Source organism: Kribbella sp. NPDC004138, from assembly GCF_053603655.1.
On the sequence record NZ_JBSGFZ010000003.1, the window covers coordinates 1 to 115343 of the forward strand.

General features: G+C 69.3%; 102 protein-coding genes and 4 pseudogenes. 59 read left to right on the plus strand and 47 right to left on the minus strand.

The genetic code is table 11. The features are described from left to right. Together ACWEOO_RS04170 and ACWEOO_RS04175 are read left to right on the plus strand one after the other, a co-directional pair. The coding region (locus ACWEOO_RS04170; protein WP_452142040.1) for an IS3 family transposase at nucleotides 1-128 on the plus strand (128 nt) is incomplete at its 5' end. Between the two features lie 73 nt (nucleotides 129-201). Next, the gene (locus tag ACWEOO_RS04175; RefSeq protein ID WP_452141713.1) at nucleotides 202-672 is read left to right on the plus strand and encodes a UPF0158 family protein; all 471 of its coding nucleotides are present in this window, start codon (nucleotides 202-204) and stop codon (nucleotides 670-672) included. A 243-nt stretch (nucleotides 673-915) separates the two neighbouring features. On the opposite strand, the gene ACWEOO_RS04180 is transcribed toward ACWEOO_RS04175, so the two are convergent. After that, nucleotides 916-1461 (minus strand): hypothetical protein, encoded by a 546-nt coding sequence (locus ACWEOO_RS04180; RefSeq protein WP_452141714.1) that lies wholly within the window; start codon nucleotides 1459-1461, stop codon nucleotides 916-918. Nucleotides 1462-1957: 496 nt separating this feature from the next. Between ACWEOO_RS04180 and ACWEOO_RS04185 the strand changes: the two genes are divergently transcribed. Continuing rightward, on the plus strand, nucleotides 1958-2275 hold the full coding sequence (locus tag ACWEOO_RS04185) for a hypothetical protein (protein ID WP_452141715.1): 318 nt from the start codon (nucleotides 1958-1960) through the stop codon (nucleotides 2273-2275). Between the two features lie 630 nt (nucleotides 2276-2905). After that, nucleotides 2906-3130 (plus strand): hypothetical protein, encoded by a 225-nt coding sequence (locus ACWEOO_RS04190; protein WP_452141716.1) that lies wholly within the window; start codon nucleotides 2906-2908, stop codon nucleotides 3128-3130. 465 nt (nucleotides 3131-3595) lie between these two features. Here the strand turns inward: ACWEOO_RS04190 and ACWEOO_RS04195 are convergent, their stop codons facing one another. The 3 genes from ACWEOO_RS04195 to ACWEOO_RS04205 all read right to left on the minus strand — a co-directional run bounded on the left by ACWEOO_RS04195 (nucleotide 3596) and on the right by ACWEOO_RS04205 (nucleotide 6518). Next, entirely contained in the window at nucleotides 3596-4237 is a 642-nt protein-coding gene (locus ACWEOO_RS04195; protein WP_452141717.1) for an O-methyltransferase, read from the minus strand. Nucleotides 4238-4300: 63 nt separating this feature from the next. Continuing rightward, entirely contained in the window at nucleotides 4301-4975 is a 675-nt protein-coding gene (locus ACWEOO_RS04200; protein WP_452141718.1) for a class I SAM-dependent methyltransferase, read from the minus strand. After that, nucleotides 4968-6518: an ATP-dependent DNA ligase gene (locus ACWEOO_RS04205; RefSeq protein WP_452141719.1), complete on the minus strand. Its 1551-nt coding sequence runs from the start codon at nucleotides 6516-6518 to the stop codon at nucleotides 4968-4970. The genes ACWEOO_RS04200 and ACWEOO_RS04205 overlap by 8 nt, the downstream gene beginning before the upstream one ends. 112 nt (nucleotides 6519-6630) lie before the next feature. Between ACWEOO_RS04205 and ACWEOO_RS04210 the strand changes: the two genes are divergently transcribed. After that, nucleotides 6631-7536 carry a hypothetical protein gene (locus ACWEOO_RS04210; RefSeq protein ID WP_452141720.1) on the plus strand — a complete coding sequence of 302 codons (906 nt, stop codon included), beginning with the start codon at nucleotides 6631-6633 and terminating at the stop codon, nucleotides 7534-7536. A gap of 3 nt (nucleotides 7537-7539) precedes the next feature. On the opposite strand, the gene ACWEOO_RS04215 is transcribed toward ACWEOO_RS04210, so the two are convergent. After that, nucleotides 7540-8508 (minus strand): Dyp-type peroxidase, encoded by a 969-nt coding sequence (locus ACWEOO_RS04215; protein ID WP_452141721.1) that lies wholly within the window; start codon nucleotides 8506-8508, stop codon nucleotides 7540-7542. 46 nt (nucleotides 8509-8554) lie between these two features. Between ACWEOO_RS04215 and ACWEOO_RS04220 the strand changes: the two genes are divergently transcribed. From ACWEOO_RS04220 to ACWEOO_RS04230, 3 genes are all read left to right on the plus strand, one after another. Then, a complete protein-coding gene (locus tag ACWEOO_RS04220; RefSeq protein ID WP_452141722.1) occupies nucleotides 8555-9769 on the plus strand; it encodes a CPBP family intramembrane glutamic endopeptidase in 1215 nt (404 codons plus the stop codon). A 44-nt stretch (nucleotides 9770-9813) separates the two neighbouring features. Further along, entirely contained in the window at nucleotides 9814-10539 is a 726-nt protein-coding gene (locus ACWEOO_RS04225) for an HAD family hydrolase (protein ID WP_452141723.1), read from the plus strand. A gap of 92 nt (nucleotides 10540-10631) precedes the next feature. After that, on the plus strand, nucleotides 10632-11534 hold the full coding sequence (locus tag ACWEOO_RS04230; RefSeq protein ID WP_452141724.1) for an endonuclease/exonuclease/phosphatase family protein: 903 nt from the start codon (nucleotides 10632-10634) through the stop codon (nucleotides 11532-11534). Nucleotides 11535-11596: 62 nt separating this feature from the next. Here the strand turns inward: ACWEOO_RS04230 and ACWEOO_RS04235 are convergent, their stop codons facing one another. The 5 genes from ACWEOO_RS04235 to ACWEOO_RS04255 form a co-directional block, all read right to left on the minus strand. After that, a complete protein-coding gene (locus tag ACWEOO_RS04235; protein WP_452141725.1) occupies nucleotides 11597-12556 on the minus strand; it encodes a sigma-70 family RNA polymerase sigma factor in 960 nt (319 codons plus the stop codon). A 257-nt stretch (nucleotides 12557-12813) separates the two neighbouring features. After that, entirely contained in the window at nucleotides 12814-14895 is a 2082-nt protein-coding gene (locus ACWEOO_RS04240) for a S9 family peptidase (RefSeq protein ID WP_452141726.1), read from the minus strand. Between the two features lie 36 nt (nucleotides 14896-14931). After that, on the minus strand, nucleotides 14932-15717 hold the full coding sequence (locus ACWEOO_RS04245) for an exodeoxyribonuclease III (protein WP_452141727.1): 786 nt from the start codon (nucleotides 15715-15717) through the stop codon (nucleotides 14932-14934). Nucleotides 15718-15744: 27 nt separating this feature from the next. Then, nucleotides 15745-16209: a hypothetical protein gene (locus ACWEOO_RS04250; protein WP_363715767.1), complete on the minus strand. Its 465-nt coding sequence runs from the start codon at nucleotides 16207-16209 to the stop codon at nucleotides 15745-15747. A gap of 5 nt (nucleotides 16210-16214) precedes the next feature. Further along, nucleotides 16215-16811: a TetR/AcrR family transcriptional regulator gene (locus ACWEOO_RS04255; protein WP_452141728.1), complete on the minus strand. Its 597-nt coding sequence runs from the start codon at nucleotides 16809-16811 to the stop codon at nucleotides 16215-16217. 74 nt (nucleotides 16812-16885) lie between these two features. Between ACWEOO_RS04255 and ACWEOO_RS04260 the strand changes: the two genes are divergently transcribed. The 5 genes from ACWEOO_RS04260 to ACWEOO_RS04280 are packed head-to-tail and all read left to right on the plus strand — an operon-like array spanning nucleotide 16886 to nucleotide 20867. Further along, nucleotides 16886-17779, plus strand: a complete 894-nt coding sequence (locus tag ACWEOO_RS04260; protein ID WP_452141729.1) for an SDR family oxidoreductase — start codon at nucleotides 16886-16888, stop codon at nucleotides 17777-17779. Then, on the plus strand, nucleotides 17776-18912 hold the full coding sequence (locus ACWEOO_RS04265; RefSeq protein ID WP_452141730.1) for a saccharopine dehydrogenase family protein: 1137 nt from the start codon (nucleotides 17776-17778) through the stop codon (nucleotides 18910-18912). The genes ACWEOO_RS04260 and ACWEOO_RS04265 overlap by 4 nt, the downstream gene beginning before the upstream one ends. Beyond that, entirely contained in the window at nucleotides 18884-19756 is an 873-nt protein-coding gene (locus tag ACWEOO_RS04270; RefSeq protein ID WP_452141731.1) for an alpha/beta fold hydrolase, read from the plus strand. The genes ACWEOO_RS04265 and ACWEOO_RS04270 overlap by 29 nt, the downstream gene beginning before the upstream one ends. Beyond that, nucleotides 19753-20139 (plus strand): YccF domain-containing protein, encoded by a 387-nt coding sequence (locus ACWEOO_RS04275; protein WP_359928580.1) that lies wholly within the window; start codon nucleotides 19753-19755, stop codon nucleotides 20137-20139. Before ACWEOO_RS04270 ends, ACWEOO_RS04275 begins: the two co-directional genes overlap by 4 nt. After that, nucleotides 20136-20867, plus strand: coding sequence for an MBL fold metallo-hydrolase (locus ACWEOO_RS04280; RefSeq protein ID WP_452141732.1), 732 nt, complete (start codon nucleotides 20136-20138; stop codon nucleotides 20865-20867). Before ACWEOO_RS04275 ends, ACWEOO_RS04280 begins: the two co-directional genes overlap by 4 nt. Here ACWEOO_RS04280 and ACWEOO_RS04285 read toward each other — a convergent pair. Next, the gene (locus ACWEOO_RS04285; RefSeq protein WP_452141733.1) at nucleotides 20851-21297 is read right to left on the minus strand and encodes an SRPBCC domain-containing protein; all 447 of its coding nucleotides are present in this window, start codon (nucleotides 21295-21297) and stop codon (nucleotides 20851-20853) included. The two genes, ACWEOO_RS04280 and ACWEOO_RS04285, sit on opposite strands and share 17 nt — an antisense overlap. Nucleotides 21298-21307: 10 nt before the next feature. Beyond that, nucleotides 21308-21826 (minus strand): hemerythrin domain-containing protein, encoded by a 519-nt coding sequence (locus ACWEOO_RS04290; RefSeq protein WP_452141734.1) that lies wholly within the window; start codon nucleotides 21824-21826, stop codon nucleotides 21308-21310. A gap of 51 nt (nucleotides 21827-21877) precedes the next feature. Here ACWEOO_RS04290 and ddaH point away from each other — a divergent pair, with 51 nt between their 5' ends. Continuing rightward, a complete protein-coding gene (ddaH, locus tag ACWEOO_RS04295; RefSeq protein WP_452141735.1) occupies nucleotides 21878-22639 on the plus strand; it encodes a dimethylargininase in 762 nt (253 codons plus the stop codon). Here ddaH and ACWEOO_RS04300 read toward each other — a convergent pair. Further along, a complete protein-coding gene (locus ACWEOO_RS04300) occupies nucleotides 22608-23549 on the minus strand; it encodes a hypothetical protein (RefSeq protein WP_452141736.1) in 942 nt (313 codons plus the stop codon). The two genes, ddaH and ACWEOO_RS04300, sit on opposite strands and share 32 nt — an antisense overlap. Next, nucleotides 23542-24897, minus strand: coding sequence for a DNA polymerase IV (locus tag ACWEOO_RS04305; protein WP_452141737.1), 1356 nt, complete (start codon nucleotides 24895-24897; stop codon nucleotides 23542-23544). The genes ACWEOO_RS04300 and ACWEOO_RS04305 overlap by 8 nt, the downstream gene beginning before the upstream one ends. A 36-nt stretch (nucleotides 24898-24933) precedes the next feature. On the opposite strand from ACWEOO_RS04305, the gene ACWEOO_RS04310 reads away from it, so the two are divergent. The 10 genes from ACWEOO_RS04310 (at nucleotide 24934) to ACWEOO_RS04355 (ending at nucleotide 34477) form a co-directional block, all read left to right on the plus strand. Then, complete coding sequence (locus ACWEOO_RS04310) at nucleotides 24934-25707, plus strand: MBL fold metallo-hydrolase (protein WP_452141738.1); 774 nt, start codon at nucleotides 24934-24936, stop codon at nucleotides 25705-25707. 77 nt (nucleotides 25708-25784) lie between these two features. Continuing rightward, a complete protein-coding gene (locus tag ACWEOO_RS04315) occupies nucleotides 25785-27263 on the plus strand; it encodes a glutamate--cysteine ligase (RefSeq protein WP_359928559.1) in 1479 nt (492 codons plus the stop codon). A gap of 357 nt (nucleotides 27264-27620) precedes the next feature. Beyond that, the gene (locus tag ACWEOO_RS04320; RefSeq protein WP_131337975.1) at nucleotides 27621-28034 is read left to right on the plus strand and encodes a universal stress protein; all 414 of its coding nucleotides are present in this window, start codon (nucleotides 27621-27623) and stop codon (nucleotides 28032-28034) included. 1 nt (nucleotide 28035) lies between these two features. Beyond that, nucleotides 28036-28656, plus strand: coding sequence for an HhH-GPD-type base excision DNA repair protein (locus ACWEOO_RS04325; RefSeq protein WP_452141739.1), 621 nt, complete (start codon nucleotides 28036-28038; stop codon nucleotides 28654-28656). A 191-nt stretch (nucleotides 28657-28847) separates the two neighbouring features. Then, nucleotides 28848-30164, plus strand: a complete 1317-nt coding sequence (locus ACWEOO_RS04330) for an RNA polymerase sigma factor (protein WP_355700640.1) — start codon at nucleotides 28848-28850, stop codon at nucleotides 30162-30164. Further along, nucleotides 30164-30436 carry a DUF6412 domain-containing protein gene (locus ACWEOO_RS04335; RefSeq protein WP_359928553.1) on the plus strand — a complete coding sequence of 91 codons (273 nt, stop codon included), beginning with the start codon at nucleotides 30164-30166 and terminating at the stop codon, nucleotides 30434-30436. Before ACWEOO_RS04330 ends, ACWEOO_RS04335 begins: the two co-directional genes overlap by 1 nt. 86 nt (nucleotides 30437-30522) lie before the next feature. Next, entirely contained in the window at nucleotides 30523-31200 is a 678-nt protein-coding gene (locus tag ACWEOO_RS04340) for a YidC/Oxa1 family membrane protein insertase (RefSeq protein ID WP_452141740.1), read from the plus strand. A gap of 109 nt (nucleotides 31201-31309) precedes the next feature. Continuing rightward, a complete protein-coding gene (locus ACWEOO_RS04345; protein WP_452141741.1) occupies nucleotides 31310-32578 on the plus strand; it encodes an ROK family transcriptional regulator in 1269 nt (422 codons plus the stop codon). Next, complete coding sequence (locus ACWEOO_RS04350; RefSeq protein ID WP_452141742.1) at nucleotides 32575-33420, plus strand: sugar phosphate isomerase/epimerase family protein; 846 nt, start codon at nucleotides 32575-32577, stop codon at nucleotides 33418-33420. Before ACWEOO_RS04345 ends, ACWEOO_RS04350 begins: the two co-directional genes overlap by 4 nt. Nucleotide 33421: 1 nt before the next feature. Next, nucleotides 33422-34477, plus strand: a complete 1056-nt coding sequence (locus ACWEOO_RS04355) for a Gfo/Idh/MocA family protein (protein ID WP_452141743.1) — start codon at nucleotides 33422-33424, stop codon at nucleotides 34475-34477. A 48-nt stretch (nucleotides 34478-34525) separates the two neighbouring features. Here ACWEOO_RS04355 and ACWEOO_RS04360 read toward each other — a convergent pair whose 3' ends face one another. Continuing rightward, nucleotides 34526-35335 carry a phosphotransferase gene (locus ACWEOO_RS04360; protein ID WP_452141744.1) on the minus strand — a complete coding sequence of 270 codons (810 nt, stop codon included), beginning with the start codon at nucleotides 35333-35335 and terminating at the stop codon, nucleotides 34526-34528. 92 nt (nucleotides 35336-35427) lie between these two features. On the opposite strand from ACWEOO_RS04360, the gene ACWEOO_RS04365 reads away from it, so the two are divergent. From ACWEOO_RS04365 to ACWEOO_RS04405, 9 genes and pseudogenes are all read left to right on the plus strand, one after another. Then, nucleotides 35428-36744 (plus strand): MFS transporter, encoded by a 1317-nt coding sequence (locus tag ACWEOO_RS04365; protein ID WP_452141745.1) that lies wholly within the window; start codon nucleotides 35428-35430, stop codon nucleotides 36742-36744. A gap of 58 nt (nucleotides 36745-36802) precedes the next feature. Further along, on the plus strand, nucleotides 36803-37429 hold the full coding sequence (locus tag ACWEOO_RS04370) for a class I SAM-dependent methyltransferase (protein ID WP_452141746.1): 627 nt from the start codon (nucleotides 36803-36805) through the stop codon (nucleotides 37427-37429). Between the two features lie 44 nt (nucleotides 37430-37473). Next, entirely contained in the window at nucleotides 37474-38382 is a 909-nt protein-coding gene (gene ppk2, locus ACWEOO_RS04375; RefSeq protein ID WP_452141747.1) for a polyphosphate kinase 2, read from the plus strand. A gap of 264 nt (nucleotides 38383-38646) precedes the next feature. Next, the gene (locus ACWEOO_RS04380; protein ID WP_363715814.1) at nucleotides 38647-39156 is read left to right on the plus strand and encodes an RNA polymerase sigma factor; all 510 of its coding nucleotides are present in this window, start codon (nucleotides 38647-38649) and stop codon (nucleotides 39154-39156) included. Beyond that, nucleotides 39149-40336, plus strand: a complete 1188-nt coding sequence (locus tag ACWEOO_RS04385) for a hypothetical protein (RefSeq protein WP_452141748.1) — start codon at nucleotides 39149-39151, stop codon at nucleotides 40334-40336. Before ACWEOO_RS04380 ends, ACWEOO_RS04385 begins: the two co-directional genes overlap by 8 nt. A gap of 494 nt (nucleotides 40337-40830) precedes the next feature. Continuing rightward, nucleotides 40831-42918 (plus strand): annotated as a pseudogene (locus ACWEOO_RS04390) (DUF4158 domain-containing protein); the annotation flags it as partial. A gap of 37 nt (nucleotides 42919-42955) precedes the next feature. Beyond that, nucleotides 42956-43885, plus strand: a complete 930-nt coding sequence (locus tag ACWEOO_RS04395) for a Tn3 family transposase (RefSeq protein WP_452142041.1) — start codon at nucleotides 42956-42958, stop codon at nucleotides 43883-43885. Nucleotides 43886-44134: 249 nt separating this feature from the next. After that, nucleotides 44135-50728 (plus strand): RHS repeat-associated core domain-containing protein, encoded by a 6594-nt coding sequence (locus tag ACWEOO_RS04400; RefSeq protein ID WP_452141749.1) that lies wholly within the window; start codon nucleotides 44135-44137, stop codon nucleotides 50726-50728. Then, the gene (locus ACWEOO_RS04405; RefSeq protein WP_452141750.1) at nucleotides 50728-51117 is read left to right on the plus strand and encodes a hypothetical protein; all 390 of its coding nucleotides are present in this window, start codon (nucleotides 50728-50730) and stop codon (nucleotides 51115-51117) included. Before ACWEOO_RS04400 ends, ACWEOO_RS04405 begins: the two co-directional genes overlap by 1 nt. A gap of 212 nt (nucleotides 51118-51329) precedes the next feature. On the opposite strand, the gene ACWEOO_RS04410 is transcribed toward ACWEOO_RS04405, so the two are convergent. From ACWEOO_RS04410 to ACWEOO_RS04440, 7 genes are all read right to left on the minus strand, one after another. Then, nucleotides 51330-52295 (minus strand): recombinase family protein, encoded by a 966-nt coding sequence (locus ACWEOO_RS04410; RefSeq protein ID WP_452141751.1) that lies wholly within the window; start codon nucleotides 52293-52295, stop codon nucleotides 51330-51332. 408 nt (nucleotides 52296-52703) lie between these two features. Continuing rightward, on the minus strand, nucleotides 52704-53570 hold the full coding sequence (locus ACWEOO_RS04415; RefSeq protein ID WP_452141752.1) for a phosphotransferase enzyme family protein: 867 nt from the start codon (nucleotides 53568-53570) through the stop codon (nucleotides 52704-52706). A gap of 273 nt (nucleotides 53571-53843) precedes the next feature. Continuing rightward, nucleotides 53844-55343 carry a sensor histidine kinase gene (locus tag ACWEOO_RS04420; RefSeq protein ID WP_452141753.1) on the minus strand — a complete coding sequence of 500 codons (1500 nt, stop codon included), beginning with the start codon at nucleotides 55341-55343 and terminating at the stop codon, nucleotides 53844-53846. Next, nucleotides 55343-56044, minus strand: a complete 702-nt coding sequence (locus ACWEOO_RS04425; protein WP_355481297.1) for a response regulator transcription factor — start codon at nucleotides 56042-56044, stop codon at nucleotides 55343-55345. The genes ACWEOO_RS04420 and ACWEOO_RS04425 overlap by 1 nt, the downstream gene beginning before the upstream one ends. A 78-nt stretch (nucleotides 56045-56122) precedes the next feature. Further along, nucleotides 56123-56653 (minus strand): hypothetical protein, encoded by a 531-nt coding sequence (locus ACWEOO_RS04430; protein ID WP_359928517.1) that lies wholly within the window; start codon nucleotides 56651-56653, stop codon nucleotides 56123-56125. A 198-nt stretch (nucleotides 56654-56851) separates the two neighbouring features. Beyond that, nucleotides 56852-57373, minus strand: coding sequence for a hypothetical protein (locus tag ACWEOO_RS04435; protein WP_452141754.1), 522 nt, complete (start codon nucleotides 57371-57373; stop codon nucleotides 56852-56854). A 108-nt stretch (nucleotides 57374-57481) separates the two neighbouring features. Continuing rightward, nucleotides 57482-57955, minus strand: a complete 474-nt coding sequence (locus tag ACWEOO_RS04440) for a DUF456 domain-containing protein (RefSeq protein WP_359928512.1) — start codon at nucleotides 57953-57955, stop codon at nucleotides 57482-57484. 54 nt (nucleotides 57956-58009) lie between these two features. Between ACWEOO_RS04440 and ACWEOO_RS04445 the strand changes: the two genes are divergently transcribed. Then, a complete protein-coding gene (locus ACWEOO_RS04445) occupies nucleotides 58010-59986 on the plus strand; it encodes an amylo-alpha-1,6-glucosidase (RefSeq protein ID WP_452141755.1) in 1977 nt (658 codons plus the stop codon). Here the strand turns inward: ACWEOO_RS04445 and ACWEOO_RS04450 are convergent. Beyond that, a complete protein-coding gene (locus ACWEOO_RS04450; RefSeq protein ID WP_452141756.1) occupies nucleotides 59973-60599 on the minus strand; it encodes a LysE family translocator in 627 nt (208 codons plus the stop codon). The genes ACWEOO_RS04445 and ACWEOO_RS04450 overlap by 14 nt on opposite strands. 82 nt (nucleotides 60600-60681) lie before the next feature. On the opposite strand from ACWEOO_RS04450, the gene ACWEOO_RS04455 reads away from it, so the two are divergent. Next, nucleotides 60682-62157, plus strand: a complete 1476-nt coding sequence (locus ACWEOO_RS04455; protein ID WP_452141757.1) for an aminotransferase-like domain-containing protein — start codon at nucleotides 60682-60684, stop codon at nucleotides 62155-62157. Between the two features lie 107 nt (nucleotides 62158-62264). Here the strand turns inward: ACWEOO_RS04455 and ACWEOO_RS04460 are convergent, their stop codons facing one another. After that, nucleotides 62265-62495 carry a DUF7455 domain-containing protein gene (locus tag ACWEOO_RS04460; RefSeq protein WP_355700620.1) on the minus strand — a complete coding sequence of 77 codons (231 nt, stop codon included), beginning with the start codon at nucleotides 62493-62495 and terminating at the stop codon, nucleotides 62265-62267. Between the two features lie 391 nt (nucleotides 62496-62886). Here ACWEOO_RS04460 and ACWEOO_RS04465 point away from each other — a divergent pair, with 391 nt between their 5' ends. Beyond that, nucleotides 62887-64971: a DNA gyrase/topoisomerase IV subunit B gene (locus tag ACWEOO_RS04465; protein WP_452141758.1), complete on the plus strand. Its 2085-nt coding sequence runs from the start codon at nucleotides 62887-62889 to the stop codon at nucleotides 64969-64971. Between the two features lie 5 nt (nucleotides 64972-64976). After that, nucleotides 64977-65609 carry an HAD family hydrolase gene (locus tag ACWEOO_RS04470; protein WP_452141759.1) on the plus strand — a complete coding sequence of 211 codons (633 nt, stop codon included), beginning with the start codon at nucleotides 64977-64979 and terminating at the stop codon, nucleotides 65607-65609. Here the strand turns inward: ACWEOO_RS04470 and ACWEOO_RS04475 are convergent. Further along, complete coding sequence (locus ACWEOO_RS04475) at nucleotides 65606-66547, minus strand: hypothetical protein (protein ID WP_452141760.1); 942 nt, start codon at nucleotides 66545-66547, stop codon at nucleotides 65606-65608. The genes ACWEOO_RS04470 and ACWEOO_RS04475 overlap by 4 nt on opposite strands. A 400-nt stretch (nucleotides 66548-66947) precedes the next feature. Then, nucleotides 66948-68270, minus strand: coding sequence for a hypothetical protein (locus ACWEOO_RS04480; protein WP_452141761.1), 1323 nt, complete (start codon nucleotides 68268-68270; stop codon nucleotides 66948-66950). Nucleotides 68271-68558: 288 nt separating this feature from the next. Here ACWEOO_RS04480 and ACWEOO_RS04485 point away from each other — a divergent pair, with 288 nt between their 5' ends. Then, on the plus strand, nucleotides 68559-69152 hold the full coding sequence (locus ACWEOO_RS04485; RefSeq protein ID WP_452141762.1) for a carbonic anhydrase: 594 nt from the start codon (nucleotides 68559-68561) through the stop codon (nucleotides 69150-69152). Here the strand turns inward: ACWEOO_RS04485 and ACWEOO_RS04490 are convergent, their stop codons facing one another. The 9 genes and pseudogenes from ACWEOO_RS04490 to ACWEOO_RS04530 all read right to left on the minus strand — a co-directional run bounded on the left by ACWEOO_RS04490 (nucleotide 69153) and on the right by ACWEOO_RS04530 (nucleotide 79567). Then, nucleotides 69153-69650, minus strand: coding sequence for a beta-class carbonic anhydrase (locus tag ACWEOO_RS04490; RefSeq protein ID WP_452141763.1), 498 nt, complete (start codon nucleotides 69648-69650; stop codon nucleotides 69153-69155). It abuts the gene before it with no gap. After that, a complete protein-coding gene (locus ACWEOO_RS04495) occupies nucleotides 69647-70576 on the minus strand; it encodes a sucrase ferredoxin (RefSeq protein WP_452141764.1) in 930 nt (309 codons plus the stop codon). Before ACWEOO_RS04495 ends, ACWEOO_RS04490 begins: the two co-directional genes overlap by 4 nt. Nucleotides 70577-70622: 46 nt before the next feature. Next, complete coding sequence (locus ACWEOO_RS04500) at nucleotides 70623-72308, minus strand: MFS transporter (protein ID WP_452141765.1); 1686 nt, start codon at nucleotides 72306-72308, stop codon at nucleotides 70623-70625. Further along, complete coding sequence (locus ACWEOO_RS04505; protein ID WP_363715850.1) at nucleotides 72305-73009, minus strand: LppX_LprAFG lipoprotein; 705 nt, start codon at nucleotides 73007-73009, stop codon at nucleotides 72305-72307. The genes ACWEOO_RS04500 and ACWEOO_RS04505 overlap by 4 nt, the downstream gene beginning before the upstream one ends. 4 nt (nucleotides 73010-73013) lie before the next feature. Beyond that, nucleotides 73014-75233, minus strand: a pseudogene (locus ACWEOO_RS04510) (DNA gyrase subunit A); the annotation flags it as partial. A gap of 228 nt (nucleotides 75234-75461) precedes the next feature. After that, nucleotides 75462-76076 (minus strand): annotated as a pseudogene (locus ACWEOO_RS04515) (LAGLIDADG family homing endonuclease); the annotation flags it as partial. A 39-nt stretch (nucleotides 76077-76115) separates the two neighbouring features. Beyond that, a pseudogene (locus ACWEOO_RS04520) lies at nucleotides 76116-76724 on the minus strand (DNA gyrase subunit A); the annotation flags it as partial. Nucleotides 76725-76865: 141 nt separating this feature from the next. Further along, nucleotides 76866-78800 carry an FtsX-like permease family protein gene (locus ACWEOO_RS04525; protein WP_452141766.1) on the minus strand — a complete coding sequence of 645 codons (1935 nt, stop codon included), beginning with the start codon at nucleotides 78798-78800 and terminating at the stop codon, nucleotides 76866-76868. Next, the gene (locus ACWEOO_RS04530) at nucleotides 78800-79567 is read right to left on the minus strand and encodes an ABC transporter ATP-binding protein (RefSeq protein WP_363715856.1); all 768 of its coding nucleotides are present in this window, start codon (nucleotides 79565-79567) and stop codon (nucleotides 78800-78802) included. The genes ACWEOO_RS04525 and ACWEOO_RS04530 overlap by 1 nt, the downstream gene beginning before the upstream one ends. A gap of 108 nt (nucleotides 79568-79675) precedes the next feature. Here ACWEOO_RS04530 and ACWEOO_RS04535 point away from each other — a divergent pair, with 108 nt between their 5' ends. Genes ACWEOO_RS04535 through ACWEOO_RS04550 form a run of 4 tightly spaced genes read left to right on the plus strand, consistent with a single transcriptional unit; the run spans nucleotide 79676 to nucleotide 82423 of the window. After that, nucleotides 79676-80938, plus strand: a complete 1263-nt coding sequence (locus ACWEOO_RS04535; protein ID WP_452141767.1) for a sensor histidine kinase — start codon at nucleotides 79676-79678, stop codon at nucleotides 80936-80938. Further along, nucleotides 80920-81573, plus strand: a complete 654-nt coding sequence (locus ACWEOO_RS04540; RefSeq protein ID WP_452141768.1) for a LuxR C-terminal-related transcriptional regulator — start codon at nucleotides 80920-80922, stop codon at nucleotides 81571-81573. Before ACWEOO_RS04535 ends, ACWEOO_RS04540 begins: the two co-directional genes overlap by 19 nt. A gap of 2 nt (nucleotides 81574-81575) precedes the next feature. Continuing rightward, complete coding sequence (locus ACWEOO_RS04545; RefSeq protein ID WP_452141769.1) at nucleotides 81576-81977, plus strand: CoA-binding protein; 402 nt, start codon at nucleotides 81576-81578, stop codon at nucleotides 81975-81977. A gap of 23 nt (nucleotides 81978-82000) precedes the next feature. Further along, a complete protein-coding gene (locus tag ACWEOO_RS04550; protein ID WP_452141770.1) occupies nucleotides 82001-82423 on the plus strand; it encodes a TIGR03667 family PPOX class F420-dependent oxidoreductase in 423 nt (140 codons plus the stop codon). Here ACWEOO_RS04550 and ACWEOO_RS04555 read toward each other — a convergent pair. From ACWEOO_RS04555 to ACWEOO_RS04570, 4 genes are read right to left on the minus strand one after another with little or no spacing between them, the layout of a single operon-like run. After that, on the minus strand, nucleotides 82420-82668 hold the full coding sequence (locus ACWEOO_RS04555) for a DUF2630 family protein (RefSeq protein ID WP_452141771.1): 249 nt from the start codon (nucleotides 82666-82668) through the stop codon (nucleotides 82420-82422). The two genes, ACWEOO_RS04550 and ACWEOO_RS04555, sit on opposite strands and share 4 nt — an antisense overlap. After that, nucleotides 82665-83432, minus strand: coding sequence for an ABC transporter permease (locus ACWEOO_RS04560; RefSeq protein WP_452141772.1), 768 nt, complete (start codon nucleotides 83430-83432; stop codon nucleotides 82665-82667). Before ACWEOO_RS04560 ends, ACWEOO_RS04555 begins: the two co-directional genes overlap by 4 nt. After that, nucleotides 83433-85133, minus strand: coding sequence for an AMP-binding protein (locus ACWEOO_RS04565; RefSeq protein WP_452141773.1), 1701 nt, complete (start codon nucleotides 85131-85133; stop codon nucleotides 83433-83435). A 10-nt stretch (nucleotides 85134-85143) separates the two neighbouring features. Further along, nucleotides 85144-86196, minus strand: coding sequence for an SLC13 family permease (locus ACWEOO_RS04570; RefSeq protein ID WP_452141774.1), 1053 nt, complete (start codon nucleotides 86194-86196; stop codon nucleotides 85144-85146). 35 nt (nucleotides 86197-86231) lie between these two features. Between ACWEOO_RS04570 and ACWEOO_RS04575 the strand changes: the two genes are divergently transcribed. Continuing rightward, nucleotides 86232-88937 carry a bifunctional acetate--CoA ligase family protein/GNAT family N-acetyltransferase gene (locus tag ACWEOO_RS04575; protein ID WP_452141775.1) on the plus strand — a complete coding sequence of 902 codons (2706 nt, stop codon included), beginning with the start codon at nucleotides 86232-86234 and terminating at the stop codon, nucleotides 88935-88937. A 108-nt stretch (nucleotides 88938-89045) separates the two neighbouring features. On the opposite strand, the gene ACWEOO_RS04580 is transcribed toward ACWEOO_RS04575, so the two are convergent. Continuing rightward, a complete protein-coding gene (locus tag ACWEOO_RS04580) occupies nucleotides 89046-89558 on the minus strand; it encodes a DUF2087 domain-containing protein (protein WP_452141776.1) in 513 nt (170 codons plus the stop codon). Nucleotides 89559-89603: 45 nt separating this feature from the next. On the opposite strand from ACWEOO_RS04580, the gene ACWEOO_RS04585 reads away from it, so the two are divergent. The 5 genes from ACWEOO_RS04585 (at nucleotide 89604) to ACWEOO_RS04605 (ending at nucleotide 94954) form a co-directional block, all read left to right on the plus strand. After that, on the plus strand, nucleotides 89604-90653 hold the full coding sequence (locus tag ACWEOO_RS04585) for a P1 family peptidase (RefSeq protein ID WP_452141777.1): 1050 nt from the start codon (nucleotides 89604-89606) through the stop codon (nucleotides 90651-90653). A gap of 108 nt (nucleotides 90654-90761) precedes the next feature. Further along, nucleotides 90762-91496 (plus strand): ABC transporter ATP-binding protein, encoded by a 735-nt coding sequence (locus tag ACWEOO_RS04590; RefSeq protein ID WP_359928420.1) that lies wholly within the window; start codon nucleotides 90762-90764, stop codon nucleotides 91494-91496. 5 nt (nucleotides 91497-91501) lie between these two features. Beyond that, on the plus strand, nucleotides 91502-93142 hold the full coding sequence (locus ACWEOO_RS04595) for an FtsX-like permease family protein (RefSeq protein ID WP_452142042.1): 1641 nt from the start codon (nucleotides 91502-91504) through the stop codon (nucleotides 93140-93142). A 68-nt stretch (nucleotides 93143-93210) separates the two neighbouring features. Beyond that, nucleotides 93211-93822 carry a DUF5998 family protein gene (locus ACWEOO_RS04600; protein ID WP_359928418.1) on the plus strand — a complete coding sequence of 204 codons (612 nt, stop codon included), beginning with the start codon at nucleotides 93211-93213 and terminating at the stop codon, nucleotides 93820-93822. A gap of 4 nt (nucleotides 93823-93826) precedes the next feature. Next, a complete protein-coding gene (locus tag ACWEOO_RS04605; RefSeq protein WP_452141778.1) occupies nucleotides 93827-94954 on the plus strand; it encodes an alkaline phosphatase family protein in 1128 nt (375 codons plus the stop codon). Here ACWEOO_RS04605 and ACWEOO_RS04610 read toward each other — a convergent pair. Beyond that, nucleotides 94951-96594 carry a S8 family peptidase gene (locus tag ACWEOO_RS04610; protein WP_452141779.1) on the minus strand — a complete coding sequence of 548 codons (1644 nt, stop codon included), beginning with the start codon at nucleotides 96592-96594 and terminating at the stop codon, nucleotides 94951-94953. The two genes, ACWEOO_RS04605 and ACWEOO_RS04610, sit on opposite strands and share 4 nt — an antisense overlap. Nucleotides 96595-96691: 97 nt before the next feature. Between ACWEOO_RS04610 and ACWEOO_RS04615 the strand changes: the two genes are divergently transcribed. Together ACWEOO_RS04615 and ACWEOO_RS04620 are read left to right on the plus strand one after the other, a co-directional pair. Then, nucleotides 96692-97345: a thymidine kinase gene (locus ACWEOO_RS04615; RefSeq protein ID WP_359928411.1), complete on the plus strand. Its 654-nt coding sequence runs from the start codon at nucleotides 96692-96694 to the stop codon at nucleotides 97343-97345. Continuing rightward, nucleotides 97342-98175, plus strand: coding sequence for a sulfurtransferase (locus ACWEOO_RS04620; protein ID WP_452141780.1), 834 nt, complete (start codon nucleotides 97342-97344; stop codon nucleotides 98173-98175). The genes ACWEOO_RS04615 and ACWEOO_RS04620 overlap by 4 nt, the downstream gene beginning before the upstream one ends. Here the strand turns inward: ACWEOO_RS04620 and ACWEOO_RS04625 are convergent, their stop codons facing one another. Further along, nucleotides 98176-98910 (minus strand): SDR family NAD(P)-dependent oxidoreductase, encoded by a 735-nt coding sequence (locus ACWEOO_RS04625; protein WP_452141781.1) that lies wholly within the window; start codon nucleotides 98908-98910, stop codon nucleotides 98176-98178. It lies immediately after the preceding gene. 147 nt (nucleotides 98911-99057) lie between these two features. On the opposite strand from ACWEOO_RS04625, the gene ACWEOO_RS04630 reads away from it, so the two are divergent. Beyond that, nucleotides 99058-100113 (plus strand): DUF4185 domain-containing protein, encoded by a 1056-nt coding sequence (locus tag ACWEOO_RS04630; RefSeq protein WP_452141782.1) that lies wholly within the window; start codon nucleotides 99058-99060, stop codon nucleotides 100111-100113. Here ACWEOO_RS04630 and ACWEOO_RS04635 read toward each other — a convergent pair. Further along, complete coding sequence (locus ACWEOO_RS04635) at nucleotides 100110-100586, minus strand: N-acetyltransferase family protein (protein WP_452141783.1); 477 nt, start codon at nucleotides 100584-100586, stop codon at nucleotides 100110-100112. The genes ACWEOO_RS04630 and ACWEOO_RS04635 overlap by 4 nt on opposite strands. Nucleotides 100587-100627: 41 nt before the next feature. Beyond that, complete coding sequence (locus ACWEOO_RS04640; protein WP_452141784.1) at nucleotides 100628-100999, minus strand: VOC family protein; 372 nt, start codon at nucleotides 100997-100999, stop codon at nucleotides 100628-100630. Nucleotides 101000-101185: 186 nt separating this feature from the next. Between ACWEOO_RS04640 and ACWEOO_RS04645 the strand changes: the two genes are divergently transcribed. Genes ACWEOO_RS04645 through ACWEOO_RS04675 form a run of 7 tightly spaced genes read left to right on the plus strand, consistent with a single transcriptional unit; the run spans nucleotide 101186 to nucleotide 108451 of the window. After that, complete coding sequence (locus ACWEOO_RS04645; RefSeq protein ID WP_452141785.1) at nucleotides 101186-102586, plus strand: ABC transporter substrate-binding protein; 1401 nt, start codon at nucleotides 101186-101188, stop codon at nucleotides 102584-102586. A gap of 4 nt (nucleotides 102587-102590) precedes the next feature. Beyond that, a complete protein-coding gene (locus ACWEOO_RS04650) occupies nucleotides 102591-103505 on the plus strand; it encodes a carbohydrate ABC transporter permease (protein WP_452141786.1) in 915 nt (304 codons plus the stop codon). After that, complete coding sequence (locus ACWEOO_RS04655; RefSeq protein ID WP_452141787.1) at nucleotides 103502-104395, plus strand: carbohydrate ABC transporter permease; 894 nt, start codon at nucleotides 103502-103504, stop codon at nucleotides 104393-104395. The genes ACWEOO_RS04650 and ACWEOO_RS04655 overlap by 4 nt, the downstream gene beginning before the upstream one ends. Next, nucleotides 104392-105267 carry an NAD-dependent epimerase/dehydratase family protein gene (locus ACWEOO_RS04660; RefSeq protein WP_452141788.1) on the plus strand — a complete coding sequence of 292 codons (876 nt, stop codon included), beginning with the start codon at nucleotides 104392-104394 and terminating at the stop codon, nucleotides 105265-105267. The genes ACWEOO_RS04655 and ACWEOO_RS04660 overlap by 4 nt, the downstream gene beginning before the upstream one ends. Next, nucleotides 105268-106521, plus strand: a complete 1254-nt coding sequence (locus ACWEOO_RS04665; RefSeq protein ID WP_452141789.1) for an enolase C-terminal domain-like protein — start codon at nucleotides 105268-105270, stop codon at nucleotides 106519-106521. It abuts the gene before it with no gap. A gap of 57 nt (nucleotides 106522-106578) precedes the next feature. After that, nucleotides 106579-107844 (plus strand): ROK family transcriptional regulator, encoded by a 1266-nt coding sequence (locus ACWEOO_RS04670; protein WP_452141790.1) that lies wholly within the window; start codon nucleotides 106579-106581, stop codon nucleotides 107842-107844. Nucleotides 107845-107875: 31 nt separating this feature from the next. Beyond that, nucleotides 107876-108451 (plus strand): GNAT family N-acetyltransferase, encoded by a 576-nt coding sequence (locus tag ACWEOO_RS04675; RefSeq protein WP_452141791.1) that lies wholly within the window; start codon nucleotides 107876-107878, stop codon nucleotides 108449-108451. Nucleotides 108452-108480: 29 nt separating this feature from the next. On the opposite strand, the gene ACWEOO_RS04680 is transcribed toward ACWEOO_RS04675, so the two are convergent. After that, nucleotides 108481-109569 (minus strand): Gfo/Idh/MocA family protein, encoded by a 1089-nt coding sequence (locus tag ACWEOO_RS04680; protein ID WP_452141792.1) that lies wholly within the window; start codon nucleotides 109567-109569, stop codon nucleotides 108481-108483. 7 nt (nucleotides 109570-109576) lie between these two features. Beyond that, a complete protein-coding gene (locus tag ACWEOO_RS04685) occupies nucleotides 109577-113386 on the minus strand; it encodes a glycosyl hydrolase family 28-related protein (protein ID WP_452141793.1) in 3810 nt (1269 codons plus the stop codon). 527 nt (nucleotides 113387-113913) lie between these two features. Here ACWEOO_RS04685 and ACWEOO_RS04690 point away from each other — a divergent pair. After that, nucleotides 113914-114147 carry a hypothetical protein gene (locus tag ACWEOO_RS04690; protein ID WP_452141794.1) on the plus strand — a complete coding sequence of 78 codons (234 nt, stop codon included), beginning with the start codon at nucleotides 113914-113916 and terminating at the stop codon, nucleotides 114145-114147. Here the strand turns inward: ACWEOO_RS04690 and ACWEOO_RS04695 are convergent. Then, nucleotides 114131-115243 (minus strand): tyrosine-type recombinase/integrase, encoded by a 1113-nt coding sequence (locus tag ACWEOO_RS04695; protein ID WP_452141795.1) that lies wholly within the window; start codon nucleotides 115241-115243, stop codon nucleotides 114131-114133. The genes ACWEOO_RS04690 and ACWEOO_RS04695 overlap by 17 nt on opposite strands. Between the last annotated feature and the right edge of the window lie 100 nt (nucleotides 115244-115343).

The window sequence follows — 115343 nt, forward strand, 5'->3', positions numbered from 1 at the left end:
CCACCAGCGCGCTCTTCGACTACATCGAGGGCTGGTACAACACCCGCCGACGCCACTCCACCCTCGGCTACCTCAGCCCCGCACAGTACGAATCCACCATCCCAGTCACCGGCAAGCAGATAGCCTGACCACCTCACACCGACCCTGTCCGTCGAAACGGGTCTATCCCAGCAGCCCGGAACAGGGATCTACGCTGGACGAATGCTCGACCTAGCCAAGCTCGACGTAGACGAGATCGCAACCGCGCTGTCGGACCAGACTGACTACGAACACCGCTGGCTGATTGACCCGAACACAGGCCAGATTGCGTTCTGGACATCTGATGCCGGGATCGATGGGGAGAACCCTGTCGAGCTTGACGAGTTGGATCTGATTTCCATCGATCCGCTCCCTTCCTATGTCTGGTACCAGGACATGGCTGACTTCGCGGAGGGGCTCAGCGACGAGCGTGTCGGACGACGGTTGGAGCGGGCAATCCGCGGCAAGGGAGCCTTCCGCCGATTCAAGGACGAGCTGTACGAGGAACACGCCGAGCTGGTGCCGGTCTGGCATGCCTTTCGTGACGTGCGAGCCAAGCGCCGAGCCGTCGAGTGGCTGCTGGACGAAGGGCTTATCGGCGACGACGCAGTCCGCGATTTCGTCACCAACCACCCCGAGCCCGACCTGCCCTAACTCGCCCGCGTACATGACGCAGGGCCAGAGTCGCTGTGCGGGCCGTGGCTGCCGAGCCGCAATCCCTCCTGGAGACGTCCACAACCCGGGTGATCTCGATCCACTGACCGCAGGACCGGACGCCCAGGCGATCGCTCAACCGGTCGTCGAGTTGCGCTCGTTGATGGGCATCGAGACCGCGACCTGACCGACGTCCGGATTTGCCGCATAGTGCGCGGTCGGTCCGCGCTACTGCCGCTCAGGCTAGAAAGAGGGTGTGATCCCCCCGGCGGCGTATGACTCAAGACTGTTGGCGAACAGTTCAAGGAACGCCGAGAAGTTCGCTGCCAGCCTCTGGACCTGGCGATCCGTAGTCGGGCAGAGCACTCCAGACTCGATCGCTGCCTCCTCGATCCTGAAGACTGGCGAGTCTTCCTCCACGCCTACGACGTAGAGGGCGCCGCCGCCGTCAGAGCCGATCACCAGGATCTCGACCCGCTGGCCCCCGAGCTCCAGCCAGCGGGGGTACCTGTCGGCATGTTTCGCGGCTACCCACGTTGCCGGTCCGAGAAAGTAGCCGTTCCAAACATCGGGCAGGCTCACCTCGTCGATGACGTTGAAGAACTCCACGATCGATGGCGGAACCTGTGTGCCGGGTCCGAGTTCCTGGCTCAGCTGGGAGCCACCTTGCCCGGTGCCAGGCACGACGACGTTGACGCCAGGCGGGTAGCCGTATCGCTTGTCAAAGCGCTCCAGCAGCTGCTCGCTGGAGCGGCTCACCCGATCGGACCACGCAGCGAGATCAGTCATCGGCCCAGCATGCCCACCTTACGGACGAAACGCACTCATCTGCCGCGTTCCGCGCACTGTCATGCCGATGTGCGGTAGACCGCGTTGATGGAAGACTGCGCGATGTGGTCACGCCTGAGCACCCACTGCTTCCGTTTCTCGTAGACCTGGAGTCGCCGTACAAGGCGAGTGTTCCCAGCGACAACTACGACCCACGAGAGTTGATCCGCTACGCGCTGGGAGCCTCCGACTACTGGGCGGACCTCGCTCTCAGTTGGCTAGATCGGGGCGCACCATCCGACGGACTGGACGGTGCTCTGCTCGACCTGGAAGGCCAGCGTTCGCGACCTCAGTCCCTGCGACACCACGCCCGTCGGCTTCGGAAAGCCCGCTGAGCGGAACGCACTCTCATGCCGCGATGGGGATGGAGGCGTCCGACAAGGCCCCGACTACTGCGGCGAACGTCGTCCAAGTGTGTTAGGCCGGTACCACTTCGCCGACAACCTGAGGAAGGGCAATGACACCTGCACATCTTGCCGTCGAGAACGAGGACCTGCCGAGGCTCCGAGAGCTGCTCGATGGCGGTGTCGACGTCGAAGAGCTCGATGGCGGTCTGACCTTGCTCCAGCACGCGGTCAACGTCGAAATCGACGGACACGCTCAGACCGGCGAACCGCTTCACGTCGACGTCACGGCGTACCTCCTCGCCCGAGGCGCAGATCCACTTGCATCGCCTGTAGGCGGCGGGGTTGGCTCTGCTCTCCACATGGCTCAGCTCAGTGGCCATTGGCTTGCGGTCTCCCTGATGGAAGCCTTCCCTGCGCGGGACGCGTAGATCCAACGCCCGGATCTGGCAGCCTCGATGCGCGCACTTCATGCCGAACTTCGGTTGGCGCCTTTTGGGTCAATCGAACCAGTTGAAGAGTAGATCTCCGAGGCGGGCCGGCCGGTGGTACTGGATGTCTCGATGCTGAGGCTCGGTCAACAGAGCGGTGTGTTCGGGCGCCAGTGGCGTCGCGAGTGCGTCAGCCGATGCAACGTCCAAGCCAGCATTGCGAAAGGCTTGAGCGTGCGGCACATCGCAGAATTCCAACGGCCCCAACAGTGGAACACCGCAATCACGGGAGGCGGCCACAACGCCAACCGCTGCGTTGAGCAAGATCCGAAGCGGGTCCCCATCCCCGTACTGGACACGGACGAAGTAGTAGCTCCATCCCGGTCCAGGCGGCTTGACCTCGCCCAGGACGCGGCCATCACGCAGGGCTCGATGCACACCTCCGAGCCAACGCCGCCTCAAGTCCCCATCGCTGGCGCCCCGCACCGCCGCAGGGTCAACGCTGCCGATCTGCACTCGGGCAGCGTCTCATCAATCGCCCGGACATAGCCGCGATCCGCTCACATCCACAGCGGCGCGGCCCTGCTCCAGCGGCTGGATGGTGGCTTGGCGGTCCGTTACTGTCCGATCGTGAAGAGAGCTCTGCGCATACTCGGTCTCGCCTGCCTTGGTGTGGCCGCGGGGTGGGTGTTGCTGGGGCTCCGGGCTTCAGGATGGAACCTGCGCGGTGCGTGGCGGTCCGTGCAGGTGATGTTCGATAAACCCAAGAAGGATCTTCCGCCAGGCGCTTTCGACATGACCAAGCCGCTCTACGTCGCGGCCATCGGAGTCTTGCTCCTGTCCCTGGCTTCCTGAGCACCTCTGGTTGCCGAACGTCCGGATTTGCCGCTGTCGGTGGGGCGCGGAACTGCCGACGTGCGGAGCCTGATTTGACCGGGTTACCGTGACGGGCATGTTCTGTCCCCGTTGCGGTGCGTCGACTCAGGTCCGAGAAGGCACGCTCTACTGCACGGCAACGGACATGGGTTTCTCCCAGGTCGTTGGCACAGGTCTGATGGAGTTGGTGGCCAAGCCACCGGCTCGGCCTACCGCCTCACGCGTCAAATGGGGCGGCTCGTGGCATTGCCCAGCGGATGGAAGGCCGATGTGCGAGACGGATGGAGCCGTGACATGCGATACGTGCGAGCGGTCGCTTCCTCCTCGTCTGCTCTACCAGCTGGTCGAGTTTCACGTCCACCGATGACCCTTCGGACGCACTCATCCGCCGCTGAGGGAGCGCGCCCGGTCGGGCCGAGCAGATGGTGTGGTTGGCCATGAGTGTCACCGATGTCCTGAGACATCACACACCCGGGTCCCCACCAGCAGCGAGTTCCGCAGGTCCGGGAGCACCACCTCGGTCGAGATGAGCCGGGGATCGTCGAAGAAGAAGTCCCGCTTCGGATCGTGCGTCAGGTACGGCGAATCGGACGGCAGCAGGCCCACCGGCGTCACGTCGTCGTTCACCAATCGCCCGCCGACCCGGATCAGGTCGATCATCTCCGCCGGCTGGCTGCCGCCGTCCGCGAACAGCAGGTCGAAGGGCGCCCGGCGCGCCAGTTCCTCGAACGCTTCCCCATGAACCACCTCGACGCGTGGCTCGTCCGCGAAGACCTGCCGTGCGGCAGCCGCCTTGGTCTCGTCGAGCTCAACCGTCACGAGCCGGCAGTCGGCGGGCATCGCCGCGGCCATCCATGCCGCCCCGAAGCCGACGCCCGTACCCGCCTCGCCTATCAATCCACCCCTGCATCCAGCAGCCAGCACCGCGAGGAACTGCCCGACCGCCGGCAGGCAACAGGAAGGCCCGCCGCCCGCCCGTGTCAGCGGCATCCCGACGGCGACCGCCGCCTCCCGCGCGCGCATCACCAGCGCGGGCCACTCCGGCACGCGGCCGTCAGCAAGCCAGCTGGCCAACTGTTCCCCCAAGCGAGGTCGGTCCTCGCGCATCGCGACCGCGTGCGCCCATCGGGCACACCTTAATACCGCGGCTCAGTCGCGCAGGTACTCCGCACGCCACCGCAGGACGCTGGGGTCGGTAGGGCTGGGGGATTGGATCAGTTGGATCCGGTGCAGGTCTGGGGTGGTGAAGGACTCGATGGTGGCTCGGGTGAGTGGCCAGGGTGGGCCCTCGATCGCATCGTCCGGCTGGTCGTCGGCGCGGGCCGCGGCGATCACCAGCAGGGTGCCGCCCGGGGCGACGAACTCCGTCACCTGCTTGACCGCCTCGGGCTGCAGGATGATCGGCAAGGCCTGCACGGTGTAGATCTCGACGACGAGGTCGAACGCGTGGTGCCAGGCTGCCGGTGGCGCGAGGAGATCGGCGACGCGATAGTGCGTTGTGGAGTCCGGATGGTTGCGATGCGCGGCCTCGATCGCGCTCGGGGAGATGTCGAACGCGGTCGTGTCGTACCCGCGGTCGGCGATCAGCTCGGCGTCCCAGCCGGTACCCGCGCCGACGACGAGCGCGGTCTTGTCGGCGCCGTCGGGCTCGGACTCCTCGATCCACTCGCGCAGCAGCTGATGCGCCGTCCCGCGATCCCACGGGACGACCGCGGAGCCGTCGGCGGCCGCGGCATACAGGTTCTCGAACCAGCCCGTCGGGTCGTCGCGGTCCAGCGACTCGCGCGCGATCCGCCGCGAGACGACATCGGGATCCTCACTCATCGTTGCCCACGCTCTCCCCAGTACCCAGGTGGATGTCCCGCACCGTCTGGACAGTATCGACGTCGGCGGGCTTCTTGTCCTCGCGATATCGCAGCACCCGGGCGAACCGCAATGCCATCCCGGCCGGATACCGCGGCGAGGTCTGGACCCCGTCGAACGCGATCTCCACGACCACCTCCGGCCGGAGGTAGACGGCCCAGTCGTCCTGCCGGACGGCGAGCTGCTGGAACCGCTCGGTCTGCCATCGCAGCAGCTCGTCCGTGAGCCCCTTGAACGTCTTCCCGAGCATCACGAACTCGCCGGTCTCCTCGTCCCGCGCGCCGAGATGCAGGTTCGACAACCAGCCTGTCCGCCGTCCGTGTCCCCACTCCGCCGCGAGCACGAGCAGGTCGAGGGTGTGGGTCTGCTTCACCTTGACCCAGCCCGACCCGCGCCGGCCCGCCTCGTACGGCGCGGTCAGCGACTTCACCACCACGCCTTCGTGGCCGCGGCGCACAGCGTCCGCGAAGAACGCCTGCCCGGCCTCGGCGTCCTCGGTCACCAGCCGGGGAATCCGCCGCTCCTCGGGCACGAGCTTCGCCAGCCAGTCCTGCCGCGCCGCCCCGTCGAGCCCGAGCAGGTCCTGCCCGTCCTGGTGCAGGATGTCGAAGAAGTACGGCGTCAGCGGCACCGAATCCGGCCCCGTCGCGGCGCGCGTCGCCGTCCGCGACCCGGTCACCTGGAACGGCTCCGGCCGACCGTCGGCCCGCAACGCGATCAGCTCACCGTCGAGGACGACCTGCTGTGCGTCGAGCGCGAGGACGGCGCTGACGACCTCCGGCACTCGGGTGGTGATGTCGTCCAGCGTCCGCGTGTAGACGACGACCTGGTCGCCGTCGCGGTGCGCCTGGATCCGGATCCCGTCCAGCTTCCACTCGAGCGCCGCCGGCGTCCCCGTCTTCGCCAGGGCCTCCGCGACAGTCGTCGCGGACTGCGCCAGCATCGGCTGCACGCCGCGCCCGACCTCAAGCCCGAACTGCGCCAGCCCCGCCTCGCCCTCGGTCAGTACGGCGACGGCGACCGGAGCAGCCGCCCCGCGCAACATCGTCGCGGCCCGGATCCCGGCCAGCGGAATGCCGGTCGCGCGGGCGACCGCATCGGCCATCACACCGTCGAGTGCGCCCTGCCGCAGCTCGCCGCCGACGAGGAGCCGCAGGAACCGCTGCTCATCGGCCGTCGCCCGGCCGAACAGCGCGTCGACAGCCTCTCGGCGCCGAGCCTGCACGCCGGTGCCCGACATCTCGGCGAGGCCGGCGAAGGCCGCGTCGACCTCCTCGACCGTCAACGACGGCGCGGCCGCCGGCTCCGGAACCTCCGTCAGCGTCCGCCAGCCCACCCCGGTCCGCCGTTGCCGCAGCTCGCCGGACAGGTACGTCACCACGATCTCGATCTCGGCCGGCTCCGTGGCCTTGGACAACACGTCGGCGATGAACTCGGCCTTCTTCAGCCGCGACCGGGTCCCGGCCAGCGCGGCCGACGTCTGGACCACCTCGGTGAGCAACATGCTCCCAGTCTGTCGCACCGCGCCGACAATCCCCGATCACGCAACTTCCACGGAGCGGTGCGCATCGTTGTCTGGGAGAGCGGTTGTCGAAGGGGGAGTCGAGATGCGGCGGATGATTACAGTAGCGGCGGGCCTGGCCCTGGCTGTTCCGGTCCTGACGAGTATGGCTCCGGCGTCAGCGGCGCCAAGGGCGAGCACCTGTCAGGTGCAGGCCGGTGCGCTGACAGCGGGCGGCGACACCGTGAACCGCTACGTGGTCGCGACGTCGCCGGTCACGGCGAGCCCGGCAACCGTCATGGCCAAGCAGGCTTTCGGCGGTCGCAGCATCTCACTCAGCAGCCAGTGGGTGTGGGACGACGACTTCGGCGACGAGATGTCGCTGAACGGCCATGTCGTGAGCGGCGGCGCGATGTACCAGGCGAACCAGTGGGTCGAGAAGGGGACCGGCGGCGAGGTCCTCAGAAGCAGCATGACCCGGATCGGCGGCGGCTGGGACGTGTTCCGCACGCTGACGCAGTCCTGGTCGCTCGACGATCCGAGCTGGCGGGTGTACGCCCTTCGCAACGACGGCACGCTCTTCCGCTGGCACGTCAACCCGACGAACGACGGCGTCGAGCACTGGGAGGCCGCCGGTTCGTATCCCGGCTTCTCCGCCGTCAAGGCTGTCACCCTGCTCAGCCGTACGTCGACGTACGACACCTTGCTGGCGACGACGCGGGGCGGCGCGCTCTACACGATCCACATTCCGCTCAGCCAGCCGATGAAGCCCGTCGTGAAGCCGCTGCGGACCAGCACCTGGCAAGGGTTCGAGACGCTGATGGCGAGCCGCTGCGGTCAGTACGGCACGCTGCTGCTCGGCATCGACAAGGACTCCGGCTCCGGGTACCTGTACGCCGTTGGGCACGCCAACGGAACCGCGACGGTGATCAACAGCCTCGGCAAGGCTCCGGCGACCTTCGGCGACCCGGTGGACTTCAGCTGGGGCAGTGTCGTCGACGCGCCACTGTTCGGTGAGTAGCTGTCAGGGCGCCGGCGGCAGGTCGTCGAGGAAGTCCGCCGGCGGTGTGAAGAACAGCCCGCCGGTGACCGCGGTCGAGAAGTCGAGCAGCCGGTCGTGGTTGCCCTCGGGCACCCCGATGAACATCCGCCGCAGCATCAGCTCGGTCACCGCCGGCGTCTTGGCGTACCCGATGAAGTACGTGCCGAACTCCTGCGTGCCGACGGTGCCGAACGGCATGTTGTCGCGCAGGATCTGCAGCTCGTTGCCGTCCTCGTCCTCGATCACGTTGAGCACGATGTGCGCGTTGCCGGGCTTGCGGGCGTCGTCGAGCTCGATGTCGTCGAGCTTGGTCCGCCCGACGGCGAGCTCCTGCTGCTCGACGGTCAGCCCGTTCCAGGCCTTCAGGTCGTGCAGGTACTTCTGCACGATCACGTAGCTGCCGCCGCGGAAGTCCGGGTCCTCGTCGCCGATCAGCACGGCGTCGCGGGCCTCATCACCGGCCGGGTTCTCGGTGCCGTCGACGAACCCGAGCAGGTCGCGCATCTCGAAGTACTTGAAGCCGTGCACCTCGTCGACGACCGTCGCGGCGCCGTCCAGAACGTTCATGATCTGGCCGGCGAGCTCGAAGCACTGGTCCTGGTGGGCGGCGCGGATGTGGAACAGCAGGTCGCCGGGCGTCGACGGCGCGTGGTGGGTGGCGCCCTTGAGCTCGGCGAACGGGTGCAGCTCGGCGGGGCGCGGGCCGCTGAACAGCCGGTCCCAGACCTCCGAGCCGATGCTGGTGACGCAGGACAGGTTGCCGGCCGGCACCCGGAAGCCGACCGAGCGGACCAGGCCGCTCAACCGCTCGAGCAGGTCGCGGGTGCGCTCCTCGCCGCCCGGCTCGACCTGCACCACCAGGAAGATGGCGGAACCGCTCAACGGCATCAGCACGGACTGCGGCAGCGCGCTCGTCGCCCGGCTCGTGTCCGGCGTCGGTTCAGTAACCACCGTGTTCTCCCTCCGTCCAGTTGGCCCGATCTTCTAGAGTCCAGTCATGGACCCGCAGCAGCCCGGGCCGTCTCCGCAACCGGGCCCATACTCCCAGCCGGGGCAGCCTCCACCGCCGCCGCCCCACCCCGGCCCCTACCCACCTCCGGGTCCGTACGGCCCGCCGGTCCAAGATCCGGGTCAGCAGCCGCCCCAGTATCCGGCGCAGTACCCGCCTCCGTACCCGCCTCCGTACCCGCCGCAGTACCCGCCGCCGTACCCCCAGCCGTACGGCGGTTACCCGCCGGCCGCGTACCGCGAGCCCCGCATCGTCCCGGCGCCCGCGGGGACGCCGTTCCATCGCCTCGCCCGGACGCCGAAGCACGCCTGGTGGCGGCCTGTCGTCGGGACGCTGCTGCTCGGCGCGCTCGGCTTCTTCGTGACATCGCTCGTCGCGGTCGTCTGGGCGATCGCCCACCGCTTGCTGGCCGGTCCGTTCCCGGCGCCGAGCGGCGCCGACATCTTCCCGAGCGACACGGAGAACCTCGCCGTCACGCTGGTGATGCTCGCCGTCCTGACGCCGCTCGTCGGCCTGACCGCGTGGCTGGTGCAGCGCCGGCCGTTCTGGAGCGTCGCCTCGGTGCTGAACCGGATCCGCTGGCGCTGGCTGCTGTGGTGCTGCCTGCCGGCGCTCGGGTACATCGTGCTGACGTTCGCGATGGGGTTCCTGGTCGACGCCGTGTTCCCGCCCGAGGACGCGATCGGGACCAGCGGCGGGGACTGGATCGGCTGGGGCGCGTTCGTCGTTCCGGCGCTGGTGATCGTCCTGCTGGTGCCGTTCCAGTCGGCGGCGGAGGAGTTCGTGTTCCGCGGCTGGCTGATCCAGGCGGTCGGCGCGTACGGCCCTGACGACCCGAACGGCCGGGCACACCGGCTGCGGACCGTCTTCCGCTCGCCGTGGCCCGGGATCGTGATCGGCGGCGCCGCGTTCGTGTCGGCGCACGGGTACAGCGGGTGGGCGATGGCGGACATCTTCCTGTTCGCGGTGACGGTCGGCTGGCTGACGGTCCGGACCGGGGGACTGGAGGCCGCGATCGCGCTGCACGCGCTGAACAACCTGATCGCCTTTCTGTTGCCCGCGGCAACTGGCCGGGGTGATCAGTGGAACGTGCAGGGCGGCGCGCCGTGGACGTTGTTCGTCGCGGACATCCCGTGCCTGGCGTTCTACGCGATCGCCGTCGCCTGGCTGGCCCGCCGGCAGGAGATCGCCCGGCTGAGCTGAAAAGCAGGCGAGAACTGTCGGCCGGCTCTGGCAGGCTGTGCCGGGTGACGAACGCGAAGATCGAAGCCGTCCTGTTCGACTGGGGCGGCACGCTGGCGACCTGGCACGACATTTCTCTGTATGAGACCTGGCGGGCGGTGACTGCGCTGCTCCACCCTGACAACCCCGGCAACGCCGACGAGTTCGCGGCGCGGCTGGTCGCGGCCGAGGGGACGGTCTGGCGGCGTTCCCGCGACGAGCACCGCAGCAGCACGCTCGAGGAGGTGTGCGCGCTGGCCGAGGTCGTGATGACCCCGGCGGCCCTCGCGGAGTATGAGCGGCAGTGGGACCCGCACACCGAGCTGGAGCCGGACGCCGTCGACACACTGCAGGCTCTGCGCAACCGCGGCCTCAAGGTCGGCGTCCTGTCGAACACGCTCTGGCCGCGGCGACGGCACGAGGAGGTCTTCGCGCGCGACGGCGTGCTCGACCTGCTCGACGGCGCGGTCTACACCAGCGAGATCGCCCACACCAAGCCGCACCCGGAGGCCTTCCTGGCCGCGATGCGGGCGGTCGGGGTGTCCGAGCCGTCCCGGTGCCTGTTCGTCGGTGACCGGCTCTTCGACGATGTCTGGGGCGCGCAGAACGCCGGCATGCGTGCCGCCCACCTGCCGCACAGCGCGATCCCGCAGGAGCAGATCGGGCACACCGAAGGCACGCCGGACGCGACCGTCCAGCGCCTGGCCGAGCTGCCCCCGCTGATCGACTCCTGGAACGAAGCGGCAGCCTGACCTCACGTGCGCGACGCGCTACGGCTGGCAACCGTTCACCGGATCTGGTTAACGTCCAACCTCCTTGTCATCCGCCCTTGGAGGTTTTTGACATGTTCACCACGCGCCGTCGGCTCGCCGCGCTCGTCGCGGCCGCCGTTGCCGGCCTGACGCTCGCCAGCGGGGTGTCGCAGGCCGCCCCAGCCTCGGAGCAGGCCGCTGCCACGAGCGGCCCGCTGCACGTCATGTCGTACAACCTGCGGTATGCCAGCGACACCCCGCCGAACACCTGGGCGGACCGGCGTCCCGTGATGCGGGAGCAGCTGCGGCAGGCGCGCCCGCAGCTGCTCGGGACCCAGGAGGGGCTGTACTCCCAGCTCCAGGACATCGCCGCGGACCTCGGTCCGTCGTACGGCTCGATCGGCCTGGGGCGGGAGGGCGGCAGCAAGGGGGAGTTCATGATGATCTTCTTCGACCAGCGCCGGCTCCGGCCGGTCGAGTTCGACCACTTCTGGCTGTCGGACACCCCGGACGTGATCGGCTCGAAGACCTGGGGCGGCTGCTGCCCACGGATGGTCACCTGGGTCCGGTTCGAGGACAAGGCGACGTCGAAGCAGTTCTACGCGGTCAACACCCACCTGGAGGCGTACGACGCGACGGCGCGCTCGAAGTCCGCCGACCTGATCCTGCAGCGGATCGCCGGCTTCGACCCCGCCCTGCCGGTCATCATGACGGCCGACTTCAACGAGGCGGCGAAGCCCAGCCTGACGGTCTACGACAAGCTCGTGACGAGCGGGACCTTCCAGGACACCTGGCTGACCGCCGAGCGCCGCAGTGCGCTGTACGCCACCTTCCACGGCTACAAGCCGCTGACGCCCAACGGTGACCGGATCGACTGGATCCTCACCACACCGGGCCTGCGGGTCCCGAAGGCGAGTATCAACACCTTCAGCAAGGACGGCCAGTTCCCGAGCGACCACCTGCCGGTCGAGTCCTGGATCGAGCTGGGCCGGTAGAAACCGAAGGACCCCCGGGCCAGATCGTGGCCAGGGGGTCCTGAGGGGTTTCGGTCGGTGTGTTACGCGGCGAGCGTCGGGTCGGCCAGCAGGCGCAGGCGGCCCAGCGCCTCACGCTCGATCTGGCGCACCCGCTCCGCCGAGATGCCGTGCACGGCGCCGATGTCGGCCAGCTTGGCCTGGCGGCCGTCGTGCAGGCCGTAACGGCGCCGGATCACGTCCGCGGACCGCGGGTCGAGCTGGTCGACCAGACTGAACAGTCCCGAGCGGTCGGACGCGTCGGCGACCAGCTGGTCCGGACCCGGCGCGGTCTCGGCCGCGATCAGGTCGCCCAGCGAGGTCTCACCCTCGTCGTCGACCGGGCTGTTCAGGCTGATGTGGTCCCGGCCGATGCGGATCAGTTCGGTGACCCGCTCCGGGTCCAGGTTCAGCTCGGCTGCGATCTCGTCGATCTCCGGCTCCCGCCCGAGCTTGCGCTCCAGCGTGCGCCGTGCGGACCCGATCTGGTTCAGCTGCTCCACCACGTGCACCGGCAGCCGGACCACGCGGGCCTGCTGCGCGATACCGCGGGTGATGGCCTGCCGCACCCACCAGGTCGCGTACGTCGAGAACTTGAAACCCTTCCGGTAGTCGAACTTCTCCACCGCCCGGATGAGTCCCGTGTTGCCCTCCTGGACCAGGTCCAGCAGCGGCATCTGGGAACGTCCGTACCGGCGGGCGATCGACACCACGAGCCGGAGGTTCGCGGTCACGAACCGCTGCTGTGCGCGCCGGCCCTCTTCGGCCAGCCACTCCAGCTCCTCTTCCGTGGCATATTTGGGCGCTCCGCCCTTCTTGCGTCCAACCCGCCCCTCGGCCAGCAGTTGCTCCGCGAGGAGTCCTGCTTCGACCGTCTCAGCGAGCTCGACCTCTTCCTCAGCCGTCAGCAGGGGTGTGCGCGCGATCTCTTCGAGATAGAGACCGACACTGTCCTTGCCGTCGATACCGTCGTCCGTGCTCCGGACACGAGTCGTGCGAGCCACCGAAACTCCCTTCGTCGTTACATGGAGAGCAACGCTCGAGTAGGGTTCAAGATTCCGGTACCAGTGTGTAAACACCCTGAAGGTTCCCTGAGAGTTCCCGGCAGCGAATCCGCCGTGGAAACCGGTGTCCCGGGGCGCTGACGGCCTATTCGGCGTAACACTCCGGGACACAACCTGAGAATCCGTACAGAAATCCGCCGTTCCGGTGCCCCGGATGTGTTGCACAACACACGTCCGGGGACGGATATTCCGCTTTTTCAGCTCCGGCCGAGGGTGTCCAGCTCCCAGGCGAGCGAGAACGCGACCTCGCGCCAGGCGTCGTACCGCCCGCTGCGGCCGCCGTGGCCCGCCTCCATCTCGGTCTTCAGCAGCACGTCGGGATCGCCGGCCGCGGTCGCCCGGAGTTTCGCCACCCACTTCGCCGGCTCGACGAAGAACACCCGGGTGTCGTTCAGGCTGGTGATCGCGAGGATGCGCGGATAGTGCTGCGCGGTGACGTTCTCGTACGGCGAGTAGGACTTCATGTACGCGTAGACGTCGGCGTTCTCGAGCGGATTACCCCATTCCTCCCACTCGATCACGGTGAGCGGCAGGGACGGGTCCAGAATCGTGGTCAGCGCGTCCACGAACGGGACCTCGGCGACGATTCCGCCGAAGGCCCGCGGGGCCAGGTTCGCGACCGCGCCCATCAGCAGGCCGCCGGCGCTGCCGCCCTGCGCGACGATCCGTTCCGGGCGGGTCCAGCCGGCCTCGACCAGGTGCTCGGCGGCCGCGACGAAGTCGGTGAAGGTGTTCCGCTTGGTCAGCATCTTCCCGTCGTCGTACCAGTGCCGCCCGAGCTCGCCGCCGCCGCGGATGTGCGCGATCGCGAACACCACGCCGCGGTCGAGCAGCGACAGCCGCGGGATCGAGAACCACGGGTCCATCGAGCTCTCGTACGAGCCGTACCCGTAGAGCACGACCGGCGCGTCCCCGTCCTTGGCGACGTCCTTGCGCGCAACCATCGAGAGCGGAACCTTGGTCCCGTCCGGCGCGGTCGCCCACTCGCGGTACTGGGTGTAGTCGCCGAGGTCAACCCCGCCGAGCACCGGCTGCTGCTTCAGCAGTCGCCGCTCGCCGGTCGCGACGTCCACGTCGTACGTCGAACCCGGCGTGACGAGTGACGTGTAGCCGAAGCGGTAGCGGGTCTCGTGCCACTCGTCGTTGCGGCCGGGGGAGACCGTGTGGATCGGCTCGTCGAACTCCAGGAGCTCGGGGTCGCCGAAGCCGTCGGCGGTGCGCCGCATGATCGCGAGCTCGGTGAGGGCGTCGCGGCGCCGGTGCAGCACGACGTGGTCGGCGAAGGCGTCCGTGCCGAGCAGGCGGCTGCTCTTGTCGCCCTCGATCAGCGGGGTCCAGTCGCCCGGGGCGTCCAGCGGCGCGGAGGCGAGCGAGAAGTTCGCGGCGTCGGCGTTGTGCGTGATCAGCAGCCGGTCGCCGGCGTGCTCGACGTCGTACTCGACGCCTTCGCGGCGGGCCGCGACGACGACGGGCTCGCCGGCCGGGTTGTGCGCGTCGAGCAGCCAGGCCTCGCTGGTGAGCTTGCTGCCGAGCGCGATGATGATCGCCTGCTCGTTGCGGGTCAGGTCCACGCCGACCCAGAACCGCTCGTCGGGCTCTTCCATGACCAGCACGTCGTCGGTCGCGCCCAGGGTGTGCCGCCAGACCTGGTACGGCCGCCAGGCGTCGTCGACCTTGGTGTAGAAGATCGTCGAGCCGTCCGCGGACCAGGCCGAGCCGTAGTGCACCTCGGGCAGCTCGTCCGGCAGCAGCTCGCCGGTGTCCAGGTCCTTGATCCGCAGGGTGAACCGCTCGTCGCCCTTGAGGTCGACGGAGTACGCCAGGAGGCGGCCGTCGGGGGAGACGTCGACGGTGCCGAGCGAGAAGAACTCGGAGTCGCCGGCCACCTTGTTGCCGTCGAGCATGATCTCTTCGCCGGCGATCTCGCCGTCGGTGGCGGGCGGTTCGTCGCCGTCCACCTTGACCCGGCAGTGCAGCGAGTACTGCTGGCCCTCGATGGTGCGGGAGTAGTACCAGTACCCGCCGCGCCGCGCGGGCACGCTCAGGTCGGTCTGCAGCGTGCGGTCCGAGATCTCCTTGAAGATTGCCTCGCGCAACGATTCGAGGTGGGCCGTGCGGGCCTCGGTGTAGGCGTTCTCGGCCCGCAGGTACGCCAGCACCTCGTCGTCGGTCTTGTCCCGCAACCACTCGTAGTCGTCGACGAAGGTATCGCCGTGATGCACCCGCTCGACCGGTTTCCGGGCAGCAACCGGCGGCGTGACGGAAGAAGTCTCAGCCATGCGGCGAGACTACCCGCGCCGTCGGACAAGAACTATTCAGATGTCGTACGTCGCGACGACCGGGGCGTGGTCGCTCCAGCGTTCGGCGTACGTCGGGGCACGGTGGACGACGCAGCCGGTCGCGGCGGCGGCGAGGTCGGGGGAGGCGATCTGGTAGTCGATGCGCCAGCCGGCGTCGTTGTCGAAGGCCTTGCCGCGCCACGACCACCAGGAATACGGGCCGGGGCCTTCGCCGCCGAAGCGGCGGCCGAGGTCGACCCAGCCGGTCTCGAACAGGCGGTCCAGCCAGGCGCGTTCCTCGGGCAGGAAGCCGCTCTTCTTGCGGTTCGCCTTCCACGCCTTCAGGTCGACCTCGCGGTGCGCGATGTTCAGGTCGCCGCACATCAGCACGTGCCGCCCGTCCGCGCGCAGTTCGGCCAGCCGGGCCGTGATCGCGTCCAGGAACGCGTACTTCTCCGCCTGCCGCGGCGGCGTCTCGAACTCGCCCGTGAACACGTACGTGCTGACCGCCGTCAACGTCGACCCGTCGTCCAGGACGACGTCGGCCTCGACCCAGCGGCCGGTCCCGGCGAAACGCTCCGGCCCGATCTCGCCGCGCTCGTCCTTGATCGGCTGCCGGCTCGCGACCGCGACACCAGCGCGGCCCTTGTGCCCGTCGATGGTGGGCTCGGCGTGCGCGATGTTCCACTCACCGCCAAGCAGTTCCCGCAGTACGTCGTCAGAGGCGCGGACCTCCTGCATCAGCAAGAGGTCCGGATCCGTGCTCTCCAGCCACGGCGTCATCCCGCGCCGGAAGGCGGCCCTGATCCCGTTTACATTCACCGTGGCAACCGTCAGCACGGCCGAACCCTACCCTCTGGTGTGCCCGGGCTTGACGACCATCAGCACCAGGACGACCAGCCACAGCAGCCCGAAGATGCCGCTCGTCATCGACAGCAGCTTGGCCTTCGACAGCACACCGCTGCGCACCTCGGCCGGCTGACCGGCGGCCGCGAGTACGGCGGACTGCGCGGGCACGACCAGGAACGCGAGCACCAGCGCCGCGGCCAGCGTCAGCACGATGGAGACGATCAGCCACGCCTCGTCCATCACGTGCATGCCGCCGGCGACCGCGAAGCCGAACACGGGAACGGCGAGACTCGCCCACGCGTACACCCGGGTGATCCGGTGCAGGACGTCCAGCCCGCCCGCGTCCGGCGCGTCGGACTGCAGCATCCGGCGCGCGATCGGCGGGAACATGCTGGCCGCCACGGTGACCGGGCCGACGCAGAGGATGGCCGCGAGGATGTGGACCGTCAGGAAGAACTTGTTCATCACTCTCACTCGGAGGTCGTCGAGAGGATCGCGTCCAGCGATTCCTCGCAGAGGCGTTCGAGGGCCTCCGGCGAGACGTCGGGGTTGTCGATCCACACCAGCAGGGTCTGTTCGACGTAACCCTGCCAGCCGTGGCACGCGAGCTCGACGACGGGGGTGATCTCGATGCCACGCTCAGCGACCGCGCCGATCACCCACTGGCTGAAGACGCGGCGCAGCTCGGAGTGCAGCGCCCGGAGCTCCGGGTCGCCGGCCGCCGACATCAGCAGCGTCGCCCGGTAGAGCTGGGGCGCTTCGAGGACGGCGCGGACGAAGGCGCGGATCCCGGACCGGAGCTGCTCGTCCGGCGGCAGCGACGGGTCCGGCGCGGTGCGCAGCATGACCTCGGCGGCCGCTTCCTCGATGACGGCGTACTGGAACTTCTTCTTCGAGCCGAAGTAGTGGAACAGCAGCGCGGGGGAGACGCCTGCCTCGGCGGCGACGAGCTCGACGGTGAGCTCGCGGTGCGGGTCCGCGAGCAGCACCCGGCGCGCGGCCTCGAGGATCTGGGTACGCCGCTGCTCGGGCCGCAGGCGGGCCCCGGACGAAGAGGTCTGGCTCACCCGGCCAGTCTATTGAGTAATCGGTCAACAAGCACTTACTGTTGAGTATCCACTCAACAAGCTGGAGGTCCCAGATGCGTCCGTTGGCCGGTCAAGTCGTGCTCATCACCGGCGCCTCCCGGGGGATCGGCGCCGCGGTCGCCCGGAAGCTGGCGGAGGACGGCGCGAAGCTCGCGCTGGTCGGCCTCGAGCCGGACGAGCTGAAGAAGGTCGCCGAGGACTGCGGCCCGGACGCCGGCTGGTGGGAGGCCGACGTCACCGACACCGACTCGCTGCGGACGGCGGTCGAGGGGATTGCCGAGCGGTACGGGCGGATCGACGTCGTGATGGCCAACGCCGGGATCGCCGCGCCCGGCTTCACCCGGAGCATGGACCCGCAGGTGTGGGAGCGCGTCCTCGACGTCGACCTGCTCGGCGTCTGGCGCACCGTCCACCTGACGTTGCCGTACCTGCTGGAGAGCAAGGGCTACCTGCTGCTCGTCTCGTCCCTGGCCGCGATCGTGCACATCCCGGGCCTCGCGTCGTACAACGTGTCGAAGGCCGGCGTGGAGGCGATGGGGGACACGCTGCGGCCGGAGCTGAAGCACCTCGGTGTCCGGGTCGGCGTCGCGCACATGACCTTCGTCGACACCGACATGGTCCGCGGTGTCGACACGCACCCGGTGTTCGGGAAGGTCCGGACCGGGATCCCGATGGTGAGCAAGACGTATCCGCTGGACTTCGCCGTCGGGAAGTTCGTCGACGGCATCAAGAAGCGCTCGCGGACCGTGCACGTGCCGGGCTGGATCGGCGCGCTGAAGGTGTTCCGCTGGGTGATCCCGCACGTCATCGAGGCCGGCTCGCGGTTCAGCGTGCCGAAGGCCGACGCGGCCGCGCTCGCCGACGTCCGGGCGCGCGGCGCCGCCGAGTCGTCCCGGCCGACGGGCGCCGGCGGGCTCGCCGATGCCGAGAAGGCTGCGCGCCGGTGAGTCGCGAGTACGACGTCGTCCTGCTCGGCGCGAGCGGGTTCACCGGAGCGCTGACCGCGGAGTACCTGCGGAAGAACGCACCCGAGGGCCTGCGCTGGGCGGTTGCCGGACGCAACAAGTCCAAGCTGGAGCAGTTCGGTCAGGACATCCTGTACGCCGATGTGACTGACCCGAAGTCGTTGCGCGAACTGGCTGAGTCGACGAAGGTCGTCGCCACCACGGTCGGGCCGTACGTCCAGTACGGCGAACCACTCGTCGCGGCCTGCGCCGAGGCCGGGACCGGCTACCTCGACCTCACCGGCGAGCCGGAGTTCCTGGACCGGATATATGTGCGCCATCACGAGCGCGCGACGCAGACCGGCGCCAGGATCATCCACGCGTGCGGCCTCGACTCGATCCCGTACGACCTCGGCGTGCAGTACACCGTCGAACAACTGCCGCAGAACGTGCCGATCAAGGTCGACGGCCTGCTGCGCGCCGGCGGCCGTCCGTCCGGCGGCACGTTCCACACCGCGATCACCGCCTTCTCCCGGCCGAAGCAGAACCTGGACGCGCATCGCGCGCGACGCTCGGCCGAGCCGCGTCCGACGGGCCGCACGGCGCGCGCCGTCGCTGGGACGATCCACCGGCAGCAGGGGTTCTGGGCGGTCCCGCTGCCGACGATCGACCCGCAGATCGTCGGGTACTCGGCGCGGCTGCTCGATCGCTACGGACCGGACTTCCGGTATTCGCACTACGCCGCGGTCAAGCATCTCCCGACGGTTGCCGCCGGCATCGGCGGTGTCGGTCTGCTGATCGCGGGCGCGCAGATCCCGCCGGTCCGCAAGGTGTTGCTGGGCCGGCTGCAGCCAGGTGACGGTCCGAGCGCCGAGCAGCGGGCGCGGTCGTGGTTCAACGTCCGGTTCGTCGGGCGCGGCGGTGGCAAGCAGGTGATCACCGAGGTGGCCGGCCGCGACCCCGGGTACGACGAGACCGCGAAGATGCTCGGCGAGAGCGCCCTGTGCCTGGCGCTCGACGACCTGCCGGAGACGGCCGGCCAGACCACCACGGCCGCGGCCATGGGACCCGCTCTGCGTGAGCGACTGGTGAGAGCGGGGATGACCTTTGCCACCCTCGAAGTCGACAGCTACTAGCTCCGACGGGACGCGCCTCGCGGTCTACACGTACGGCGACAGCGGCGCCCCGGTGCTGGTCTGCGTCCACGGCTACCCGGACAACGCCACGATGTGGGAGCCCGTTGCCGAGTTGCTCGCCGACGACTTCCAGGTGGTCACGTACGACGTGCGTGGCGCCGGTCTCTCCGACCACCCGAGCAGCACCAGGGCGTACGTCCTGGACCGCCTGCAAGAAGACTTCCGCGCAGTCATCGACCAGGTGTCACCCGATCAGCCGGTTCACGTCCTCGCGCATGACTGGGGCTCGATCCAGTCCTGGCACTTCGTCACCGACCCCGCGCCGGCTGCCGGAGTGAGCCTGCAGGACCGGATCGCCTCGTTCGTCTCGATTTCAGGGCCGTCGCTGGATCACGCCGGGTACTTCATCCGCCGCCGCAACCGCGCGACCCTCAAACAAGTGATCCACTCCTGGTACATCTTCTACTTCCACCTGCCATGGCTTCCCGAGCGTGGCTGGCGCAAAGGCTGGGCGCACCGCGCGTTCAACCGCCTGGAGAGACAGCACTCCCACGACGGCCGGTCCATCGCCGACTACGTCAACCCCATCAAGCTGTACCGCGCGAACGTCGTCCCGCGGCTCCTCCGCCCGGCGCCGCGCCGTACCGGCGTACCTGTGCTCGCCGTCTCGCCCGACGCCGACCCGTTCGTCACCACCCCGCTGCAGACCGGCGTCGAGGCCTGGGCCCCGAACCTCACCGTCAAGGTGATCAGGGGTGGCCACTGGATGCCCCGGAACGATCCCGGACTTGTCGCCGGCCTCGTACGGGATCACACCCGCGAGGTGGCACGCTGGGAGACATGAAGACGCTCCTCAACCTGATCTGGCTGGTGCTGGCCGGATTCTGGCTGGCGGTCGGGTACGCGGTCGCCGGGATCATCTGTTGCGTGCTGATCATCACGATCCCGTTCGGTATCGCGTCGTTCCGGATCGCGGCGTACACGCTGTGGCCGTTCGGCCGGACGATCGTCGACAAGCGCAGCGCCGGCGCGGGCGCGCTGATCGGCAACCTGATCTGGATCCTGGTCGCCGGCTGGTGGCTGGCGCTCGGTCACCTGACCACCGGGATCGCGCTGTGCCTGACCGTCGTCGGCATCCCGCTCGGTATCGCGAACTTCAAGCTGATCCCGGTCTCGCTGGTCCCGCTCGGCAAGACGATCGTGCCGACCGACCGGCCGTTCGCGTGAGGGCGCTGACGGTCCTCGGCTCCTGCGGCGCCTGGCCGGAAGCGGGCCGGGCATGCGCGGGTTTCCTGCTCGAGTACGACGGATTCCGCGTCGTCCTCGATCTCGGGTACGCCGCCTTGCCGCGCCTGCTCGAGCACTGCCCGAAGGGCGCGGTCGATGCGGTTGTGGTCACGCACCAGCACCCCGACCATTGCGTCGACGTGAGCGGTCTGGCCAGGGTCCGGTACTACGAGGCGCCCGGCGAGCCTCCTGTCGCGCTGCATTGCGCTCCGGGCGTCCTCGACGTACTGCGGGCCCTGGAGCCGCACCCGGATCCGGCAGACGTGTTCGCCGTCCACGAGCTGGCGTCGACGACGCGGATCGGCCCGTTCGACGTACAGACGGTGGAGCTGCCGCACTACAAGACGAACCTCGGGGTGCGGCTGAGCGCGCCGGGTGTGTCGGTTGCCTACACAGGTGACAGCGGCCCGTCGCCGGACTTGGCGCGGCTGGCCGACGGGACTGACCTGTTCATTTCGGATGCGACGCTTCAAGGCGAGTCACCGCAGACCCAGCCCCGCTATGTCATGACGGCGACCGAGGCAGCCGAAGGCGCCAAGGGGGCGGAGCGGTTGCTGCTGACGCACTTCTGGCCCGGGTCCGATCGGTCGGTGTCCGTGGCGGAGGCGCGGCGGGTGTTCGACGGCGACGTGATCGCTGCCGAGGAAGGTCTCACGCTGACGTTCTGAGCCCTACGTACTCGGCGAACCGGCCGAGCACGTAGGGCCAGACTTCCTCGAAGCTCTTGCGGTACTCCTCGCCGGCGTCGCCGTGCCGCTCCCAGCCGCGATGCACGACGTGAACGGCCGACCCGTCGAAGGTGACCTCCACCTCGGTCGCGTCCTCGGCACGGGGGACCGGTACCCGGTCGGGGCCGATCTGCCAGCTGAACACGAGCCGCCGGCCGCGCTCCCAGGTGAGGACGCGGCCCCAGTCCCACTGCAGGTTGTGCGGACCCAGCTCGTACAGCACGCCGTCCAGGATGCCCATGTCGGTCACCTGCCCGGCGCCCGACCAGGAGAACTCCGGCGGCCACCAGCGACCGAGTTCGTCGGTGAAGATCTCGAAGGCGACGTCGGACGGCACCGTCAGCTCAACCCGGGCAGTGAGTTCGCGCACGGCCCCCACCCTAGGTGTGCTGCTCGGCCGCCACGATCTTCCGGACGTTCGCGAGCTCGCCGCAGCCGGAGTCGATCAACCGGGACCGCTCCTCGGCGAACGTGTCGCCGAGCTTGCGCCGGACGTCTTCCTCGACGTCGGTCCGCGCCGGGTTGAGGACGTCGCGCTCCTCCTCGTCGAGGTGATGGGTGAGGGCCTCGGACAGCTCGTGCAGCTTCTCGCTGAACTCCTCGCTCGCCGTGTCGGCGACCTCCATCAGCGCGAGCAGAGCCTCGTTGCCTTCGGCGTGCTCGTGCTCGGAGTGCTCGACCTCGTCGGCGTCGATCGCGTCCTTGCGCCGCAGGGCGGGGTAGACCTTCGACTCCTCCGCCTCGGCGTGGGCGACCAGCACCGTGGCCAGGTCGGCGAGCACGGCCGCCCGGTCACTGCGGACGTCGCGCAGTTCGCGCAGCGCCTCCTCGAACCACCGGTGGTCCGCGAGGATGATCTCGACCACGTCTCCACCCGTTGCCGGAAGGATCTTCGGCATCCGTCGTCTCCTTTCTCGGATGCGTGCAGGTACCCCGGATACGCTGCGGACATGCCGTCAGCCCTGATCCGCCCTCCGAGCCCGCGCCTGGCCGAAGGACTTGTCACGCACATCGAGCGCACCCCGGTCGACGTCAGGCTGGCGTTGCGGCAATGGCAGCAGTACGTCGACGCGCTGCACGCCACGGGCTGGCGAACGGTCGAGGTCCCGGCGATCGACGACTGCCCGGACGGCGTGTTCGTCGAGGACACGATGGTCGTGTACGGCGACGTCGCGGTGATCGCCCGGGCCGGCGCGGACGAGCGGCGCGCGGAAGCGGCCGCGGCCGAGGAGACCGTCGCGGGGCAGGGCTACCGCATCGTGCGGATCGTCGAGCCCGGCACACTCGACGGCGGCGACGTCCTGAAGATCGGCTCGACGATCTACGTCGGGCAGGGCGGCCGGACGAACGCGGCGGGGCTCGAGCAGCTGCGGGCCGCGTTCGCGCCGCTCGGGGCCGACGTACGTGCGGTTCCGGTGCGGAAGGTGCTGCACCTGAAGTCCGCTGTGACCGCGCTGCCGGATGGCACGGTCATCGGATACGAGCCGCTCGTCGACGATGCGGCCGCGTTCGAAGCGTTCCGTCCGGTGCCCGAGGAGGCCGGCGCACACGTCGTACTGCTCGACGACGACCGGCTGCTGATGGCCGCATCCGCGCCGAAGTCGGCGGAGTTGTTCGCGGGCCTGGGTTATCGGCCGGTCGTCGTCGACATCAGCGAGTTCGAGAAGCTCGAGGGCTGTGTTACCTGCTTGTCGGTACGTCTACGCCGGTGAGCAACTGCCGCGCCGCCGCGGCGAGCTGTACGTCGCGCCGCTTGCCACGCGCCTCGGCGACCTCGCACGCCGCCTTCAGCGCCGCACGGTAGACAGCGGTGTCCGGATGCCCCGGCGTGGCGTCGCGGACGACCTTGGTCAACTCGTCGACCGCCTCCGCGATGTCGCCGCACGCCAGCAACGCCTTCCCGAGCGCGGCCCGGTCCCGGAGCAGCTGACGGTCGTCGGTGCCGAGGCTGTCGGCCGCGACGATGTCCGCGAGCAGTTGGGCCTCCGACCGCGGACCGCCGACCATCAACCGCGCGCCGGTGCCGGCCTCGGTCGCGGCCTGGGTCAGCTCGTGCTGCGGCCCGAACACCTCGACCAACTGCGGCGTCACGAGCTCGAACCAGGCGATCGCCCGTCCATAGTTCGCCGTCGCGAGCAGCCCCTGCGCGACCCGCAGCCGCACGCGCAGCGTCGCTGGATCGTCCGCCGCCAGCACCCTCTCCCGCTCGGCCAGCGCCGACTGGTAGTACGGCAGCGCCCGTCCCGGCTCGTGGTCGTCCCAGTACGCCTCGGCCTGCCGGTAGTCCGGCGCGCCCTCGAGCTCCGGATGCTCCACGATCGCCGACGCCGGCACCCGCCGTACGACGCTGTGCACCGGCTGGTCGATCACCTTGCGGCCGACGTACGTCCGGCCGCCGGTCGGGATGATCCGGAACCGCCCGACCTTGCCGACCGGCAACCACAGCACCGTGTTGTACAGCGTGCGCACCGAGGACCCGCAGCTCTCGCACACACTCCGGTGCCCGTAGAACCTGCTCCCCATCGGCCCCGCCGTCGCCACGGCCCGCCAAGCCTCCGATGCCTCGGACGTCGCCGTACACGGCGCACAGAACGGGTAGACCCCCCGCCGCTCCTCATTCACCCGAGACATTGTGGTCAGTCGGGGGTTCGTCGTCCGCATCGGTGCCGGTGTGCCGCACTTTCGTCAGCGCCGGATCGTCGACGGAGAAGGTGCGGACCGGGCCCGGCGGGGTGTCGGCGGTCTCGAAGCGGATCGTGACGCGGCCGCGCCCGGAGCCCCAGACCCAGCCGTGGCCGTAGTCGGGGTGGGTGACGTCCTGGCCCGGGTGGAAGCCGAGCTGGTCGCGTGGCCGGGTCGGGAGCTCGATCACCTCGACGGGGTTCTCGGCGTGCTCGTCCTCGGTGAAGAGGTCGTCCTGGATCCAGTCGGCGAGCGACGAGACGCCGACGCCGAGCAGACGGATGCCGCCGCCGATGTCGCTGTCGTCGAGCAGCCGGCGCGCGACCCGGGCGATCACCCGCGCGTCGTCGGTCGGTCCGGCCAGGGTCGACGAGCGGGTGTGCGTGGCGAAGTCGTGCATCCGTGTCTTGACCGTGACGGTCCGGCCGGACAGCTGCGCCTTCTGCAGCCGCTCGGCGACCCGGTGCGCCATCCGGTCGCTGATCGCGGTCAGCAGCGCGCGGTCGATGAGGTCGGTCTCGAAGGTGTCCTCGACGCTGACCGACTTGGTCTCCCGGTCGCTGACCACGGGACGGTCGTCGGCCGCGACCGCGAGCCGGTGCAGGCTGGTGCCGTGCGCCGAGCCGACCTGGCGGATCAGCTCGTCCTCGTCGAGCTGCTGCAGGTCCGCGACCGTGCGGACGCCGGCCATGCCGAGCCGCTGCGCGGTCGCCGGGCCGACGCCCGGGATCACCGTGACCTGCATCGGCGCGAGGAACTCGGCCTCGGTGCCGGCCGGCACGACGACCACGCCGTCGGGCTTGTCGAGGTCGCTGGCGATCTTCGCGATCAGCTTCGACGTCCCCGCGCCGACCGACGCGGTGAGACCGCCGGACACCTTCCGGATCGCGGCCTTCAGGTCGTTGGCGATCGCCTCCACGTCGTCGACCGTGAGCCCGGACAGCCCGCTGGCCGCGAGGTCGATGAACGCCTCGTCGAGCGACAGCGGCTCGACCAGCGGCGACAGCGCCCGCATCTCGGCCATCACCGCCCGGCTGCTGCGCCGGTACACCTCGAAGCGGGGACTGAGGTACGCCGCGTGCGGGCACCGCGACCGGGCCTCGGCGGTCGACATCGCCGAGCGGACGCCGTACTTGCGCGCCTCGTACGACGCGGTCGAGACGACTCCGCGCACGCCGATCCCGCCGACGACCACGGGCTTGCCCCGCAGTGACGGCTTGTCCCGCTGCTCGACCGCCGCGAAGAACGCGTCCAGGTCGACGTGCAGCACCGACGGATCCTCTCGCACCCGACCAGTGTCCCTGCCGTCACCGACAATTGCCGGATGACCTTCCCCGACCACTGGGCCGACGGCACCGACCCGGCCGCCCCGGACCATCAGGTCCATTGGTACGACGACCGCACGGCGATCATCCGCCAGTCGCTCCGCACCAACTTCGAGGGCCCGTTCCTGTACCTACTGCTCGGCGCCGAGCGAGCCCTCCTCCTCGACACCGGCACCGGCCACGCCCCACTCCGCCCGCTGGTCGACGACCTCCTGGCGGCCCGCACGCGGCCCGGACGCGAGCTCGTCGTCGCCCATACGCACGGGCACTCGGATCACGTCGGCGGGGACGGAGAGTTCGACGCCGTCGTCGGGCGGAGCGCCGAGGAAGTCGCGCAGTACTTCGGGCTCGACTGGCCGGACGGACGCGCGACGATCGACCTGGGCGACCGGACCGTCGACGTCGTCCCGATCCCAGGACACCAAGGCGCGGACATCGCGCTGTACGACCGGACCACCCGGCTGTTGTTCACCGGGGACTCGCTCTACCCGGGACGGCTGTACGTGAAGGACTGGGCGGCGTACCGGGCGAGCATCCGGCGGCTCGCCGCGTTCGTTGCTGAGGGCAATCCGGTGGAATGGGTACTGGGAGCGCACATCGAGATGACCGGGCAGCCCGGCCGGGACTACGCGATGGGCGCGGACCGGCACCCGGACGAGCACGCGTTGCAGTTGCGGCCCGGCGTACTCACCGAGTTGCTGCAGGTGCTGGACGCGGCGGGCGACGTACCGGCGCGGATCGTGCGTGACGACTTCGTCGTGTACCCCGTCTGAACCGCGACGCGAATGATCCGTACGCGGAGGGGCACCTTCGGGCACACTGAGCACAGGAGCCAGCAGGGGAGGCACTGATGGGCGAGGAAGTCGACCGGGTCGAGTTCACCCGGGCGGACCGGACCGCGTTCCGCGAGCAGGTCCATCGCAATCTGGACGCCTTCGCGCGGATGCTGCGCGAGGACCGGTTCGCGCCCGATCGGCCGATGACCGGGATCGAGATCGAGCTGAACCTCGTCGACGAGCGGTGCGACCCGGCGATGAAGAACGCCGAGGTGCTGAGCGCGATCGAGGACGACGCGTTCCAGACCGAGCTCGGCCAGTTCAACGTGGAGATCAACGTGCCGCCCGGCCAGATCGACGGACTCGGGCTGGACACCATGGAGTCGAACATCCGCGACAGCCTGAACGCGGCCGAGGACAAGGCGGCCCGGACCGGGTCGTCGATGGTGATCGTCGGGATCCTGCCGACGCTGCTGACCGAGCACATCCGCCGCGAGTCGCTCAGCACCAACCCGCGGTACACGCTGCTCAACGACCAGATCTTCGCCGCCCGCGGCGAGGACGTGCAGATCTCCATCGACGGCGTCGAGCGGCTGCAGGTCACCGCCGACACCATCGTCCCGGAGGCCGCCTGTACGTCGACGCAGTTCCATCTCCAGGTCACACCGGAGGCGTTCCCGCGGTACTGGAACGCGGCGCAGGCGATCTCCGGCGTCCAGCTCGCGGTCGGCGCGAACTCGCCGTTCCTGTTCGGCAAGGAGTTGCTCCGCGAGACCCGGATCGCGCTGTTCGAGCAGGCCGCCGACACCCGCACCCACGAGCTGAAGACGCAGGGCGTCCGGCCGCGCGTCTGGTTCGGTGAACGCTGGATCACCTCGATCTTCGACCTCTTCGAGGAGAATGCGCGCTACTACCCGGCGCTGCTGCCGGTCACGTCGGACGAGGATCCGATCGCGGTCCTGGACCGCGGTGACACGCCGGCCCTTTCGGAATTGCGGCTGCACAACGGGACGATCTATCGCTGGAACCGCCCTGTGTACGACGTTGTCCGGGAGAAGCCGCATCTGCGCGTGGAGAATCGCGTCCTGCCGGCCGGCCCGACCGTGGTCGACACGATTGCCAACGGCGCCTTCTACTTCGGCCTGGTCCGCGCCCTCGCCGACGACGAGCGGCCGATCTGGTCGCAGATGTCGTTCAGCGCGGCCGAGGAGAACTTCCACGCCGCGGCCCGCAACGGCATCGAGGCCGAGGTGTTCTGGCCGGGCGTCGGTACGGCACGCGCGACCGAGCTGGTGCTCAGACGCCTGCTGCCGTTGGCGGTTCGCGGTCTGGACGCCTGGGGCGTGGACGTCGCGGTGCGGGACCGGCTGCTCGGGATCATCGAGCAGCGCTGCCTGACCGGACGCAACGGCGCGTCGTGGCAGGCCGAGGAGTTCCACCGCCTGTATACGAAGGGGTCGCACGGCCGGCGGGACGCCCTGCGCGGCATGCTCGGCCGGTATCGCGACCACATGCACGACAACACGCCGGTGCACGAATGGCCGATCGACTGAACCGGTTCGTGTGCTCCGGCGTCCCCGCGACAACGTAGGACAGCCGCCGGCGGAACCCGGGTCCTCCGGGCGGAACCGCCGGGCGGCCGGTCCGATCTTGCCCTGGGCAACGGGATCGGCGATTTCCCGGGCGAGTTCGATAACGACCCGGACTACAGGGGTGGCGCTTTCGGTGACAGCCCTGCAAAGGTGTGGCCACCGGAAGGTTAGGTCGGCCCGCCGCGGGTAGTACACGGGCACCGGCAGCCCTCCGTCACCGGTGCGACACAACAGGTGCAAATGCAGCGGATGCCGACCGCGGTCGGGAGCAGTATCGTTCGAGACGGGTCGACACACACCCGGAGGTGAGGCAGGGCGATGACGACCATCGTCGTGGGTTATGTGCCGAAGGCGGAAGGCCGTGCGGCCCTTCGGCGCGCAGCGGAGGAAGCGACGCTGCGGGACGCCAAGCTGGTGGTGGTGAACTCGCATCGAGGTGGGCGCAGTTTCGACAGCGACGAGGCTGCGGCGAGTGACGCCGCTTTGACGGAAGTACGGGAGCAGCTCGACTCGACCGGCGTGCCGTACGAGGTGCGGCAGCTGGTGCGTGGCCTGGACCCGGCGGAGGACCTGGTGGCCGTCGCCGAGCAGGTGCACGCGGAGTTCATCGTGATCGGGCTCCGGCGCCGGTCCCCGGTCGGCAAGCTCATCCTCGGCAGCAACGCGCAGCGGGTGCTGCTCGATGCTCCGTGTCCGGTGCTGGCCGTCAAGGCCGAGGAAGGGGAGGACTGAGGTGACTTCGACACGCAGCAGGAAGTTGTGCCTGGCCCAGCAGCCCGACGCCGACGAGATGCTGAGCAGAGATCCGTTCGCCTTGCTGGTGGGCATGCTGCTCGACCAGCAGATCCCGATGGAGCGGGCGTTCGCCGGCCCGGTCGCCATCGCGAAGCGGATGATCGGTCCCTTCGACCCGGCCACGGTCGCGCACTACGACCCGGACGCGTTCGTCGAGGTGGTCGCCGGCCCGCCGGCCGTGCACCGCTTCCCGACCGCGATGGCCGCCCGGATCCAGACCCTGGCCAAGCACCTGGACGACCACTACGGCGGCAACGCCTCGGGTCTGTGGTGCGACGTGAAGTCCGGTGACGACCTGCTCGCCCGGCTGTCGGCACTGCCGGGGTTCGGCGCGCAGAAGGCGAAGATCTTCGTCGCACTGCTCGGCAAGCAGCTGAAGGTCCGGCCGCGCGGCTGGCGGGAGGCCTCCGAGCCGTACGGTGAGGACGGTGCCTTCAAGTCCGTCGCGGACGTCATCGATGTCGCGTCACTGGTGAAGGTGCGGCAGTTCAAGCAGGAGCAGCAACTGGTCCGGCGGCCGGTGGTGGCCAGACCGCTGCGGCAGACTCGGAACGGGTGAGCGGGACCGACGGACGACCGGCTGAAATGGGGCTCTCTGGGGGGTCGTGCGACGCCTGAGCTTGGTTCGCGGATTACAATGGACTGTTGCCGCCGCCTGACCAGCGAGCAGCCGCGAACAGCAGTACCCAAAGACTCAGCAACACAACGTCGTACCGTCGTACAAACCCTGCGTCAGACGAGAGGTAATTCGTGTCGTCCAGCTCGTCCGAGAATCTTCCCGCCGAGCCGGCCCGGGCCGTGGCCGCCACGGCCCGTAGCACGGCTCCGAGGACCAGCGCCCGAGTGACCGACCCCGCTGCCAAGAAGGCGGCGGCGAAGAAGGCGGCGGTGAAGCCCGCCGGTACCAAGGAGGACGGTATCCCCGCGAAGAAGGCCGCTGCCAAGAAGGCTCCGGCGAAGAAGGCAGTGTCCGAGGCGGGTCTGTCGATCGACCCGAAGACCGGGAAGCCGCGCGCGCTCGACGAGGTGGACGAGGCCGACTTCAAGCCGGGCGAGGTCCAGGGGCTCGAGAAGGAGCTCACCGAGGACCAGGGCTTCATCGTCTCCGAGGCCGACGAGACCGACGAGCCCGAGCAGCAGGTGATGGTCGCCGGTGCCACCGCGGACCCGGTCAAGGACTACCTGAAGCAGATCGGCAAGGTCCCGCTGCTGAACGCCGAGCAGGAGGTCGAGCTCGCGAAGCGGATCGAGGCCGGCCTGTTCGCGGAGGAGCAGATCGCCGACGAGGCGGCCAAGCTCAAGGAGAAGGTCCGCGACGAGTACGAGTGGATCTCCGAGGACGGCCGGCGCGCGAAGAACCACCTGCTCGAGGCCAACCTGCGCCTGGTGGTGTCGTTGGCCAAGCGCTACACCGGCCGCGGCATGCTGTTCCTGGACCTGATCCAGGAGGGCAACCTCGGTCTGATCCGCGCGGTGGAGAAGTTCGACTACACCAAGGGCTACAAGTTCTCGACGTACGCCACCTGGTGGATCCGGCAGGCCATCACCCGCGCGATGGCCGACCAGGCCCGCACCATCCGTATCCCGGTGCACATGGTCGAGGTCATCAACAAGCTGGCCCGGGTGCAGCGGCAGATGCTGCAGGACCTCGGCCGCGAGCCCACTCCGGAAGAGCTCGCCAAGGAGCTCGACATGACCCCGGAGAAGGTCATCGAGGTGCAGAAGTACGGTCGCGAGCCGATCTCCCTGCACACCCCGCTCGGTGAGGACGGCGACTCCGAGTTCGGTGACCTGATCGAGGACTCCGAGGCGATCGTGCCGGCCGAGGCGGTCTCGTTCACGCTGCTGCAGGAGCAGTTGCACGCGGTCCTGGACACGCTGTCCGAGCGCGAGGCCGGCGTGGTCTCGATGCGCTTCGGCCTGACCGACGGCCAGCCGAAGACGCTCGACGAGATCGGCAAGGTGTACGGCGTGACCCGCGAGCGGATCCGCCAGATCGAGTCCAAGACCATGTCGAAGCTGCGGCACCCGTCGCGTTCGCAGGTCCTGCGGGACTACCTGGACTGATGACGATGGGGCAGGTGTTCGCCGGCGTGTGGTCGCTGGCGATGCCTGCCCTCGGCCCGCAATCGGGTCTGATGGCCGTCGCCGTCTTCACGGCGGCGGCCGTGCTGTTCCTGGCCTTCCAGGCCGCCCGGTCGGCTGCGCGCACGCCCATCGCCTCGCCGTTGCCGGCTCGCTCCAGCGCCGCCCGGGCCAACGCCCGGCGTACGGCGTATCTCTCTCTCCGGGATCCCGACGCAGCCGGGAGACCCCGACCACGAGCACCGGGACTGTAGCGCCCGCGCTGCCGAGCCACCGCCTCTGCGGCCGGTTCGGGTAGCGCGCACGCCTACTCGTTCCTTCTCACTCGTGGAGTTCTGCTGTGCCTTCTTTCCTGGAGGCACCGGTCGCCGGTGCCTATCACTTGCTCACGTCCCTCGTCACCGTCCTCGAGCCGCTCGCCGGTGCGTATGCCGCCGTCGTCGCGATCGTGCTGTGCACTCTCGTCGTTCGGCTGTCCCTGCTGCCGCTCAGTGTCCGGGCGCATCGCGGCTTGCGCGCCCGCGCGGAGTTGATGCCGCAACTGAAGCAGTTGACCGAGCGGCACAAGGGCAACCCGGAGCGCCTGCAGCGTGAGGTCGCGAAGCTGCAGACCGAGTCCGGTACGTCGTTGTTCGCCGGGTTCCTGCCGACGCTCGCGCAGATGCCGTTCTTCTGGCTGATGTACACGCTGTTCTCGCGGACGATGGTGGCGGGGGAGTCGAACCAGTTGATCAGCGGGAGCCTGCTCGGTGCGCCGCTCGGTGTGCACTGGCCGATCGTTACCGGCACCCCGGCGTACATCGTGATCGCCTTGCTACTTGCTGTGGTCGCCTGGTTCTCTGCTCGGCTTCAGTTGCGGCAGTTGGATCCGGCGGCGCCTCGGTTGTCGCGGCGGCTTGCGCAGTTGCTGCCGTACGGCACGCTGCTGACAGCAGCCTTCGTGCCGCTGGCAGCCGGACTGTACGTGCTGACCACCACGACCTGGACGGTCGTCGAGCGCACCGTCCTCCAGCGGTAGTTGCGGATCCCAAGTCCTCGTGGTGGTCGGGCTGAGATGGGCGTTGCCGTTGCGTGGGGCGTTCTGTTACCGTCTTTATTAAAGCCGGTTCCATAATAGGTTGGGGTCGATGGACACTGCACGCGGAGCCGCCCAGGCGGAGCGGGCGGCCAATCAGGTCGCGTGCCTGCGGTTCATGGCCGACGCCGACGAGGCGCGCACGGTCGGGGTGATCAGCGAGGCCACCGGCCTGTCGCGACCCACCGTGCACGCTGTCCTCGACGACCTGGCCGACGCCGGGCTGGTCGAGTCCACCAGCCCGGCGACAGCCGGCCCGGGGCGGCCCGCCCGCGCCTTCCGCTTCGTACGCGAGGCTGGTCTCGTCGCCGGCGTCGACCTCGGCCCCCGCGGTGCACGCGCAATCATCTGCGACCTGTCAGGCCGCCGAGTCGGGTACGCCGAACTTCCGGCGGATGCCACCCGCCGCCCGCTGCGCGCCCACAGGGCACCCGGCGCAGGCGGCACCTCCCGCGGTGGGGCCGACGTGGCCCGCAAGCCCGGCGCACTCTCGCTGATCCCAAGCGCGCTGGAAGCGGCCGCCGCTGCCCCCATACCCGACCACCGTGCGGCGGGGGTGGGAGCACTTGACCTCGGTCGGCTGCGGGCCGTTGGTGTTGGGCTGCCGGGCGTGGTTGAGGCGGACGGACAGTTGCGGGCCAGCCTGGCGATGCCCGAACTCGTCGGCCTTCCGGTCTCAGAGCTGTTGGCGAAGGAGTTCGGGCAGCCCGTCGTCGTGGACAACGACATCAAGCTGGCCGCGCTCGCGGAGCAGCGCGGCGGCGCCGGCCGCGGGTACTCCGATGTCGTCTACCTGCAGATCGGCCACCGGCTGTCGATGTCGATCGTGCTGAACGGCGTCATCCGGCAGGGCCGGCACCGCCTGGCGGGCGAGCTCGGCGCGCAGCGCGGCATGCGCTGGACGCGCAACGCGCAGCGCGGGCAACTGGTGTGGTCGGTGCGACCGACCAGCGCGGAGGTCCTCAGCGCGGCCGCCGCCGGCGACGCCGACGCGCAGGCGGAGCTCGAGGACTTCTGCGCGCAGATCGCCGCGCGGATCGCGACCGTCCTGCTGGTCATCGACCCGGAGGTCGTCGTCGTCCGCGGCGGAGCGGCGAAGGACAGCGGCGCCTTGCTGCGTCCCCTCGCCGCCGCGGTCGAGAAGGAATTGGTCTTCCCCGAGCGCCCACCCTTCGTCGCCTCCGCACTGGGGCGGGAAGCAGTGGTGCTCGGGGCGGTCGGCAACGCGTTCGACCGGTGCAGCTCAGCGATCTACGGGGTCCACGACTATCCCGGTCCGTGGACCCACATCACTCACGAAGTGGAGAGGACCACCACGTGAAGCTCGGAGTCAGTTCGTACTGTTTCCGCCAGCTCATGACGAGCGGCGAGATGGACCTGATCGGCGTGCTCGACTGGGTCGCGGCCTCGCCGGCCGGGCATATCGAGATCGCCGCGATGGACGGTGAGTACTACCTGGAGAACGAGGCCGTCGTTCGCGACACGGCCAAGCACGCCGAGGAGATCGGCGTACCGATCGTGAACTACCTGGTCAGCGGCGACCTGCGGTCGGCCGACAGCAACGAGGTCGACCGTCTCCGCCGGCAGCTGGACGTCGCGCACGCGTTCGGCGCCACGGTCTTCCGGCACGACGTCGCGCCGTGGGCGTGGCGGGAGCAGGACCCGGGCGAGTTCGAGTCGACCTTCGCGCAGGTCGTCGAAGGCTGCCGCGCGGTCGCCGACCACGCCGCGGGCCTGGGCATCGTGTCGACGATCGAGAACCACGGCTTCTTCATGAACGGCAGCGAGCGGCTGGCCCGGCTCGTGTACGCCGTGGACCGCCCGAACTTCCGGGTCACGCTCGACCTCGGCAACGGCCTGTGTGTCGGCGAGGTGCCGGGCAAGACCGCCGCCGGGCTGATCGACGTCGCCGCGTCGATCGGCATCAAGGACTTCCACATCCGCCGCTCGGCGGGGGAGGGCTGGCTGAAGACGCTGGCCGGCGACTACCTGCTCGGCACGGTCACCGGCCACGGCGACGTCGACATCCCCGGTCTGCTGGCGCTCGTCGCGACCAAGCCCGACGTACCGGTGAGCCTGGAGTTCGAGGGTATGGAGGCGCCGCTGCCCGCCATCGAGCGCTCGCTCGCGAACATCATCCGACTGAACGAAAGCGTGGCGTGACATGACGACGCGGATTGCGGTGATCGGGCTGGGCTCGATCGCCGTCGAGCACCTGAAGGCGTACCAGGCCAACGATCGGGCCGAGCTGGTCGCCGTCTGCGACGTCGACCTCGAGCGGGCGAAGGCGCGCGGCGAGCAGTTCGGCGTGGCGCGGGTGACCGGGGACTTCCAGGAGATCCTCTCGGACCCGGACGTGGACGCGGTCAGCGTCTGTGTGCCGAACACCCTGCACGCCCCGATCGCCGAGGCGGCGCTGCGGGCGGGCAAGAACGTGCTGGTCGAGAAGCCGATGACGGTGAACGTGCCGGAGGCCGAGGCGCTGGTGAAGGCGGTCGAGGAGACCGGCCAGGCGCTGCAGGTGGGGTACGTACGCCGGTACGCGCCGAACGCCCTGGTCACGAAGCGGTTCCTGGACGCGGGCGAGTTCGGTGACATCTACGCGGCGCGGGCCACGCTGCTGCGGACGGCCGGCAACCCGGGCGGCTGGTTCGGCGACGTGGAGCTGTCCGGCGGCGGTCCGCTGATCGACCTCGGCGTCCACATCATCGACCTGTGCTGGTACCTGATGGGGATGCCGAAGGCGGTGTCGGCGTCCGGCGCGACGTTCGCCCCGCTGGGCGCCCGCGACAACATCCAGAACCTGACCCGGTACAAGGCCGCGTCGGCGGCCCGGCCGAACACGGTCGAGGACTACGCGACCGCGCAGATCCGCTTCGAGGGCGGGGCGGTCCTCGACGTGGACACGTCGTTCTCGCTGCACGCGCGCAACGAGATCAGCGTCCGGATCCACGGTGACAAGGGCGGCGCGGAGATCGAGCCGCAGTTGCTGATGATCACCGAGCGGCACGACACGCTGCTGCACGTCCAGCCGCAGATCGACTCGCTCGGGTTCGACTTCAAGGTCGGGTTCGCGAACCAGATCGACCACTTCCTGAGCATCTGCCGGGGCGAGATCCCGGCCGACGCCACCGCGGCGCAGGGCCTGGAGATGGCCCGGATGCTGACCGCGATCTACGAGAGCGCCAAGATCGGCGCCGAGGTGAAGATCACCCGCTGACCAGGCTGGTTGCCCGAGGTAGTGGCCTCGGGCAACCAACCCGGCGGGTCATGCGAGCAGAGCTGAAGTGAGGGCGTCGGCGTTGGTCTCGAGCCAGGTTGTGCGGTTGCGGACCTTGTCGCCTACGCCTTCGGACCACATGCGTTGCCAGCCGCCGCCCAGCGTCTCGGCGCGGTATTTCATCGTGTGCCAGGCGCGCTCGTTCAGCGCGATCGCGAGATCCATCACCCGTACGCGATCGGCCGGGGCGAGACCGTAGGAGTCAGCCAGAAGCCGGCAACGACGCGGGCGGTCGAGCCCGCGGAACTCGGGATCGAGATCCTCCTCGGCACCGAGCGGGGCCCACCACAGCATCAGGTTCACGAACTCGCGAGCCCGGCTCACCGGGCGGGCGAGGTCGAAGTCGATCAGGGCGTACGCGCGACCGTCCCGGAAGACCACGTTCTCCGGCGTGACGTCCTGATGCCCGACCAGCTCCGGCGGGTCGTCCAGCTCCGGCAGCCCGGGCGGCTCGATCGGCGCCGGCAGATTCTCCGGCATGCCGAACCCTTCCACCGCGTCGTCGTACGCACGCAGCAACCGCGCGACCGAAACCATCCGCTCCTCGTCCGCGATCCACGACGGTCGCGGGCGTCCGGCGACCTCGCCCTCGACGTACGTGAGCGACTGCCGACCGGCCGAGTCGATGCCGAGGAACCGTGGCGCGCCGTCGAACCCGACCTTCTCCAGATACAGCAGCACGTCCCGGACCAGTTCGGCCCGCTCGCCGGGCGGCCGCCGTACGGTGTCGCCGACGCGAACCAGGCCCTCGGTCACGTCGCCGCCGAGCAGCGGGATCTCCTCGCCGTCCTCGATCACTGCACCCTCATTCCACTGGATGAAACGTTTGTCTGCACAAAGGTGGCGTCCGGGGTAGCGTGCCACGATCCGCTGTCGATCGGAGGCACAGAGTGACCGCCATAACCACGGTGAAAGCTCCACCTGGAGCCAGCCGGACGAGGTACCTGATCCTAGGGCTGGCGTTCGTCGGACTCTCACTGAATTACCTGGACCGCGCGAACCTGAGCGTGGCGCTGCCGTTCATCCAGGACGACCTGCACCTCGACCTCAGCAACGCCGAGAAGGGCCTGATCCTCGGCGCGTTCTTCTGGGCGTACGACGGGGCGATGCTGGCGGCGGGCTGGTTCGCCGACAAGGTGGGCTCGCGGAAGGCGTTCACGTTCGCCGCGCTGTGGTGGAGCGTGGTGACCGCGTTGACGCCACTCGCGCGCGGGTTCTGGTCGCTGTTCGCGTTCCGGTTCGCGCTCGGCGCGGGGGAGGCGCCGGCGTACCCGAGCGCCACCAAGGCGGCGTCGCGGTGGTTTCCGCAGCACGAGCGCGCGTTCGCGACCGCGGTGATCGACTCCGGCTCGCGGGTCGGGACGGTGCTGTCGCTGCCGGTCGTGACCGGGCTGATCGCGCTGGTGAGCTGGCACTTCTCGTTCGTGGTCCTCGGCGTGCTCGGGATCTTGCTCGCGGCGGTCTGGTACTGGTACTACCGCGACCCGATGGAGCACCGGCACGCGAACGCGGAGGAGCGCGCCTACATCGCCGAGAACGGCGCCCGGCTGGAGGACAACGACGACGAGGCCGCGGCGCAGGTGCGCTGGCGGGACCTGTTCAAGTACCGCACGATCCGCGGGATGATGCTCGGCTTCTTCTGCCTGAACTTCGTCATCTACTTCTTCCTCACCTGGTTCCCGTCGTACCTGAAGGACGCGCGCGGCCTCGACCTGGCCGAGCTGGGCACGCTCGGCACGCTGCCCGGGATCACCGCGATCGCCGGCGGCTGGATCGCGGGCATCGTCGCCGACCGGCGGATCCGCGCCGGCGCGGACGTGACCCGGGTCCGGAAGGCCGTGATGGTCGGCGGGCTGCTCGGCGGCGCGGTGATCGTGTTCGCGGCGCCGGCGAAGTCGGTGTACGTCGCGCTGCTGTTCCTGGCGATCTCGTACGCGAGCCTGGCGATCGCGGCGACCGGGATCTGGTCCCTGCCGGGCGACGTGGCGCCGTCGTCGCGGCACGTCGCGTCGATCGGCGGCATCCAGAACTTCGCGTCGAACATCGCCGGGATCATCAGCCCGTACGTCTTCGGGCTGCTGCTCGACATCTACCACGGGTCGTACCTGCCGTCGTTCGCGGTGGCCGGCGTGGTCGCGGTGATCGGCGCGCTGACGTATGCATTCGTGGTCGGCAAGGCGGAACCACTGCCGGTCCGCGACACCTGATTGCCGACTTGGCAAACTTCTTTGCTCTTCGCGGCAGGGTCGGCGCACGATCGTCGGTATGACGACGGAACAACCCCCCGAGGACTACTGGAACGCGTTCTACGCGGAGCACGACCAGATCTGGAGCGGCAAACCCAACGCGGTCCTCGTGGACGAGGTGTCCGGCCTGACGCCGGGCCGGGCCCTCGACCTCGGCTGCGGCGAGGGCGCCGACGCGATCTGGCTCGCGCGGCAAGGGTGGACCGTGACTGCGGTCGACATCTCGTCGGTCGCACTGCGGCGCGCCGTACAGCATGCCGAGGACGCCGGCGTGGCCGACCGGATCGACTGGCAGCAGCACGAGCTCGGTACGTCGTTCCCGCACGGGGAGTTCGATCTCGTGTCGGCGCAGTTCCTGCACTCGAAGACGGAACTGCCGCGCGACGGCATCCTGCGCAGCGCGGCCGCCGCCGTCGCACCCGGGGGAGTGCTGCTGATCGAGGGGCACATGGGGTTCCCGTCGGGCGAGCACAACCCGCACCCCGACATCCACTTTCCCGCACCGGACGAGGTCATCGACAGCCTCGCCCTGCCCGCCGGCGAGTGGGAGACGCTGGTCAGCCGCGAACACGACCGCGCGCAGGTCCTGCGCGACGGCGTACCGATCACCCGGCGCGACTCGACCGTGAAGCTGCGGCGGCGCTGACACCTGTTCACCTCTGCGTCATTCGCGGGACCGAGCCTTGGGCCATGACCACTCCTGATCTGGTGCAAGAGCTCGGCTTCCGCGTGCTGGACGAGGAGGACGACGACCCCGTACTGCTCCGCGCCGACGGCACGCCGGTCGACACCTGGCGCGAGGGCTACCCGTACGGCGAGCGGCTTCCGCGGGAGATCTACGACCGCGACAAGCGGCTGCTGCAGATCGAGCTGCTCAAGCTCCAGTACTGGGTGAAGCGATCCAAACAGCGGCTCGTGATCGTCTTCGAGGGCCGCGACGCGGCCGGCAAGGGCGGGACGATCAAGCGGTTCATGGAGCATTTGAACCCGCGCGGGGCGAGCATCGTGGCGCTGGAGAAGCCGACCGAACGCGAGCAGACGCAGTGGTACTTCCAGCGGTACGTCGCGCATCTGCCGGCCGCCGGCGAGATGACGCTGTTCGACCGCTCCTGGTACAACCGCGCCTGCGTCGAGCACGTGATGGGGTACTGCTCGCAGGACCAGTACGAGGAGTTCATGCGGCAGGCACCGGAGTTCGAGCGGATGCTGGTGCGGTCCGGGATCCTGCTGGTCAAGCTGTGGTTCTCGGTGTCGCGCGCCGAACAGCAGACGCGCTTCACGATCCGCCAGATCGACCCGGTCCGGCAATGGAAGCTCTCACCCACGGACCTCGCGTCGCTGGACAAATGGGACGCGTACACCGAGGCGAAGGAGGCGATGTTCCACTACACCGACACGCCGTACGCCCCGTGGACCGTGGTCAAGAGCAACGACAAGAAGCGCGCCCGCCTCGAGGCGATGCGCCACGTCCTCTCCTTGTACGACTACACCGACAAAGACAAGACCCTGGTAGCCCACCCCGACCCCAAACTCCTCGGCCCCGCCGCCCAAGTCCTGGAACACGGCGAATCCGCCACCCGCACCTTCCCAGTCCTGTAGATCAGCCCCACGCTCGCTATGCAGGCGCTACTTCGTGAGCGTGGTAGATAGCGCACCCACCCGGACGCGTCGGGGCGATCGCGTCTGATGAGCCGGGATGGTGACTGCTTGCCGCGGGCTCGAGGACCTCGACCAGCTCGTCATCTTCCTGACGGCCCCCCGCACCATTCGAAGACCTGGTTCTCGGGCATTGTGCTCGGGTGATGCAACCGGATCGTTCTGCCAGGACTCGTGCTGGCAAAGGGTCCGATCTGGGGAGTGGTGATGGCTGACGGCGACATGGTGCGCGAGTTGTACGAGGGGTGTTACCGGCGGCTTGTCGGGCAGCTGTTCGCGATCTGCGGAAACCTTGGCGAGGCTGAAGACGCCGTACAGGAAGCCTTCGTCCAGGCGGTCGAGAAACCACGCCGGTTCGCCCAGCTCGACAACCCGGAGGCGTGGCTGCGCACAGTCGCGCTCAACGCCGTACGCCGGCGCTACCGCCGCGCGAACCGCTTCCACGGCTTGCTCTCCCGCGCAGGCGTCCCCGAAACCACTCTGAGCGCACTCTCCGCGGACCGGGTCGCTCTGGTCGAGGCCCTGCGCCAGCTCCCGTACGAACAGCGCGAGGCGATCGTGCTCCACCACATCGTCGACCTCCCGGTGAGCGCGATCGCCGTACAGCTGCGGGTGCCGGAGGGGACAGTCAAGGCCCGCCTGTCGCGCGGCAGGTCCCGCCTGGCCCCGCTGGTCCACGAGTTCGCCGACGACGTCGAGGAGGTCAACCATGTCTGAGCTGAAAGAACTGTCCTGGGACGTCCAGGAGACCGTCCAGCCGTTGCCCTTCGAGGCTCTGGAACGCCGTGGCATCCGCCGCCGTCGCCGTCGACACGCGCTGACCGGGCTGGGAGTCGTCGCGGCGGTGACCCTCGCAGTACTGGCAGCCGTTCTACCACTGGGAAACGTGACCGGTACGGAGAAGACAGCCGGCACTCCCGCGTCGATCCCGGTCGACCAGGCGGCCGAGAAGCTGATCCACAACAAGAAGTCGGGCGCTTCCGGCATCGCGTTCGCCACACCGACACGGTGGGCGGCGGGTTGGTTGCTGCCTCAGCCGGGGTACACCTGGAACTACGCCGCGGTGCTCAGCCGTGACGGTGTCCGTACAACAGCGCCGGTGCGCAAGAACCAGTACGTCGTACTGCGGGCCGGTGACGAGGCCCTGGCGTTGTCGATGCCGACGAGCATGAAGGGGACCGATCCGACCTGGGCGCAGTCCGTCATGGTCCGCCTGACCGATCAGGGCCGGATCGAGAAGAAGCTTCGCTGGGCTCCGCCGACCAGCGAGTTCGACGACGGCGAGGTGCTGCTGGCGTACGGCACCCTGCGAGCCCTGAACCTGGAGACCGGCGTCCTGCGGGAGGTGAAGATCCCCGGGGTCGACAACGCGTACGAGCCGTTCCGCGACACCACCGGACGGTGGTGGATGGTCGGCGCGAAGAACAGCGGGGTCGGCAACATCTACTGGACCGATGACCGCGGCAAGACCTGGGATCACTCAATACTCGGCGCGGGACGGACCGGCGGCCAACTGGCCGTCAGCCCCGACGGCAAGACGCTGGTAGTGATCCCGGGCATGAAGCCCCGCGCACCGGGCAAGCCTGGCGCGCCGGGTGACCTGCTGCCGCTGCGCTTGTCGACCGACGGCGGGCGCCAGTGGACGACGGTGGCCGGCCGGAACGCTCCGTACCTGTCCTCTCCGGTTGCTTTCGGCAACGGGACGGGGCTCGCGCTCTATCAGGGCAAGAAGCGGGAACTCCTCCGTCCCGGCGCCGGCGCCCCGTACACTCCGCCGCCCGATCTGGGCCAGCTGTCCGCGGTAGGCGACTTCGTCTACGGCATGCAGTACAACGGCAACCAGACGATCACCAGCACCGACCACGGCAAAACCTGGAAGTACTTCGAGCCTCGTTAGGGGTCTTGGGGCTAGCGCAGGACGGTTTCGGCTCGCTCCTTGGCGACGTCCGCGAGGCTGTTGACGAGCTCAGGAAGCCAGTGGCCGTGGTTCTCTCCCGCGCCTGACTGGACCAGGCGAGCGAGCTTCTCGAGTGTTTCTCCTTCAGGAGGTGGGCCGGTGATCGGTCCGGGTTGTCGGCCGGCCGCCGCAGTACAGCTTGTTCGGAGGGATCGAGGGAGAGGTGAAAGACCCGGCCGAGTCGCATGAGGTCCGGGAGCAACGGGTTCAGCTCGTACGAATGCGGTGCGGGCGTCGTCGTACGGGAGGTCCCGGCCCGTGAGGAACATCGGAATGGAAACGTGCGGTAAGCACGTCGGCGGGTCGAGGAGTGTAGCTCGTTTGCCGCGCTGGCTCCGGGTGTAGGCGTACGTTTCCGTTCCGATGTTCCCGGTCGTGTTGAGGAAGTCTTGGGTCTGGTCAGTGGGGTCTGTTAGGCCGTAGCTTCTCGGGCCATGCCTGTTGAGTTTCTGAGCGATGATCAGGCGGCTGCGTATGGCCGCTACAACGGCCCGCCTGCCCGGGCACAGCTGGAGCGGTTCTTCTTCCTCGACGACTCGGACAAGGCGCTGGTCGGGAAGAGGCGCGGCGATCACAACCGGCTCGGGTTCGCCGTGCAGCTCGCGACGGCTCGCTACGTCGGGACGTTCCTGGCCGATCCGGTCGATGTGCCCAGCGAGGTTGTGGATTACCTCGCGGAGCAGCTGAATATCGCCGACCCGTCGTGTGTGAAGCAGTACTCCCAGCGGGAGACGACGCACCGCGAGCATGCCGGAGAGATCCAGCGCGAGTACGGTCTGCGGGATTTCGCTGAGATGGAGTCTGAGTTGTCTGCGTGGGTTGATGCGCGGGCCTGGACTACTGGGGAGGGGCCGAAGGCGACTTTCGACGGGGCGGTGGCTTGGTTGCGGGAGCGGCGGGCTCTGCTGCCGGGGGTGAGCACTCTTGCCCGGCTGGTGGCGCGGGTGCAGGGCGCGACTGCGCAGCGGTTGTGGGACACGCTGTACGGGCTGGTGACCGATGAGCAGCAGCGGTTGCTGGACCTGTTGCTGGAGGTGCCGGACGGTGATCGGACGTCGCGGTTCGATCAGCTGCGGAAGGGACCGGCGGCGAAGCCGTCGGGGCCGCAGATGGTGAAGGCCTTGGACCGGGTGTCGGAGATCGTCGGGTTGGGTGTCGGTGAGATCGATCTGAGTGCGGTGCCGGCGCGGAGGGTGGCCGAGCTGGCCCGGTACGGGTTGTCGGGGAAGGCTCCGGCGTTGAAGCGGCATCCGGCGCAGCGTCGGCTGGCCACGATGCTGGCCGCGCTCCGGCAGTTGGAGGGCCGGGCGGTCGATGACGCGCTGGAGCTGCTGGACGTGTTGATGGTGTCGGATCTGCTGGCTCGGGCGGAGCGGGAGTCGAACAAGGAGAAGCTGCGCCGCTACCCGGCTGTGTCCAGGGACGCAGGCAAGCTGGCGGCCGCGGTCGAGGTGTTGTTCGAGGCGACCGAGTTCGGCGAGAACATCACGGTCGAGCAGTTGTGGGAATCGATCGAGGCGGTGGTGTCGCGTTCGGAGCTGCGCGCCGCGATGGACAAGATCTCCGATGTCGCGCCGCCACCGGGAGCTGACCCGGACGGGGAATGGCGCGCCGCGCTGGCCGGGCGGATCGCGACCGTGCGGGGCTTTCTGCCGATGCTGTGCGAGGTGATCGGCTTCGGCGCGACCGCCGACGGCGAGCGGGCCCTGGCCGCGATGCGCGGCCTGCCACAGGTGCTGGCTCATCGGTCCCGCAAGCTGCCGGGTGGGCAGATCCCCGCGTCCATGGTCGATGCCGGTCTGGTGGGTGGTGAGTGGCGTCGTCTGGTCCACCGGCCGGGGCTGCCGGATGGCGTGGTCGATAAGGCGGGTTGGGTGTTTTGTGTCCTGGAGCGGTTTCACCGGGCGTTGCGCCGCCGCGATGTGTACGCCGAGACGTCGACGAGGTGGCGCGATCCGCGCGCCCAGTTGCTGGACGGGCCCGCGTGGGTGACGGCGAAGCCGGCCGCGTTGAACGCGCTCGGGCTGCCTGAGGATCCCGAGCGGCTGCTGGCTGGGCATGCGCGGCTGCTGGATACGTCGTACCGGGAGGTCGGTGCCCGGCTGGTGGTGAACACCGCCGTGACCGTCGACGCCGAGGGCCGCCTGCATGTGCGGCACATCGAGGCGATCCCGGACCCTCCGAGCCTGGTCGACCTGCGCCGGCGGCTGGCCGCGATGCTGCCCAGAGTCGACCTGTCCGAAGTGTTGCTGGAGGTGATGGCCTGGCAGCCGCGGTTCACCGAGGCGTTCACCGCGCTGTCCGGTGGCGGGACCCGTCTGGCTGACCTGCATGTCACGATCGCGGCCGTCCTGACCGCGCACGCCCTGAACATCGGGTACGCGCCGGTGATGTCGTCGGGGATCGCGGCGCTGACCCGCGACCGGCTGTCGCACGTCGACCAGAACTATCTGCGCGCCGAGACCTACGCGGCCGCGAACGTGCCGTTGATCGAGGCCCAGGCCCAGATCGACCTGGCCCAGGCATGGGGTGGGTGGCCTGGTCGCGGCGATCGACGGGATGCGGTTCGTGGTCCCGGTCCCCACCATTCATGCGCGGCCGAACCCGAAGTACTTCGGGCGGCGCCGTGGCGCGCAGTGGTTGAACATGGTCAACGACCAGGCCCTCGGCCTGGGCGGCAAGGTCGTGGCGGGCACCCCACGCGATTCGCGGCACACCATCGACGTGATCTACAGCCAAGACGGCGGACCCCGCCCGGAGGTCATCGTCACCGACACCGCCTCCTACACCGATGTCGTGTTCGGGCTGCTGCACCTGCTCGGGTTTTCCTACCGCCCCCAGTTGGCCGACCTGCCCGACCAGAAGCTGTGGCGCATCGACCCGGCCGCGGACTACGGGCCGCTGAATACCGCCGCCCGCGGCAGGATCGACACCGCCGCGATCCGCCGGCACTGGCCCGTCATTCTGCGGGTGGTGGCCTCGATCCACACCGGCACCGTTACCGCCCACTACGCGCTGCGGGTGCTGTCCCGCGACGGGCACCCGACCCCGCTCGGTGCCGCGGTCGCGGCGTACGGGCGGATCTTCAAATCGCTGCACGTGCTGTCCTACATCGACGACGAGCCGTACCGGCGTGACATCAAGGCGATGCGGAACCTGCAAGAGACCCGCCACGACCTGGGTCGGCACGTGTTCCACGGCCAGAAAGGCGAGTTGCGGCAGAAGTACCACACCGGGATGGAAGACCAGCTCGGCGCGCTCGGCCTGGTCCTGAACTGCATCACCTTGTGGAACACCGTCTACCTCAATGCCGCCCTGGAAACCCTCCGAGCCCAGGGCTACCCGGTCCTCGACGACGACGTCGCCAGGCTGTCACCGTTCATCCGCGCCCACCTCAACGTCCACGGCCACTACTCCCTCCACCTCCCCGACCTCCGCGGCGGCCGACGCCCACTGCGCGACCCCGACACCCCCGACGACGAAACCTGACGACGGAGCCGCGCAATTGGGCGGGTTGATGGAGCTTTTGCCGAGCCGAGGCGGCGCGCCGGAGCTGGTTTCTGCAGGTTGTTGCAGGCCTGTAACGGTGAGCGCCGTAATTGCGATGGTGCGGTTGCCTGCCCAGCGCTCGTGACCGTCCCAGTCACGAGTGTCACCTGCCCTCTGGGCCGGCGTGAGGGGTGTCCCGTGGTTGGTTCAGGTCGTTCGAAGCGTGCCCGTATCCGGTGGTTCTCGCGGGTGGTGCGGTTCGTTGCGGTGGTGGTGTCGTTCGCGTTGCTGGTGACCGGGCTCGAGGCTCAGGAGAGGGCCGCCGCGGCTCCGGCGGCGGATCCGAAACCGGCGGTTCCGAAGGTGGCGTCGCGGCCGGATCTGGTGTCGGCGGTGGTATCGGCTCGGTCGCAGGGCTCGAAGGTCGAGGTCGAGTCGCTGCGGTCGGAGACGTCGACGACGTGGGCGAACCCGGACGGGACAATGACCACGGAGGCGTATTCGGCGCCGATCCGGTTCAAGACCGCGACCGGCACGTGGCAAACCATCGACCTGACCCTGGTCAAGGACACCGACGGGACGGTCGCGCCGAAGGGCCACAAGTTCGGCCTGCAGCTCGGCAAACGCAACACCGCATCGGGCGGGGTGTTCGCGTCGGCGACCGCCGGCTTTGGACGTCAGGTCGAATGGCTCGCTCCGTGGAAGCTGCCGGAACCAGCCCTGGACGGCACCAAGGCCACCTACACCGACGTGCAGCCGGGCGTGGATCTGCGGTTGGAGGCGCGCCGGTCGGGGTTCGAGACCGACTTCGTGGTGAAGCAGCGCCCGGCCGATGGGGTGGCGCCGGTGTGGCGGATCCCGCTGCGCACCAAGGGACTCACGGCACGCCAGGCGAGCGACGGTGCGATCGAGTTCGTCGACGCCAAGAACGTGGTGCGGTCGCGGATCCCGGTCGGGCAGATGTGGGACGCGGTCACCGACGAACACACCAACATGCCGGTGAATACCGCGCCAGTGGCGATGTCGGTGGAGCAGGTCTCGGCCGGTCAGGCGACGCTCGTGATCGCCCCCGACAAGGACTGGCTCCTCGACCCGGCCCGCGTCTATCCGGCCACCATCGACCCGGTCTACGCGAACACGTCGGTGCTGACGACCTTCGACGCGTTCGTACAGTCCGGCTGGCCGAACGACCTGTCAGCCACGACAGACCTGCGGGTCGGGAAGAACGGCACGACCACGGAGCGGTCGTTCCTGAACTTCGCGGGCTCGGCGTTCCAGGGCAAGGACGTCGTGTCGGCGTCGCTGTCGCTGATGCAGTACGGCACGACCACCTGCACCGCCACGACGATGAACCTGCACGCCTCGCTGCCGGCGGACACGGCGACGCGGTGGTCGAACATGCCGGTCACTTCGCAGCAGATCTGGGGCAGCGTGTCGGCCGCGAAGGGCCTGAGCGGCTGCCCGGCCGACCGGGTGTACGTCGACATGACCGGGCTCGCTCAGTACTGGTCCGGCCGAACGGACACCACCGTGGCGGTGATGCTGAAGGCGGCCAACGAGACCGACGCGAACGCCTGGAAACGGTTCTACTCCAGCGAGGGCCCAGCGGTCCCGTACATGTCGCTGACCTGGAACCGGCCACCCAACGCCCCGGCCACGGTCGAAACAACCGAAGCCGTCGCCTACGCCGCACCCGGCGACACCCAGTCCTACATGTACTCGCCGACCCGGACGCCGTGGGTGCGCACCAAGGCCACCGACGCGGACGGCAACACGGTGAAGTACGTGTTCGAGTTCTTCACCGGCGACGGCCCGACCTTCCAGTTGCACGGCACCTGCACCTCCTCGGTCTACGCCTCCGGGACGACTGCCGGCTGCCGCCCGGCCACTGATCTCCCGGATGACACGTTGCTGTACATCCGGGCGAAGGCTAATGACGGCCGGGTCGACGGGCCCTGGACGAGCTATCAGACGCGGCTGCGGATCGGGGCCGCTACACCGGCCGCACCGGTGATCTCGTGCCCGAGTCCCTACGTGATCAACTCCTGGCAAGACACCAACCCGACCGCGGACGTGCAGTGCACGGTGACCGCGACCGGCACCGGCTACAACGCACCCGGCTACATCCGGCTCACCGTCGACGGCGAGCCGGTGGCGACGAACTTTACCGGCGGCGCACCCGGGCAGGTCAAGATCACCCCGTCCAGCGACCCGGCGATCGCCAAGACGACCGTCACCATCAGCAAGGACACCCCTGGCCTGCACCGCATCACCGCCACCGCCGACACGCCCGCCCTGAACCCGTCCCCGTCCAGTTCCTACAGCTTCGGGTGGGGCGCATCGGCGATGACCTCACCCACCGCCGACCCGCGGATCACGACGGCGAACACGGTCCGGATCACGGCCTCGGGGCCGCCGAAGGGCCAGTCCGCGACCGTCACCGCGAAGGTGCGCTGGCGGACCTCAGGGTACGGCGGCAGCGCCTACGACACGGTCGGCTGGACCGAGGACCCCACCGAACTGTCGGTGACCGACAACGGCACGGCCGGCGTCAGCGTGAACCAGGTCTGGGACACGATGAACGCCAAGACCGACAACTACCTGGACTCCGACCCCGACACGGCCGGGATCCAGCCCACCACCCTGAACGACCGGATCCCGGTCAAGCTCGACATCCAGGTCTGCTTCACCTACGCCTCCTCCAGCCAGTGCACCTGGTCCCAAACCCCCGGCACCACCGTGCAGCGCGTCCCGCACGCCTTCGGCAACGGCTTCCCCACCTCGGATGCGGGCCCCGGCCAGGTCGCGTTGTGGACCGGCGAGTTCAACGCCGATGCGACCGACATCTCCGTTCCCGGCTACATCAGTGAACTGTCGATCTCTCGGTCGCACATGACATACGAGACACCGACCGACCAGATCAACGGCGCGTTCGGGCAGGGCTGGACCGCGCAGTTCGACGGCGCCGACGCCGGCGCGGCAGGCATGCAGGTGATCGACCAGACCAGGGTCGATGGCACCCTGGTGCTGCTGGACGGCGACGGGACCACCCTGATCTACGAGTCACCGTCGGGTGAGCGCCGTACGACGGCGACCTTCGAGCAAAGCGGCTGGGATCCTGTCGATGAAGACACCTCGTTGGACGGCGGACGGCTGAGCGTCGCTGGGACCGGCACGTCAACGGTGGTGTCCTACGTCGAGGACGACGGAACGGTCACCACCTGGAAACCCGCCGCGCCCCCGGCCGCGAATGCTGCGACCCAGTTCCGCGCGGACGGGATCTCCGAGCCCGGCGTCGCGGGGAAGACGACGTTCGCCTACGACGGCAACGGCCGGGTCGTGCGCATCCTCGCCCCGCCCGCACCGGACGTGACCTGCGGCACCTATGTGGCGGGCAGCCCACTGTCCGGGCTGAACCCTGGCTGCCGGGCTCTGCACTTCGACTACACCACCATCGGCGCCTCGCGCGTGCGGTTGAGCCAGGCCTCGCTGGACATCTACAACCCGGACAAGCCTGGTGGTGCCGGGATGGAATCAATCCCGGTCGCCGCCTACACCTACGACACGAACGCGCTGCTGACCAAGGTCACCGACCCGCGCTCGGGGCTGGCGACGGAGTACACCTACAACGCCTCGAATCACCTGACCTCGATCAAGCCCGCCGGCCAGGTGCCGTACCAGTTCAGCTACGTCACCGTCGACGGCCGCGAGAAACTCGACACCGTCACCCGCGCCCGACCGGCCGGTGACCCCACCGGAGGCACCGCCACCCTCGGCAAGTACGTCTACGACGTCCCGCTGTCCGGACCCGGCCTGCCCGATCTGTCCGCAGGCATGGTCGCCAAGTGGAACCAGAAGGTGGCGCCGACGAACGGGTTCGCGGTCTTCGGCCCCGACCACCCGCTCACTGGCGCGCCGGGTTCGGCCGATTGGCAGTACGCCGACTTGCAGTACACCGACGCCGCCGGCTACACGGTCAACACCGCCAAGTACGGCGCCGGGGACTGGCAGTACACCTCCACCGACTACAACGAGCAAGGCAATCTCGTCCGCGAGCTCGATGAACGTGCCCTGCGCCAGGTGATCGACACCGACACGCCCGCCGACCAGTTGGCGACCATCACGGTCTACAACACCGACATCAAGAACGCGGCTGGCGACGCCGTGATCACCCCGGCCGGCACCTTGGTGACCGACACCTACGGACCGGCCCGCTCGGTTGCTCTCAAGAACGGCACTATCGCCTGGGCCCGGCCGCACACCCGCACCACCTACGACCAGGACGCCCCCAACGGCGGCATCAACCCGGACACGTCCCTGCCGTACCGGCTCGCCACGACCGAGACGTCCTACGCGCATGACCCGGGCACCGGCACCGACCTAGAAGTCACCGGCCAGACCCTGACCGACTACGCCGCACCCGTCACCGGTGACGCCGACGGGTGGGGCAGGAGTCTGCCCGGCAAGACCATCACCGACGTCGACCTCAACGGTTCGAACAGTGCCGGTGACATCGTGAAACTCACCCGGTACGACGCCGAAGGCCGCGTGATCGAGACTCGGCAATCCGCCTCCAACGGTGCCGATGCCGGGACGACCAAGACCGTCTACTACACCACGGCGGCCAACGCATCCTTCCCCGAATGCGGGGCGAAGCCGCAGTGGGCCGGGCTGGTCTGCAAGACCTACCCCGCCGCGGCACCCAGCTCCGGACCGACCCTGCCCTCGACGACGACGTCGGCCTTCACCTACCTGCTGGCACCGAAGACCACCACCGAGACCTCCGGCACGGCCACCCGCAGCACCATCACGACCTACCTGCGCGACGGCCGCACCGAGTCCACCGCCACCACTGTCACCGGCCTGACTGGTTCAACCCCGAACACCAAGAAGCAGTACACCTACGATCCGAGTACCGGTCAGCCCACGACGGTCACTGCGATAAACCCAGACAACAGCACGTCCGGCACGATCACCACTGGGTACGACAGCTGGGGCCGCCAGATCTCCTACCAGCCATCAGGTGAGACCGCCACAACCACCGTGTACGACGCGGCGGGCTCGGTCGCGACTGTGTCCGACGCCAACGGATCGACGACCTACACCTACGACGGCACCGACGCCGGCGGTAGGCAGGAGCGTCGCGGTCTCGCGACGAGAGTCGATGTCACCACCGCCGGAACGAGCTGGACTTCCACCGGCGCCTACGACTCTGACGGGTCCATGACCGTGCAGAAGTTGCCCGGTGGGGTGACCCAGTACAGCGACCTTGACAACACCGGCGAACCCATCGGCCTGCGCTACACCGGCCAAGTCACCACAACCAACCCCGACGGCTCCACCACGGTCGACCCGAACGGGCCCTGGCTGTCCTGGTCCCTGCAGAAGGACATTACCGGCCGGATCACCCACGAATGGACCCCTGACGGCAACGCCTTCACCACCGCGGCCGGTGGAGCCATCCCGTACGACCGACGCTACAGCTACGACAACGCCGGCCGACTCACCCAAGTCAACGACCGCACCGCAATGGCATCCGGCGTCGACGTCACCGACCCCGCACAAGCACCGGCCTGCGTGACCCGCACCTACGGCTTCGACGCCAATGACAACCGGTTGACCAAGGCCACCGCTCCGGCGGCCGCCGATGGTTCGTGCACGACGAGTGGCGCCACCACCGTGACCCGTTCCTTCGACACCGCCGACCGCCCCACCAGTGGCGCCAACGGCGTCGGCAGCTACGTCAACGATGCCCTCGGCCGAACCACGACCCTCCCGGCCGCAGACGCCCCACACCCAAGCGACGGCGACGTCGCCTTGTCCTACTACGACAACGACCTCGCCCGCGCCATCACTCAAGCCGGCACCACGACAACCTTCGGGCTCGACGCACTCGACCGAAGGGCGACCGAAACGGTCACCAACACGTCGGGCACCACACAGACTGTCAGGCACTACGCCGACGCATCCGACAACCCAACTTGGGTGACTCAAGGCTCACTCAACCAGCGGTACGCGGAACTGATCGGCAGCGACCTCGCCCTCACCGTCGATGGAACAGGCAACGCCCAGTTGACGCTCAGCAATCCGCACGGCGACGTGGTCACCACCGCCACTCTGACGCCACAGGCGCCGGCCTCGGCGATCAACGGGTGGAGCAGTTACGACGAGTACGGCAACACGGCGAACGCGACCGCGAACACCGGGCCGTTGCAGTACGGCTGGCTTGGCGGCAAGCAGCGCGCCGTCAGCGGCGCGGGCCTCATCCTGATGGGAGCGAGGTCATACAACTCCACGACCGGTCTATTCACCAGCGTTGACCCGGTTGACGGAGGAAACGCGAACGCGTACACCTATCCGACTGACCCGGTCAACAAGTTCGACCTCGACGGGAACTGGGGTGGATTCAAGAAGGCGTGGAACTGGGTAAAGACCCACAAGCTGGAGACAGCCCTGTTCGTAGCGTCGGTCGTGCCGATCCCGGCGATCTCAGGCGCCGTATGGGCCTACCGGGCCTACCGAAGCTACCGATTCGTGAAGGCCGTCCGCACTGCACGGAGGGCCCGTGCGCTTGCCGATCGAATCGGTCATCACCGCGTGTTCGAGACCACCAAGCGGTATCGGTATCAGTGGGACCTGAAGGCAAAGAACAGTCGTGGCCACTACAATAAGACGGGCAAGTATGCCGGTCGGCGGATTCCGGCGCCTCACTACAGGCGGGCCGGAAGGAGTGAGTACACCAAGAGTGGCTGGGCACGATTCGGGCAGACCGTGACGCCAATGAGAATGCGACACGTGCGGCGTGTCGAGCGTTACTGCAGGAGATTGAACTGGGACTGCTGATGCGATCTGAACTAGAGGTCGGATACGATCCAAAGTCGAGCTGGTGGATTATTGAGCCGCTGTCAGCCTTGAACGTCGGCCTCGACGACGCGGAGCTGGTGCATGTTGCGCTCAAGTCAACAGACACCAGGTTCGGCTGCGCACTGATCGATCTCAGCATCCCGAGTGCCGACGAAATCCTGCGGATCTACTTCGAAACCTCTTCAGCTGTGCTGAAGACCGAGGAGCTTGGCGAAGAGATTCCGGTAGATGTCTACGGTCAGATCGAAGGGACTGACTTCGCTGAGCCCGACTGGTACCTGTTGCAGGCCCTGCGCTGCGATCTTGAGATGTATTCACAACGACAGTTCTATGAATGGATCAGGCGCGAGGACCACCGGCGCGAATAGCTCGCTTGGAGGTGCCCGCGGCGCCGACGTGGTTCAGCGCCGGGGCAGACTTCGATGCAGTGGTCCGCTGGTTCAGCTCGAGAGACCTTCTGGCACCTCCGGAGGCGCCAGAAGGGCTCTCGTTGCCCGCAGCAACGGGGCCCGGACTGGGGCGAGCTTCCTGCTGGTCATGCTGTTCCTATCGTGCTTGGCCATCTCTGTTCGCGGTGCGGTCAGGCGCCGGCCTTCAGGGCGGCGAAGTCGGTGTGGGCCTGCTCGACGGCGTCGGGGTGGCGCTCGTGTTGCTCGTGTTCGGCCAGGGCCCGGTAGATGCTGGCCAGGCTCGGGCTTTTCCCTTTGCGCTTGCCGGCGGGGATGATCAGGTCCGTCCGGATATTCGCGACGGAGTCGCCGTTTGCGCGGCGGCGGAGCACGGTGTGGAGCATGTCGTCGGTGATGACCGGGGGCCGGCCGCCGTGGTTTCCCTTACGGGCGGCGGCATTGAGACCTTCCAAAGTGGACTCGCGGATGGCCTCGCGGTCCGTTTCGGCCATCGCGGCGAAGAACGCGAACAGGATGCGGCCGGTGCCGGACGGGTCGTAGACCCCGGCCAATGGCCCGGCGAGCATCTCCAGCACGATCCCATGCGCTGTCAGGTGGTCGGCCAGCGCGGTGAGCTCGGCGGAGTCGCGGCCGAGGCGTTTCATCTCGTAGACGGTGAGGATGACCCGGCAGTGCGGTGCATGGGCCTTGATTTGCCGGGCGGTCTCCAGGGCGGCCTCGAATTTCGGCCGGACCCTGATCCGGGTGGAGATCTTCTCGGCGAAGATCTTGTCCCTGGGGATGCCGTGCGCTGCCAGGGCGTCGAGCTGGGACTGTAGTTCCTGCGTGAGGTGCGAACAGCGGGCGTACCCGACGCGAATATCCGTGCTCGGGGTGTCCGCGGGGATCGGCGCCGGGGGCGGGCTACCAGGCCGCCACGGCTGGCCCGGTCCGCGGTCTGCCGGGGTTGGCACCCGCAGTTCCTTCGCCAGCCGCGGCACCTTCGTGAACCGGCCAGTGTGGTAGGTCCCGGCGACCGCGCCAGAACGCGACCGGCACGGCGAGCCAGGCTCGGCCAGGCAGCGCGGGCATCGGTGCCGCTCAACCTCATCGGCGGCAGACGGCACCGGCGCCACGCTCGGCTCGGGATCCTCCATCCCCGAATTCTCTCACAAACATTTCTCAGAACTAGCGAGGCCCAGCTATTGAGCTGAGAACGAGTTCTGAGACAGGTTTCGTCGCTTTGGGGTGTTCGGGCGCCCGGCTTCGGGTCGCCTCTCGGAAACGACCGTTTATGCGAGAACCGGTGGGACGTCACGAGCGGGAGCATCGGAACGGAAACGTACGCCAAAGCCCCAGAGCCATCGCAGCGAGCTGCAAGGGCTCTCCGGCCCACCAACGTCCTTACCGTACGTTTCCGTTCCGATGCTCCTCATGGGCCGTCCCCGCCGGGGTCGACCATGAGGAACAGCTGGTCGGTGTCGATCACGGCGGTTCGGCCCCAGATGGTGCGTTTCTGGCCGTCGACTCACAGCCTGCTTCAGTGGTGGTGGAAGTCGCTTGAGCTACAGAACGCCCAGCCGAGTGGTGACCTGGTCGAGGGTCGGCCAGGGTGGGCCTTCGCGCAGGATGTGCAGGAGTCCGTCGCCGAATAGTCTTCCGTTCGGGAACTGGTCGCCGGCATCCCAGCGCCAGGCGGCGACCATCGCGAGGACGAGTTGGCGACAGTCGTCCAGGAGTTCTTGGTCGATGCCTGGGTACGACGCGCAGACCTCCTCCGGTACATGGGCGAGGTCGAACTCGACCGGCCCGCGGCAGCACGTCTCGAAGTCGATGAACAGCGGGCCGCTGTTCGTGCTGAGCACGTTGCCCGGATGCGGCTCGCCGTGAAGCAGCTGCTCCGGGGCGCCGCGGCCGTCGATCGCTTGGCGCAGGCTTGCCAGTCTGGTGGTGAGCAGCTCGCGGTCGGCGTCGGCCAGCTCGGGCGAAAGGTCCGGGTCGGCAACGAGCTGTTCGGCCTCGGCGACTCGGTCGGTGAACCGTGGGGTCGGTACGTCGATCTTGCGCATACCCGCGTGCAGGCGCTCGAGCGCGCTGGCGAAGTCGGGCGGGGACACGCTGGGGGTCATGGGTTCGTGGTAGGTCCACAGCGTGACTGCGAAGCCGTCGCGCGTGTACACGAGCGGATCGACCCGAGGCTCCAATGCAACCACCGGGCTCCCGAGGTCCGTCAGCTGCCGAGCGATCTCAATCTCGAGCTGCGCAACCTCTTGCCCAATTGGTGCTACCCGAGCGAAGACCTCGCATGGCGTCAATCGCAGAGCCAACTTGTTCGAGTTGTGCAGAACAACTGCGTCCTCGACCGGCAGACCGAGCGATGAAGCGATGGACGTCGCAGCCGCGATCGCACGCGTGATTTCAGTCATCTCCATGGCCTCGCCAGGCTACCGGCGTGGTCTTGCGCTGTCGCTCGCATTTACGAGCGCCCGAGCAAGCAGCCGCCGTTGCGGATCATCAGACCACCCGCCCCCGGCGCAGTGCGGGTGTGGTGCGCGTCCACCTAGCAGCCGCCCGCGAGCACCAGCTCGCCGGCGCCACCCGGCAACTCCGGGCGGTAGCCGGAATAGACCGGCGGCAGCCAGCAACAGCCCGGCGCCAGCCGGACGCAAAATGCACCGCGCTAAGCGGGGCGTGGGTGGGTTGGCTTAGGTGCTGAGGGGGAGATGGACGGTGAAGGTTGCGCCGTGGGGGTTCGTGTCGGTGACGGTTACGTGGCCGTTGTGGGCGGCAACCAAGGCAGCGACGATCGAGAGGCCCAGTCCGGAGCCGCCGGTGGAGCGGGTTCGGGCGGTGTCTACTCGGTAGAAGCGTTCGAAGATGCGGGCCTTTTGTTCGTCGGTCAGGCCTGGGCCGGTGTCGGTGACTTCGAGGACGGCTTCGGTGCCGCGGGTGCCGACAGAGACGGTGACGGGTGCGTCGACGGGGGTGTGGTGGAGGGCGTTGCTGACCAGGTTGCCGAGCACCTGCCGCAGCCGAGCCTCGTCACCGGAGACAACTGGCGCCTCCGAGTCGGGCAGGATCGTCAGCGAGATATGGCGGTCGGGCTGCACAGCTTGCGCGTTGTGCAGTGCGTCGGCCGCGATCGGGAGCAGGTCGACGGACTCCGCGCGCAGCGGGCGCTGCTGGTCGAGGCGCGCCAGCAGCAACAGGTCATCGACGAGCAGCCCCATCCGTTTTGCCTCGTCCTCGATCCGGCGCATCGTGTCCGGGTCCGCGACATCACCGCGGTGCCGGGACAACTCGGCGAACCCGCGGATCGACGTCAACGGCGTACGCAGCTCATGGGATGCGTCGGCGACAAACCGCCGCATCCGGTCCTCGGACTGCCGGGCGGCCTCCTCCGACTGCCTGGCCGCGTCCTCGCTCCGGCGCGCGGCGAACTCGGACGCCGTACGCTGCGCGAACGCGGTCTCGATCTGTCCGAGCATCTGGTTCAGCGCGAGCGACAGCCGCCCGACCTCGGTCCGCGGGTCCCGCTGCGGTACTCGTCGGCTCAGGTCCCCGCCGGCGATTGCGACCGCGGTGTGCTCGACGTCCTCGAGCCCGCGCAGACTTCGCCGTACGACGTACGTCCCGACGCCGGCCAGCAGCACGAGCAGGATCACCCCGGCCGCGGCCTGGATACCGATCAGTCGCTGGATGGTGTGGTCGATGTCCTTCAGGCTCTGCGCCACCATGACCGAGCCCTGCTGGTCCTCGGTCGGCACCGCGAGCACCCGCCAGGTCGACCCGCCGGACTCGGCGTCGACCTCGAACGATTTCCCGTCGAGTGCGCGGACCTGGTTCAGGTTGAGCGTCGGCAGCTTGGGCAGCGGCTCGGCCTCGGCGAGCCGGGAACCGACCGGGCCCTTGTCGCTCGTGCCCTCGGAGTCGTTGAACTGCACGACGAACTCACTCGGCAGCTGTCGCGGTCCCGGTCCGCCGCCGGGGCGCGGCACGGGACGCCGGTCCGTCGCGACGTGCGACAGCGGCATCGCGGCCTGCCGGAGCTGGTCGTCGACGCGGTCGAGCAGGTAGCCGCGCATGATTGTGGTCGCCAGGACCCCGGACGCGACCAGCGCGAGGGCGACGAGCGTCAGCAGGACGACGACGATCGTGACGCGCAGCGGGTACCGGTCGGCGAACCGCCGGTGGTTCAGTTGCATCAGTTGGGGCCTCGGGGGGTACGCAGGACGTAGCCGACCCCGCGGACGGTGTGGAGCAGCTTCTGGTCGCCGGTGTCGACCTTACGGCGCAGGTACGACATGTACGACTCGACCACGCCGGCGTCCCCGGCGAAGTCGTAGTTCCAGACCGCGGACAGGATCTGTCCCTTCGACATCACGCGCTCGGCGTTCTCCAGCAGGCACCGCAGCAGCTTGAACTCGGTCAGCGACAGCTGCACCGCCTGGCCGGACTTGAACACCTCGTAGCTGTCCTCGTTGAGCTCCAGGTCCGCATAGCGCAGTACGGCGGCCTCGGTCGCGGTCTGTTCGCGATGACCGGACCGGCGCAGCAGCGCGCGCACCCGGGCGACCAGCTCGTCGAGGCTGAAAGGCTTGGTGACGTAGTCGTCCCCGCCGGTCTGCAGCCCGAGGACCTTGTCCTCGACCGCGTCCCGGGCGGTGAGGAACAGCACCGGCACATGCCGGTCCTCACCGCGCAGCCGGCGTACGACCTCGAACCCGTCCAGCCCGGGCATCATCACGTCGAGCACCACCAGGTCCGGCTCCACGTCCCGGGCCTTGCGCAGCGCCTCCGCGCCGTGCGTCGCCGTGGTCACGTCGTACCCGGCGAAACGCAGACTCGCGGAGAGCAGCTCGACGATGTTCGGTTCGTCGTCGACGACCAGCAGATGCGGACTCATGCTCTCAGTGTGCCGCCGGGAACCGTGCGAAGCCTGGAAGGTTCCTGGCAATCAGCTGTGAGTCGTCCGCGACGTGACTCAGCGCGGGCCGTGCTTGAAGCCCCACTTCTGACCGGCCGCGTCGCGGACGGTGCCGTCGTTGACCGAGCTGGCGGTCGCCTTGCCGTCGGTGACCACGGCGGTCACTCGCACGGTGTTCCCGGTCTTCACGTCGTCGATGCCGTCGCGGGCGGCGTTGACCAGCGTGTCCTCGGTCAGTGTGTAGGTCCGGCTGTAGCCGTCCTCGCTCTTGACGGTGATCGACTCCTTGCTGACCGCGGTCACCTCGCCACGCTGCGTCGCGACCGTCTGGTACCCGCCGCCGTCCTTCGGTACGACGAACTCGCCGTGCAGCGCGCCGCCCAGCCCGAACTCGCCGTGCCCGAAACCGCCCTTGCCCGGTCCGCCCGGCTTCTGCTGACCCGGCGTCGACGGGCTGGACGGGGAGGCCGACGGCGACGGCGTCGGGTCCGCGTTGCTGGCCGCCCAGGCGACCCCGCCGGCGGTGGTGGTCACGGCCACGGCGGCGACGGTGCCGAGCAGCCGCCACCGCTTCTGTGAGAGCTTCATCCTGCTGTGCCTTCCGTACTGCGTGCCGGGACGTCACCCGGCACTGGTCTTCTCACAATGGCCGACCCAGCTTGGACCAACCTCCGACAGGCCTAAGAAGAAGCTGGCAATCACCTAAGAACGGTGCGTGGACGACCCAACCTTCGAGGTCGCCTGCGGTGAGGACCGGCCGCAACCGGCCCTCACCGTGTGGACGGACTACTTCGACGTACCGGGCTTGGCGCCGTCCGGCGGGGCCGGGCGGTTGCTGCCGTCGTCGATCGAGCTCGCCGTCGCGGTGTCCCCGGCCACGACGGCCCGGATCCGCACGGTCTCGCCGGTCTTGATGTCGGCGATCTTGCCGTCCCGGTTCACCTTGGTGTCCGCGTTGACGACGTACGTCCGGGTGTACCCGTCGGCGCTCTTCACGGTGATCGACATGCTGCTGACCGCCGTGACCGAGCCGGACTGCGTGCCGACCGTCTGGTACCCGCCGCCGTCCTTCTGGACGACGAACTCGCCGTGCAACGCACCGAACAGGCCGTCCCGCGGGCCCCTGTCGTGATCGGGCGCCTTCTGGGTTCCGGTGGACCAACCTTCTGAAGGTGCTGTCGAGGGTGCCGGCGTGTTGTCCCCGGTCGCCGCGAACGCGACGCCGCCACCGACAGTGGTCGCCGCGACCGCGGCGATCGTGCCGGCCGCCCGCCAGCGGTTGTCGATGAGCTTCTGATGCAACGCCATACTGCAGTGCCTTCCGTTGCGCGCCGGGAGGTGCCCGGCGCTGGTCCCTCCACCGTTCGTGGCGGACCTTGGACGGCGCTGCGGCGGGACTGGAAAGTCCCTGGCACTTCAGACGACGAACAGGACCGCGGCCAGCCACACAGCCGCGGCGAGCGACGTACCGATGAGCTCGATCAGGATGGACACGCCGGTCTGGCGGAGCGCGTGTTTGGTGGAGGTCCACGCGGCCGCGTGCGTGCGCTGGCGCTGGAGCTCGGACAGGTACACGCCGATCGGGAAGCCGACGAACATGCCGACCACCGGGATCACGAAGAACCCGACGATGCCGAGCAGCACCCCGACGACCATCGACCGCCGCGGTACGCCGGCCTCCCGGAGCCGGCGCTCCGGTACGACGTACTTGACCACCTGACTGGCACCGATCAGCACCGCGGCGATCGCGAACACCACCCACCCGGTCGCGCTGTGCTCGACGATCGCCCACACCAGGATCGCGGCCAGGCTGAGGATCGCCCCGGGCAGGATCGGCACGACGATGCCCGCGATCCCGACGAAGATCGCGATGCCGACCAGAAGGTTCACGCCAGTCTCCACAGTCCTACTTAACCGCATCGCGGCGCCGTTTAGGGTGGAGACATGTCGTCCCCACTGCATGAACTGGTCACCGCGCTCGCCGCTCCGTGGGTGGTGCTGTCGCCGCGCTCCGGGCAGCTCACCGGATCCGGCGCCGAGGGCGTGTACGCCCGGGACCGCCGGATCCTGTCCCGGCTGAGCGTGACAGTCGACGGGCACGAGCCGCTCCCGGTGCACGCCGACGAGCAGGACGCGGCCACCCATCAGTACGTCGCGATGCTCGAAGACCTCGGCGACACCCGGCACGACCCGACCGTGATGCTGTACCGGACCCGCACCGTCGACTCCGCGGGCATGACCGAGCGGATCACGCTCGTCAACCGCTCCCGGGCGGCCGTCGACTGCCGCCTGGACGTTGCCCTCGGCACCGATCTCGCGGGGACCGCCGCGGTGCGGAGCGGCGCGGCCGCGACCCTGCCGCAGCTCGCGCCGCTGCCCGACGGCCCCGAGCGGACGCGCTGGGAGAACGGCGACACCCGCGTCGTGGTCACCGCAGACCCGGGGGTCTCGGCGACGCCGCACGTCGAGCCGGGGGAGGAGTTCACGATCACCCTGCGCGTGACCGCGGACTTCCCGAAGTCGAACACCGGCTTCTCGATCGAGCCGCCGGCCGAGCGCGCGCCGTACGACGTCAGCGTCCGCTGTGACGACAAGCGCGTCGGGCGCTGGCTCGACCGTTCACTGGACGACGTTCGCGCACTGCAGCTGGCCGCGGACGACGACCGCTACCTCGGCGCCGGCCCGCCCTGGTACCTGACGCTCTTCGGCCGCGACTCGCTGATCTCGTCCGGCATGATGATTCCGGTCGATCCCACGCTCGCCGCAGGTACGCTGCGCGCGCTGGCCGCCAGGCAGGGCACGAAGGTCGACGCCGGGTCCGCGGAACAGCCGGGCAAGATCCCGCACGAGTTGCGCGCCGAGGTCGCGGATCACGGCGGCGGACTGGTCCTCCCGCCGGTGTACTACGGCACACACGACGCGACCCAGCTGTGGGTCATGACGCTGCACAAGGCGTGGCGTTGGGGCATGCCCGCCGACGAGGTCCGTGACCTGCTGCCGAACCTCCGGCGCGCCCTCGCCTGGATGAAGGAGTACGCCGATCCGGACGGCGACGGCTTCCTCGAGTACATCGACGAGTCGGGGCACGGTCTGGCGAACCAGGGCTGGAAGGACTCGAACGACGCGGTGCAGTGGCCTGACGGGACGCTGGCGGTCGCGCCGATCGCGTTGTGCGAGGTCCAGGGATACGCGTACGCGGCCGCGATCAAGGGCGCCGAGCTGCTCGAGGCGCACGGCGAGTCCGGTGACGAGTGGCGCGCCTGGGCAGCCGCGCTGCAGGAGCGCTTCCGCGCCGCGTTCTGGGTCGACGGCTACCCGGCGATCGCCCTCGACGGTGCGAAGAACCCGGTCATCGGCCGCGCGTCGAACATGGGCCACCTGCTCGGCACCGGTCTGCTCGACGCGGACGAGGAGCAGACGGTCGCCGACATCCTCGCCGGCGCCGACCTGAACAGCGGTTTCGGGTTGCGAACGTTGTCGACGGCAATGACCCGCTTCAACCCGCTCGGCTATCACACCGGCAGCGTGTGGCCGCACGACACCGCGATGACGGTGCAAGGCCTGTTCGCGAGCGGGCAGTCCGAGGTGGCGTCGTCGTACGTCGAAGGGCTGGTGCGCGCCGCCGAGGCGTTCGGGTACCGCCTGCCGGAGCTGTACGGCGGCCGCGGGACGAGTGAGGAGAGCACGCCGACGCCGTATCCGCTCTCGTGCCGCCCGCAGGCGTGGGCCGCGGCCTCGGCGGTCGCGGTGCTCGTGGCCGCGCTCGGTATCGAGCCCGACGTCCCGGGCGGCACGCTCGCGGTCAACCCGGCGGAGTCGGTGCCGTGGGACAAGCTCGAGCTCGACGGACTGCTGGTCGGCGGCGAGCGGCTGTCCGTGCGGTGGGAGGGCGGCGAGGCGACCGTCGTCAGAGGGCAGTGATCAGCGCGAACGCGGACAGGCCCAGATAGATCGCCGCGACGGTCAGGTTTCGCCAGCGGCTCGTCGTACGGACCGAGCGGAAGCGCCGGCCGATGGCGTCGGCGCCCACCGCGTAGCAAAGGTCGAAGACCAGACCGATCAGCAGCGCGCCGACCCCGAGCAGCAACAGCTCGCTGCGCAGCTGATCCGCGCCGGCGCCGCGGGTCGCGAACTGCGGAAGGAACGCGAGGAAGAACAGCGCGGCCTTCGGATTGAGCAGGTTCACCACGACACCGTCGCGGAACACCCGGCCGAGCGGCGCCACCTCGAGGCCGGCCGAGTGCTCGCCGGCCGACGCCTTGAGCATCTTGAGGCCGAGGTACGCCAGGTAGAGCGCGCCCGCGACGGTGATCGCGGCGAACAGCGTCGGCGACGCCTGCACGAGCGTCGCGAGGCCGAGCGCGGTGACGGCGATGTAGACCAGCGTGCCGGTCTCGATCGCGAGGGCCGAGACGACACCGGCCCGGCGGCCCTGGGTGAGGCTGCGCAGCGAGATGTACAGATTGTTGGGCCCGGGCATCCCGACCAGCACCGCCGTCGCGCCCGCGAATCCCGCCAGCTGACCGATCCCCATCGTCTTCTCCTCGAACTGGACTGCGTTGCCGTACTAGCCTGGCGGCGTCGGAAGCAGTCCACCCGAGCCAATCCGAGGAGAAGTGGACCGTTCTGGAGACCCGTCCGCGCTGGCTGACCTGATCGGCCACCGGCTGAGCGGCCGCAGCGGCGGCCTGTACCGGCGGCTCGCCGACGAGATCGCCGCGCTGATCGGCTCCGCCGAGCTTCCGGTCGGGGCCCGGCTCCCGGCCGAGCGGCGGCTGGCCGACGCGCTGGCGATCAGCCGCTCCACGGTCGTCGCGGCGTACGACGAACTGCGCGCCCGCGGCCTGGTCGAGAGCCGGCGCGGCAGCGGTACGACGGTCGCACGCGCGGCGGGTCGTGGCCGTTCACGTGCGGACAAGCGGATGCCGGCCGGGTACGGCGAGTCGCTGTTCCACCGGATCACGGTCGGGCCAGGCGAGGTCATCTCGCTCACGTACGCCGTGGACCCCGGGCTGCCCGAGCTGGCGTCGGAGCTGATCGACCTGGCGTCCACCGACCTGCCGGACCTGCTCGGCGACGTCGGCTATCACCCGCGCGGCCTGCCCGTGCTGCGCGAGCGGATCGCGGAGCACTTCACCGAGTCCGGGCTGCCGACGTCGGCGGACGAGATCGTGGTGACGACCGGCGCGCATCAGGCGATCGCGCTGGTGACGCAGATGTACCTGCGCACCGGTGCCGCGGTCGCCATCGAGCAGCCGAGCTGGCCGGGGTGCTTCGACCTGTTCGGCGCGGCCGGCGGGCGGGTGGCCGGCGTACCGCTGGACGACGCCGGGGTCCGGCCGGACCTGCTGGCAGCCGCGTTCGCGGAGCATCAGCCGGCGATGCTGTTCGTGATGCCGACGTTCCACAACCCGACCGGTCGGCTGATGTCGGCGAACCGGCGTCGCCAGGTCGCCGAGCTGGCCGCGCGGCACGGGGTCGTGGTGGTCGAGGACAACGCGTACTCGGCCTGGGACCCGGCGGGCCCGGACATCCCGCCGCCGCTCGCCGCGTACGCGCCGGACGACGCGGAGGTCCTGACGATCGGATCGGTGTCGAAGGCGGTTTGGGGCGGGCTGCGGATCGGATGGATCCGGGCGTCGCGGCCGGTCGCCGAGCGGCTGGCCCGACACAAGGCGCTGGCCGACCTCGGCAGTCCGGTCATCGACCAGGCGCTGACGGCCAGGCTGCTGCCGCGGCTCGGCGAGCTGACCGCGGCCCGGGCGCGGGTTGCGACCACGCGGAAGAAGCTGATGGGGGAGTTGCTGACCGAGCGGCTACCGGAGTGGGAGTGGTCGCTGCCGACCGGTGGATCGGCGCTGTGGATCCGCCTGCCGGACACCGACGCGCGGGTCTTCGCGCAGGTCGCGCTGCGGCACGGCGTGGAGGTGGTCGCCGGACACGCGATGGATCCGTCGGGTGCACACGACGACTACCTGCGACTGCCGTTCGCCTACTCGGAGCAAGTGCTCGACGATGCGGTCGCCCGGCTGTCACGAGCCTGGCAGGAATTGCGGCGGCACGGCCCAGGACCCGAAGTACCTGTTGTGTAAGGCACTGTGCGCGCACAAAAGGATGGCGGTCACCCTCTCGGGTGAGCCGCCATCGAAGCCTGTCTGACTTTGGCGCCGCCGTTGGCGCGTTTAGTACAGCCTGTGGGTCACCGCTCGTCTTCAGTGGCGATCGCGGGGGTGGCGTCGAGCCGGCCGGTCTCGTCGTGGATCGTGATCGCGATGTCGCGCAGCTTCTCCGAGTGCTCCCGGCTGTGGTGGGCGCAGAAGAGCAGCTCCCCACCGCTGGTCAGGGTGACTCGGACGTAGGCCTGCGCACCGCAGCGGTCACAACGATCCGCGGCCGACAGGGCCGAACTCGGGGCGAGTGCTGTAGTCATTGAGGCCTCATCTCATCTAGTTCCGTACTCACCAGATAGCAACATCCTGACATGCGGATCGCTTCCCGGTGGGGACAACGTGTCCGTATGTGAGACGAACCACCTGTCCTCGTATGACGCTTGCTGACGCGGAATCGTTTCGGGTAGTGGCGGATTTCTGGTGAGTCACGCAGGAGCAGTGCTTCTTCTCTCACTGTGCGCCATGGAACCGTCACCGTCTGCTCGGGATCGGAGTGTCGTACACCACTTCGAATCGAGTCCGGATCGATACCTGCCGCGACACGTACCTCCGGTACCCGGCCGCATGTCACCGGAAGGCATGCCTGCGGCGTTTTGGGGGTGCGGCCGCATAGGCTGTACGCGTCAGCGTGTGAACCAGTGAAGGAGCCCTGTGGCCGCCCCGACGCCTCGCAGTACCGAGATCGACCCGACGTACAACGCCCGCCACCTGCTCGTCCTCGAAGGTCTCGAGGCGGTCCGGAAGCGGCCGGGGATGTACATCGGGTCCACCGACAGTCGCGGCCTGATGCACTGCCTGTGGGAGATCATCGACAACGCCGTCGACGAGGCCCTGGCCGGGCACGGCGAGCGGATCGACGTCGTGCTCCACCAGGACGGTTCGGTCGAGGTGATCGACCGGGCGCGCGGCATCCCGGTCGACGTCGAGCCGAAGACCAAGCTCAGCGGTGTCGAGGTCGTCTTCACCAAGCTGCACGCCGGCGGCAAGTTCGGCGGCGGGTCGTACAACGCGTCCGGCGGTCTGCACGGCGTCGGCGCCTCGGTGGTGAACGCGTTGTCCGCGCGGCTGGACGTCGAGGTGGACCGCGGCGGCACGGTCTGGACCACTTCGTTCCGGCGCGGCGTGGCCGGCGAGTTCGAGGGCGACGGGGCGAACGCGTCGTTCACGCCCGCCAAGGGCCTGCGGAAGGCAGGCCGGGCCAAGAGGGGCGTCACCGGCACCCGGATCCGGTACTGGGCGGACCGGCAGATCTTCACCAAGGACGCGACCTTCAACTACGACGAGCTGGTCACCCGCGCGCGGCAGACCTCGTTCCTGGTGCCGGGCCTGGAGCTGGTGATCCGCGACGAGCGCGGCGACGAGGTCACCGAGGAGAAGTTCAAGCACGACGGCGGCATCTCGGAGTTCTGCGAGTTCCTGGCCACCGACCAGAAGGTGACCGACGTCGTCCGGCTGACCGGGACCGGCCACTTCACCGAGACCGTGCCGATGCTCGACGACGCCGGCCACATGACCCCGACCGACGTCGAGCGGGACCTGGACGTCGACGTCGCGGTGCGCTGGGGCGACGGGTACGAGACCGAGCTGCGCTCGTTCGTGAACATCGTCGCGACGCCCAAGGGCGGCACCCACGTCAACGGCTTCGAGCGGGCGCTGTCGAAGAGTTTCACGAGCGCGCTCGACGGCACGCGGCTGCTGAAGAGCGGCGAGGAGATCATCAAGGACGACGTCCTCGAGGGTCTGACCGCGGTCGTCACGGTGCGGCTGGCCGAGCCGCAGTTCGACGGGCAGACGAAGGAAGTGCTGGGCACGCCGGCGGCCTCGCGGATCGTCGCCAAGGTCGTGCAGACCGAGCTCGAGTCATTCCTGACCTCGACCAAACGGGAGCACAAGGCGCAGGCCCGCGCGGTGCTGGAGAAGATCGTCGCCGCGTCCCGGACGCGGGTGGCCGCGCGTCAGCACCGCGAGCTGCAGCGGCGCAAGACCGCGCTGGAGTCGTCGGCGCTGCCGGCCAAGCTCGCGGACTGCCGCAGCAACGACGTCGACCGGTCCGAGCTGTTCATCGTGGAGGGTGATTCGGCGCTCGGTACGGCGAAGCTGGCGCGCAGCTCGGAGTTCCAGGCGCTGCTGCCGATCCGCGGCAAGATCCTGAACGTGCAGAAGGCCTCCGTCGGCGACATGCTGAAGAACGCCGAGTGCGCGTCGATCATCCAGGTGGTCGGCGCCGGGTCGGGGCGGACGTTCGACCTCGAGCAGGCGCGCTACGGGAAGATCATCTTCATGGCGGACGCCGACTCCGACGGCGCACACATCCGCTGCCTGCTCGCGACGCTGTTCTTCCGGTACATGCGGCCGCTGGTGGAGGCCGGGCGGGTCTACACCGCCGTACCGCCGCTGCACCGGTTCGAGCTGACGAACCCGAAGAAGGGCCAGGACAAGTTCCTGTACACCTACAGCGACGCGGAGTACCAGCGGAAGACGGCCGAGCTGATGAAGAAGGGCGTCCGCTGGAAGGAGCCGCCGCAGCGTTACAAGGGTCTCGGTGAGATGGACGCCGACCAGCTGGCCGAAACCACCATGGACCCGCGGCACCGCACCCTGCGCCGGATCACCGTCGACGACGCCGAGGCAGCCGCCCAGGTCTTCGACCTGCTGATGGGCAACGACGTGGCACCGCGCAAGGAGTTCCTCGTCCAGGGCGCCTACGAGCTCGACGAGAACCGCATCGACGTCTGACGCCGGTGGCTCTGGTCTGCTTCGATCTCGACAACACGCTGATCGATCGGGACGGCGCGTTCCTGGCGTGGGCCCGATGGTTCGTGGCGCGCGCCGGGCTGGCGAGTGACGCGGTCGAGTGGCTGGTTGCTCATGACAACGGCGGGTTCCGCCCACGGCCGGAGCTGTTCGCCGGGTTCGCGGAGCGGTTCGGCGTGGAGATCTCGGTGGAGGAGTACGACCGGGAGCATCCGTTGTTCACCTGGGCGGAGCCCGCGGTGCTGGACGGACTGGCGCGGCTGCGGGCGGCCGGGTGGCGCGTCGCTGTGGTGACGAACGGGACTGTGGTGCAGCAGACCGGCAAGTTGCAGCACACCGGGATCGCTCGGGCCGTCGACTACTGCTGCATCTCGGCCGCGGTCGGCGTACGCAAACCGCAGCGGGAGATCTTCGAGCGAGCGGCGGCCGGCGCGGGCGTCGAGCTCGACGGCGGATGGATGGTGGGCGACCACCCGGCGTACGACATCGCGGGCGGGATCGCGGCCGGCCTGCGAACCATCCGCGTCGGGAACCAGCACGCCACCGATCCGCCGGTCGCGGATCACCACGTCGACTCCGTCATGGAGGCGTTCGCGGTGATCCTCGCCGACAACGCCTAACCTGCCGAGCGTTCGGAATTCTGCGCGTTCTGCTGTGCGGCTTCGGTTCGCTCGGCCGGCGTGACGCAGATGTGGTCTGCCGAGGTGGCTTCGCGCCAGACGAAGCCGTCGACGCAGTAGCCGTCGCCGCGATCGCGATGCTCGTCCTGGTGCGCTTGGTTCTGCTGGAGTACCGCTGCCTTCTCGTCAGGCGTCACGCAGACGGTGTCGGACTCGGTCGCGCGCCGCGGTTCGAACCCGTCGCGGCAGCCGTTCGCGCCGTCGACACCCTTGCCCACAAGCTGAACCACTGTGCTGCCGCTTCCGAACCGCACGGTGACTTCGGCTTCCCTGTCACCCGCCGCGGACGGGGTGAACTTCAGCCGGACGGAACAGGCGGTCCCGGGTTTGAGAGTGCCCTTGCACTGCTTCGTGATGCGGAAGTCGTCCTGGTCGTGCCCGTCGAGCGCCGCGCCGTTCACGCTGACGGTCGAACTGCCGGCGGCCTTCACGCCGAAACGGCAGTCGGCGGTGTGGTGCACCTCGGTTGCCGGGCACGTGACCTGCTCCGGTACCGACAACCCGGACGTCTTCGAGGACGGCCCCGGCAGCGGAGGTTTCCAGAACGTGCCCTCGCGGCTCGCGACCGGAGACTTGCCGTCCCGCAGCACGTCGGAGATCGTGAAGCCGCTGACGGTGATGAGCAGTGCCAGCGTCGTGAGTACGCCGATGCCGATGCTCCGAGCGACTCCACTGCCCCGGGTCGTGAAGACCGCAGTCACCAACGGTGCGATCCCAGCGCCGATCAGCGTGCCCGGACGCCCGATGTCGAAGAAGCCGCTGAGCAGGGTGCCGACCACCGACGCGGCGACGGCGAGCAGCAGTTGCAGAGCCCCGAGGGCATGTGTAGCGCGGACCTGCCGACCCAGTTGCAGGTCGGCGGACGTTCGTGTGGCCAAGCTTCCCCCAGGCGTCCTCGAGCCAGGCGTGCCCGTCGGACGGCGGGCGTCCCCCCAAATGTCCGGGAGTCGCGGGCCTGCTGACCAGGCTCGCGTGTCACTCAGTGACACGCGGCGGGGACGACCTGGCCAGGTGCAACCTCACGGCCGTCGACGGTGATCGCCGTACGGCCTGAATCGAGTAGGTGGGCTCGGTGTGGCTGTCGGGGCCTGAACGCAGCGTTCAGTTGGTACTTCATGGACACAATTCTGATCATCCTCGCGCTGTGGTGACTACTTTGGTAGTCACTTCCTGGGCGGGCTGATGTCCAACGAATCCGGGCGGCCGGCTCGCACTGAATGTAGAAGAGTCGACATTTAGGTGATCAGAATAGTGATCACATGACCACTATTCTGAGCATCACAAGGCGCTGCGGAGGATCGCGTGCGCACCGGCGACGATCGCGTCCCGGTTGGCCTCGTACGTCGGGTCGGTGATCGCGGTCTTGTTGGCGAGATCGAAGGACAGCACCGGGACGTGCAGGTGGCCGGCCGGCATCGACGGGTCGAGCAAGTCGCGCTGCAGAGTGTTGCGGTAGGCAACTTCATTGGAGAGGTAACCGCCGCCGGCACCTTCCGACGCGATCGAGCCGGCAGTCGGGCCGTCCGGCCGCCGCACCGGCGTGGTCTGGCCGGCGGGGATCTCGAGCACGGAGGTGTTGACGCGCGTCCGGAACGGAGTGACGTCGGTCTGCGCCATCCGTGCGAGCGGAAGACTGGAGGTGATCCACTCCGGCCCCGCCGGCATGCTGGGGGAGACGACCGGAGCGCTGATCGTGCCGCCGCCCCAGAGGTTGTTGTTGTCGCCGATCGAGCTGACGGACCGGCGGCGCCCGTTGAAGACCTCGAGGTCGAAGATGCCCACCCGGCCCTGGCTCGCGGTCATCACGAGATCCGCGTGCTGCGGACCTGGGCGGTAGTGCGGCGCGAGCGCGTTCTCGACCATGTGCTCGTCGAAGTCGGTGTACCGGACCGGGAAGACCACGGTCTGGATCTCGTACGTCGTGCCGTTCACGGTCCAGCGGCGGCCGTCGAGGGTGAGCGCGTTGGCGCCGGACGGGTTGCCGATCCGGATGTCCGCGTCGAGCGTGAACGGGTCGAATCCGGTGACCAGGATCTTCCGGACGCCCGGGGCGAAGCGGGTGCTCGTGATGCCGCGGGAGGCGTACTCGAACGAGCGGATCAGGCTGTCGCGTTCCGCCGTGCCGAGACCGAAGGAGGGTTGCCACTGGCGGAGGGCGAGGGCCATCGAGATGCGCGCCCAGTACAGCCCGCGGTCATCGGTGGACGGTAGCGCGTCGGAGCCCTGTGGTGCCTGCTGTGCGCGGCGGGTCGCCGCACGCCAGAGGGCCTCGCCGTGGGTGCGCACCAGAACCGTGGCGGCCTGGTGGTTGGGGACCCGGCACAGGAGTTGGGTGAACAGGTCGACCTGGCGATCGAAACCCGAGCGGCGGAGGATCTCGGCGGGCACTGACGGACCGCCGTTGACGCCCCGGCTGAGCCGCTGTTCCTCGACGGTGCCGACGATCGACTGATCCAGGCACCCGGTCACCGGGCCGCCGCGATACGCGGGCGCGGCGTCGGGGAACGCCGCGTGGGCGACCGGTGCGCCGGACAGGACTGCGGTCAACGCCAAGGCGCCGGCGACCAGGGAACGGTGGAATGAGCTGGGGCGGAGTCTCATAAGGGCTGTCTATCAGATTTTCGCCCGCGATCCGAGAGATCCTCACCGGTCGTGGGTACTGCAGACTGTATGCAATCTGTTACGGTCGAGGAGACGGACCCGCCCCGCCGTCTGTGCGTGAGGAGCACCCCGATGACGCCTTCCCCGTTCCGCCTCCCGACGCCCGCCTGGTCACGGCGGCGAGTTCTCGCTGCTGTGCTCGGCACGGCGGTTCCGGCTGCACTGGGGGCCGGCTGCGGTGCCTCGGGTTCTGCGCCCGGCGGAGCGCCAAGTCCTGGAAGTCCGCCGGTGGTTGCTGATGGCAACGCAGTGCTGGAGCGACTGCTGGCAGGTAACGCGCGCTTCGTCGCCGCTCAGGAACAGGATCTGGACGAGGGCATCGCCCGCCGGATCGCGGTGAGCAAGGGACAGCACCCGTTCGCGACGATCCTGGGCTGCGTCGACTCCCGGGTGCCGATCGAGCTCGTCTTCGACCAGGGCCTCGGCGATCTGGTCGTCGTACGGAGCGCCGGTCAGGCCCTGGACCACTCGGTCGTCGGCAGTGTGGAGTTCGGCGTCGCCGAGCTGCACACGCCGCTCCTGATGGTCCTCGGCCACCAACGGTGCGGCGCCCTCACCGCCGCGATGAACGCCGTCGACTCAGCCCGCCGCACGGCCGACCACGGCGAGATCGACTACGTCGTCGAGGCCCTCACGCCGGCTGTCCAGGGCGCCACTGGCAAACCGGGCGACCGACTGACGAACGCGATCCGGACCAACGTCGACCTGACACTGGCCAAGCTCCGTCAGTCACCTGTCATCGCCCCGCTCGAGGAGGCGGGCAAGCTCGAGCTCGCCGGTGCGTACTACGAGCTCGACACCGGCAAAGTCGTGCTGAGTTGATCAGTCGATCTGGGTGATGCGGCCGGTGTCGACGTCGTACATGAAGCCGCCGACCAGGATCTCGTCGCCGATCAGCGGGTGTTCGCGGACGGCGGCGACGTCGCGGCGGAGGGCCTCGTGCTGGTCGGGGATGACCGAGATCGGCAGGTAGCCGGCCGGTTTGCCGGCGGCGAGCTCGACCTTGGCGCGCAGGTCGTCCTCGGACATCGCGGCCATCGCGCAGCGGGTGTGCGGGATGATCATGATCCGGCGGACGCCGAGCAGCTGGACGCCGAGCACCAGGCCGGTCATCGTGACCTCGGTGACCCGGCCGCCGGCGGACCGCAGGACCTTCGCGTCGCCGGGCTTCAGGCCGAGCATCTCCAGCGGCGGGATCCGCGAGTCCATACAGGTGACCACGCCGATCCCCGCATGGGCGATCCCGTCGAACCCGCCGTAGTGGAAGTCGGCGGCGTACTCGGCGTTGGCGGCGAGCACGTCGTCGAAGCCGCCGCTCATCGCATGGATCCTGACACGGGGGTACCGGCTTGCAGGACAGACATGGCGAATGCTTCCTTTCCGCAGGAGTCAGGTCGGGGTGGATCAGCTGGTGCACTCGTGACCGGCACGGTCCACGACCGGCCGTCGACGTGCTGGACGGTGATTGTGTCGGCGTGTTCACCGACGACTCGCAACGCGTCCAGGGCGAGCTCCCCGGTGAGTTCACGCACTGCGACCTCGGCGGCCTGGCCGCGCTTGGTCCACGTGGACCGGCCGCGCAACCCGGTCAGCACCGTCCGGCCACGGTCGGCCGCGGCGAGCACCTCGACCGCCGTCTCGACCGTGAGGTGCCCGTGCATGGTGCCGGCCGGGAGGTACGTCGCGGTCGGCGCGAACCGGTGCCCGCCGAGGTGATTGGCTTCCCACACCCGCCCCGGTGCCCGCTCGGCCAGCCCGGACACGAGCGGCCGGCCGAGAATCGCGCAGCATTCGTCGCGCTTGCCGTTGGTGCAGACCAGCACGATCGGTTGGTCGACGGGCACCAGCGCGGGCAGTGACGCGGCGACCGCCGTACGGTCACCACGTGCGACCGCGCCGAGGTCGAGGGCCGCGAGCTCGGACGGGTCCGCGACCTGTCCGCCGAGCAGCCAGGTGCTGCCGGGGATCGTCGAGGCCACGAAGACCTGGTGGGACCGCTCGACCGAGTCCGCGTGCCGGCCGGGGGAGCGGATCAGCCCGAAGCGGACGTCGACCTTCTTGCATTTGTCGTCGAAGGATCCACCGAAAACGGGATCGAGGTGACTCTGCGTCGGTGCCTTCGCGCCCCACGGGCCGGGCTGCTCGACGACGACCCAGCCGGTCGCCACCACCGCGGTGCCGGGTAACGGCTCCCGCAGCACCCGACAGTACGTCGAGCACAGATCGGGGCCGGGGGCAGGGGTCACGGCTTTACGGTACGCGACCTGAGACGCCTGTCCCTCATGATGATCATCATGTGTGCGCTGCACCACGCCGGGCGCCAGGCCCGGCACCGCGCCGGCCGAGCAGCAGGACCCCGAGGACGGCGGCGAGGAACGCGCAGACCGCGGCGCCGGCGAAGATCGCGTGAACTTGTGAAACGGCGGCGTCGCGCAGCGCGTCCACGAACGGCCGGCAGTTGCCGGGGGAGTCCGGGCACAGCTCGTTCGGCGATCTGATGCCCTCGGCAATCGCGTAGTACCGGCGCAGGCCGATCGCGGTGAGGGCCGAGACGCCGACGAGCATGCCGACCATCCGTGCGACCACCACGAGCGCGCTGACCAGTCCGTGGCTGTCGGCGGGCGTCGCGCCGAGCATCGCGGTGTTCACCGGCGACAACGCCAGCCCGAACCCGAAACCGCAGACGAGCAGGACGACGGTCGCCGGCCAGTGATCGAGCGCCGTACGGCTCCAGAACGCCATCACCACGAACATGGCCCCGGACAGCGCGAGCCCGGCGCCCGTGATCAGCCCGAGCCCGTACCGCCGGGTCAGCCATCCGCCGACCACCGCACCGACCGGCAGCGCGATCAGGAACCGCAGCAGCACCAGCGCAGCCGCCAACTGCCCGCCGCCCTGGGTCGTGCGCGCGAACACCGGTACGTCGACCAGCGCCGCGATCAACGCGCAGCCGATCAGGAAGCTGACCACCAGCGCACCCCACGCGGGACGACCGCCCAACAACCCACGCGGCACGATCGCAGCCGCCGTACGCCGTTGCCACCAGGCGAAACCGGCCGCGAACACCGCGGCCGCGACGAGCAACCATGGTCCAGCGGGAGACATCAGCTCCCGCTCCGGATCGGCGGTCGCGAACGCCAGCACGACACCGGCCAGTGCGAGCGCGAGCAGCACCGCGCCGACCAGATCGACCTGCGAGAGCACCTCCGCCAGGTGGCCGCGAGCCCGCCGCAATACGAGGCCGAGCCAGATCAGCGCCAGCACCAGCGTGGCGACTCCGATCGGCGTGAGCAGTCGGGACGTGCCGGTGAACGGTACGAAGGGCAGTCCGAGCGTGACGCCGGAGGCGAGTCGATCAGGCGCGGTCAGCGTGAGGCCGAGAGCGATGCAGGCGAGCAGGCCGACCGCTTCCGAGACCCGCGGGCGCCAGCGGCCGCGGAGCAGGAGCGCGAGGACGACGGCGACCACCAGGTTCAGCCAGAAGATGTAGCGCCAGTCGGCCACCGCGAGGACGGCGGCACCCAGCAACGGGCCCAGCACCGAGCCCAGCTCCTGCACCGCTCCGACGACACCGAGCGGCAACCCGCGCCGCTCCGCCGGCCAGAGGTCCGCGACCAGCGCCAACGTGGCCGGAACCAGCCCGCCACCGCCGACGCCTTGGAGAAACCGACCGGTTACCACCAGAGACAGGTCGTAGGCGCCGGCCGTGATCAAGGACCCGACGGCAAACAGCAACAGCGACCCGACGAGCACAGGGGTCCGCCCGGCGACGTCCGCGATCCGGCCGATCAGCGGCAGAACGGCGATGTACCCGAGCAGGAACCCCGAGATGATCGGCGCCGCCCGCTGCAGCTCGTCGGCCGACAACCCGACCCCGGCCATCATGTCCGGCAGCGCGAGCACGACGACGTACGTGTCCGCCGCCGCGAACGCGACGGCGACCGACGCCAGCGTGAGACGGGTCCTCGCCGTGGTCACGGCGCGGTGATCTCGACCTTCTCGCCGTACTTGTCCAGGGTGACGTCGTAGCTGCTGGTCGCACCGGAGTAGAACGGGCCGGTGATGGTGGCCGAGACCAGTTGCTTGGTGTCCTTGTCGATCTTGAAGGTGCTCGGGAAGTCCTGGTCGGCCGGCGCCTTCGGGAAGATGCCCTGCAGGGACTTGCCCTGGACGGAGCCGGTGACCTCGGTGAGGACCTTCGAGCCCTCGCGGGTCTCGCCCTTCACCTTCGGGTCCTTCAGGCCCGGCAGGACCGCCGTCAGGCCCTTCGCGGGATCGAGCAGGACCGCCGGGTCCGGTGCGCCGAGCCCGGCCAGCTGCGACGGCGTGAGCTCGATGAAGGCCGGCGCGAACGACACCTTCGCGTAGACCTTGCTCCCGACCGCCACCACGTCGGCGTCGATCGGCGAACCGGAGGAGCGGACCGTCAGCTTGCCCTTGAACGCCGGTGCGTGCGTCGCGACGCCGTCACCGCTGGCGAGCGTCTGCGCGTTGTCCGGCAGGTCGCGCCCGGTCAGCACGATGTGCACGCTGGAGGCCTCGTCGATGGTCTTCTTGGCGTCCGTCAGCAGCGCGACCGCGTCACCACCGGACTGGCCCCCGCCGCCCGATTCCTTCTTGTCGGTGCAGCCTGCCACCGCGAGTACGACGATCGCGCCGAGCGCGAGCACTCTCTTCACGGAGTCAGCCTGCCAGATCGGAAGCGCACGCAGCGATGGGCTGCGCCACGGGCACGCCGGAGCCGTCCCGCCGCGGGTCGACAGGCGGCAGCTCCACCGGTGCGCCGCTGCTCGCGCTGGCCTTCACCGGCGCGGTGCCGATGTACCCGAGCAGGAGCCCGTCCTCGCCCTTCAGCAGCCGCTGGCAGCGCACACCGCCGGTCCCGCGGCCCTTGCCCGGGTACTCGCTGAACGGCGTCACCTTCACCGCGCCGACCTCGGTCCCCGGCAGCGCCGACGACGAGCCGGCGATCGTCACCACCTGCGCCTCGCGGGCGGTGTCGACGGCGCCGAAGAAGACCACCTTCGCGGACGCGGCGAGCCGGACGCCGGCCATACCGCCCGCAGTCCGGCCCTGCGGCCGCACGGCGGACGCCGGGAAGTGCAGCAGTTGGGCGTCCGACGTGATGAAGCAGAGCTCCTCCTCGCCGGTGGTCAGCTCGATCGCCCCGACGACCTGGTCGCCGTCCTTCAGCCCGACGATCTCCCACGAGTCGCGGTTGCTCAGGTGGTCCGGGACGACGCGCTTCACGACGCCGCCCGCGGTCCCGAGCGCGACACCGACCGAGTCCGGGTCCATCGTCGTCAGCGCCAGCGCCCGCTCACCCGGCTCCAGCGACACGAACTCCGCGATCGGCGCACCGCCCTGCAGGTTCGGCGCGTTCGCGGTCGTCGGTACGGCGGGCAGGTCGAGCGACTCGAGCCGGATCAACCGGCCGGCGCTGGTGACCAGGCCGTACTGACCGCGGGCGGTGCTCTTCACCGCGGACACGATCGCGTCGTGCTTCGCGCGCGACTCGCTGGAACCGAACGGCTCCACGCCGTTCGTGCGCGCGAGCAGCCCGGTCGAGCTCATCAGGATCCAGCAGGGGTCGTCGCTGACCTCGAGCGGCACGGCGGCCGTCTTGGCCGCACCGGAGGACTCCAGCAGCACGGTCCGGCGCGGCGTCCCGTACGTCTTCGCGACCTCGGCGAGCTCGTCGGAGACCATCTTGCGGAGCAGCTGCGGGTCCTCGATGATCGCGGTCAGCGCCTCGATCTCGCGCTCCAGCTCGCTCTTCTCGGTCTCCAGCTCGAGCTTGGAGTACTTCGTCAGCCGGCGCAGTGGCATGTCCAGGATGTAGTTCGCCTGGATCTCGGACAGGTCGTAGATCTCGATCAGCCGGGACCTCGCCGCGGCCGAGTCGTCGCTGCTGCGGATCACCTGGATGACCTCGTCGATGTCCAGGATCGCGATCAGCAGGCCGTCGACGATGTGCAGCCGGTCCTGTGCCTTCTTCCGGCGGAACTCGCTGCGCCGCCGGGTCACGTCGTACCGGTGCTCGAGGTAGACCTCGAGCAGCTCCTTGAGACCGAGCGTGCGCGGCTGGCCCTCGACCAGGCAGACGTTGTTGACGTGGAACGCGTCCTCGAGCGGAGTCAGCTTGTAGAGCTGTTCGAGGAGGGCCTCCGGGACGAACCCGTTCTTGACCTCGATCACCAGCTGGGTGCCGTGGGTGCGGTCGGTGAGGTCCTTGATGTCGGCGATGCCCTGGAGCTTCTTGCTCTGCACCAGAGTCTTGATCTTCTCGATCACCTTCTCCGGGCCGACCGAGTACGGCAGCTCGGTGACCACGATGCCCTTGCGGCGCGGGGTGACGTTCTCGATCCGGGCGGTCGCGCGCATCTTGAAGCTGCCGCGGCCGCTCGCGTAGGCGTCCTTGATGCCTTCCAGGCCGACGATCTTGCCGCCGGTCGGCAGGTCCGGCCCGGGGACGAACCGCATCAGGTCGTCGAGGTCGGCCTCCGGCGTCTTGATCAGGTGCCGCAGCGCCTGGATCACCTCGACCAGGTTGTGCGGGGCCATGTTGGTGGCCATCCCGACCGCGATCCCGGCGGCACCGTTGACGAGCAGGTTCGGGAAGGCGGCCGGCAGTACGTACGGCTCGGTCTCCTGGCCGTCGTAGTTCGGCTTGAAGTCGACGACGTCCTCGTCCAGCCCGGTCGTCATCGCCATCGCCGGCGGCGCCATCCGGCACTCGGTGTTGTGGTTGACGAAGCCACCGGCGAGGAAGGAGTGGTCCTCGCTGTCCACTCTGATCGAGTACACGGCTTCAGGCGCACAATCCTCGACAGCGGCGACCTCGACGAAGCGATAGCCGGAGTCCATGATCGGCGCGACGACTCCGAGGATCTCGGCGTCTTTGAACTTGCTCACCAGCAGGCTGCGGTCCGTCTGCCAGCGCTCGAAGCGATCGAAGTTGTGATTCAGAAGCCAGCTTTTTCCGGTACCCCGGCCGTCGCCAAGCGAATCCCGCACGAAGTCCGCGACGTACGGCGCGTGGTCGCGGGTCAGCCGATGAGTGTACCGGGGGGCCTCGCGCAACAGCTCTTGAAGCTTGTGCCGCTTGGCCGCCAGGAAGCCGACCCGCTCGCCGAAGGCATGGATGTTGTGCCGGCCGGAGATCACCAAACGGTACTCGCCGCGCTCGTAGTGGGTCAGGTTGCTGTGGATACCGAACTCGAGGAGAAGCTCCTGCAACTCGCCGGCCAAGGTTCGGCTGTAGGTCGAGTACTGAATGGTCATCGAGGCGTCGTCGGCCTGGCGGACTCCACCATCACCTTCGTACAGCGCCATGAGGAAGGCCCGCTTCAGGCCTACCGTGCCGTTCCAAACGGCCTCTGGCACGTGCTTCTCAGCTGCCTTGAACCCAATCAGCTGAGCGAGCGGGCTCTCCCGGAACGCGGTCATGTTCTGGATGTCGAGCTCGTGGATCGTGCGCTCTGATCGGCGTGTCTTCCTCGAGTACACGTAGCGGGGGCCGCCGACCACAGCGTCGTACGCGGCGAGAATGTACTCGAAGTACTCCGGGTCGGTGTTGTTGAACCCGGCCCGCTCCGTGGAGGCGAATCCTTCGGACACCCAGGCGCCGAACAGTGTGCCGAGCGTCATTTCATGAGCCATCGGAACGGCTGTGGTCCAGGCGTTGCGCGCGAGGCAGACCACGGTGCCGGGCTGTATTTCGTCCAGACGCAGCCACTGGAACATTGGCACGCCGGCTACCGGCACCAGGCACAGCACGGGGTGGTTGTGACTGCCACTGAGCGAATGGCCGCTCTTCGTCACCAGTCTCTTCACCGGGTGAACGCCGGAGTTGAAGAACTTGGTCGCACGGACCGGCTTGCCGTCCTTGTCGAGGACCTCGAGGTCAAGGTACGCCTCAGAGTTCTCCGGCAGGTTCATCAACTCGGCGATTCTGGGCGAACTGCCGTCCGCGAGTCTCACGCGGGTGTTGCCAGTCAGGCAATACCGCATCGCGGCTGGGCCGTCGTCGAGCGACCCGAAGTTCCCGTGGCCGTCGATCAGCGGCACCCGCATCGACCACGGCTGCGCGGTCCGGACCAGGGCGTCGTAGATCGCGCCGTCGCCGTGCGGGTGGTACTTACCCATCACCTCGCCGACGACGCGGGCCGACTTCACATGGCCGCGGTCCGGGCGGATGTTGTTCTCCGCCATCGAGAACAGGATCCGCCGCTGGACCGGCTTCAGCCCGTCCCGCGCGTCCGGCAGCGCCCGGGAGTAGATCACCGAGTAGGCGTACTCCAGGTAGCTGGTGCGCATCTCGTCGGAGACGTCGATGTCGAGGATGTGCTCCTCGAAGTCCTCGGGTTCGGCGGTGCTGGTACGGCGTGCCATACGGGTCTACGAACTCCTCGATCAAGCGGTCCGGCGCCGCGACGGTCGGCGCCGTGCCCATTGTCCCTGGTGAACGGCGGTTTGCCCGGCCACGACCCGCCCGACGTCCGATCTCCGGCCGCTGAGCGGTCTGGTCCATCATTACTCGACCGCTGCAGCGGGCTGTGATCGGCGCAGGATGTACGTCGTCGGGGCCAGGGCGGACCCTACCGCCAGGGTCAGACAAAGCGCGCCGATCCCCAGCAGCACACCCCACGGCACCGTGACGGGTACGTCGGCCACGCCCGCCGTCATCGCGTGCCGGATGAGGATCCCGACGGCGACCGTGATCGCGGTTCCGAGACTCAGCGCGACCGCGCCGACCAGGGCGGACTCCCAGAGCACCATCCGCCGGATCTGCGCCGGCGTCGCTCCGAGCAACCGGGACGTGACGAATTCCTGCCGGCGCTGCAGGCTCCCCATGAGCAGCGTGTTGGCGATCGCGATGGCGCTGTAGAGCGCGGCCGGGCCGAGGAGCAGGACCAGCCCGAGCTGGTTTCCTTTCCGTACGCCGACCGCCTGGTCCGCCTCCCAGCCGGTCGCCAGTTCCGCGCCGGGGATCCGCCGTACGAGCTCGGCGGGGTCGGTGCCGTCGGCCGGCAGCACGAAGCTGCGCTCGACCTGCGCGCCCGGTGAGTGCTGACGCGCGACGTCGAGCGGGATCAGGAACGACGGGTTCACCCCGAACGCGTCCTTCACGACCGCGACCACCCGCAGCTTGACCGCCGCCCGGTCCAGGAACACCACCGAGACCTCGTCCCCGACCCGATACCCCTCGAACCCCGACATCTCCTTGCTGACGGCAACGGTGTTCCCGGAGAGCTTCCCGAGGTCACCGGACAGCACACGCAGATCCCGCGTCTGCGAGGCGATCGCCGGATCGATCCCTTCCGCGTCCTCCAGTTGCGCGTAGTCCGCCGCGACCCGCACCAGCTGAACAGGCAGCCCGGCATCCACCGCTTTCAGCCCGGGGCCGTCAGCAGGTGGCGCTCCGGTGACCACGATCGGGGCGCGAACAGCATCACGGATCGTCGCCTCGGCACTGTCCGCGGCGAAGCTCAGGCTGAGCACCATCGAGCCGGCGATCGCTGAGATCGCCAGGATGGGGGCGGCCAGGGAGGCGCTCCGGCGCGGTGCGGCCAGCACGTTGCTGCGCGCCAACCGGCCCGAGACCTGGGTCCACGCCACGACGGGGACTGCCCAAAGGCGCGCCACAGGCGGCACGACGAGGGGTGCGAGGAGCGTCAGCGCGATCACCAGCACCATCGGCGTGAACATCGCGAGCGGTACGGCGCCCTCGCCGCTCGACGGCCGGATCAGCGTCAGCATCGCGATCGCGCCGGCCAGGAACACCACCCCGAACACGATCCGCACCGGCCCGATCCGCGGCGGCTCCAGCGCGGCCTCGCGGAGCGCGTCGACCGGTGCGACCCGCGCCGCCCGCCGCGCCGCCGAACGGGCGCCCAGCATGGCAACGAGCAACCCGGCCCCGACCGCGATGGCGAGCGGAACCCAAGGCGACGCCCGCTCCAGCTTCACCGGCGCCAGCTCGGTGTACGACGCCTTGCGCAGCAGCAACGGCGTCGCGAGCTGGGCGAAGAACGCCCCGGTGAGCGAAGCGGCGAGCGCGACGACGAGTGCCTCGCCGAGCACCATCCGCCGGATCTGCCGCGGCGTCGCGCCGATCAGTCGCAGCAGCCCGAGCTCGCGCCGCCGCGACGCGACGGCGAACGCGAACGTGCTGGCGATCACGAAGATCGTGATGAACCCGCAGATCGTGCCGACCATGCTGAGCACGGTCTGCAGACCGGACACGTCCGCGTCGGACAGCGGCACCTTGACCCGCTCGGGCGGTGTGCCGTCGCCGCCGAGCGTGGTGACGGCGATACTCGCCGAGGCGGGTCCGCGATACGCGATCGTCGCGGCCGTCGCGGTCGCGGCCAGCCCGAGCAGGAACACCCCGACCGCCAGCGCGACGAACGATCCGGCGTACAGCGACCAGTTCCGGCGGACGGTCTGCCGGCTGAGCGAGAACATCACCGCTCCAGCTCGCTCATCGCCGCCGCGATCTGCGCGGGCGTGGCACGATCGAGGTGGCCGGCGAGGAGTCCGTCGGACAGGAACAGCACCCGCTCGGCGTACGCCGCCGCGACCGGGTCGTGGGTGACCATCACGACGGTCTGCCCGGCTCGGTCGGTTGCCTCTCTCAACAGTCCGAGGACCTGGCGGCTGGTGCCGCTGTCCAGGGCGCCGGTCGGCTCGTCGGCGAAGAACACCGACGGCCGGGTGATCAGCGCCCGCGCGATCGCGACCCGCTGCTGCTGCCCGCCGGACAACTCGGCCGGCCGCCGCTTCGCCTTCCCGTCCAGACCGACCTGCTCCAGCACACGCAGTACGTCGCTGCGTGCCGGGCGACGACCGGTGAGCCGCAGCGGCAGCGCCACGTTGTCGTACACGGTCAGCGACGGCAGCAGGTTGTACGCCTGGAACACGAACCCCATCTCCGCCCGGCGCAGCTTCGTGAGCTCGACCTCGTTCAGCCCCAGCAGGGTGACTCCGTTGAGTACGACGGTCCCCGTGGTCGGCTGGTCGAGCCCCGCCGCGCACTGCAGCAGCGTCGACTTGCCGGAGCCCGACGGGCCCATCACCGCGGTGAACGAACCCCGCGCGAAGTGATAGGTCACCCCGCGCAGCGCGTCGACCGCTCCGGCCTTGGAACGGTACGTCTTGGTGATCCCGTCCAGCACCAGAGCAGGCGGCTCGATCGGCGCGGCGGAGGTGTACATGGGCGCGGTAGCGGTCATGGTGCCAGCCAACCGCCGTACGACGGTTCGCGCCGTGGCCTGCGCGGGAGACCTGGAGTAGCGCGCACGCTACCGCCCGGCGGACGGCCGTCGCCCTAGGGTTGAGGCATGACCGTGTGGGCCGCGTTGGCGTCGCCGCGCTACCTGATCTCCTCGTGGCCGTGGCGGAGCTATGCGTACTTGTTCACATCCGTGCCGATGGGTGTGGTGTCGATCGTGGTCCTGGTCGGGCTGGCCGGGCTGAGCGCGCTGCTGAGCCCGATCCTGATCGGGATCCTGATGCTGACGGCGTTCCCGCTGATCGGCGCGGCGATCGGCTCGGTGGAGCGGCGGCGGGCCGGGCTGATGCTGATCGACGGGATCAAGAGTCCGCACGCGAAGCTGCCGGCCGGGCTGACGGCCCGGGCGAAGCTGACGTTCCGCAGGCGCGAACAGGCGTCGATGCGGGCGCTGGGGTACGGCTTCGTGCTGGGCACCGTCGTCTGGCCGCTGAGTGCCCTCTTCGCCGGGATCAGCGCGACCGTGCTGGTGACGACGCTCGCGGCGCCGGTCATCGCGGACGGGGACCAGATGGGGATGGGGCCGTGGACGATGGACACGGCGCGGGAAGGACTGCTGTTCCTGCTGCTGTTCGGACCGGTGTTCTACGTCGTCAGCTCGTACCTGATCGGGGTCGTCGCGGGCGCGCAGGCTTCGCTCGCGAAGGCCATGCTCGGCCCGCGGCAGGAGGAGCTGCAACGCAATCTCGCCGAGCTGCGCCGTTCCCGGCTGGATCTGGTCGACGCGTTCGAGACCGAGCGGGTGCGGATCGAGCGGCACCTGCACGACGGCGTCCAGCAGCGGCTGGTCGGGCTCACCATGACGCTGGGCCTGGCCGAGCTGGATCTGCCGGACGGCGAGGGGCGGCGCCTGGTGGTGAAGGCGCACGCCGAGGCGGAGGCGGCGCTGGCGGACCTGCGGGCCGCGGTCCGGGGCATTCATCCGCGCGTGCTGGTGGATCACGGGCTCGAGGCTGCCGTCCAGGAGGTGGCCGACCGGATGCCGCTGCCGGTCACGCTGCAGCTGTCGATCCCGGCGCGCCTGCCCGGCCCGATCGAGGCCGCGGCGTACTTCGTCGTCAGCGAAGCACTGGCGAACGTCGCGAAGCACGCCCGGGCGTCCACGTGCGAAGTGTCCGGCCGGGTGGACCACGACCGGCTCGTCATCACGATCCAGGACAACGGAGTCGGAGGTGCGCGACTCGGTGCCGGGACCGGTCTGACCGGGCTGGTGACCCGGTTGGACGCCCTGGGAGGCACACTCGACGTCCGTAGCCCACCCGGTGGGCCGACCCGACTGCGAATGGAGTGCCCGTGCCGACTCGGCGACTGAGCATCGTGCTGGCCGAAGACTCGCTGCTCCTCCGCGAGGGCCTGGCCAGCATCCTGGATCGCGCCGGGCACGAAGTACGAGACACCGTGGGGGACGGGGACACGCTGCTCGCCGTCGTCCGCAAGGATCCGCCCGACGTCGTGATCACCGACGTACGGATGCCGCCCGGGCACAGCGACGAAGGGCTGCGCGCGGCCGCGGCGATCCGGGCCGAGCTCCCCGCGATCGGCATCCTGGTGCTCTCGCAGTACGTCGCCGACGCCTACCTCTCGTCGTTGCTCGAGACAACGACCGGCGGCATCGGGTACCTGCTGAAGGACCGGGTCGGCCATGTCGCGGAGTTCCTCGAGTCGCTGGACCGGGTCGCGGACGGCGGAACCGTGGTCGATCCCGAGGTGGTCCGGCAGCTGCTGGCCCGGCGGCGCAACGACGGGCCGCTGTCGGCGCTCACACCGCGCGAGCTGGAGGTGCTGGCGCTGATGGCCGAGGGGCGGGTGAACGCGTCGATCGCCGAGCAGCTCGTGGTGAGCGAGGCCGCCGTCCGCAAACACGTCGGCAACATCTTCGCGAAGCTGCAGCTGGATGATGGACTGGACCGGCGCGTGTCCGCAGTACTGACTTACCTGAGGGGCTAGTGATGGACGAGGCGATCCGCAGGATCCTGGCCGAGTGCGACACCTGGGCCGTGGTCGGGCTCTCGAACAACACCAGCCGGGCGGCGTACGGCGTGGCGCGGTTCCTGCAGGGGCACAGGAAGCGGATCGTGCCGGTGCATCCCGCGGCGGAGACGGTCCACGGCGAGCAGGGGTACGCGACCCTCGCGGAGATCCCGTTCGCGGTGGACTGTGTGGACGTGTTCGTGCGCTCCGAGCTGGCCGGGGCGATCGCGGACCAGGCGGTGGGAATCATCGCCCGGGCCGTGTGGTTCCAGCTCGACGTAGTGGATCAGGACGCCTACGCACGGACGACGGCCGCGGGTCTCACGATGGTGATGGATCACTGCCCGGCGATCGAGTGGGGCCGTCTCGGCCCCACCTGACACCGACCTCCTGAAGGGCACCGATGTTCACGATCGACACTTCCACCGGGTTCGGCCGGCGGATCGCACAGCAGCTGGGTGACGAGCGGGTGATCTGGCTGACCACCGTGGCCCCGTCGGGGACGCCGGCGCCGACACCGGTGTGGTTCCTCTGGCACGACGACGAGCTGCTGATCAGCAGTCAGCCCGGCACGGCGAAGCTGCGCAACATCGCCGCCCATCCGCAGGTCGCGGTGCACTTCAACGCGACGCACACCGGGGGAGACGTGGGCGTGATCTCCGGGACGGCGGTGATCGAGGCGGAGCCGATCGACGGCGCGGCGCTGACGGCGTACAACACGAAGTACGCCGCGGACATCGCCGGCCTCGGAATGACTCCGGACCAGTTCCACCAGGACTACTCGGTGCTGGTCCGGATCACTCCCGGGAAACTGAGGGGTTTCTAGTTCAGGTAGCCCTCGACGGTGTCGCTCGAGCGGGCCTGCGCGGAGTCGGGGTTCTCGCCGAACTCGCGCTTGGCGCGGCGCTGGCGGAGCAGGTCCCAGCACTGGTCCAGCTCGACCTCGAGCGCCCGGAGCCGGGTCTGCTCGTCGGCGTTGTCGACCTGTCCCGCGGCGTGCTTGGAGCGCAGCTCGTGCTCCTCCGACACCAGCTCGTCGATCCGGCTGAAGATGCTCTTGTCGTCGTTCATGGGGAAACGGTACGCCCGTCCGGAAGGGCCGAGCGCGACAGCAGCTCGGTGAGGACCAGGATCGCCAGCGCCTCGGCGGCCACCAGCCCGATCAGGACGACCAGCTGGAGCGCGGCCGCCTGTGTTGGTGAGGCGCCGCCGAGGACCATGCCGACGAACGCGCCGGGCAGCGTGACGAGGCCGACGGTCCGGGTCTGGTCGAGCGCGGGCAGCAACGCGTCACCCGCGACCGGCCCGGCGACGAGCTTGAACGCGTCGCGCTGCAGCAGCCCGATCGACAGTCCCGCCTCGAACTCGCCGTAGCGGTTGCGGTACTCGCTGAGCACCCGGCGGCCGGCGAGGGTGGTCGCGGTCATCGCCCCGCCGACGATGATCCCGCCCATCGGCAGGATGCTCGCCGGGTTCCGCGGGACGACACCGGGCAGGATCAGCAGCAGCAGTACGACGAACGCGCCGCCGCCGATCGACGCCGCGCAGTACGCCCACTGGCGGGGGACGCGCAGGGTGTGCTGGACCCGCCGGGTGCTCGTCACCGTCGCGACCACGAACATCAGCAGGACGAACGCGATCGCGCCGAGGGTGTGCTGCAGCGCGATCCCGACGACGGCCCCGACCGCGGCGAGCTGCACGACAGCGCGCAACGCCGCCGTGACGATGCCCTTGTCGTGCCGCAGCCCGGCGTACCGCGACGCCCCGACGCCGAGCGCGATCAGCAGCGGCAGGACGACGACGGCGGCCCAGCCGAGCCCGGTGTGGAAGGACACTTACCGGAAGTCGGACTCGTCGTACGTCTGGCCGCCGGTCCCGCTCTCCACCTTCGCCGCCTCGTCCGCGCGCAGCTCGACCCGGCGGATCTTGCCCGAGATCGTCTTCGGCAGCTCGGCGAACTCGAGCCGCCGGATCCGCTTGTACGGCGCCAGGTGCTCGCGGCAGAACGCGAGGATCTCGCCGGCCAGCTCCCGGGACGGCTCGTGCCCGGCCGCGAGCACGACGTACGCCTTCGGTACGGCGAGGCGCACCGGGTCGGGCGACGGCACGACGGCGGCCTCGGCGACCGCCGGGTGCTCGATCAGCACCGACTCCAGCTCGAACGGCGAGATGCGGTAGTCGCTGGCCTTGAACACGTCGTCGGAGCGGCCGACGTAGGTGATGTAGCCGTCCTCGTCCCGGCTCGCGACGTCGCCGGTGTGGTAGTACCCGTTCCGCATCACCTCAGCGGTCATCGCGTCGGCGTCCCGATAGCCGCGCATCAGCGGGACCGGCGGGGGCGCCAGCTCGATGCAGATCTCGCCGTCGTCGCCGATCTCGTCGGTCGCCGGGTCGATCAGCGCGATGCTGTACCCGGGCAGCGGGCGGCCCATCGAGCCGACCTTCACCGGCTGGCCGGGCGGGTTGCCGATCTGTGCGGTCGTCTCGGTCTGGCCGTACCCGTCCCGGATCGTGACGTCCCAGGCGGCCCGGACCTGCTCGATCACCTCGGGGTTCAGCGGCTCGCCGGCCGAGATGCACTCGCGGATCTGGACATCGACCGCGGACAGGTCGGCCTGGATCAGCATCCGCCACACCGTCGGCGGTGCGCAGAACGTGGTGACGACGTACTCCTGCAACACCTGCAGCATCTTCTCGGCGTCGAACCGTGTGTAGTTGTAGAGGAAGACGGTGGCGCCGGCGTTCCACGGGGCGAAGACGTTGCTCCACGAGTGCTTCGCCCAGCCGGGCGACGACACGTTCAGGTGGACGTCGCCGGGCTGCAGACCGATCCAGTACATCGTCGAGAGATGACCGACCGGGTAGCTGACCTGCGTGTGCTCGACCAGCTTCGGCTGACTCGTCGTACCGGACGTGAAGTACAGCAGCAGCGAGTCGTCGGCCGCGGTGTCGACCCTGGGAACCGGGCCGTCGTAGGTCAGCGAGTCGGCGTAGTGCAGCCACCCCTCGGCGGGCTCGCCGACGGCCACCCGGATGCAGTGGTCCGCGATCCCGGCGTACCGGCCGGCGTCGGCGCCGCTGGTGACGACGGCGCGGACGTTGCCGCGGGTGATCCGGTCCGCGAGGTCGGCGTCGGTGAGCAGCGTGGTCGCGGGAATCATGCCGGCCCCAGCCCGGATGCAGCCGAGCATGGTCTCCCACAGCTCGACCTGGTTGCCCAGCACGATGAGTACGCGGTCGCCCGGCCGCAAGCCGGCCTCGGTCAGCCAGCCGGCCACCTGACGGGACCGCTCGGCCATCTCGGCGTACGTCCGCCGGTTGACCTCGCCGTCCTCCTCGACGATCGTCAGCGCCGCCACCTCGGGCTGCTCGACGGCGAGCGCGTCGAACCAGTCGCGCGCCCAGTTGAACCGCTCGAACGCCGGCCACCGGAAGTCCCGGTACGCCGTCTCGTAGTCGTCGCGATGCGCCACCAGGAAGTCCCGCGCGGCCCGGAACTCCCGGGTGACCTCCGAAGTGCTCTGCTCCGTCGCCATGAGTCGCACATTACCCATTCAGCGCGAGAACGGCTCCAGTCACGACGAGTGGCGTGAGGATCAGTCCGCGCCACAGGAACGACCACCACGAGATGTCGACCCGGGCGGCGTCACAGCGCGCTCGCCACAGGAGTGTGGCGAGCGATCCCCACAGGGTCAGCAGGCAGCCGCAGTTGACGCCGATGAGCAGCGCGAGCAGGCGGTGCGGGCTGTCCGAGGCGACCGGCTCCATGGCGAGGTACGCCGGGAGGTTGTCGAAGAGGTTCGCCCCGAGGGCGGCGGTCGCGCTCAGCCGCAGCTCGGAGGTGGTCCCGGCGATGCGGCGCAGGATGTCCTCGAGCCCGTGTGAACTCAGGAAGCCGACGACGGTGAACAGCACCACGACGGTGCCGACGAGCTTGAACGGGATCAGCGACCACCTGAGCACGCTGCGCCGCCGGACCGCGAAGAGCACGACCAGGACGACTGCCCCGATGCTCGCCGGCCACGCGACCTCGATACCCGAGACGAACGCCGGGCCGAGCAGCAGGCAGACGGCCGCGGAGCCCCAGAACAGGACCTTGTCGTCGACCGCAGGCGTCGGCGGGACGAGGTACCGGCGTGGGAGGTCGCGGTGGAACAGCACCGCGAGCACCGCTACGGTGATCGCGATCGCCGCGATGGCCGGGCGCCAGCTCACCGACAGGTAGCTGACGTCCAGTTGGCGGAACGGATGCAAGGCGAGCAGGTTCGTGAGGTTGGACACCGGCAGCAGGAGCGACGCCGTCCCGGCCAGCCAGACGGTCGTGAACGCGAAGAGTTTCGGCGGGATGTCGAGCTGGCGGGCCATCGAGAGCACGACCGGTGTCAGCAGCACGGCGCAGGTGTCGAGCGACAGCACGATCGTGAGGCCGGTGGCGAGCGCGACGACGAGCAGCCAGAGCCGCCACACCCGGCCGCGCGCCAGGTGCGCCGCCTCGCGGGCCGCGACGTCGAAGACCTTGGCCTGGTCGGCCAGCTCGGCGATGACGGTCACCGCGATCAGGAACACCAGCACGGGCGCGATCCGCTCGACCAAATTCATCACCTCCGCCGGGTGGGTTTGAGTACGCTTGCCAGGTGCCGGACCAGTATGACCAGCAGCTGCCGGACGGCTATCCGGCGGAGTACGAGGCCGACGTCGTCCTGCGGGACGGCGCGACCGCGCACCTGCGCCCGATCGCCCCGGCCGATGCGGGCCTGCTGGTGGCGTTCTACGCCCGGGTGTCCGAACAGTCGAAGTACTACCGCTTCTTCGCCCCGTATCCCGAACTGTCCGAGCGGGATGTGGCGAGGTTCACGCAGGTCGACTACCACCAGCGCCTGGCGCTGATCGTGACCGTCGGTGACGAGATGATCGGCGTCGGCCGCTACGAGGGCACCGGCCGCCGGACGGCGGAGGTCGCGTTCCTGATCGAGGACGCGCACCAGGGCCGCGGGCTCGGCCAGCTGCTCCTCGAGCACCTCGCCCAGGCCGCCCGCGAGAACGGCATCCACCGCTTCGTCGCCGAGGTGCTGCCCGACAACCGGAAGATGATCACGGTCTTCACCGAGGCCGGCTACAAGGTCGCCCGGGAGTTCGAGGACGGCGTGATCATGGTCGAGTTCGACATCGCGCCGACCGACACGTCGTTCGGGGTGATGCAGGCCCGCGAGCAGCGCTCCGAGGCGCTGTCGATCGCGCGGCTGCTGACGCCGCAGAGCGTCGCGGTGATCGGCGCGAGCCGCCGCGAGGGCACGATCGGCAACGCGCTGCTGCGCAACCTCCGCGACGGCGGGTTCCCGGGCCGGTTGTACGCCGTGAACACCGATACGAAGGCCAGTCCCGGTACAGAGATCGAGGGCGTCCCGGCGTACCCGACAATCCGGGACGTCGAGGGCACGGTCGACCTCGCGGTGGTCGCGGTCAAGGCGGAGATGGTCGCGGACGTCGTTCTGGACTGTGCCGCCAAGGGGGTGCGCGGGCTGGTCGTGGTCTCGAGCGGGTTCGCCGAGATCGGCGACGAGGGGCGCAAACGGCAGCGGTACCTCGTCGGCCTCGCCCGCTCGTACGGCATGCGGGTGATCGGGCCGAACGCGCTCGGGCTGATCAACACCGCGAGCGGCGTCTCGCTGAACGCGACGCTGTCACCGCTGATGCCGAGCAAGGGCCGGGTGGCGTTCTTCTGCCAGTCCGGCGCGCTCGGCGTACCGATCCTGGCCGACATGGTCGGTCGTGGCCTCGGCCTGTCGAGCTTCGTCTCGGCCGGCAACCGGGCCGACGTGTCCGGCAACGACCTGATGCAGTTCTGGTACTCCGACGAAGCCACCGAGGTCGTCCTGCTGTACCTGGAGTCGCTCGGCAACCCACGCAAGTTCAGCCGGGTGTCCCGGCGGCTGGCCGGTCGCAAGCCGGTGATCGCGCTGAAATCGGGCCGCGCGACCCAGGGCGTGCCGGTCGGGCAGCTGGTCAGGCGCAGCCAGTTGCCGCCGGCCACGATCGAGTCGATGTTCCGGCAGAGCGGCCTGATCGGAGTGGACACCACCGGCGAGCTGTTCGACGTCGCCCAGCTGCTCGCGCACCAGCCGCTGCCGAAGGGCCGCCGGGTCGCGATCGTCTCGAACTCCGACGCGCTGACCCTGCTCGCGCTCGACACCATGGCCGGCTGCGGCCTGGACGTGGCGGGCGAGCCGCGGAACCTGAGCCCCGACGCGACCGCGTCGGACTTCGGGCTCGCGCTGTCGGAGGTCTTCGCCGACGACAAGGTGCACTCGGTCGTGGTGATCTACACACCGCCGGTGCAGTCGAACGGCGGCGAGGTCGCACAGGTGCTCGCCGCGGCCGCCGCGGGCTCGGACAAGCCCGTGGTGTCGACGTTCCTCGCCTCCCGCAGCGTGCCCGAACAGCTGCGGGTGCCGGACGAGGACGGCGGCGCGGCCCGCGGCTCGATCCCGTCGTTCCTCAACCCGCAGTACGCCGTCGGCGCGCTCGCGAAGGCGACGCAGTACGCCGAGTGGCGGCGCCGCTCGGACAGCCGGATCCCGGACCTGCCGGACATCGACACCGCCGGGGGAGAGGACTTCGTCGCGGAGTTCCTGCAGCGGCACCCGGGCGGCGCGGACCTCGACGACGCCGATCGGCAGCGGCTGCTGAGCTTCTACGGAATCTCGGTGCTGCCGGCCTTCCCGGTGCTGAGCGCCGACGAGGCGGTCGACCGGGCCGCGGACCTCGGTTTCGAGGTGATCCTGAAGGCGACCGCGGAGCAGTGGCGGATGCGGCCGGACCTCGCCGACATCTGGCGGCACATCCACGACGAGGACGACATGCGCGCGGCGTGGGCCGAGATGACCCACACCTTCGGGGTCGCGTCGGACCCGGGGCGGGCGCAGTTCGTCGTCCAGAAGATGGCGCCGCCCGGCGTGCCGGTGGTGATCTCGACGATCGAGGACGTGTCGTTCGGGCCGGTCGTCACGTTCGGTCTGTCCGGTGTGGCCACCGACCTGCTCGGCGACCGCTCGTACCGGATGCCGCCGCTGACCACGCGGGACGCGGCCGAGATGGTCCGCGAGGTCAAGGCGGCCCCCCTGCTGTACGGCTACCGCGGCTCCGACCCGGTGGACATCTCCGCCATCGAGAACCTCCTGCACCGCGTCTCAAGGCTCACCCTCGACCTCGAGGAGGTGGTCCGCCTCGACCTCCGCTCGGTCCTGGTCTCCGCCCAGGGCGCCACCGTGCTGGACACGAGAGTCCGCATCGCCCCGAACGAAAAGCCCAGGCAGGACACGCCCGCCCGCCGCCTCACCTGATGTGGCAGCTCGACAGGACGTGTCCGGCCGGCCTGCCCGAGTTCACGCTCAGCGGCACCGGCGATCCGGCGTCGTGGGCGGATACGTCCTGTCGAGCTGCCACCCAGCTCAGGCCGAGCGGGTGTAAATGCTGTTCTTCCGGCTGAGAAGCCGGGCGTCGACGAGACCGCGGCGGAGGGCGGCGTGGTCCGGGTGCCGGCGGTTGAGGATCTCGTTGACCTCGGGCTCGGGGTACGCGCGGCCGGTCTCGAAGTCCTGCACGATGTACTCGAGCACGACCCGGTACTTGTCCGGGAACGTCGGGAAATGCGTCAACCGCCCGTCGCGGATGAACGACTTCAGCACGTTGTCCCGCGCCGGGTCGGGATCGAGCGGCACCCACTCCGGCCGGCTGTCCCGCACGGCGTCCTTGAACGCGCCCTCGTCGGCCGTGAATCCGTCCCGGCTCGCCGCGATCAGCCCGCCCTTGGTCAGCCGCTGCAACGCCTTCGCCACGACCGGCGCTGCGAGCCCCGTGCTCCCGGCGACCTGCTCGGGAGTGGAGGCGCCGAGGACGATCGCGGAGTACGTCCGCAACCTCGACGGTTCGGCCAGCAGACCACAGAGCTGATCGGCGTTCATGCCTTCACGCTAGTGCGGCCCGCAACCGGATTTAAGATCGTCGGCATGCAACCTGGTCCGCACAACGCGATCACCGATGTCCCCGGAATCCTGGTCGGCCAGGTCGAGCGCGTCGACCCGCCGTACCTGACCGGTACGACGGTCGTCTACGCCCCCGGGACGGCCGTCGCCGGCGTCGACGTCCGCGGCGGCGCGCCCGGCACCCGCGAGACCGACCTGCTCGCACCGGTGAACTCCAACGGCGGGGTGAACGCGGTCGTCCTGACCGGCGGCAGCGCGTACGGGCTCGACACCGCGGGCAGCGTGATGCACCGGCTCGAGGAGCGCGGCGAAGGCGTCCGGGTCGGCCAGGGCGAGTACGACGTGGTGCCGATCGTGCCGGCCGCGGTGATCTTCGACCTCGCCCGCGGCGGCGACTTCAAGGCCCGCCCGGAGCCGTCCTGGGGAGCGGACGCATTCGACGCCGCCACCGACGGACCGGTTGCCCTCGGCAACCACGGCGCGGGAGCCGGCGCCCGGGCCCGGTCCCTGAAGGGCGGTGTCGGTTCCGCGAGCGTCCGGCTCGACGACGGGACGACGGTCGGCGCGCTGGTGATCGTGAACGCGGCCGGCTCCACAGTGGATGCCGGCGGCAACCTGTACGGCGCCCGCCTCGGCCTCGGCGCCGAGTTCGGTCACCTGCGGACACCGGTCGAGCCGCCGCCGCCCGCCGCGCCCGGGCGCAACCTGATCCCCGGGCCCTCGATGAACACCGTGATCGCCGTCCTGGCCACCGACGTACCGCTGGACAAGGCCGCCGCGCAACGGATGGCGATGATCGCGCACGACGGTCTGGCCCGGGCCATCGACCCGATCCACACGCTGGTCGACGGCGACAGCATCTTCGCGCTGTCGACGGGTGCGGCCGGCGAGCCGCGGCTGGGCGTGACCGATCCGGCCGCGATCGGTCAGCTGGAGACCCTGTTCGCCGCCGGCGCGCGGACCCTGTCGCGGGCAATCGTGCACGCGATGCTCAACGCCGAGTCCGTGCAGACGCCGGCGGGCTCGATCCCGAGCTACCGCGACGCCTACCCGTCGGCGTTTCGGACCGACTGACGTACGACCTGGGTCGTACGCCGCACAGTCGAAAGGCGCCGGAAGACGACGGCAAGACCGGTCCGCGGGCCGACGATCGCCGTCGCCGTTCCCGGAAGGCTCTGCGGTATGAACTTTCAGAGTCCCCAGCCCCAGGTCGTGCTCAGCGGTCACGGCTTGGTCAAGCACTACGGCAGCGTGGTCGGCCTGGCCGGTGTCGACGTCGCTGTCCGGTCCGGCGAAGCGCTCGCGGTCATGGGCCCGAGCGGTAACGGCAAGACCACCCTGCTGCATGTGCTCGCCGGCATCCTCACGCCGGACCAGGGCGAGGTGTGGCTGGGCGGCGAACGTGTCGACCAGCTGAACGACGCGGCCCGGACGGTTTTGCGCCGCCGTCGTCTCGGCTTCGTGTTCCAGGACAACCAGTTGCTCGCCGAGCTCCCCGCGGACGAGAACGTCGCCCTTCCGCTCATGGTCGACGGTCTGAGCCGGCATGAGGCGATCGGACGGGCGCGTACGACGCTGGCCCAGGTCGGGCTCGCTGCCGAGGTGGGCCGTCGACCCGGTGAGCTGTCCGGCGGTCAGGCCCAGCGGGTCGCCATCGCGCGGGCCCTGGTCGGGGAGCCGCAAGTGGTGTTCGCCGACGAGCCGACGGGCGCGCTGGACGCCGCCACCGGCTCCCAGGTCATCGACCTGCTCGTCGGCGCGGCCACGTACCGCGGCGCCGCGGTAGTCGTCGTCACCCACGACAACGCGGTTGCCGCTCGCTGCCACCGAGCCCTCCACATCGTCGACGGCCGCGTCAGCGACGGGACCGGCTTCGCTCCGACGGCCGGACCGCTCGGGCCGGGGGTGCGGCCGTGAACCCGATGACTGACCTGGGGCTGCGGTTCGTACGGCGGCCGGGGCCGGGCGGGCGCGCCGCGAACTTGGCCGCGTTCGGGGCGACCGCGGTGGTCGCGCTGCTCGTCACGTTCCTGATCGCCGGATCGCTCGGCTTGTCGCAGCGTTCCGAGCGGATCGGGTGGCGCAGCGGCGACAAGGCCGATCCGGCGACCGCCATCGGAACGATGAAGCTCGACGACGACCAGCGCGTTGACGGCCACCGCCTCACAGTCCTCGAACTGGCCACGCTCAAGCCCAACGAGCTGGCGCCGCCGCCCGGCCTCGACCACACACCCAAGGCCGGAGAGGTCTTCGTGTCCCCGGAGGTCGCGAAGCGCTGGTCCAGCCTCAGCAAGGAGTACGGCGTCGACAAGCCGACCGGTGTGATCAGCGACAAGGGACTGTCGTCGCCGGAGGAGTTCATCGTCATCCGTGGCGTCGAAACGATCCCCGCCGACGAGCACCCGCAGTACGTGAGCAGCTGGCACGAGAAGGTCTGGGACAGTCGCATGCTCGGCCTGCTCATCGCAGTGGCGTTCGGCATCACCCTGGTGCTGTTCCCGATCCTCAGCCTCGTCGGACAGGCCGCTGGTGTCGCGGCGAAGCGTCGCGAGCACCGGCTGGCCGCACTGCGTCTCGCCGGTGCCACTCGGACCCAGGTGCTCTGGCTGAGCGCAGTAGAACAAGCCGTGCTCGGTCTGGCCGGTGCAGTCGTCGGCCTGGTCGGCTACACGGTCCTGAGTCCGCTGATCGCGCGGATCCCGCTCGGCGGCGGCCGTTGGTACGTCGGCGACATCACCGTCCAGTGGTGGACAGTGCTCGTCGTACTCGCCGCCGTACCCGTTCTGTCCGTGATCAGCGCGCTGATCGGGCTCGGGCGCGTCAGCATCACCCCACTGGGCGTCGTACGCGGCCAGACGCGCAAGGGCCTCAGCGTGCTGCGGCTGGGGCTCCTGATCATCGGCCCGGTGATCCTGGCGTACTACGGCATGCAGGCGGCCGTTCTGCCCTTGCTGATCGGGGTCGGGTTCGCCGCACTCGCCGTGCGCATCATCGGACCATGGGCGGTGCAACTGGTCGGCAAGGCAATGGCGAAGGCGGCGAACGGTCCGGTCATGTTGCTGGCCGGCCGGCGATTGGTCGACGACCCGAAGGGCGCCTTCCGGCCCGTGGCCGCGCTCGTGCTGTCCGGTTTCGTCACCGGCTTCATCTCGGTGTTCATGCCGCCCGGTAAGGACGACCCGAGCTTCAACGACATGCGGATCGGTGTGGCATTGCTGTTGTCGCTGGTGTTCCTCACCGTGGCCGCCTCGACTGCCGCGGGCGCAGTCGGTACGGCGCTGGACCAGGCGGCTCCCGCACGGGCGCTGCGGCGCTCGGGTGTGCCGCTGTCGGTGATCGAGCGGGCCGCGCGGCTGGCGGCCGTCGTACCTGTCGTGGGGGTCGGTCTGCCCGTCGTCGGGTTCGGCGCGCTGTGCGGGCTGGCGTTGAGCGGCGGAAAGGTGATGACCGGCGGGAGTTCCGGTGTCTTGCTGCTGCTCGGACAGGTCGTCGCGGGCCTCGTCCTGGTCACGCTCGCCGGTACGGCCGGTGCACCCGTGCTGCGGAAGGCAAGTGCGAACTGATCGCGGTTGTCCACAGGTGCAGGTGTTGGGTGAAACGCTCCGGGGCACGGTCGTGCAAGGATGAGGGCATGCGTGACCTGAATGCACCGGAGCTCACCGATGCGTCCGCCGACCTGCGCGCGGCGATCGATCGGTGCGGCTACTACCCCGACGTGGTGACCGACTCGCTCGAGGTGGCGATCGCCGGCGAGCCGATCCGGGCCTACGTGCTGCAGCACGAGCCGACGTTCGACCGGGACGAGGTCCGGCGGCACATCACGATCCTGGCGCTCACCCCGTCCCGGCTGATCGTCGGCCACACCGACGAGCACGCGGCCGACGAGCTGATCCGCGCGCCGTATGCGTCGACCTCGACCGAGGCGATCCCGCTGCACCGGGTGAACGCCGTCGTCGTGAACCGCGTCGTGCCGAACCCGGCCGGCTACGCCACCGGCAAGGCCGATCCCGCGGTGGCGGGCAGCGGCGAGGTCGTGCTGACCATCGGCTGGGGCATGGTGAACCGGATCGACCTGGAGCCGGCCGTCTGCGCCGACCCGAACTGCGAGGCCGACCACGGCTACACCGGGTCCGTCGCCGCCGACGACATCTCGTTGCGGATCAGCGCCGCGGCCGACGGCCCGGCGGGCATCCAGCAGGTGCTCGAGTTCGCGAAGGCCCTCTCGTTCGCGACCAGCAGGTAATGCCGTGATCCTGCCGGTTGCCCCGCAGTACGGCGGTGGCGCGCTCGCCGACGTCCTGCCCTCGGTGGCCGGCGCGCTGTCGGTGCCGGGCGAGGCGAATCTGCTCGACCTGCCACCCGCCTCGCGGTATGCCGTTCTGCTGCTGGACGGCCTCGGCTGGAACCTCCTGAAGCGCTACGGCGACGCCGCGCCGTACCTGTCGTCGCTGATGCCGGCCGGCCGCAGCCTGACCGCCGGTGTGCCGTCGACGACCGCTGTCAGCCTGACGAGCCTCGGCACCGGGCTGCCGCCGGGCGCGCACGGCATCGTCGGCTACACGTCCATCGTCCCGGAGACCGGCGCGCTGCTGAATGCGCTGGCCTGGGACGCCCCGGTGGATCCCCGCCGCTGGCAGCCGCACGGGACGGTCTTCGACCGCGCCGCGGCGGCGGGCGTCGCCACGCGCAACGTCAGCAAGTCGCGGTTCGACAGCTCAGGGCTGACGGCCGCCGCGTTCCGGGGGAGTGCGCACCGCGGGGCCGACACGGTCGAGGACCGCCTGGACGCCACCCGGTTCGCGAGCCGGGAAGGCCAGTCGTCGCTGGTCTACGTGTATGACTCGCAGCTGGACTACATCGGCCACCAGCAGGGCTGCGACTCTTGGCAGTGGCAGAAGGAGTTGACCGCGGCCGACACATTCGCGCAGCAGGTGCGGTCGGCGCTGCCCCGGGACGCCGTGCTCGTCGTTGTCGCCGACCACGGCATGGTCGATGTCGCACCCGAGCACCGCGTCGACCTGGACCTCGAGCCCGCACTGACCGAGGGCGTGTCCCTCGTCGGCGGCGAGTCGCGGTTCCGGCACCTGTACTGCGTGCCCGGCGCCGAGGCCGATGTCCTCGCCGTCTACCGGGAGCGGCTCGGCGAGAAGGCGCTGGTGCTCCCGCGCTCCGAGGCGATCGCGCGCGGCTGGTTCGGCCCGCTCGTCGAGGACCGGGTGACGCCACGACTCGGAGATGTCATTGTGGCGACGCTAGGACCGGTCGCGCTGGTCGCGAGCAAGCGCGCCGCGCAAGAGGCCGGGCTGATCGGCCTGCACGGCTCACTGACCGCGGACGAGATGGAGATCCCGCTCCTCGTCGACGCGGGCTATTAGAAGCTCCAGACGTCCCAGAAGAAGCTCGTGCTGGCGGTCTTCGCTTCGCCGTCGCGGGCGGTGACGGTGACCTTGTAGCGACCGGCGCCAGGGGTCAGGACGCCGGTGATCCAGCCGCGCTCCGGGTCGATCGTCAGGCCGGGCGGCAGACCGGTCGCCGAGTAGCTGATGTCGCCGGTGCCGCCGGTGCCCTTCATCAGCAGCGGGATCGCCGGGATGCCGCCGACACCGAGCTGCTCGGACGGTTCGGTGATCGAGATCGCGCCCTGCGGCTGGGCCTCCGCGGCACCGACCGCCTCGGCCGCGTCGACAAGGCCCTCGCCGTAGTACGAGTTGTTGCCCGCGGACCCGCTGCACTCACCGGAGGCAGCCGGAGGGCAGGCCAGGTCGTTGGCCTGCTGGGCGAGCCGGGCCCGGACTTGGGCCGCCGACAGCTTCGGGTCGGCGCTGCGGATCAGGGCCGCGACGCCCGCGACGTGCGGCGACGCCATCGACGTACCCTCGAGGATCTTGTAGCCGCCGCCGGGCACCGTCGAGTACACGGCCTGGCCCGGGGCGGCGAGGTTGATCTTGTTGTCGCCGAAGTTCGAGAACGGCGACTTCGCGCTGGTCGGGTCGACCGACGCGACCACGGTCACGTTCGGGAGCTCGGTCGGCAGGCTGATGCAGTCGTTGGTGACCGCGCGGTCGGTCGCGGTCGAGTCGTCGGGGCTGGACACGTCGTCGGTCTTGTTCGCGAGGTCGTAGTCCTCGTTGCCGGCCGCGGCGACGTTCACGACGCCCTTGCTGTCGGAGTACGCGACGGAGCGGCGGACCGCCTCCGCGATCGCGTCCTGGTCCTTGTCGCTCGGGCAGTTGAACAGCCACGGGTCGACGTAGTAGCTGTTGTTGGTCACCGACACGCCCTTGTCGGCGGCGAACATGAACGCGCACACCGTGTTCTCCGGGAAGAACAATTGGCTGCCGGCCTCGGCCACCCGGATCGAGGACACCTTCACACCGGGCGCGACCCCGATCATGCCGATCCCGTTCTTCGCACCGGCGATCGTGCCGGCCACGTGCGTCCCGTGCTCGCCGACCGGCCGCCACGAGCCGGGCCGGGTGTCGACCTTGCCGTACGCGCACGACGCCGACCGGGTCGCGTCGAAGTTGGGCTTCAGGTCCGGGTGCAGGTCGTCGACGCCGGTGTCGAGCACGCCGACGGTGATGTTCTTCGAGCCGGGGTTCTTCGCCCAGGCGCGGTCCGCCCCGATCTGGGTCATGTCGGAGCGGTCGGTCTCGGCCTGCGTCGTCTGGGTCTCCGGGACCGCCTGCGGGATCGCCGGGTTCGCCACGTCCGCGGGCAGGTCCGACGTCCGGGTGGCGCCGGCCTTCTCGACACCGTCGACACCGCGCAACTGGTCCGCGAAACCGGCCGTCGCCGAGTGCGCGACGATCACGCCGATCGCGTCGTACGTCGCGTAGACCGTGCCGCCGTTCTGCGTGATGGCGTCGGTGACCTTGCCGGTCTGCCCGGGGGCGGTGATCACGAAGTACGCCCGCAGACCCGCCTCGGACCGGACCGGCGCGGCACCGGCCGGAAGGGTGGCGGAGGCGACCGTCAGGACGGCCACGAGGACGACGAGCAGAGCTTTGCGCACGATCCATTCAAGCTGAACCGGGGCCCAGAACCCAAGCCACCCCTCCGACACACCCCGGAGTGCGGTGCGGCCCTCTGACTTGGCAGGATGTTCGCCCGTGGCGGAGCTCCTGTATTTCACCGGGACGATGGACTGTGGGAAATCGACCCTGGCACTCCAGATGGATCACAACCACAAGGCACGCGGGAGGCTCGGCAGGATCTTCACCAGCCACGACCGGGCGGGGGAGTCGGTCCTCTCGTCGCGGCTCGGGCTGTCCGCGGACGCGGTCGAGGTGCGGACCGAGTTCGACTTCTGGGACTACGTCGTCGGCGAGCTGACCCACGGCGGCCGGATCGACTACGTGGTGTGCGACGAGGCGCAGTTCTACAGCCCGCTGCAGATCGAGCAGCTCGCGCGGCTGGTCGACGAGCTGCAGATCGACGTGTTCTGCTTCGGCATCCTGACCGACTTCCGGGCGTCGCTGTTCCCGGGGTCGGCGCGGCTCGTCGAGCTCGCCGACCGGATGGAACTGCTCCAGGTCGAGGCGCTGTGCTGGTGCGGTGAACGGGCCACGCACAACGCCCGTACGATCGGTGGAGAGATGGTGACCGAGGGCGAGCAGCTGGTGGTGGGCGACATCGTGACACGGGACCACGAGGTCGCGTACGAGGTGCTCTGCCGCCGGCACCACCGCCGGCGCCTCACCCAGGCCCGCGCCCGGGCCACCCTGTCACCCGAAGTCCTGCCGTTCGGAGGAGCTGCGTCATGAGCCCGTTGATCACTGTGGACGAGCTGCGTGCACTGGAGACCGCTCCGGTGCTGGTCGACGTGACGTGGAACCTGGCCGGTCCGCCCGGCAAGGAGGCGTACGACGCCGGTCACCTGCCCGGGGCGTACTTCGTCGACCTCGACACCGAGCTCGCCGCCCCGCCTGGCCCCGGCCGTCACCCGTTGCCCACCGCAACCACCGTGACAGCCACCTTCGCCCGCCTCGGCATCACCTCCGCCGACACCCCCGTCGTCGTCTACGACGCGAACAACGCCATGTCGGCCGCCCGCGCCTGGTGGACCTTCCGCTACTTCGGCCTCACCGACGTCCGAGTCCTCGACGGCGGCCGCGCCGCCTGGCAATCCGCCGGCGAACACCTGACGACCGAGGTCCCGTCAGGAGGTGTGCCAGGTGTGCCAGGTGGGTTCGTGGCGACTCCTGGGCATATTCCTGTTCTCGACGCTGAAGGGGCCGCCGCGGTGGCCGCGAAGGGGATTCTGCTGGATGCGCGGGCTCCGGAGCGGTTTGCGGGGGAGGTGGAGCCGATGGATCCGGTGGCCGGGCACATCCCGGGGGCGGTGAACGCGCCGACCGGCGCCAACGTCACCGAGAGCGGGCACTTCCGGACGCCCGCCGAGCTCCGCCAGCGGTTCACCGCGCTGGGCGTCACGGAGGGCGCCGACGTGGCCGTCTACTGCGGCTCCGGTGTCACCGCCGCCCACGAAGCCCTCGCACTGGAATCCGCCGGCATCCCAGCCGCCGTCTACATCGGCAGCTGGTCGGAGTGGATCACCGACCCCACCCGCCCGGTAGCGACCGGCAAGGACTGATCACCAGGCGATCGGTCCCAGCCGGTCCTCGAAGGTTCCGGTCGGGCCGTCCGGGCCGATCGTCGCCAGCCGGATGATCGAGTCGGTGCCTTCGGTGACGGTCAGCTGACCCTTGTGCTGGTTCATGTCCGTGGCGGCGAATGTCTGCTTCTCGACCTCGCCCGGGGTGATGGCGTTGAACTTGATGCCCGGCAGCGCCTGCGCGTACCGGACGGTGAGCATGTTCAGCGCCGCCTTGGACGAGCTGTAGGCGAGCTCGTGCATCTTCGAGACCGGCTGCTCCGGGTCCTGTACGACGCTGAAGGCGCCGCCGGCGCTGGACACCATCACCACCCGCGGGTTGTCCGCCGCTTCGAGCAACGGCAGGAACGCCCGCGTCACCCGCACCGGTCCGTAGACGTTCGCGTCGTACACGGCATGGAGCTCGTCGGCGGAAGCCTCGGACGGGTGGATCACCTGTCCGGGTGCGCCGGCGTTGTTGACCAGTACGTTGAGGTGCTCGGTGTGCCGCCGTACGGCGTCCAGCGCGCCGGCCACCGAGGTGTCGGAGGTGACGTCGAGCTGGACGAAGACGACGTCGATGCCGTCCGCGGCAAGCTTGCCTGCGGCCTCTCGCCCTCGGTGCTCGTCGCGTGCGCCGAGGAAGACCTTCCATCCCATCTCGCCGAGCCGGCGAGCCGTTTCGTAACCCAGTCCTTTGTTCGCGCCGGTGATGAGCGCTGTCGTGTTCGTCATGCCCAAGAGATGCCGGCGCGCTGCCCCGTGTGACCGTGAGCTGCACCACGCCTTTCGGCGCCCGGTTCAAGGGTTGACTTCGGATCGGACCTGCGGGAGGGTGAGCCAGAAATCGATTTCCCATCCACCGCCCCGTTGGGAGTTCTGATGATGAAGCGATCCACGTTCCTCCGCGGCGCGCTCGGCGCCGGCGTGCTGGCCGCCGTCCCTGGCCGGGCCTTCGCAGGCAGCCAGGCCGTGCTGACCAACAAGGTCGCCGATCTGACCGGGCCGGGCCTCACCGACCGGTTCCGGATGGCGGCCACGGATCTCGGGATCCCCGCGCGCACGCCGGACGGGCGTCTGCTGTTCATGTTCGGCGACACGTTCGAGGAGGCCCGGGTCGGCGGCGGTTGGTGGCGATCGCCGGTTGCGCTCTGGTCGACGACCTCGAACCTCGGCACCGGCGTGAAGTGGTCGGGCGCGGTGGGCGGGGACGCCGCTCAGCAGTTGTGGGACTACCCGCACGACAACCCGACGTTCTCGACCGTGCTGCCGTCGGACGTGATCACCATCGGCGGGTCGATGTACCTGCACGCGATGGTCAACAAGGGGCTCGGCAACGTGGTCTGGACCGAGATCTGGCGGTCGGACAACTCCGGCGCGAGCTGGTACCACACCGGCGCGAAGTTCGGCCCGAACATCGACGGCGGGATGTTCCAGCTGCTGACCTGGGGGCTCGGGAACGACGGGTACGTGTACGTCTACTCGACCGGTTTCCAGCGCAACAAGCCGATCATCCTGAAGCGCGTCCGCCAGGAGCAGATCGCGAACCCGGCGGCGTACGAGCCGTGGGGTTACCGCGACGGCGTCTGGGCGTGGGGCAACCCCGCGACGCCGATCCTGACCGGGAGCTTCGGCGAGATGAGCCTGCGTCCGCTCGGCGGCAAATGGGTGCTGACCTGGTTCAACGCGGGCGACTACCGGATCGACGGCATGATCATGGACACGCCGACGTCCAACCTCTACACGGCGTACCGGCAGACCCTGATCTACGGTGGCGCCTGGGGTTCCGAGGACGGCAACCACGTCGCCCAGCTGTACGGCGGGTACGTCATCCCCGGATCCACGCTCTCGGACCTGCACCTGTCCGTCAGCCAGTGGAACACGGCGAACGGCTGGCCCTACCGAGTCATGCAGTTCCGCGTCCGCGGCTTCGGCTAGAGCTCGAGAACCATCGTGTCCGAGGTGCCGACCACACCGGTCTTGCGGAAGCCGAGGGACTCGTAGAGGCGGCGGGCCGGGTTGTCCGGATCGACGCTGAGTGAGAGGCGCTCGTACGACGCAGCGCGCGCCTGGGTGATCAGCTCGGCGAGGACGGCTCGCGCGACACCGCGCCGGCGAAAGGCGGGGGAGACGCCCAGGGTGAGCTCGGGTACGTCGTCGCCGACGTACCCGTAGCCGGGGCGGTCCGCGGTGAGCTGACGGGCCCAAGTGGCGCCGGCGGGGGAGTCGTCGAGTTCCGCGATCACGCCGAAGTCGCTCTCGCGCGGCCAGCCGTCGAGGTACCGCCACGCGTGGTCGTCGGCCCGCGCCTTCTCCTCGTCGTACCAGGGCGTCCCGTCCCAGTTGCACGCCTCGAGCAACATCTCGAGCAGGAAGGGAAGGTCGGCAGCGGTCGCCGGTCGCAGCTTCATGCGCCCATCCTCCCCGCCGGCGCCATCGACCTGCACCCGATTTACTGCGCCCCGGCGACCCCGATCAGGTTGCCCTCGGGGTCGGTGAACTGCCCGACCACCAGCTTCCCGGGCACGCCCTCCGGCCCGAACACCCGCTGTCCACCAAGCTCCTCGGCCCGTCCCAGCGCCGCCTCGACGTCATCCACCCCGACGTAGAACAGCACCTTCGCCCGGAGCGACGCCCCGCCTCCCACACCTCCGTTGAGCCCGGCGATCCCGGCGTCGACGAACCCGTACCGGCCCGGCTCCGAAACCTTCCCGGACACGGTGTCGCCGAGCTCGAAGCTCCACCCGAAGAGGCCGCGGTAATACGCCTGCAGCCGGGCGGGATCGGTACCGGTGATCTCGAAGTGCACGATCTGGTTGGCCATGTCTGGCTCCTTTCGTCCCTGGTACGTCGGTGTCCGGGCCGGCGGCTCGACATGTTGCGAAAGCGTTGTGGCAAAAGCTGGGCGCCAGCTCTTGAGTTAGTAACACGCTTGGTTTAACTTACTCGGGACCTGGCCGGTGTGTGGCTCAGAGCACATCGGCGGCATCCGGAAACCTGAGGAGTTCCGATGACGAGAGTGAGCAGGTGGGGCCGGTACGGGACTGCCCTGGGGGTGGCCGGGCTGCTGCTCGCGGCGGCCGGCTGCGCGAAGGCGACGGACCCGTCGTCCGGCGGCGCTGCTGCGGCCGGCGGCGAGATCGACGAGAAGGCGCCGGTCACCATCACGATCGGCGACCGCCCGACCCCTGACAAGCCGAACGACATCAAGGCGTTCGAGCAGAAGATCAAGGACTTCACGGCGAAGTACCCGAACATCACGGTGAAGTCGACCGAGACCAAGTGGGAGGCGCAGACCTTCCAGGCCCAGGTGGCCGGCGGCACGCTGCCGACGGTGATGAACATCAGCTTCACCGAGCCGGCCAACATGATCCCGAACAAGCAGCTCCCGGACATCACCGACGAGCTGAAGCTGGTCGACCTGACCAAGGACCTGAACCCGAACGTGCTGAAGATCGTCCAGGACGCGAACGGGCGGATCTACGGCGTCCCGATCGACGTGTTTTCGGTCGGCCTGGCCTACAACCGCGCGCTGTTCACACAGGCCGGTCTCGACCCGGACAAGCCGCCGACGAGCTGGGACGAGGTCCGGCAGTACGCCAAGCAGATCGCCGAGAAGACCGGCAAGGCCGGCTACGCGCAGCTGACCACGAACAACACCGGCGGCTGGATGCTGACCACGATGACGTACAGCATGGGCGGCACCGTCGAGAGCCAGGACGGCAAGAAGAGCACGTTCAACGACGCGCCGACCAAGAAGGCGCTGCAGTTGCTCAAGGACATGCGCTGGACCGACAACTCGATGGGCAGCAACTTCCTCTACAACCAGGAGGAGATCCGGCAGGACTTCGCCGCGGGGAAGATCGGCATGGTCCTGCAGGCGCCGGACGCGTACGACATGAGCGTGAAGAACTTCGGGATGAAGCCCGCCGACTACGGCCACGGCGCGCTGCCGCAGGACGGCGGCCCGAACGGCACCCTGACCGGCGGCTCGCTGAAGATGATCAGCCCGAAGGCGACCAAGAACGAGGTCGTCGCGGCGCTGAAGTGGATCAAGTTCGACCAGTTCGACAAGTACACGACCGAGGCGCTCGCCGTGCAGGACGCGAAGACCACGATCGCGGACAAGGGCTTCGTCGGGCGACCGGGCATCACGCCGCTGAGCCAGGAGACCTACGACCAATACAACAAGTGGCGCGAGCCGTATGTGAACGTCCCGGTCAAGCAGTTCCAGGGCTACATCGACTCGACCACGAGCCTGAAGCTGCTGCCCGAGCCGTCGAACAAGGGCCAGGAGGTCTACTCGCTGCTCGATCCGGTCGTCCAGCAGGTGCTGACGAAGAAGGATGCGGACATCGACAAGCTGGTGAGCGACGCCGCCTCGAAGATCGACGCCCGTCTCGCGCGGTAGCCCCATGTTCCAGCAGAGAACGCAGAAGTCCGGCCGGAGTGTTACCACCTGGTACCGCTCCGGCGGGCTCAGCGCCGTCCTGTTCGCCGTGCCCCTGGTGCTGATCTTCCTGTACTTCTCCTGGGGCCCGATCGTCCGCGGCCTGGTGCTCAGCTTCCAGAAGAACAACCTCGTCCAGGCGCCGGAGTGGGTCGGGATGGCGAACTTCAGCTACGTGCTGACCGACCCGCAGCTTCCGCAGGCCGCGCTCAACACGCTGTACTTCGCCTTCCTGGCGCTGGTCTTCGGTTTCCCGGTGCCCTTGTTCCTGGCCGTGTTCATCAGCGAGTTGCGCCGCACCGGCTGGCTCTACAACGTGCTGTCGTACCTGCCGGCCGTCGTACCGCCGGTGGCCGCGATCCTGTTGTGGAAGTTCTTCTACGACCCGAGTACGACGGGCGTGTTCAACTCGATCCTCGGCTGGTTCGGGATCGGGCCGTTCGCCTGGCTGAACTCGCAGTCGCTGGCGATGCCCGCGATCGTGCTCGAGGCGACCTGGGCCGGCGCCGGCGCGACCTCGATCATCTACCTGGCGGCGCTGACCGGCGTCCGTACGGAGCTGTACGAGGCGGCCGAGCTGGACGGGTCCGGGATCTGGAGCCGGGTCTGGCACGTCACGCTGCCGCAGATCCGCGGAATCATCCTGATCATGATGCTGCTGCAGCTGATCGGCACGTTCCAGGTGTTCACCGAGCCGTTCCTGTTCACCGGCGGCGGCCCGAACAACGCCACCCTGTCGATCCTGCTGCTGATCTACCGGTACGCGTTCATCAACGGCGACTTCGGCGCCGCGACCGCGCTCAGCGTGCTGCTCGCCGGGGTGCTGTGCGTGCTGTCGGTCATCTACCACTTCGTCACCCGCCGCTGGAGTACGACATGACCCGTGACAATTCCCCGGAACGCGGAATCATCTCCTTCGCCGACCGGAAAGTTTCGGCGGTCCGCTACGGGTTGCCGGCGATCCAGGTGCTGCTGTTCATTGGCGTGGTGATCGCCGGTGTCGGACCTCTGCTGTGGCTGCTGAAGTCCGGTGTCTCGACGAGTCAGGACATCGTGCGCGGCCCGATGCAGCTGTGGCCCTCGGGCATCCAGGTGCAGAACATCCCCGACGCCTGGAACCGCGTGCAGATCGGCGCGTACCTGGGCAACACCGCGTTCATCGCGATCGGCTCGATGATCTCGACGTTGTTCGTGTGTACCACGGGCGCCTTCGTGCTGAGCATCCTGCGGCCGAAGTGGGGGCCGATCATCACCGGCGCGGTGCTGGCGACGCTGTTCCTGCCCGGTGTCATCTCGCTGGTGCCGCTCTACATGACGGTGCTGAAGCTGCCGCTGCTCGGGATCAGCCTGCAGAACACCTTCTGGGCGGTCTGGTTGCCGTCGGCGGCCGGCGCGTTCAACGTGCTGGTGATGAAGCGGTACTTCGACTCGATCCCGCGCGAGCTGATCGAGGCCGCCCGGATCGACGGCGCGAGCAACCTGCGGCTGTTCACGGCACTGATCCTGCCGCTGTCGAAGCCGATCGTCGGAGTGGTCGCCCTGCTCACCGTCATCGGCTCGTGGAAGGATTACCTCTGGCCGCTGCTGGTGCTGCCGGATCCACGGCTGCAACCGATCTCGGTGGCGCTGCCGCGGGTGCAGAAAACCACAGAGATTTCGTTGCAGATGAGCGCCCTGTTCCTCGCGGTGCTGATTCCTGTGGTGCTGTTCTTGTTGTTCCAGAAACAGTTCCTGCGCGGGGTGGGAATGGCCGGAGGTGTGAAGGAGTGAGTGAACTGAACGGTCGGCGGGTGCTGGTCACGGGGGCCGCCGGGCGGATCGGGATGACGACGGTCGAGCACCTGAACGCGCTGGGTGCGAAGGTGACCGCGTTGAGCAATGTCGAGCACCCGGACCTGAAGGCGGACCGGGTGCTGATCGGCGACACCCGGTCCGAGACCGACGTCGCGCACGCGCTGGAGGGCGCGGAGTACGTCGTCCACCTGGCGGCGCTCCCGCACCCGTCGGCCGGCACGCCGTACGAGGTGTACTCGATCAACGTGGTGTCGACGTTCAACGTGCTGGCCCAGGCCGGTGCCCTCGGCATCGACCGGGCCGTCATCGCGAGCAGCATCAACGCCACCGGTGTACCGTTCAACCCGCACGAGATCCGGCCGCCGTACTTCCCGTGGGACGAGCAGGCGGCGAGCGACGTCGGCGATGCGTACTCGCTGTCGAAGCAGAACGACGAGAACACCGCCCGGATGGCGTGGCGGCGGTGGGGGATCGACGTGGTCGCGTTCCGGTTCCCGCACGTGAACTCGCCGGACGTGCTGCAGGAGATGTCCGAGCATGTCCGCAAGCATCCGGCCGGCGGGTTGCGGGAGGCGTGGAGCTACCTCGACACCCGGGACGCGGCGTACGCCGTCGAGCTCGGACTGACGGCGCCGCTGTCCGGCGCGCACACCTTCTTCGTCACCGCGAGCACCACGATCGCGCCGTACCCGACCGAGGACCTGCTCGACGCGTACGCGCCGGACGTGCCGCGGTCGCGCTCGTTCACCGGGCGCGAGGTGCCGATCGACCTGACCGCCGTACGGACTGTGCTGGGCTTCGAGGCCCGGCACGAACTCGACCTACCCACCCTTCCTCTGGAGCTCTGAATGCCCTCGAACTTCGACCAGCCGTGGCCCGTCCGCGACGACATCCGGATCCGCGAGGTGAAGGCGATCGTCACGGCACCGCAAGGCATCCCGCTGGTGGTCGTGAAGATCGACACCACCGAACCGGGCCTGTACGGGCTCGGCTGCGCCACGTTCACCCAGCGCTGGAAGGCGGTCCAGACGTTCGTCGACGAGCACCTGGCGCGGCTGCTGGTCGGCCGCTACCCCGGTGACATCGGCGACCTCACGCGGCTCGCGTCGTACTCGGGCTACTGGCGCGGCGGTCCGGTCACCAACAACGCGATCTCCGGCATCGACCAGGCCCTGTGGGACATCGCCGGCAAGCGCGCCGGGATGCCGGTGTACGAGCTGCTCGGCGGCAAGGTCCGCGCCGCCGCCGACACCTACATCCACGCCAGCGGCAAGACGATCGAGGACACGATCGACCACGCGCAGAAGCTGATCGCGCAGGGCTGGCGGCACATCCGGCTGCAGGTCTCCACCCCGGGCGGCGGCGGGTACGGCGCTCCGCAGGTGCCGACGCTCTACCCCGACTCGCCGTACCGCAACGGCTGGTCGGCCCGCGACTACCTGCGCACCACGCCGGAGCTGTTCGCGGAGGCACGGCAGGCGCTGCCGGACAACATCGAACTGCTGCACGACGTGCACTCGCGGCTGACCCCGAAGGAAGCAGTCCTGCTGGCGCGCTCTCTCGAGCCGTACGGGCTGTTCTTCCTCGAGGACGTGCTGCCGCCCGAGCACTGGGACCGGCTGCCCGAGGTGCGGGCGGCGTCGCCGGTGCCGCTGGCGGTCGGCGAGCTGACCACGTCGATGACGGACGCCGTCCGGCTGGTCCGCGAGCACGGCGTCGACTTCATCCGCTCGCACGTGTCCGACATCGGCGGCCTCACCCCGGCGCGGAAGCTGGCCGATCTCGCCGAGCTGTCCGGCGTACGGACGGCCTGGCACGGACCGGGCGACACCTCGCCGATCGGCGCGGCGGCGAACGTGGCGCTGGACGTCACCTCTGTTGCCTTCGGCATCCAGGAGGGGCACATCTACAACGAGGCGACGTACGAGGTGTTCCCCGGCACGCTGCGGATCGAGGACGGCTGGCTGCGGCCGAACGAGGCGCCCGGCTGGGGTATCGACGTCGACCTGGAGGCGGCGGCCCGTTATCCGGCGGAGTTGTCCGGTCACGACGAGTGGGCGGCCGGCGTCCGGCGGATCGACGGAGCGCTCGAGGCACCGTGATCCGGGCGGTCCGGCAGTACGATCACGGCCAGTGAGGGACGAGACGGGGAGGTGGCGATGAGCGATTCGGTCGAGGGACTCGCGGAGCTGCGGCGCGCGGGCGCGAACCAGTACGACCTGGGCTCGTTCAACGAGGCCGTGATCATCGAGACGATCCGGCTGGCCGGCATCATCAGCCGGACCGAGATCTCCCGCCGGACCGGTCTCACCCAGCAGTCGGTGTCGCGGATCCTGCGCATCCTCCTCCAGCAGGGCCTGCTGGTCGAGGAGGCGCAGGAGCGCGCCGAACGGCTCGGCAAGCCGCGGACGCCGGTCCGGCTGCGGTCGAACGCCGCGCACGCGGTCGGCATCCACATCGATCCCGAACTGCTCACCGTCGCCGTGGTCGACCTGGACGGCACGATCGTGCGTCGCGAGACGGTCGACCTCGCCGACGGTCTCGCGGCCGACAAGCTGATCGACCTGACCGCGGCGACGGTCACCGCGGCGCTCAGCATCAGCCAGATCGACCTCGCCTCGATGCTCGGTGTCGGCGTCGCGGTGCCGGGCCCGATCGACGCGGCCGGGACCCTGCTCGCGCTGCCGTTGCAGCCGGCCTGGCGCGGGCTGAAGATCCGTGAGTTGCTGCAGCAGAAGCTGAACCACCCGGTGCTGGTGGAGAAGGACGGTACGGCGGCCGCCATCGGCGAGCGCTGGATCGGCCGGTCGGCGCGGGCCCGCGACTTCGCCTACCTGTACCTCGGCACGGGCGTCGGCAGCGGCCTGATCCTGAACGGCTCGATCTACCGCGGCGGGACCGCGAACGCGGGCGAGTTCGGGCAGATCGCGGCGCTCCGGATGGGGGAGTGGGATCCGGAGAACGGCCCGCGGATGGTGCCGGAGTGCAACCCGACGGCGTCGCTGCCGGTGATCGCGGGCGAGTTCGGGTACGTCGAGACCGATGCCGGAGCCACCGACGAGGCCAAGCGGTACCGCGCCGTGTGCAAGGCGGCGGCCGACGGGAACGAGGCGGCGGTGAAGGCGGTCGCGCAGGTCGCGCGGGTGATCGGGCAAGGCGCGGTCGGGCTCGTGGACCTGCTCGACATCGACCTGATCGTCCTCGGTGGACCGGCGTTCGGCCAGGAGATCTCGGAGATCTTCCTGACCGAGATCGGGCGCGCGGTGAACGCGCACCCGGTGGCCCGGGAGACCCGGCCGGTGCTGGTCGAGGAGTCCATGCTGCAGACCGACGCGGCCGCGGTCGGCGCGGCGTCGACGATCTTCCACGACGCGTTCACGCCGCGGGTGTCGGGCTCCAGCCAGGCGCGGAGACTGCCCAAGTAGGGATCGCCCGGCGCCGATCTAGGATGCCCGGGTGGATCCGACCCTCACCGATGCCCTGACCGCTCCGCTCACCGGCACGGTCACCCTCCGCCCGGTCCGCCCCGAGGACGCGGCCTCGTACTGCGAGGCGATCTGGCGCAGCCGCGAGCAGGTCGCTCCGTACGAGCCCCGGCGGCCGGAGCACTGGTACACCCCGGAATTCCAGGCGACGCGTTTCAGCGACCAACTGAAGCTCGACAACGCCGTCCCGTGGGTCCTCGCCGAGGGCGATCGCGTCATCGGGACGGCGACGCTGACCAACATCGTGCACGGGGCCTGGCGCAACGGCGACATCGGCTACTGGGTCGACGTCGCGGAGGCCGGCAAGGGGCTGGCGACGGCGGCGCTCACCGAGGTGTGCCGGCTCGCCGACGAGGTGCTGCTGCTGCACCGGATCGCGGCCAGCACCAACCACGACAACACCCGGTCGCAGCGGGTGCTGCAGAAGTGCGGGTTCGAGCAGTACGGCTTCGCGCCGGAGTACCTGCACATCAACGGCCAGTGGCGCGACAGCAAGCTCTACCACCGGATCCTCAACAAACGCGCACCGGGCGAGCCGCCGGCCTGAGACGGCTCGCCCGGTGCATCAGTTCAGCGTCAGTTGGGCGGGAGACCGATACCCCGGGACACGTCGACGTCGTCGTACCTACCTTCGAGGACGTCGATGAACTTGACCGGGCGCTGGAGCGTGGAGGCGATGTAGACCGCTCGCACCGTCGCCAGCGCGTCGATCGCGTCCTGAACGGTGATCGCGGGCTGGGAACCGTCCGTGATGGCCTTGAGGATGTCGTCGTACTGCGCCTTGTGGCCGCCCGGGTCACCGGCGTCGGTGGGGGCGTCGTTCTTGTCGCCGTCCACATTCAGGCGGCGAAGTCGGTCGTCCTCTACCTCGGCCCCGCCTTCGGTGCCGTGGACGGAGACGCGGGTGCGGCCACCGGGGAAGGCCGCCGTGGTGGCGTGCAGCGTTCCGACGGCGCCGTTCTCGAACGTCAGCGTCGCGACGACGGTGTCCTCGACCTCGATCGCGTGGTGAGCCGCCCGCAGCGCCTGGGCCTGGATGGTCACCGGGCGGCCCATGAACCACAGCATCAGATCGACGGTGTGGACACCCTGGTTCATCAGCGCGCCGCCGCCGTCCTGCTCCCAGGTCCCGCGCCAGCCCGCGGACGCGTAGTACTCGTCGCTGCGCCACCAGGCCACCGTCGCGACCGACGACGTCAGCTGCCCGAACCGGCCGGCGTCGATCGCCTGCTTGACCACCGCGCTGCCGGCGTCGAACCGGTGCTGGCTGATCACCGACGACACCACGCCGTGGTTCGCGGCCCGGGTGGCCGCCGCGCCGAGGCGGCGGGCCCGGACCAGGTCGACGTCGAGGGGTTTCTCGATCACGACGTGCTTCTTCTCGTTCAGCGCCTGCTCGGCCAGCGCCGCGTGCGTGCCGCTGGGCGTACAGACCGCCACCAGGGAGACGTCCGACCCACTCAGCGCCGCGGTCAGGTCGTCGAACACCTTCGGCTCGGGCTCGCCGAGTTCGACCAGGTGCGCCCGGAGTGCCTCCCCGGCCGCGGCGTCACCGTCCACCAGGGCGGTGACGATCGCGTCCGGCCGTTCCGCGACGGTCTGGGCGTGGGTGCGGCCGATGATGCCGCACCCGACGATCGCGACCTGCTGTTGTGTGTCAGCCATCTCGCTCCTACTTCGGGGTGAAGTTAGCGGTCAGAATCTGGTCCGTGCCGACCATGAAGGTGTACGACGGCGCTGTCGACACCACGGTCCCGTCCACGGTCCAGTCCCGGAAAACGCTATCCGATCCTGGCGCCGCCGTCACGGTGACCTGCGCGCCGACCTCGTACGTTCCCGGCTCGGACTCGTTCCCCGCGATCGCCACGGCGCCGTTGCCGGCCGCCCGGACGGACACGCTGCGTTGCACGACGTTGATCACCATTACGTTGTGCAGCGTGGCCGGCCCGCTCAGCGTGGCGCCGTTGTAGCGGGCGAGGTTCGTCGCCTCGACGTCGCCGCTCGCCACCCGCACGGTGTGCCCGTCGCCGCCGAGGTTGTCGGTACCGAGGTTGAACGCGTCCACCTGGCCGGAGTTCACCACGAGACCGTCGTGGAACCCGTACGCGAACACGTTCAGCAAGGTCAGCCCGCGGGCTCCGTCGACGGTGACGATCTTCGCGGCCTTGCGCATGTACTTGTCGATGACGAGCTCGAAGATGCGGCCCTCGTTCATCCAGTACGGCTGCTGGTAGCCGACCCGGGTGACCGCGTTCCCGTTCGACAGCACACCCTCGACACGGCCGTTGCGGCCCGGGCCGATCGCGATCGCGTGGTCGAAGAACGCGCCCGCGACCTTGCGGACCACCACGTCGTCACCGCTCAGGTCGATGCCGTTCCAGGTGTTCGGGAAGCCGGCGTTGACGACGTAGTTCGCTCCGGCGTGCCCACGGATCGCGTACGGGTACGGCAGCACGCCCTCGGCCCGGCCGGGGTTGTTCCCCGGGTAGAAGACCCGCAGCCCACGCACTCCGGCGCGGTTCTGCAGCGTGATCAACGCCGTGTCCGTGTTCCGCTCGAACGCCTGGAGCACAGTCCCGCCGCTCGCACCGCCCTGGTCCCGGTTCGGTACGGCGGAAGCGCCGCGCAACTCGACCTTCGCCGGGACGTTCAGGTGCGTGCTGATCCGGTACCACCCGGCGGGCAGGTAGACGATCCCGCCGCCCTCACGCCCGGCTCGGTCGAGAACTTTCTGCACCGCACGCGTGGCGTCCGCGGCCGGCAGGTAGCCGACTCCGTGCGGCGCCTCCACGACGTACAACTTCTGCACCGGCTTGGGCAGGGGTTTCTGGGTGTACGTCGGGGCGGTGCCGGACATGTGGTGGATGATGCCGGTCTGCGCGCCGGTGACCTCGGTGCCGGTGATTTTGACGTAGCCACGGGAGTTGTTCGTGATGCCGCCGTCGACGTGACCGCCGGCCAGGGTCAGGCCCCACCGGTCGTCCATCACGTCGACCTTGAGGCCGAGCGCGGTCCGGCGTACGTCGGGTTCGAGGAAGCTGCCCGTGAACTGGGCCCGCTGGCCCGCGACCACGTGAATGCCGACCGCGTAGTCGGACAACGCGATCCGGTAGAACTGGTCCCATTCGAGGTCGCCGAGCACCAGACCGGTGCCGTTCGCCCGGGTCCACGCGTCCAGCGCCGCACGGGCCGGCGGGTGGAACTCCGCTGGAGCGGCCGACCAGTACGAGTTGCTGAACGTCACGTTCTCCCAGGTGCCGACGTCGGCGCCGTTGTAGGCACGCGCACCCTCGAACAGCGCCGTGCCGCGGACGTTGCGAATCGTCGTGGACTCGTGCACCTGCCCCGAGCTCGGGGCGTTGCCGTGGTCGTTCGGCATCGTGCTGACGCCGATACCGCGGTACGAGTTCAGCATCGTGACGTCGGAGACCGTCGCCATCATGTAGTTCTCGTTGCCGATCCAGGCGCCGCCGGGGATCTCGAACGTGTAGTTGTACGGGACCGGCGCGGTCGCGTTCTGGTTCGGGTAGTACGTCGTCACGCCGAGGACGCCGGCGCTGCCGCCGATCCGGAACAGGCTCGGCCCGTCGTCACCGGATCGCAGGTCGGCAACGATCACCGTGCCCGTGCCGAGTCTCTGGCTGTGGTCGCCGCGGAGGCTGCAGAACGTGTGGACCTCGATCGTGTCGGTGACCTTGTACCGCCCGGCCGGCAGCCAGACCGTGCCGCCGCCCGCATCCTGACAGGCGTAGATCGCCTGCTGGATCGCCTTCGTGGAGTCGCGGCGGCCGCTGCGGTCGGCGCCGTACTGCGTGGCGTCGAAGTCCGCGACCACACCGTCCTCGGTCGGGTTGCCGGTGGTCACGAGCCGCGGCGCCGGCGTCACGACAGGAACGAGCCGCAGCTGCAGCTCTTTGACGCCGAACGAGTCGGCGCCGGTCATCGCGACCCGCACGTAGCGCGCGCTCACCGTCGCGAACCGCGTGCGGCTGAACTGGTTGCCGCCCGGCGATCCGGTCCGTCCGACGTCGACGAAGTTCTTGCCGTCGTTCGAGACCTGCACGGTGTAGTCGGGGGAGTACGCCTCGGCCCACTCGACGCGTACGTCGTTGACCGGTCGCGGGGCTCTGAGGTCGACCTGCAACCACGTGTCGGCCGCACCGGTCCAGGTGGTCTGGTGGTTGTTGTCGTTCACGTTCGCAGCGCCGGTTCCGCCGCTCGCGGTCGCCGTACCGTCGTCGGCGAAGTTCGCGTCGACGACGGATGCCGTGAACGTGTCGAGGGCGGTCTGCAACGCCTTGAGTGCGTCCTTGACCTGTCCGTCGGTGACGCCGGGAGTGGACGCGATCGCCTGAGCGTTGTCGATCGCGTCCTGCAGCGTGGCGCGGCTACCGGCCGGGTACTGGCCGTCGCGTGTCCCCTCGCGGGCCGCCTTCTCGGTCCGGGTGGCCTCGGCGATCAGGTCGACTAGCCCTTCGGTGACGTCGAGTGTGGTGGCGACCTTGGCGACCCGGACCGCGGCGACCTTGAGGTCGACAGCGCCGTCGCCGTTGTGGATCCGGAAGTCGCCGCCGTTGGAGCGGTTCGTCAGCACGGCGTCGGGCAGCGCGAAGGTGTACGTCTTCCAGGTCTTCGTGTCGCCGTACCGGACCACCTCGGAGTTCTTGAACTTCTCCGGGATCGTCTCGCCGGGGGAGTCGTAGTGCAGCCCGAACTGGCCGTTGCCCTCGTCGAAGTAGTCGATGCTCACCAGGACGAGAGCGCGGTTGTCGTACAGGTACGTGTCGGCGACGTTCAGGTAGAAGAAGTTCGTGCCCGGCGACGGCGCGGTGCGGTCGGTCTGCCAGTACGAGCGACCGTCCTGGACGCCGGTGATCAGGTGCGAGGCGTCGTCGCCGGCCCGCGGGCTGATCCCGTTCTGTACGGGCGCCGCACCGAGCTGCACGGAGGCGCCCGCCGTACTGATCCGCAGGCCGGCGACCGTGATGTCGCTGCTGCCCCCGAACAGCCGGACGTCGGCGTCACCGAGCCGATCGGTGAAGGCGATACCGGTGAGCGCGAAGACGCCGGTCTTCCAGATTCCGGTATTGGTGAGTTGGACGTCGGTCGCGTCCTGCTGCGGATTGGTCGCGGCGTCGTACTGGAGTTCGAGCGTGCCGGACCCGCTGTCGAGATAGGTCACCGTCACCAGGACGTCGTCGGTGCCGATCTCGTCCACATAGTCGTGGTCGACGTCGAACTCCAGGTAGCCGGCGCCGGCCGCCCGGTCGGTCTGCCAGTAGGTGCGGCCTTGTTCGGTGCCGGTACGCAGCCCGGCCGGGTCGTCGCCGGCGGCGGGTTGCACGCCGAGCGTTGTCGGTGTCGGCCCGAGGTCGGCGCCGACTCCGCTGGGATACATGACGGCGGCGTGTGCCGCCGGGACGACGAGGAAGGTGCCGAGAAACACGGCAGGGAGAACCCGCGCGAGCAGGCGTCTGGACATGTCGAAACCTCCAGGTGGCGGACCGGAAGTACACGCGTCTGCAGCTGCGCGGATAAGTTAAACCAAGCGTGTTACTAATTCAAGAGCCGGGAAGAAGAGGCCCAGCACGCTGAATCCGACGGCCGAAGCTGAGGCGATCCCGGGTACGGCCGGCCTCTGCAGGATGACGGACGTCGCCCCACCGAACGCTCCGCCGAGTTGGCGCATGATCCGGGTGCTGCTGCGCACGTGCGTTCTCATTGCGCAGCCTGACGCCGACGGTGCACAACGGGAACGCCTGCTCCCTCGACGGCCGAGGCCGTTGCCCGGGAAGGTCCTCACCGGCCGAACCCGGTCGGCTCGAGGTCGATCCCGATCGGCCCGTCGTACCGCTGCTCGGCTGGCGCCAGCGCGGCATCGTCGGCGCCGATGGTGCTGGTCGCACTGCGCACCGATCCCGGGCGGTCGACGTGCCGAACCGGAAGCGGTCCTGGTCGACGCCGCCTGGGCCGCCGGCCGGGTAGTGGATGTTGCCGAGCATTCCGCAGGTGGGCATCGAGTCCCTGAGTCGTGACGTGCCGCGGCAGACGCCCGACCCGTTCACCCAGCTCGGACCGACCAGCGGGCTGATGGCCGAGGTGCCGGACGTCGGTCCGGAGGTGTACAGCCGCACGACCGGCGTGACGGCGATGATCGTGCAGCGGGGAGCGGTGAGTCCGCGACGGCCGACCTGCCCGCGCGGTCCTCACCTGTGGCTCGTCGGGGTCAGCCGGGGGACTTGAGGTGGCGGGGGACGGCTGTCATGACGCGGCCGAGGTCGTCGGTGAGTGCGGCGACCCGCTCGGCGCGGCCGTCGTCGTCGATGTAGATCATGACCGTGCGGACGTCGGCGTGACCGGACAGCTCCTGGAGCTCCTCGGCGCCGTGGCCGCGGCGTTTCTGGTCGGTGATCGCCGTAGCGCGTAGTGCGTGCGGACCAACGGTCTCCGGGCGGGGGATACCGGCTGCCCGAGCCAGGCGGCGCAGCAGTCGGGTGACGTCGTGCCGGTCGAGCCGACCTCCATTGGCATCGGCGACGAGGGGAGCGGGTCCCGTGCCGGTCCAGGCCGGGCGCATCGCGCGATACAGATCGAGAAGCTCGGCGACCGTGGTCTCGAGCGGGACCCGAACCGACTTCCCGCCCTTGCGAGTCACGACCAGCCACGTCCTCCGGCCCTCGTCGTGGCGGTCGGTGTCATCGGCCCCGCACAGCTCGGAGACTCGTAGGGCGCCGGTGTAGAGCAGGCCGACGATCAGCGCGTCACGAACATCTCCCGCTGCCGCGATCAAGGCCTCAACCTGGTCGGCGTCCAGCACCCGCGCGGACGTGGCGCGCCGGCCGCGGTGGAACTTCGGCCGGTGGTCGTCGTCGGAGATCGGGCAAACCGCCGGCAGACCCCAGCCCGCGGCGTACCGGTACAGGCTGGACAGCGTCGACAGCCGGCGGGAGATCGACGACGCGGCCGCTCCCGCATCCTGCTGACATGTCAGCCACATCGTCACCTCGCCACGATGCAGATCCAGGCCGAACCGCTCGCGGCCGAGCTCGCGACGGGCCCAGTCGGCCCACAGCAGCAGGTCGTCTGCATACCCGATCCGGGTGTCGTGGCTGGCCCGCCGGGAGCCGCCGAGCCACAGCACGACCAGCGCGGTCAGCTCCGGGGTGAGCGCCTCGGCGAGCAGGTCGAGGCGGTCGACCTGCTCGCTTCCCTGGCCGTGCAGCGGACGACGTCGTCCGAGGGAGCGCCGTACGGCGGCTTCGGTGATCGGGTCAGGCGCCGGCAGCTCGACCGCAGTCTCGGCTGGGCGAAATACGAGCGGTTCCGGCAGATCGTCCACACAGAGAAACTAGCGCATAACGGGGATTATGCGCTACTTCAGTTCCGTTTCGTTCAGTCAAAAGTTGAGGGCGAAAACCAAACGAAAAGGGCAACTTTAT

Bases quoted from the DNA above. Each gene is read 5' to 3' on its own strand.
- ACWEOO_RS04175 (WP_452141713.1), top strand. From the start codon at position 202: ATGCTCGACCTAGCCAAGCTCGACGTAGACGAGATCGCAACCGCGCTG.
- ACWEOO_RS04180 (WP_452141714.1), bottom strand. From the start codon at position 1,461: ATGACTGATCTCGCTGCGTGGTCCGATCGGGTGAGCCGCTCCAGCGAG.
- ACWEOO_RS04185 (WP_452141715.1), top strand. From the start codon at position 1,958: ATGACACCTGCACATCTTGCCGTCGAGAACGAGGACCTGCCGAGGCTC.
- ACWEOO_RS04200 (WP_452141718.1), bottom strand. From the start codon at position 4,975: ATGAGTGAGGATCCCGATGTCGTCTCGCGGCGGATCGCGCGCGAGTCG.
- ACWEOO_RS04205 (WP_452141719.1), bottom strand. From the start codon at position 6,518: ATGTTGCTCACCGAGGTGGTCCAGACGTCGGCCGCGCTGGCCGGGACC.
- ACWEOO_RS04210 (WP_452141720.1), top strand. From the start codon at position 6,631: ATGATTACAGTAGCGGCGGGCCTGGCCCTGGCTGTTCCGGTCCTGACG.
- ACWEOO_RS04220 (WP_452141722.1), top strand. From the start codon at position 8,555: ATGGACCCGCAGCAGCCCGGGCCGTCTCCGCAACCGGGCCCATACTCC.
- ACWEOO_RS04230 (WP_452141724.1), top strand. From the start codon at position 10,632: ATGTTCACCACGCGCCGTCGGCTCGCCGCGCTCGTCGCGGCCGCCGTT.
- ACWEOO_RS04240 (WP_452141726.1), bottom strand. From the start codon at position 14,895: ATGGCTGAGACTTCTTCCGTCACGCCGCCGGTTGCTGCCCGGAAACCG.
- ACWEOO_RS04250 (WP_363715767.1), bottom strand. From the start codon at position 16,209: ATGAACAAGTTCTTCCTGACGGTCCACATCCTCGCGGCCATCCTCTGC.
- ACWEOO_RS04260 (WP_452141729.1), top strand. From the start codon at position 16,886: ATGCGTCCGTTGGCCGGTCAAGTCGTGCTCATCACCGGCGCCTCCCGG.
- ACWEOO_RS04275 (WP_359928580.1), top strand. From the start codon at position 19,753: ATGAAGACGCTCCTCAACCTGATCTGGCTGGTGCTGGCCGGATTCTGG.
- ACWEOO_RS04290 (WP_452141734.1), bottom strand. From the start codon at position 21,826: ATGCCGAAGATCCTTCCGGCAACGGGTGGAGACGTGGTCGAGATCATC.
- ddaH (WP_452141735.1), top strand. From the start codon at position 21,878: ATGCCGTCAGCCCTGATCCGCCCTCCGAGCCCGCGCCTGGCCGAAGGA.
- ACWEOO_RS04310 (WP_452141738.1), top strand. From the start codon at position 24,934: ATGACCTTCCCCGACCACTGGGCCGACGGCACCGACCCGGCCGCCCCG.
- ACWEOO_RS04315 (WP_359928559.1), top strand. From the start codon at position 25,785: ATGGGCGAGGAAGTCGACCGGGTCGAGTTCACCCGGGCGGACCGGACC.
- ACWEOO_RS04320 (WP_131337975.1), top strand. From the start codon at position 27,621: ATGACGACCATCGTCGTGGGTTATGTGCCGAAGGCGGAAGGCCGTGCG.
- ACWEOO_RS04335 (WP_359928553.1), top strand. From the start codon at position 30,164: ATGACGATGGGGCAGGTGTTCGCCGGCGTGTGGTCGCTGGCGATGCCT.
- ACWEOO_RS04345 (WP_452141741.1), top strand. From the start codon at position 31,310: ATGGACACTGCACGCGGAGCCGCCCAGGCGGAGCGGGCGGCCAATCAG.
- ACWEOO_RS04355 (WP_452141743.1), top strand. From the start codon at position 33,422: ATGACGACGCGGATTGCGGTGATCGGGCTGGGCTCGATCGCCGTCGAG.
- ACWEOO_RS04370 (WP_452141746.1), top strand. From the start codon at position 36,803: ATGACGACGGAACAACCCCCCGAGGACTACTGGAACGCGTTCTACGCG.
- ppk2 (WP_452141747.1), top strand. From the start codon at position 37,474: ATGACCACTCCTGATCTGGTGCAAGAGCTCGGCTTCCGCGTGCTGGAC.
- ACWEOO_RS04380 (WP_363715814.1), top strand. From the start codon at position 38,647: ATGGCTGACGGCGACATGGTGCGCGAGTTGTACGAGGGGTGTTACCGG.
- ACWEOO_RS04385 (WP_452141748.1), top strand. From the start codon at position 39,149: ATGTCTGAGCTGAAAGAACTGTCCTGGGACGTCCAGGAGACCGTCCAG.
- ACWEOO_RS04395 (WP_452142041.1), top strand. From the start codon at position 42,956: ATGCGGTTCGTGGTCCCGGTCCCCACCATTCATGCGCGGCCGAACCCG.
- ACWEOO_RS04405 (WP_452141750.1), top strand. From the start codon at position 50,728: ATGCGATCTGAACTAGAGGTCGGATACGATCCAAAGTCGAGCTGGTGG.
- ACWEOO_RS04410 (WP_452141751.1), bottom strand. From the start codon at position 52,295: ATGGAGGATCCCGAGCCGAGCGTGGCGCCGGTGCCGTCTGCCGCCGAT.
- ACWEOO_RS04415 (WP_452141752.1), bottom strand. From the start codon at position 53,570: ATGGAGATGACTGAAATCACGCGTGCGATCGCGGCTGCGACGTCCATC.
- ACWEOO_RS04420 (WP_452141753.1), bottom strand. From the start codon at position 55,343: ATGCAACTGAACCACCGGCGGTTCGCCGACCGGTACCCGCTGCGCGTC.
- ACWEOO_RS04425 (WP_355481297.1), bottom strand. From the start codon at position 56,044: ATGAGTCCGCATCTGCTGGTCGTCGACGACGAACCGAACATCGTCGAG.
- ACWEOO_RS04430 (WP_359928517.1), bottom strand. From the start codon at position 56,653: ATGAAGCTCTCACAGAAGCGGTGGCGGCTGCTCGGCACCGTCGCCGCC.
- ACWEOO_RS04435 (WP_452141754.1), bottom strand. From the start codon at position 57,373: ATGGCGTTGCATCAGAAGCTCATCGACAACCGCTGGCGGGCGGCCGGC.
- ACWEOO_RS04445 (WP_452141755.1), top strand. From the start codon at position 58,010: ATGTCGTCCCCACTGCATGAACTGGTCACCGCGCTCGCCGCTCCGTGG.
- ACWEOO_RS04450 (WP_452141756.1), bottom strand. From the start codon at position 60,599: ATGGGGATCGGTCAGCTGGCGGGATTCGCGGGCGCGACGGCGGTGCTG.
- ACWEOO_RS04460 (WP_355700620.1), bottom strand. From the start codon at position 62,495: ATGACTACAGCACTCGCCCCGAGTTCGGCCCTGTCGGCCGCGGATCGT.
- ACWEOO_RS04480 (WP_452141761.1), bottom strand. From the start codon at position 68,270: ATGAGACTCCGCCCCAGCTCATTCCACCGTTCCCTGGTCGCCGGCGCC.
- ACWEOO_RS04490 (WP_452141763.1), bottom strand. From the start codon at position 69,650: ATGAGCGGCGGCTTCGACGACGTGCTCGCCGCCAACGCCGAGTACGCC.
- ACWEOO_RS04525 (WP_452141766.1), bottom strand. From the start codon at position 78,800: ATGTTCTCGCTCAGCCGGCAGACCGTCCGCCGGAACTGGTCGCTGTAC.
- ACWEOO_RS04530 (WP_363715856.1), bottom strand. From the start codon at position 79,567: ATGACCGCTACCGCGCCCATGTACACCTCCGCCGCGCCGATCGAGCCG.
- ACWEOO_RS04535 (WP_452141767.1), top strand. From the start codon at position 79,676: ATGACCGTGTGGGCCGCGTTGGCGTCGCCGCGCTACCTGATCTCCTCG.
- ACWEOO_RS04545 (WP_452141769.1), top strand. From the start codon at position 81,576: ATGGACGAGGCGATCCGCAGGATCCTGGCCGAGTGCGACACCTGGGCC.
- ACWEOO_RS04550 (WP_452141770.1), top strand. From the start codon at position 82,001: ATGTTCACGATCGACACTTCCACCGGGTTCGGCCGGCGGATCGCACAG.
- ACWEOO_RS04555 (WP_452141771.1), bottom strand. From the start codon at position 82,668: ATGAACGACGACAAGAGCATCTTCAGCCGGATCGACGAGCTGGTGTCG.
- ACWEOO_RS04565 (WP_452141773.1), bottom strand. From the start codon at position 85,133: ATGGCGACGGAGCAGAGCACTTCGGAGGTCACCCGGGAGTTCCGGGCC.
- ACWEOO_RS04570 (WP_452141774.1), bottom strand. From the start codon at position 86,196: ATGAATTTGGTCGAGCGGATCGCGCCCGTGCTGGTGTTCCTGATCGCG.
- ACWEOO_RS04580 (WP_452141776.1), bottom strand. From the start codon at position 89,558: ATGAACGCCGATCAGCTCTGTGGTCTGCTGGCCGAACCGTCGAGGTTG.
- ACWEOO_RS04585 (WP_452141777.1), top strand. From the start codon at position 89,604: ATGCAACCTGGTCCGCACAACGCGATCACCGATGTCCCCGGAATCCTG.
- ACWEOO_RS04590 (WP_359928420.1), top strand. From the start codon at position 90,762: ATGAACTTTCAGAGTCCCCAGCCCCAGGTCGTGCTCAGCGGTCACGGC.
- ACWEOO_RS04595 (WP_452142042.1), top strand. From the start codon at position 91,502: ATGACTGACCTGGGGCTGCGGTTCGTACGGCGGCCGGGGCCGGGCGGG.
- ACWEOO_RS04600 (WP_359928418.1), top strand. From the start codon at position 93,211: ATGCGTGACCTGAATGCACCGGAGCTCACCGATGCGTCCGCCGACCTG.
- ACWEOO_RS04620 (WP_452141780.1), top strand. From the start codon at position 97,342: ATGAGCCCGTTGATCACTGTGGACGAGCTGCGTGCACTGGAGACCGCT.
- ACWEOO_RS04625 (WP_452141781.1), bottom strand. From the start codon at position 98,910: ATGACGAACACGACAGCGCTCATCACCGGCGCGAACAAAGGACTGGGT.
- ACWEOO_RS04630 (WP_452141782.1), top strand. From the start codon at position 99,058: ATGATGAAGCGATCCACGTTCCTCCGCGGCGCGCTCGGCGCCGGCGTG.
- ACWEOO_RS04635 (WP_452141783.1), bottom strand. From the start codon at position 100,586: ATGAAGCTGCGACCGGCGACCGCTGCCGACCTTCCCTTCCTGCTCGAG.
- ACWEOO_RS04640 (WP_452141784.1), bottom strand. From the start codon at position 100,999: ATGGCCAACCAGATCGTGCACTTCGAGATCACCGGTACCGATCCCGCC.
- ACWEOO_RS04645 (WP_452141785.1), top strand. From the start codon at position 101,186: ATGACGAGAGTGAGCAGGTGGGGCCGGTACGGGACTGCCCTGGGGGTG.
- ACWEOO_RS04650 (WP_452141786.1), top strand. From the start codon at position 102,591: ATGTTCCAGCAGAGAACGCAGAAGTCCGGCCGGAGTGTTACCACCTGG.
- ACWEOO_RS04655 (WP_452141787.1), top strand. From the start codon at position 103,502: ATGACCCGTGACAATTCCCCGGAACGCGGAATCATCTCCTTCGCCGAC.
- ACWEOO_RS04665 (WP_452141789.1), top strand. From the start codon at position 105,268: ATGCCCTCGAACTTCGACCAGCCGTGGCCCGTCCGCGACGACATCCGG.
- ACWEOO_RS04670 (WP_452141790.1), top strand. From the start codon at position 106,579: ATGAGCGATTCGGTCGAGGGACTCGCGGAGCTGCGGCGCGCGGGCGCG.
- ACWEOO_RS04680 (WP_452141792.1), bottom strand. From the start codon at position 109,569: ATGGCTGACACACAACAGCAGGTCGCGATCGTCGGGTGCGGCATCATC.
- ACWEOO_RS04685 (WP_452141793.1), bottom strand. From the start codon at position 113,386: ATGTCCAGACGCCTGCTCGCGCGGGTTCTCCCTGCCGTGTTTCTCGGC.